This window comes from Neobacillus sp. 204 (assembly GCF_046562815.1).
Lineage (GTDB): Bacteria > Bacillota > Bacilli > Bacillales > Cytobacillaceae > Neobacillus.
The window spans coordinates 346,030-461,372 of the sequence record NZ_JBJORY010000001.1 but is presented as its reverse complement, the minus strand read 5'-3'; the positions used below and the strand labels follow the sequence as shown (position 1 = coordinate 461,372).

The 115,343-nt window shown below is 37.8% G+C and carries 120 protein-coding genes and 1 other annotated feature (2 of these 121 only partly in view); of the genes, 19 read left to right on the top strand and 101 right to left on the bottom strand.

Features of this window, described 5'->3' with window-relative positions; genetic code table 11:
• Positions 1-342 carry the 5' end (the start) of a YicC/YloC family endoribonuclease gene (locus ACJ004_RS02375; protein ID WP_410891262.1) on the bottom strand. Its footprint begins 534 nt before the window's first position, so the window shows 342 of its 876 coding nt (coding positions 1-342); its start codon is at positions 340-342; the stop codon falls past the left edge of the window.
• A 105-nt stretch (positions 343-447) separates the two neighbouring features.
• Complete coding sequence (locus tag ACJ004_RS02370; protein WP_410890940.1) at positions 448-3,126, bottom strand: calcium-translocating P-type ATPase, SERCA-type; 2,679 nt, start codon at positions 3,124-3,126, stop codon at positions 448-450.
• A gap of 184 nt (positions 3,127-3,310) precedes the next feature.
• Here ACJ004_RS02370 and ACJ004_RS02365 point away from each other — a divergent pair, with 184 nt between their 5' ends.
• Positions 3,311-5,020 (top strand): Rqc2 family fibronectin-binding protein, encoded by a 1,710-nt coding sequence (locus ACJ004_RS02365; protein WP_410890939.1) that lies wholly within the window; start codon positions 3,311-3,313, stop codon positions 5,018-5,020.
• A 123-nt stretch (positions 5,021-5,143) separates the two neighbouring features.
• Here the strand turns inward: ACJ004_RS02365 and pyrE are convergent, their stop codons facing one another.
• The 48 genes from pyrE to ACJ004_RS02125 form a co-directional block, all read right to left on the bottom strand.
• Positions 5,144-5,797 (bottom strand): orotate phosphoribosyltransferase, encoded by a 654-nt coding sequence (gene pyrE, locus ACJ004_RS02360; protein WP_410890938.1) that lies wholly within the window; start codon positions 5,795-5,797, stop codon positions 5,144-5,146.
• Positions 5,794-6,510, bottom strand: a complete 717-nt coding sequence (gene pyrF / locus ACJ004_RS02355) for an orotidine-5'-phosphate decarboxylase (protein WP_410890937.1) — start codon at positions 6,508-6,510, stop codon at positions 5,794-5,796. Before pyrF ends, pyrE begins: the two co-directional genes overlap by 4 nt.
• Positions 6,482-7,423, bottom strand: a complete 942-nt coding sequence (locus ACJ004_RS02350) for a dihydroorotate dehydrogenase (RefSeq protein ID WP_410890936.1) — start codon at positions 7,421-7,423, stop codon at positions 6,482-6,484. Before ACJ004_RS02350 ends, pyrF begins: the two co-directional genes overlap by 29 nt.
• On the bottom strand, positions 7,420-8,193 hold the full coding sequence (locus tag ACJ004_RS02345) for a dihydroorotate dehydrogenase electron transfer subunit (protein WP_410890935.1): 774 nt from the start codon (positions 8,191-8,193) through the stop codon (positions 7,420-7,422). The genes ACJ004_RS02350 and ACJ004_RS02345 overlap by 4 nt, the downstream gene beginning before the upstream one ends.
• On the bottom strand, positions 8,190-11,396 hold the full coding sequence (gene carB / locus ACJ004_RS02340; protein WP_410890934.1) for a carbamoyl-phosphate synthase large subunit: 3,207 nt from the start codon (positions 11,394-11,396) through the stop codon (positions 8,190-8,192). The genes ACJ004_RS02345 and carB overlap by 4 nt, the downstream gene beginning before the upstream one ends.
• A complete protein-coding gene (locus tag ACJ004_RS02335) occupies positions 11,389-12,480 on the bottom strand; it encodes a carbamoyl phosphate synthase small subunit (protein ID WP_410891261.1) in 1,092 nt (363 codons plus the stop codon). Before ACJ004_RS02335 ends, carB begins: the two co-directional genes overlap by 8 nt.
• Complete coding sequence (locus ACJ004_RS02330) at positions 12,477-13,763, bottom strand: dihydroorotase (protein WP_410890933.1); 1,287 nt, start codon at positions 13,761-13,763, stop codon at positions 12,477-12,479. The genes ACJ004_RS02335 and ACJ004_RS02330 overlap by 4 nt, the downstream gene beginning before the upstream one ends.
• Complete coding sequence (locus tag ACJ004_RS02325; protein ID WP_410891260.1) at positions 13,723-14,664, bottom strand: aspartate carbamoyltransferase catalytic subunit; 942 nt, start codon at positions 14,662-14,664, stop codon at positions 13,723-13,725. Before ACJ004_RS02325 ends, ACJ004_RS02330 begins: the two co-directional genes overlap by 41 nt.
• Positions 14,665-14,824: 160 nt before the next feature.
• The gene (locus ACJ004_RS02320) at positions 14,825-16,138 is read right to left on the bottom strand and encodes a solute carrier family 23 protein (RefSeq protein WP_410890932.1); all 1,314 of its coding nucleotides are present in this window, start codon (positions 16,136-16,138) and stop codon (positions 14,825-14,827) included.
• 168 nt (positions 16,139-16,306) lie between these two features.
• A complete protein-coding gene (gene pyrR, locus ACJ004_RS02315; protein ID WP_410890931.1) occupies positions 16,307-16,849 on the bottom strand; it encodes a bifunctional pyr operon transcriptional regulator/uracil phosphoribosyltransferase PyrR in 543 nt (180 codons plus the stop codon).
• 184 nt (positions 16,850-17,033) lie between these two features.
• Positions 17,034-17,945 carry an RluA family pseudouridine synthase gene (locus ACJ004_RS02310; protein ID WP_410890930.1) on the bottom strand — a complete coding sequence of 304 codons (912 nt, stop codon included), beginning with the start codon at positions 17,943-17,945 and terminating at the stop codon, positions 17,034-17,036.
• A complete protein-coding gene (gene lspA, locus ACJ004_RS02305; protein ID WP_410890929.1) occupies positions 17,917-18,408 on the bottom strand; it encodes a signal peptidase II in 492 nt (163 codons plus the stop codon). The genes ACJ004_RS02310 and lspA overlap by 29 nt, the downstream gene beginning before the upstream one ends.
• A 119-nt stretch (positions 18,409-18,527) precedes the next feature.
• On the bottom strand, positions 18,528-18,812 hold the full coding sequence (locus tag ACJ004_RS02300) for a hypothetical protein (RefSeq protein WP_410890928.1): 285 nt from the start codon (positions 18,810-18,812) through the stop codon (positions 18,528-18,530).
• A 316-nt stretch (positions 18,813-19,128) separates the two neighbouring features.
• Positions 19,129-21,897: an isoleucine--tRNA ligase gene (ileS, locus tag ACJ004_RS02295; RefSeq protein WP_410890927.1), complete on the bottom strand. Its 2,769-nt coding sequence runs from the start codon at positions 21,895-21,897 to the stop codon at positions 19,129-19,131.
• Between the two features lie 74 nt (positions 21,898-21,971).
• Positions 21,972-22,215, bottom strand: a binding site (T-box leader).
• Between the two features lie 49 nt (positions 22,216-22,264).
• Positions 22,265-22,780, bottom strand: coding sequence for a DivIVA domain-containing protein (locus tag ACJ004_RS02290; protein WP_335539405.1), 516 nt, complete (start codon positions 22,778-22,780; stop codon positions 22,265-22,267).
• Between the two features lie 86 nt (positions 22,781-22,866).
• On the bottom strand, positions 22,867-23,643 hold the full coding sequence (locus ACJ004_RS02285) for a YlmH family RNA-binding protein (RefSeq protein WP_410890926.1): 777 nt from the start codon (positions 23,641-23,643) through the stop codon (positions 22,867-22,869).
• A gap of 30 nt (positions 23,644-23,673) precedes the next feature.
• Positions 23,674-23,937, bottom strand: a complete 264-nt coding sequence (locus ACJ004_RS02280; RefSeq protein ID WP_410890925.1) for a YggT family protein — start codon at positions 23,935-23,937, stop codon at positions 23,674-23,676.
• A gap of 6 nt (positions 23,938-23,943) precedes the next feature.
• Complete coding sequence (locus tag ACJ004_RS02275) at positions 23,944-24,405, bottom strand: cell division protein SepF (protein ID WP_410890924.1); 462 nt, start codon at positions 24,403-24,405, stop codon at positions 23,944-23,946.
• Positions 24,406-24,416: 11 nt separating this feature from the next.
• Positions 24,417-25,094, bottom strand: coding sequence for a YggS family pyridoxal phosphate-dependent enzyme (locus ACJ004_RS02270; RefSeq protein WP_410890923.1), 678 nt, complete (start codon positions 25,092-25,094; stop codon positions 24,417-24,419).
• On the bottom strand, positions 25,091-25,918 hold the full coding sequence (gene pgeF, locus ACJ004_RS02265; protein ID WP_410890922.1) for a peptidoglycan editing factor PgeF: 828 nt from the start codon (positions 25,916-25,918) through the stop codon (positions 25,091-25,093). The genes ACJ004_RS02270 and pgeF overlap by 4 nt, the downstream gene beginning before the upstream one ends.
• A 69-nt stretch (positions 25,919-25,987) precedes the next feature.
• Positions 25,988-26,257, bottom strand: coding sequence for a YlmC/YmxH family sporulation protein (locus tag ACJ004_RS02260; RefSeq protein WP_410890921.1), 270 nt, complete (start codon positions 26,255-26,257; stop codon positions 25,988-25,990).
• A 95-nt stretch (positions 26,258-26,352) separates the two neighbouring features.
• Entirely contained in the window at positions 26,353-27,132 is a 780-nt protein-coding gene (sigG, locus tag ACJ004_RS02255) for an RNA polymerase sporulation sigma factor SigG (protein WP_026566385.1), read from the bottom strand.
• Between the two features lie 162 nt (positions 27,133-27,294).
• Complete coding sequence (gene sigE / locus ACJ004_RS02250; protein WP_026566384.1) at positions 27,295-28,014, bottom strand: RNA polymerase sporulation sigma factor SigE; 720 nt, start codon at positions 28,012-28,014, stop codon at positions 27,295-27,297.
• Positions 28,015-28,058: 44 nt separating this feature from the next.
• Entirely contained in the window at positions 28,059-28,991 is a 933-nt protein-coding gene (gene spoIIGA / locus ACJ004_RS02245; protein ID WP_410891259.1) for a sigma-E processing peptidase SpoIIGA, read from the bottom strand.
• Positions 28,992-29,264: 273 nt separating this feature from the next.
• Positions 29,265-30,401 (bottom strand): cell division protein FtsZ, encoded by a 1,137-nt coding sequence (gene ftsZ, locus ACJ004_RS02240; RefSeq protein WP_410890920.1) that lies wholly within the window; start codon positions 30,399-30,401, stop codon positions 29,265-29,267.
• A 38-nt stretch (positions 30,402-30,439) separates the two neighbouring features.
• The gene (gene ftsA / locus ACJ004_RS02235; protein ID WP_410890919.1) at positions 30,440-31,735 is read right to left on the bottom strand and encodes a cell division protein FtsA; all 1,296 of its coding nucleotides are present in this window, start codon (positions 31,733-31,735) and stop codon (positions 30,440-30,442) included.
• 127 nt (positions 31,736-31,862) lie between these two features.
• The gene (locus ACJ004_RS02230; RefSeq protein WP_026566380.1) at positions 31,863-32,225 is read right to left on the bottom strand and encodes a small basic family protein; all 363 of its coding nucleotides are present in this window, start codon (positions 32,223-32,225) and stop codon (positions 31,863-31,865) included.
• Positions 32,225-32,956, bottom strand: a complete 732-nt coding sequence (locus ACJ004_RS02225) for a DUF881 domain-containing protein (protein ID WP_410890918.1) — start codon at positions 32,954-32,956, stop codon at positions 32,225-32,227. Before ACJ004_RS02225 ends, ACJ004_RS02230 begins: the two co-directional genes overlap by 1 nt.
• Positions 32,957-33,011: 55 nt before the next feature.
• Entirely contained in the window at positions 33,012-33,722 is a 711-nt protein-coding gene (locus ACJ004_RS02220; protein WP_410890917.1) for a DUF881 domain-containing protein, read from the bottom strand.
• Positions 33,715-34,488: a cell division protein FtsQ/DivIB gene (locus ACJ004_RS02215; protein ID WP_410890916.1), complete on the bottom strand. Its 774-nt coding sequence runs from the start codon at positions 34,486-34,488 to the stop codon at positions 33,715-33,717. Before ACJ004_RS02215 ends, ACJ004_RS02220 begins: the two co-directional genes overlap by 8 nt.
• Positions 34,489-34,810: 322 nt before the next feature.
• Positions 34,811-35,719 (bottom strand): UDP-N-acetylmuramate dehydrogenase, encoded by a 909-nt coding sequence (gene murB, locus ACJ004_RS02210; RefSeq protein WP_410890915.1) that lies wholly within the window; start codon positions 35,717-35,719, stop codon positions 34,811-34,813.
• 61 nt (positions 35,720-35,780) lie between these two features.
• Complete coding sequence (murG, locus tag ACJ004_RS02205) at positions 35,781-36,884, bottom strand: undecaprenyldiphospho-muramoylpentapeptide beta-N-acetylglucosaminyltransferase (RefSeq protein WP_410890914.1); 1,104 nt, start codon at positions 36,882-36,884, stop codon at positions 35,781-35,783.
• A 171-nt stretch (positions 36,885-37,055) separates the two neighbouring features.
• Positions 37,056-38,156, bottom strand: coding sequence for a stage V sporulation protein E (gene spoVE / locus ACJ004_RS02200; RefSeq protein ID WP_410890913.1), 1,101 nt, complete (start codon positions 38,154-38,156; stop codon positions 37,056-37,058).
• Positions 38,157-38,284: 128 nt separating this feature from the next.
• Entirely contained in the window at positions 38,285-39,637 is a 1,353-nt protein-coding gene (murD, locus tag ACJ004_RS02195; RefSeq protein ID WP_410890912.1) for a UDP-N-acetylmuramoyl-L-alanine--D-glutamate ligase, read from the bottom strand.
• A gap of 1 nt (position 39,638) precedes the next feature.
• A complete protein-coding gene (gene mraY, locus ACJ004_RS02190; RefSeq protein WP_410890911.1) occupies positions 39,639-40,613 on the bottom strand; it encodes a phospho-N-acetylmuramoyl-pentapeptide-transferase in 975 nt (324 codons plus the stop codon).
• A 1-nt stretch (position 40,614) separates the two neighbouring features.
• Positions 40,615-41,058, bottom strand: a complete 444-nt coding sequence (locus ACJ004_RS02185; RefSeq protein ID WP_410890910.1) for a hypothetical protein — start codon at positions 41,056-41,058, stop codon at positions 40,615-40,617.
• A 2-nt stretch (positions 41,059-41,060) separates the two neighbouring features.
• Positions 41,061-42,521 carry a UDP-N-acetylmuramoyl-L-alanyl-D-glutamate--2,6-diaminopimelate ligase gene (locus ACJ004_RS02180; RefSeq protein ID WP_410890909.1) on the bottom strand — a complete coding sequence of 487 codons (1,461 nt, stop codon included), beginning with the start codon at positions 42,519-42,521 and terminating at the stop codon, positions 41,061-41,063.
• Positions 42,522-42,881: 360 nt separating this feature from the next.
• Positions 42,882-44,801 carry a stage V sporulation protein D gene (locus ACJ004_RS02175; protein WP_410890908.1) on the bottom strand — a complete coding sequence of 640 codons (1,920 nt, stop codon included), beginning with the start codon at positions 44,799-44,801 and terminating at the stop codon, positions 42,882-42,884.
• Between the two features lie 610 nt (positions 44,802-45,411).
• A complete protein-coding gene (locus ACJ004_RS02170) occupies positions 45,412-47,649 on the bottom strand; it encodes a penicillin-binding protein (protein WP_410890907.1) in 2,238 nt (745 codons plus the stop codon).
• A 2-nt stretch (positions 47,650-47,651) separates the two neighbouring features.
• On the bottom strand, positions 47,652-48,005 hold the full coding sequence (ftsL, locus tag ACJ004_RS02165) for a cell division protein FtsL (RefSeq protein WP_410890906.1): 354 nt from the start codon (positions 48,003-48,005) through the stop codon (positions 47,652-47,654).
• A 62-nt stretch (positions 48,006-48,067) separates the two neighbouring features.
• Complete coding sequence (rsmH, locus tag ACJ004_RS02160; protein ID WP_410890905.1) at positions 48,068-49,000, bottom strand: 16S rRNA (cytosine(1402)-N(4))-methyltransferase RsmH; 933 nt, start codon at positions 48,998-49,000, stop codon at positions 48,068-48,070.
• Positions 49,001-49,063: 63 nt separating this feature from the next.
• Positions 49,064-49,495 (bottom strand): division/cell wall cluster transcriptional repressor MraZ, encoded by a 432-nt coding sequence (mraZ, locus tag ACJ004_RS02155; protein WP_410890904.1) that lies wholly within the window; start codon positions 49,493-49,495, stop codon positions 49,064-49,066.
• Between the two features lie 145 nt (positions 49,496-49,640).
• A complete protein-coding gene (bshC, locus tag ACJ004_RS02150) occupies positions 49,641-51,275 on the bottom strand; it encodes a bacillithiol biosynthesis cysteine-adding enzyme BshC (RefSeq protein ID WP_410890903.1) in 1,635 nt (544 codons plus the stop codon).
• Positions 51,276-51,364: 89 nt separating this feature from the next.
• On the bottom strand, positions 51,365-51,760 hold the full coding sequence (locus tag ACJ004_RS02145) for a DUF3397 domain-containing protein (protein WP_410890902.1): 396 nt from the start codon (positions 51,758-51,760) through the stop codon (positions 51,365-51,367).
• Positions 51,757-52,659 (bottom strand): 2-dehydropantoate 2-reductase, encoded by a 903-nt coding sequence (locus tag ACJ004_RS02140; protein ID WP_410890901.1) that lies wholly within the window; start codon positions 52,657-52,659, stop codon positions 51,757-51,759. The genes ACJ004_RS02145 and ACJ004_RS02140 overlap by 4 nt, the downstream gene beginning before the upstream one ends.
• 238 nt (positions 52,660-52,897) lie before the next feature.
• Positions 52,898-54,439 (bottom strand): acyl-CoA carboxylase subunit beta, encoded by a 1,542-nt coding sequence (locus tag ACJ004_RS02135; protein WP_410890900.1) that lies wholly within the window; start codon positions 54,437-54,439, stop codon positions 52,898-52,900.
• Between the two features lie 24 nt (positions 54,440-54,463).
• Positions 54,464-54,676 (bottom strand): acetyl-CoA carboxylase biotin carboxyl carrier protein subunit, encoded by a 213-nt coding sequence (locus ACJ004_RS02130; RefSeq protein WP_410890899.1) that lies wholly within the window; start codon positions 54,674-54,676, stop codon positions 54,464-54,466.
• 14 nt (positions 54,677-54,690) lie between these two features.
• A complete protein-coding gene (locus tag ACJ004_RS02125; protein WP_410890898.1) occupies positions 54,691-56,028 on the bottom strand; it encodes an acetyl-CoA carboxylase biotin carboxylase subunit in 1,338 nt (445 codons plus the stop codon).
• Positions 56,029-56,264: 236 nt separating this feature from the next.
• On the opposite strand from ACJ004_RS02125, the gene ACJ004_RS02120 reads away from it, so the two are divergent.
• Complete coding sequence (locus tag ACJ004_RS02120) at positions 56,265-56,738, top strand: N-acetyltransferase (protein ID WP_410890897.1); 474 nt, start codon at positions 56,265-56,267, stop codon at positions 56,736-56,738.
• Positions 56,739-56,776: 38 nt separating this feature from the next.
• On the opposite strand, the gene ACJ004_RS02115 is transcribed toward ACJ004_RS02120, so the two are convergent.
• The 4 genes from ACJ004_RS02115 to ACJ004_RS02100 all read right to left on the bottom strand — a co-directional run bounded on the left by ACJ004_RS02115 (position 56,777) and on the right by ACJ004_RS02100 (position 59,154).
• Positions 56,777-57,406 (bottom strand): RsfA family transcriptional regulator, encoded by a 630-nt coding sequence (locus ACJ004_RS02115; protein WP_410890896.1) that lies wholly within the window; start codon positions 57,404-57,406, stop codon positions 56,777-56,779.
• 86 nt (positions 57,407-57,492) lie between these two features.
• A complete protein-coding gene (locus tag ACJ004_RS02110) occupies positions 57,493-58,224 on the bottom strand; it encodes an enoyl-CoA hydratase/isomerase family protein (protein WP_410890895.1) in 732 nt (243 codons plus the stop codon).
• 145 nt (positions 58,225-58,369) lie between these two features.
• Positions 58,370-58,543, bottom strand: a complete 174-nt coding sequence (gene rpmF, locus ACJ004_RS02105; RefSeq protein WP_026566356.1) for a 50S ribosomal protein L32 — start codon at positions 58,541-58,543, stop codon at positions 58,370-58,372.
• 83 nt (positions 58,544-58,626) lie between these two features.
• Positions 58,627-59,154 (bottom strand): YceD family protein, encoded by a 528-nt coding sequence (locus tag ACJ004_RS02100; RefSeq protein WP_410890894.1) that lies wholly within the window; start codon positions 59,152-59,154, stop codon positions 58,627-58,629.
• Between the two features lie 254 nt (positions 59,155-59,408).
• Between ACJ004_RS02100 and ACJ004_RS02095 the strand changes: the two genes are divergently transcribed.
• Positions 59,409-60,623 carry a nucleotidyltransferase gene (locus tag ACJ004_RS02095; protein WP_410890893.1) on the top strand — a complete coding sequence of 405 codons (1,215 nt, stop codon included), beginning with the start codon at positions 59,409-59,411 and terminating at the stop codon, positions 60,621-60,623.
• Positions 60,624-60,653: 30 nt separating this feature from the next.
• Here the strand turns inward: ACJ004_RS02095 and ACJ004_RS02090 are convergent, their stop codons facing one another.
• Both ACJ004_RS02090 and ACJ004_RS02085 read right to left on the bottom strand, forming a co-directional pair.
• The gene (locus ACJ004_RS02090; RefSeq protein WP_410890892.1) at positions 60,654-61,673 is read right to left on the bottom strand and encodes a SepM family pheromone-processing serine protease; all 1,020 of its coding nucleotides are present in this window, start codon (positions 61,671-61,673) and stop codon (positions 60,654-60,656) included.
• Positions 61,674-61,681: 8 nt separating this feature from the next.
• Positions 61,682-62,461 (bottom strand): patatin-like phospholipase family protein, encoded by a 780-nt coding sequence (locus tag ACJ004_RS02085; protein ID WP_410890891.1) that lies wholly within the window; start codon positions 62,459-62,461, stop codon positions 61,682-61,684.
• A 236-nt stretch (positions 62,462-62,697) separates the two neighbouring features.
• Between ACJ004_RS02085 and ylbJ the strand changes: the two genes are divergently transcribed.
• Positions 62,698-63,912 (top strand): sporulation integral membrane protein YlbJ, encoded by a 1,215-nt coding sequence (gene ylbJ / locus ACJ004_RS02080; protein ID WP_410890890.1) that lies wholly within the window; start codon positions 62,698-62,700, stop codon positions 63,910-63,912.
• Between the two features lie 28 nt (positions 63,913-63,940).
• Here the strand turns inward: ylbJ and coaD are convergent, their stop codons facing one another.
• Together coaD and rsmD are read right to left on the bottom strand one after the other, a co-directional pair.
• Positions 63,941-64,423, bottom strand: a complete 483-nt coding sequence (coaD, locus tag ACJ004_RS02075) for a pantetheine-phosphate adenylyltransferase (protein ID WP_410890889.1) — start codon at positions 64,421-64,423, stop codon at positions 63,941-63,943.
• A 12-nt stretch (positions 64,424-64,435) separates the two neighbouring features.
• Complete coding sequence (gene rsmD / locus ACJ004_RS02070) at positions 64,436-64,996, bottom strand: 16S rRNA (guanine(966)-N(2))-methyltransferase RsmD (RefSeq protein WP_410890888.1); 561 nt, start codon at positions 64,994-64,996, stop codon at positions 64,436-64,438.
• Between the two features lie 374 nt (positions 64,997-65,370).
• On the opposite strand from rsmD, the gene ACJ004_RS02065 reads away from it, so the two are divergent.
• A complete protein-coding gene (locus ACJ004_RS02065) occupies positions 65,371-65,760 on the top strand; it encodes a DUF7147 family protein (protein WP_410890887.1) in 390 nt (129 codons plus the stop codon).
• Between the two features lie 34 nt (positions 65,761-65,794).
• Here ACJ004_RS02065 and ACJ004_RS02060 read toward each other — a convergent pair whose 3' ends face one another.
• The 5 genes from ACJ004_RS02060 to ACJ004_RS02040 form a co-directional block, all read right to left on the bottom strand.
• Positions 65,795-66,070, bottom strand: a complete 276-nt coding sequence (locus ACJ004_RS02060) for a YlbG family protein (protein WP_218345728.1) — start codon at positions 66,068-66,070, stop codon at positions 65,795-65,797.
• Between the two features lie 158 nt (positions 66,071-66,228).
• Positions 66,229-66,672, bottom strand: coding sequence for a YlbF/YmcA family competence regulator (locus ACJ004_RS02055; protein ID WP_410890886.1), 444 nt, complete (start codon positions 66,670-66,672; stop codon positions 66,229-66,231).
• A gap of 61 nt (positions 66,673-66,733) precedes the next feature.
• Positions 66,734-67,099, bottom strand: coding sequence for a hypothetical protein (locus tag ACJ004_RS02050; protein WP_410890885.1), 366 nt, complete (start codon positions 67,097-67,099; stop codon positions 66,734-66,736).
• Positions 67,100-67,207: 108 nt separating this feature from the next.
• Complete coding sequence (locus ACJ004_RS02045) at positions 67,208-67,447, bottom strand: YlbE-like family protein (RefSeq protein ID WP_410890884.1); 240 nt, start codon at positions 67,445-67,447, stop codon at positions 67,208-67,210.
• Between the two features lie 19 nt (positions 67,448-67,466).
• Positions 67,467-67,871: a YlbD family protein gene (locus tag ACJ004_RS02040; protein ID WP_410890883.1), complete on the bottom strand. Its 405-nt coding sequence runs from the start codon at positions 67,869-67,871 to the stop codon at positions 67,467-67,469.
• A 195-nt stretch (positions 67,872-68,066) separates the two neighbouring features.
• Between ACJ004_RS02040 and ACJ004_RS02035 the strand changes: the two genes are divergently transcribed.
• The gene (locus ACJ004_RS02035) at positions 68,067-68,549 is read left to right on the top strand and encodes a PaaI family thioesterase (protein ID WP_410890882.1); all 483 of its coding nucleotides are present in this window, start codon (positions 68,067-68,069) and stop codon (positions 68,547-68,549) included.
• A gap of 23 nt (positions 68,550-68,572) precedes the next feature.
• On the top strand, positions 68,573-68,932 hold the full coding sequence (locus ACJ004_RS02030; protein ID WP_410890881.1) for a hypothetical protein: 360 nt from the start codon (positions 68,573-68,575) through the stop codon (positions 68,930-68,932).
• A 17-nt stretch (positions 68,933-68,949) separates the two neighbouring features.
• Here ACJ004_RS02030 and ACJ004_RS02025 read toward each other — a convergent pair whose 3' ends face one another.
• Entirely contained in the window at positions 68,950-70,023 is a 1,074-nt protein-coding gene (locus ACJ004_RS02025; RefSeq protein WP_410891258.1) for a CAP domain-containing protein, read from the bottom strand.
• A 185-nt stretch (positions 70,024-70,208) separates the two neighbouring features.
• Complete coding sequence (locus ACJ004_RS02020) at positions 70,209-70,643, bottom strand: CBS domain-containing protein (RefSeq protein WP_410890880.1); 435 nt, start codon at positions 70,641-70,643, stop codon at positions 70,209-70,211.
• Positions 70,644-70,833: 190 nt separating this feature from the next.
• Here ACJ004_RS02020 and ACJ004_RS02015 point away from each other — a divergent pair, with 190 nt between their 5' ends.
• Positions 70,834-71,193, top strand: a complete 360-nt coding sequence (locus tag ACJ004_RS02015) for a YugN family protein (RefSeq protein WP_410890879.1) — start codon at positions 70,834-70,836, stop codon at positions 71,191-71,193.
• Between the two features lie 48 nt (positions 71,194-71,241).
• On the opposite strand, the gene ACJ004_RS02010 is transcribed toward ACJ004_RS02015, so the two are convergent.
• From ACJ004_RS02010 to cyoE, 7 genes are all read right to left on the bottom strand, one after another.
• A complete protein-coding gene (locus ACJ004_RS02010) occupies positions 71,242-71,706 on the bottom strand; it encodes a DUF420 domain-containing protein (RefSeq protein ID WP_410890878.1) in 465 nt (154 codons plus the stop codon).
• A gap of 288 nt (positions 71,707-71,994) precedes the next feature.
• Positions 71,995-72,900 carry a cytochrome c oxidase assembly factor CtaG gene (gene ctaG, locus ACJ004_RS02005; RefSeq protein WP_410890877.1) on the bottom strand — a complete coding sequence of 302 codons (906 nt, stop codon included), beginning with the start codon at positions 72,898-72,900 and terminating at the stop codon, positions 71,995-71,997.
• 144 nt (positions 72,901-73,044) lie between these two features.
• Complete coding sequence (gene ctaF, locus ACJ004_RS02000) at positions 73,045-73,380, bottom strand: cytochrome c oxidase subunit IVB (RefSeq protein ID WP_410890876.1); 336 nt, start codon at positions 73,378-73,380, stop codon at positions 73,045-73,047.
• Between the two features lie 4 nt (positions 73,381-73,384).
• Complete coding sequence (locus tag ACJ004_RS01995; protein WP_410890875.1) at positions 73,385-74,011, bottom strand: cytochrome c oxidase subunit 3; 627 nt, start codon at positions 74,009-74,011, stop codon at positions 73,385-73,387.
• On the bottom strand, positions 74,011-75,882 hold the full coding sequence (gene ctaD / locus ACJ004_RS01990; protein ID WP_410890874.1) for a cytochrome c oxidase subunit I: 1,872 nt from the start codon (positions 75,880-75,882) through the stop codon (positions 74,011-74,013). Before ctaD ends, ACJ004_RS01995 begins: the two co-directional genes overlap by 1 nt.
• A gap of 31 nt (positions 75,883-75,913) precedes the next feature.
• A complete protein-coding gene (coxB, locus tag ACJ004_RS01985; RefSeq protein WP_410890873.1) occupies positions 75,914-76,972 on the bottom strand; it encodes a cytochrome c oxidase subunit II in 1,059 nt (352 codons plus the stop codon).
• Positions 76,973-77,087: 115 nt separating this feature from the next.
• Positions 77,088-78,023 (bottom strand): heme o synthase, encoded by a 936-nt coding sequence (gene cyoE, locus ACJ004_RS01980; RefSeq protein WP_410890872.1) that lies wholly within the window; start codon positions 78,021-78,023, stop codon positions 77,088-77,090.
• A 658-nt stretch (positions 78,024-78,681) separates the two neighbouring features.
• Here cyoE and ACJ004_RS01975 point away from each other — a divergent pair.
• A complete protein-coding gene (locus tag ACJ004_RS01975; protein WP_410890871.1) occupies positions 78,682-79,590 on the top strand; it encodes a COX15/CtaA family protein in 909 nt (302 codons plus the stop codon).
• 39 nt (positions 79,591-79,629) lie between these two features.
• Here ACJ004_RS01975 and pyc read toward each other — a convergent pair whose 3' ends face one another.
• From pyc to ACJ004_RS01960, 3 genes are all read right to left on the bottom strand, one after another.
• Positions 79,630-83,073 (bottom strand): pyruvate carboxylase, encoded by a 3,444-nt coding sequence (gene pyc / locus ACJ004_RS01970; protein ID WP_410890870.1) that lies wholly within the window; start codon positions 83,071-83,073, stop codon positions 79,630-79,632.
• A 66-nt stretch (positions 83,074-83,139) separates the two neighbouring features.
• Positions 83,140-84,345: an FtsW/RodA/SpoVE family cell cycle protein gene (locus ACJ004_RS01965; protein WP_410890869.1), complete on the bottom strand. Its 1,206-nt coding sequence runs from the start codon at positions 84,343-84,345 to the stop codon at positions 83,140-83,142.
• 193 nt (positions 84,346-84,538) lie between these two features.
• On the bottom strand, positions 84,539-84,820 hold the full coding sequence (locus ACJ004_RS01960) for an Fpa/YlaN family protein (RefSeq protein ID WP_410890868.1): 282 nt from the start codon (positions 84,818-84,820) through the stop codon (positions 84,539-84,541).
• A gap of 221 nt (positions 84,821-85,041) precedes the next feature.
• Here ACJ004_RS01960 and ACJ004_RS01955 point away from each other — a divergent pair, with 221 nt between their 5' ends.
• Positions 85,042-85,539, top strand: a complete 498-nt coding sequence (locus ACJ004_RS01955) for a peptidyl-prolyl cis-trans isomerase (RefSeq protein ID WP_410890867.1) — start codon at positions 85,042-85,044, stop codon at positions 85,537-85,539.
• A 39-nt stretch (positions 85,540-85,578) separates the two neighbouring features.
• Here ACJ004_RS01955 and ACJ004_RS01950 read toward each other — a convergent pair whose 3' ends face one another.
• Positions 85,579-86,907 (bottom strand): PhoH family protein, encoded by a 1,329-nt coding sequence (locus tag ACJ004_RS01950; protein ID WP_410890866.1) that lies wholly within the window; start codon positions 86,905-86,907, stop codon positions 85,579-85,581.
• A gap of 205 nt (positions 86,908-87,112) precedes the next feature.
• Between ACJ004_RS01950 and ACJ004_RS01945 the strand changes: the two genes are divergently transcribed.
• Positions 87,113-87,697 carry a YhcN/YlaJ family sporulation lipoprotein gene (locus tag ACJ004_RS01945; protein ID WP_410890865.1) on the top strand — a complete coding sequence of 195 codons (585 nt, stop codon included), beginning with the start codon at positions 87,113-87,115 and terminating at the stop codon, positions 87,695-87,697.
• Between the two features lie 83 nt (positions 87,698-87,780).
• On the opposite strand, the gene ACJ004_RS01940 is transcribed toward ACJ004_RS01945, so the two are convergent.
• Positions 87,781-88,236, bottom strand: a complete 456-nt coding sequence (locus ACJ004_RS01940; protein WP_410890864.1) for a pyridoxamine 5'-phosphate oxidase family protein — start codon at positions 88,234-88,236, stop codon at positions 87,781-87,783.
• 201 nt (positions 88,237-88,437) lie between these two features.
• Here ACJ004_RS01940 and ACJ004_RS01935 point away from each other — a divergent pair, with 201 nt between their 5' ends.
• Positions 88,438-88,638, top strand: coding sequence for a YlaI family protein (locus ACJ004_RS01935; protein WP_410890863.1), 201 nt, complete (start codon positions 88,438-88,440; stop codon positions 88,636-88,638).
• 85 nt (positions 88,639-88,723) lie between these two features.
• Here ACJ004_RS01935 and ACJ004_RS01930 read toward each other — a convergent pair whose 3' ends face one another.
• Genes ACJ004_RS01930 through typA form a run of 3 tightly spaced genes read right to left on the bottom strand, consistent with a single transcriptional unit; the run spans position 88,724 to position 91,196 of the window.
• Positions 88,724-89,017 (bottom strand): hypothetical protein, encoded by a 294-nt coding sequence (locus tag ACJ004_RS01930; RefSeq protein WP_410890862.1) that lies wholly within the window; start codon positions 89,015-89,017, stop codon positions 88,724-88,726.
• A gap of 15 nt (positions 89,018-89,032) precedes the next feature.
• Positions 89,033-89,338, bottom strand: a complete 306-nt coding sequence (locus tag ACJ004_RS01925; RefSeq protein WP_410890861.1) for a YlaH-like family protein — start codon at positions 89,336-89,338, stop codon at positions 89,033-89,035.
• A gap of 19 nt (positions 89,339-89,357) precedes the next feature.
• A complete protein-coding gene (gene typA, locus ACJ004_RS01920; RefSeq protein WP_410890860.1) occupies positions 89,358-91,196 on the bottom strand; it encodes a translational GTPase TypA in 1,839 nt (612 codons plus the stop codon).
• 177 nt (positions 91,197-91,373) lie between these two features.
• Between typA and ACJ004_RS01915 the strand changes: the two genes are divergently transcribed.
• A complete protein-coding gene (locus tag ACJ004_RS01915; protein ID WP_410890859.1) occupies positions 91,374-91,559 on the top strand; it encodes a YlaF family protein in 186 nt (61 codons plus the stop codon).
• 27 nt (positions 91,560-91,586) lie between these two features.
• Here ACJ004_RS01915 and ACJ004_RS01910 read toward each other — a convergent pair whose 3' ends face one another.
• Both ACJ004_RS01910 and ACJ004_RS01905 read right to left on the bottom strand, forming a co-directional pair.
• Positions 91,587-92,384: an inositol monophosphatase family protein gene (locus ACJ004_RS01910; RefSeq protein WP_410890858.1), complete on the bottom strand. Its 798-nt coding sequence runs from the start codon at positions 92,382-92,384 to the stop codon at positions 91,587-91,589.
• A 264-nt stretch (positions 92,385-92,648) separates the two neighbouring features.
• The gene (locus ACJ004_RS01905; RefSeq protein WP_218345757.1) at positions 92,649-92,843 is read right to left on the bottom strand and encodes a hypothetical protein; all 195 of its coding nucleotides are present in this window, start codon (positions 92,841-92,843) and stop codon (positions 92,649-92,651) included.
• Positions 92,844-93,023: 180 nt separating this feature from the next.
• Here ACJ004_RS01905 and ACJ004_RS01900 point away from each other — a divergent pair, with 180 nt between their 5' ends.
• On the top strand, positions 93,024-93,656 hold the full coding sequence (locus ACJ004_RS01900) for a YktB family protein (RefSeq protein ID WP_410890857.1): 633 nt from the start codon (positions 93,024-93,026) through the stop codon (positions 93,654-93,656).
• A gap of 44 nt (positions 93,657-93,700) precedes the next feature.
• Here the strand turns inward: ACJ004_RS01900 and ACJ004_RS01895 are convergent, their stop codons facing one another.
• Positions 93,701-93,973 carry a UPF0223 family protein gene (locus ACJ004_RS01895; protein WP_410890856.1) on the bottom strand — a complete coding sequence of 91 codons (273 nt, stop codon included), beginning with the start codon at positions 93,971-93,973 and terminating at the stop codon, positions 93,701-93,703.
• Positions 93,974-94,045: 72 nt separating this feature from the next.
• A complete protein-coding gene (locus ACJ004_RS01890; protein WP_410890855.1) occupies positions 94,046-95,005 on the bottom strand; it encodes an NAD(P)H-dependent flavin oxidoreductase in 960 nt (319 codons plus the stop codon).
• Between the two features lie 200 nt (positions 95,006-95,205).
• Here ACJ004_RS01890 and ACJ004_RS01885 point away from each other — a divergent pair, with 200 nt between their 5' ends.
• Positions 95,206-96,678 carry an aminotransferase class I/II-fold pyridoxal phosphate-dependent enzyme gene (locus ACJ004_RS01885; RefSeq protein ID WP_410890854.1) on the top strand — a complete coding sequence of 491 codons (1,473 nt, stop codon included), beginning with the start codon at positions 95,206-95,208 and terminating at the stop codon, positions 96,676-96,678.
• 54 nt (positions 96,679-96,732) lie between these two features.
• Here ACJ004_RS01885 and ACJ004_RS01880 read toward each other — a convergent pair whose 3' ends face one another.
• Positions 96,733-96,852, bottom strand: a complete 120-nt coding sequence (locus tag ACJ004_RS01880; protein WP_410890853.1) for a GapA-binding peptide SR1P — start codon at positions 96,850-96,852, stop codon at positions 96,733-96,735.
• Positions 96,853-97,097: 245 nt separating this feature from the next.
• Positions 97,098-97,397 (bottom strand): DUF3055 domain-containing protein, encoded by a 300-nt coding sequence (locus tag ACJ004_RS01875; RefSeq protein WP_410890852.1) that lies wholly within the window; start codon positions 97,395-97,397, stop codon positions 97,098-97,100.
• A gap of 164 nt (positions 97,398-97,561) precedes the next feature.
• On the opposite strand from ACJ004_RS01875, the gene ACJ004_RS01870 reads away from it, so the two are divergent.
• Positions 97,562-97,996, top strand: a complete 435-nt coding sequence (locus ACJ004_RS01870) for a DUF1885 family protein (RefSeq protein WP_410890851.1) — start codon at positions 97,562-97,564, stop codon at positions 97,994-97,996.
• Between the two features lie 23 nt (positions 97,997-98,019).
• Here ACJ004_RS01870 and ACJ004_RS01865 read toward each other — a convergent pair whose 3' ends face one another.
• The 6 genes from ACJ004_RS01865 to ACJ004_RS01840 form a co-directional block, all read right to left on the bottom strand.
• Positions 98,020-98,262 (bottom strand): hypothetical protein, encoded by a 243-nt coding sequence (locus tag ACJ004_RS01865; protein ID WP_410890850.1) that lies wholly within the window; start codon positions 98,260-98,262, stop codon positions 98,020-98,022.
• A gap of 193 nt (positions 98,263-98,455) precedes the next feature.
• A complete protein-coding gene (lpdA, locus tag ACJ004_RS01860) occupies positions 98,456-99,871 on the bottom strand; it encodes a dihydrolipoyl dehydrogenase (protein WP_410890849.1) in 1,416 nt (471 codons plus the stop codon).
• A 4-nt stretch (positions 99,872-99,875) separates the two neighbouring features.
• Positions 99,876-101,198 (bottom strand): dihydrolipoamide acetyltransferase family protein, encoded by a 1,323-nt coding sequence (locus ACJ004_RS01855; protein ID WP_410890848.1) that lies wholly within the window; start codon positions 101,196-101,198, stop codon positions 99,876-99,878.
• 78 nt (positions 101,199-101,276) lie between these two features.
• Positions 101,277-102,254 (bottom strand): alpha-ketoacid dehydrogenase subunit beta, encoded by a 978-nt coding sequence (locus ACJ004_RS01850; protein ID WP_410890847.1) that lies wholly within the window; start codon positions 102,252-102,254, stop codon positions 101,277-101,279.
• Between the two features lie 3 nt (positions 102,255-102,257).
• Complete coding sequence (pdhA, locus tag ACJ004_RS01845) at positions 102,258-103,373, bottom strand: pyruvate dehydrogenase (acetyl-transferring) E1 component subunit alpha (protein ID WP_410890846.1); 1,116 nt, start codon at positions 103,371-103,373, stop codon at positions 102,258-102,260.
• 503 nt (positions 103,374-103,876) lie between these two features.
• Positions 103,877-104,539 (bottom strand): YkyA family protein, encoded by a 663-nt coding sequence (locus ACJ004_RS01840; RefSeq protein ID WP_410890845.1) that lies wholly within the window; start codon positions 104,537-104,539, stop codon positions 103,877-103,879.
• Positions 104,540-104,719: 180 nt separating this feature from the next.
• On the opposite strand from ACJ004_RS01840, the gene def reads away from it, so the two are divergent.
• A complete protein-coding gene (gene def, locus ACJ004_RS01835; RefSeq protein WP_410890844.1) occupies positions 104,720-105,274 on the top strand; it encodes a peptide deformylase in 555 nt (184 codons plus the stop codon).
• A gap of 65 nt (positions 105,275-105,339) precedes the next feature.
• Here the strand turns inward: def and ACJ004_RS01830 are convergent, their stop codons facing one another.
• Positions 105,340-106,110: a Cof-type HAD-IIB family hydrolase gene (locus ACJ004_RS01830; protein ID WP_410890843.1), complete on the bottom strand. Its 771-nt coding sequence runs from the start codon at positions 106,108-106,110 to the stop codon at positions 105,340-105,342.
• 536 nt (positions 106,111-106,646) lie between these two features.
• On the opposite strand from ACJ004_RS01830, the gene ACJ004_RS01825 reads away from it, so the two are divergent.
• The gene (locus tag ACJ004_RS01825; protein ID WP_410890842.1) at positions 106,647-106,856 is read left to right on the top strand and encodes a DNA-dependent RNA polymerase subunit epsilon; all 210 of its coding nucleotides are present in this window, start codon (positions 106,647-106,649) and stop codon (positions 106,854-106,856) included.
• A gap of 6 nt (positions 106,857-106,862) precedes the next feature.
• Entirely contained in the window at positions 106,863-108,530 is a 1,668-nt protein-coding gene (rnjA, locus tag ACJ004_RS01820; RefSeq protein WP_410890841.1) for a ribonuclease J1, read from the top strand.
• Positions 108,531-108,610: 80 nt separating this feature from the next.
• Here the strand turns inward: rnjA and ACJ004_RS01815 are convergent, their stop codons facing one another.
• The 8 genes from ACJ004_RS01815 to ACJ004_RS01780 form a co-directional block, all read right to left on the bottom strand.
• Positions 108,611-109,270 carry a potassium channel family protein gene (locus tag ACJ004_RS01815; protein ID WP_410890840.1) on the bottom strand — a complete coding sequence of 220 codons (660 nt, stop codon included), beginning with the start codon at positions 109,268-109,270 and terminating at the stop codon, positions 108,611-108,613.
• A gap of 84 nt (positions 109,271-109,354) precedes the next feature.
• Entirely contained in the window at positions 109,355-110,269 is a 915-nt protein-coding gene (locus tag ACJ004_RS01810) for a DUF4349 domain-containing protein (protein WP_410890839.1), read from the bottom strand.
• 142 nt (positions 110,270-110,411) lie between these two features.
• On the bottom strand, positions 110,412-110,867 hold the full coding sequence (locus ACJ004_RS01805) for a TlpA family protein disulfide reductase (protein WP_410890838.1): 456 nt from the start codon (positions 110,865-110,867) through the stop codon (positions 110,412-110,414).
• Between the two features lie 65 nt (positions 110,868-110,932).
• Positions 110,933-111,481, bottom strand: coding sequence for a peroxiredoxin (locus ACJ004_RS01800; protein ID WP_410890837.1), 549 nt, complete (start codon positions 111,479-111,481; stop codon positions 110,933-110,935).
• A 274-nt stretch (positions 111,482-111,755) separates the two neighbouring features.
• On the bottom strand, positions 111,756-112,877 hold the full coding sequence (locus tag ACJ004_RS01795; protein WP_410890836.1) for an N-acetyldiaminopimelate deacetylase: 1,122 nt from the start codon (positions 112,875-112,877) through the stop codon (positions 111,756-111,758).
• A gap of 66 nt (positions 112,878-112,943) precedes the next feature.
• Positions 112,944-113,654 carry a 2,3,4,5-tetrahydropyridine-2,6-dicarboxylate N-acetyltransferase gene (gene dapD / locus ACJ004_RS01790; RefSeq protein WP_410890835.1) on the bottom strand — a complete coding sequence of 237 codons (711 nt, stop codon included), beginning with the start codon at positions 113,652-113,654 and terminating at the stop codon, positions 112,944-112,946.
• A 247-nt stretch (positions 113,655-113,901) separates the two neighbouring features.
• Positions 113,902-114,789, bottom strand: coding sequence for a transcriptional regulator CcpC (gene ccpC / locus ACJ004_RS01785; protein WP_410890834.1), 888 nt, complete (start codon positions 114,787-114,789; stop codon positions 113,902-113,904).
• A 33-nt stretch (positions 114,790-114,822) separates the two neighbouring features.
• Positions 114,823-115,343, bottom strand: the 3' end of a protein-coding gene (locus tag ACJ004_RS01780) for an MDR family MFS transporter (protein ID WP_410890833.1). It continues 991 nt past the right edge of the window; the window shows 521 of its 1,512 coding nt (coding positions 992-1,512); the start codon falls outside the window, past its right edge; the stop codon is at positions 114,823-114,825.

Here is a 115,343-nt window from a genome sequence, read left to right as displayed (position 1 = left end):
ACTTCGACTAAGCAAATCCTGAAGTGTTACTGTTCCTTCAACACCATAATTTTCACGTACCTGCTTGATAGTCTGGGCATATTCATCAAGGAGTTTCCAGTCAACATGGACTTTGCGGGTAACGACACCTTCACCCTCTAAGCTAACATATACTTCAACTCTACCACGACGGATATGCTGACTTAGTTTCTTTTTCATTCGATCCTCTATTTTTAATAGCTGCCTAGGCATGCGGATATTCATTTCACAAAAACGGTGGTTTACTGTTTTTACTTCCACATTAACAGAGAAGAAATCTGATTCTGCCCTAGCTCTTCCGAATCCCGTCATACTAATAACCATTTTGTGCACATCCAATCTCCTGAAAAATTAATCGGCTCCTAAATTTTTCAAAAAAGACAAAAGGTAATAGAGTGGAATCTATTACCTTTTGGATTATAACACACTTTATTTTGTTTTTCTTAACAAAAATGACCCGGCTAGTAAAAAAGTTGGAATGGACGATAACCCAACAATCAGTAACCAATCCTTAGCTGCAATCGGCAGCGTATGGAAAATCGGCTGAAGCGGCTGGTAATAAATAACAACAAACATTAACGCCAGTGAAGATATAACCGCCCAAACAAGATATTGATTACCAAAAGGATTTCTCGAGAGGACTGATTTTTCACTGCGGCAATCAAACACATGAATGAGCTGTGCCATTACGAGTGTAGCAAATGCGACAGTTTGCGCATATTGCAACTGTGCTGGATCGTTATGATAAACAACCATGAAGGATAGCAATGTTACAATCCCTATTAGGAAGCCGCGCGATACAACCTTCCAGCCAAGTCCTCGCGAAAAAACACCTTCATTTGGGCTGCGCGGCTTACGTTTCATGACGTTTTCTTCTGGACGATCGAGTCCAAGTGCCATCGCTGGCAGACCATCTGTAACCAAATTCACCCATAGAATTTGGATAGGAATAAGCGGTAGTGGAAGTGCTAAAATCATCGCAAACAACATCACCAAAATTTCCCCAACATTGGAGGCCAGTAAGTAGCGGACAAATTTCCGAATATTTTCATATATATTTCTGCCCTCTACTATCGCAGCCTTAATTGTTGCAAAGTTATCATCCAGTAAGACCAGCGCCGATGCTTCTTTTGCAACGTCTGTTCCTGTAATTCCCATGGCAACTCCAATGTCAGCTGCTTTAATGGCCGGAGCATCATTTACTCCATCTCCTGTCATCGCAACAACATGTCCGCGATTTTGTAAGGCTTTAACAATTTTCAGTTTATGCTCTGGTGAGACCCTGGCAAAAACTGAAACATCATCGACGACCTCTTCCAATTCTTCGACGGACATTTGAGATAAGGCATTCCCATCAATAACCTTGCTTTTTGAGGTTATTATCCCAAGTTGGGAGGCAATTGCTTTTGCCGTGATCACATGGTCACCCGTAATCATAACTGTTTTTATGCCTGCTTCCTTACATTCCTTTATTGCCTTTTTCACTTCAGGTCTTGGCGGATCAATCATTCCCTGGACCCCTATTAGAGTTAAATTCTTCTCTGCTTCATGCTCACTTAATATAACAGTGTTAGCCTGGATTGGTTTAAAAGCAATCGCAATGGTTCGAAGGGCCTGTGCTGCAAGGCCGTTTATTGCTTCTTGGACCTTAAACTGTGTTTCTTTATTTAAAAATTGTGTTCTCTCGTCCCAGAGGACAGTTTCACTAATTCCTAATATGACATCCGGTGCCCCTTTAGTGACAATAAAATGCCTTCCCTGCTTGTCTTTAACATGGACGCTCATCATTTTCCGAGAGGAGTCAAAGGGGAATTCATTAATAATTGTAAACTCATCTAATAATTTAGGACGATCGAATCCAGCTTTCATGGCACTTACCAACAGTGCTCCTTCGGTTGGATCTCCATCTAGGAAATAATCATCATCCCTGACAACTAAATCGGAATGATTGCATAACATCCCAAATATCAGCATTTGCTGCAATGCTTTTTCTTCTTTAGGATTAATATTTCGTTCATTTCTATAAAATTTACCTTGTGGTTGATAGCCCACCCCGTCCACTGTCCAGGTTTGCCCTCCGCTCCATAAATGGGTTACAGTCATTTTGTTTTGCGTCATTGTACCCGTTTTATCAGAACATATGACCGATGCACAGCCAAGTGTTTCAACGGCAGGAAGCTTCCTGACAATCGCATTTTTCTTAATCATTTTTTGGACACCGAGGGATAAGGCCACTGTTACAATCGCTGGGAGCCCTTCTGGTATAGCTGCTACCGCAAGGGAAACACCGGCTAAAAACATTTCATAAAGATCATGTCCTCGTAAAACGCCAACCACAACTACGAGTACAGTTAAAAGTAAAGCTACTGTTATCAAAATTTTCCCCAATTGCTCTAAACGACGCTGTAAAGGTGTATCTTGTGATTCTGCATTTTGGAGTAAATTAGCAATTTGACCCATTGCTGTTTTCATTCCTGTTGCAATGACGACGCCAATCCCGCTTCCCCTCGTAATCATCGTACCCATAAAGGCAATATTCTCCATATCTCCGATTCCAGGATTAGGGTTGGTTAGGGAATCAATATGCTTCGAAACAGGTACAGACTCACCTGTTAAAGCCGATTCTTCAATTTCTAAACTTTTCGACTCAATCACTCTAACGTCGGCACCAATACGGTCCCCACTAGTAAACTTCAAAATATCGCCAATCACAATTTCTTTCGATGGGATTTTAATCCACTGACCATCCCTAAGCGCTGAAACTTGCGGGGCAGATAATTCTTTTAAAGCCTGAAGTGATTTCTCTGCACGTCTTTCTTGAAAAAAGCCTAGAAAGCCATTGATTATGACAATAGCAATAATCGCAATGGCATCAATGTATTCGCCAAGCAATCCAGATATCAGTGTGGCAGCAAGAAGCACTAAGACCATAAAGTCCTTAAATTGACTAAAAAATAAGAGTAAAGCTGATTGCTTTTCTCCTTCGTCCAATTCATTTAGACCGTGCTCACTTTTTCGCTTTGTTACTTCTTCCTGCGATAATCCAGAAGAAAAGTCGGTTTCTAAGGCCTTTTCTACTTGTTCTATCTTCATTTCATGGAATTTCATCCGACCATCTCACTTCCCCCTTTAAATACCTATAAATACATGCTCTAAAGAAAGCTTATTCAGGGTCGTCCCAAAAAATGCTATGATATAGTGAAAGATAAAATTGAAAAGTAGTTAAAAATAAGACAGTATTTTTTTAGTACGCTATAATTAATACATATGAATGTAGTAAAGGATGTTTTCCATGTCATTTGATGGTTTATTTACAAAAGCAATCGTTGATGAACTTGTCCGTTCGTTAAAGGGCGGGAGGATTAATAAAGTTCATCAGCCCTATAAAAATGAAGTGATTCTCACCATTCGCGCCAATGGCGTCAATCAAAAACTGCTCTTATCGGCACACCCAAGTTACGCACGGGTCCAATTTACTGAAGAAGCCTATGATAATCCAAGTGAGCCGCCAATGTTCTGTATGCTTCTCAGGAAACATATTGAGGGTTATATTTTAGAGGATTTATATCAGATAGAAACGGATCGAATGATCGTCCTAGAAATAAAGGGCAGGAATGAGATTGGGGATATCAGCTATAAACAATTAATTATTGAAATTATGGGAAGACATAGCAATATCGTGCTCGTTGATAAATCGCGGAATATCATACTTGACAGCATCAAGCATGTTTCCTTTGCAGTGAATAGCCACAGGGCTATTTTGCCAGGCCAGCCTTATGTTTTTCCACCTGCACAGCATAAGCAAAATCCATTTCAGTGCGATAAAGATGATCTATTACGAAAAATTGATTTTAATGCAGGGAAAATTGACCGCCAATTAGTGGAGCATTTTGCCGGGATTTCACCCCTTTTTGCCAAGGAAGTTCTTTTCCAAAGCGGATTGGCCAATCGAACCACTATACCAGGAACGTTCATTAATATGATAAAAAGGGTGGAAACTGGAGAGATTCTCCCATCAATTATGACGGCAGCAGGTAAAGACTCATTTTATTTATTTCCCGTGGAGCATTTAAATGGAGAAGTAAAAACTTATTCTACCTTAAGTGAAATGCTTGACCGCTTTTATTTTGGCAAAGCTGAAAGAGATCGAGTAAAGCAGCAAGGAAATGATATTGAACGATTTATTCATAATGAAAAAGAAAAAAATGAAAAGAAAATTGAGAAACTGAAAGCTACCTTAAAAGAAGCCGAGCGTGCTGAACAATTTCAACGCTTTGGAGAACTTTTAACAGCCAATCTATATGCGGCCAACAAAGGGATGCGTGAAATAGAAGTTCTTAATTATTACGATGAATCAGGGGGGACGCTTATCATTCCACTTGATCCGCGAAAAACACCTTCTGAAAACGCCCAAAAGTATTTTTCAAAGTACCAAAAGGCAAAAAATGCTGTAGAGATTGTTGTTGAGCAAATTGAGAAAGCACAAGTTGAAGTAGCCTATTTTGATAATTTAATGCAGCAGATACACGCAGCCTCTCCTAAGGATATCCAAGAGATTCGTGAAGAACTTATTGAGGGCGGCTATATCCGTGAACGGCAAAAGAAGAAATTAAAGAAAGCACAGAATCTGAAGCCCGTTTTAGATCATTTTGTATCTTCTGATGGTACGGATATTATCGTTGGGAAAAATAATAAACAGAATGACTATTTAACGAATAAATTGGCCGCAAGGGATGAGATTTGGCTCCATACAAAGGACATCCCTGGTTCGCACGTGTTGATTCGGAGCAAAGAACCCTCCAATGAAACGATTCGGGAGGCTGCTGTTTTAGCCTCTTACTTCAGTAAAGCACGTACTTCCAGCTCTGTTCCAGTTGACTATACTAGGGTCCGTTTTGTAAAAAAACCAAGCGGTGCTAAACCTGGGTTTGTGATTTATGATAATCAGCAAACGGTATATGTCACGCCGGAGGAAGAATTGGTGTTAAAATTAAAGAAATAGAAAGTAAAGAGGGCATCCAAAAGATTTTGGACGCCCTCTTTTCAATATATCAGCGGATATATCCTGTTTATCAGCGAAACCACATGATTTATCAGCGTTAATTGCAATATATCAGCGGAAATTCTATTTTATCAGCGATTCTGTTTCCACGAACTGTTTGCTCCATGCAGAAGGGTCTTTACTCCATGAAAGTAAACTATTCTGGTCTTCTGCCGTGACGTTTCCTTTTGAAATCGCAACATCGATTAATGTTGCAAAATCAGTAAGAGAAATACTTTTAATCCCGTTTTCCTGAAGCAATTCTTTACCTTTTTCAAGCCCATATGTAAAAATGGAGACAACCCCAAGCACGTCACAACCTGCTTCCCTCAATGCTTGAACTGCCGTAATCACGCTTCCGCCGGTTGAAATTAAATCTTCCACAACAACTACTTTTTGACCTTGTTCAACTTTGCCCTCAATCTGATTTCCTTTCCCATGTCCTTTTGCTTTGGAGCGAACATAGCACATGGGTAAATCCATAAGTTCACTTACCCATGCTGCGTGTGGAATTCCAGCTGTTGCTGTACCAGCAATAACTTCTGCTTCTGAAAAATTCTCAAGGATGAGTTTTTGCAAGCCGGCCGCGATTTCTCTTCTTACGGCTGGGTATGAGAGCGTTAGTCGATTATCACAATAGATAGGAGAACGCATGCCTGATGTCCAAGTAAATGGATCCTGCGGCTTCAAGGCAACCGCATTTATATCTAATAATCTTTCCGCAATTACGTATTTCATAATTTTATCCCCTTCCATGCTTCCATCCATTTTTCATAGCTTTTTACTGGGTCAGCTGAACGAGTTATCGAACGACCAACAACAATCGAACTTACCTCCGAACTCCTTGCAAATTCCGGTGTTGCCACCCGTTTTTGGTCTCCTGCATGATCCGCAGCCATTCGAATTCCCGGGCAAACAGTCAAAAACGACTGCCCGGCTTTCTCCCTAATTAAGCCAGCTTCCCAGGCAGAGCAGACAACTCCGTCCAAGCCCGCTTCTTTTGTCAATAAAGCATAATGCAAAACCGATTCTTCCAAGGAAACAGGAATAAGCTGCTCTTTATTCATTTGCACTTCTGATGTGCTTGTCAACTGTGTTACCGCGATGCATTCAGGACGCTTCCGTCCCGCATTCGTCCCAGCTTCTAGTCCTTCAAGTGCAGCGGCCATCATTTCTTTTCCGCCTGCAGCGTGAACATTGACTAAGTCACATTCCAAGCGTGCAAGACCCTTCATTGCACTTTTCACTGTATTCGGGATATCATGAAGCTTTAAATCAAGGAAAATCCGATGTCCTTTTTCTTTTAATTGATGAACGATTGAAGGTCCTTCCTGGTAAAATAACTCCATGCCCACTTTCACAAACAGCTCTCTGCCTTCAAACGGATCCAAAAAACGATTCACTTCACTGCCATTGGCAAAATCAAGCGCGATGATAAGCGAGTTGTCCATTTTCCTTCCAGCTCCTTCCGATACATTCACTGATGTGTTCAAATCCTAATTTTTCAAGTAGATCAGGTAGTTCTTGAATAATTGTTGGGCAAACCAATGGGTCTACAAAATTTGCTGTCCCTACTGCTACTGCACTTGCCCCTGCATAGAAAAACTCAATAACATCGGATGCCGTCTCAATCCCACCCATACCAATAATCGGAATGGATACAGCCTGGCTGACCTCATAGATCATTCGAAGGGCAACTGGCTTAATCGCAGGACCAGACAAGCCGCCCGTACGATTGGCTAGGATTGGCTTACCAGTTTTTAAATCAAGCCTCATTCCTACTAGTGTATTAATCATTGTAAGACCATCGGCGCCACCCGCTTCGACTGCTTGAGCCATTTCCACAATATTTGTGACATTTGGTGATAACTTCACATATACAGGCACATCAGAAACTTCTTTTACCTTCTCTGTTAACCGTTTGGCTACTTCAGGTAATGTACCAAATGCAATTCCTCCTGTTTTTACATTCGGACAAGATATGTTTAGTTCTAACGCATGCACATTTGGTGCTTTGGAAATTTTGCGGGCTACCTCTACATAATCCTCTTCGAGAGACCCTGCAACATTGGCAATAATCGGAGTATCATACTGAGATAACCAAACCAGTTCCTCGCCTAGTACTTTTTCCAAGCCTGGATTTTGCAATCCAATAGCATTTAACATCCCAGATGATGTTTCTGCGACCCGCGGGGTTGGGTTACCAAACCTAGGTTCTAAAGTTGTTGCTTTAATCATAATCGCACCAAGTTCATTTAAATCATAAAATTGGCTGTATTCCCGACCAAACCCAAAACATCCCGAGGCAGGCATGATAGGATTTTTCAGTGTTAAACCCGGTAATTCGATGTTCAAACGGTTCATATCAATACCTCCCCTGCGCGAAAAACAGGTCCATCGCTGCATACTTTTTTATAGGAAACACCGGCCAGATCATCTGCACGTTTACACACACAGGCAAAACATGCCCCGATCCCGCAGCCCATTCGTTCCTCTAATGATAAAAACAATTTTTTATCGGAGTAATTTTGTTCAATTGCCTTTAACATGGGTGTTGGTCCGCATGTATAAATACAATCAAATTGTAAATCTTTCATAACATCTGTGACGAAACCTTTTCTTCCATAAGTACCATCCACGGTGGTTACGTAGGTTTCCCCGTTGTTTAGGAATTCCTGTTCGTAAAAAACCGCCTCTTCCGTTTGAAAGCCGAGGACATGGATTACTTTTACCCCCTTATCAACTAATTGATTGGAAAGTTCAAATAGTGGCGGAACACCGATTCCACCGCCTACAAGTAAGGCTGTCTCTCCGCGGCTAACTTCATCGATTGAAAATCCGTTTCCTAATGGACCAAGAATGTCAATTTCCATTCCTGGTCTCAGTTGCGCCAGCATCGATGTACCTTTTCCTTCCATTCGATAAATCATCGTCATTTTCTTCTGTTTTTTATCGAAAGAAGAAATACTGATTGGCCTTCTTAAAAGTGGATCCGAACCATTCGTGACACGAATATGCACGAATTGACCCGGAGAATTTATTTGACTAACAAATTCTCCTTGTACGGTCAACTCGAATATATCGGCAGCAATTTCTTTTTGGCTGCTAATTTTGCATAACTCTTTCTTTATCATGCAAACACAGCCTCCTTTTTCACTTGTTCCATTGCTTCGGCCGAAAAGTTCATCGATTCTATCACTTTAAGGATAGCATCTGCTGTGTCTAAAGAGGTTAAACATGGAACTCCATTCTCAACGGCTTCACGGCGAATTCTAAACCCATCACGCTCAGGCTGTTTTCCTTTGGTGAGTGTATTGATAATAAATTGCGCATCTCCATGATGGATCACATCCAAGAGCGTCTTACCTTCCGAACCAATTTTTCCGACCACTTTGACTCTTAGTCCAGCAGCTTCTAGTACAGCTGCAGTACCACTCGTTGCCATTAAACGATAACCATTAGCTGAGAAACGTTTTGCTAGCTTTAAGGCTTCTTGCTTATCTTTATCAGCTACTGTAAACAATACCGTACCGAACTTTTGAATGTTCATACCAGAAGCAACTAATCCTTTATACAGAGCTTTTTCAAGTGTGATATCCTTACCCATTACCTCACCTGTTGATTTCATTTCAGGCCCGAGTGTAATATCGACACTTTTGAGCTTTGCAAAGGAGAAAACAGGAACCTTAACGTATACTCCTTCTTTTTCCGTGACAAGCCCAGGAATATAACCTTGATCAATAATCGATTCTCCTAGAATTGCTTTGGTAGCTATTTTTGCCATTGGAACATTGGTTATTTTACTTAAAAATGGGACCGTTCGGCTTGCACGAGGATTGACCTCGAGCACATAAACTTGATCGCCTGCCAGCACATATTGAATATTTAACAATCCGACAATATTTAAGCCTTTAGCTAATTTCTCGGTATATTCAACAAGTGTTTGTTTGACCGTTTCAGTAAGTGTTTGCGGCGGATATACAGCAATCGAATCACCAGAATGGACCCCTGCACGTTCGATATGTTCCATAATCCCAGGGATAATTACATTCTCACCATCACAAATGGCATCTACTTCAATTTCTTTTCCTGTTAAATAACGATCAATCAGAACGGGATGATCTGGATTAATTTTGACGGCATTTTTCATGTAGTGGAGCAATTCCTCTTCATGGTAGACTATTTCCATTGCCCTTCCGCCAAGTACATACGACGGGCGGACTAAGACGGGATAACCGATTTCATTCGCAATCACCACCGCTTCTTGTACCGATAAAGCTGTTTTTCCTAACGGCTGCGGGATATTTAGCTGGCGAAGGGCATGTTCAAATTTGTCTCTATTTTCAGCACGGTCTAAATCTTCTAGGCTTGTTCCGAGAATTTTCACTCCGTTTTCAGTAAGTTTAGCGGCAAGATTGATCGCTGTTTGCCCGCCAAATTGAACTACAACTCCAAGTGGATTCTCTAACTCAACGATACTCATGACATCCTCTATCGTCAGCGGTTCGAAGTAGAGCTTATCGGAAATACTGAAATCGGTAGATACCGTTTCAGGATTATTATTAATAATGATCGCTTCATAGCCTGCTTCTTTAATTGCTTTCACAGAATGTACCGTAGCATAGTCAAATTCAATTCCTTGACCAATGCGGATCGGACCCGAACCGAGAACGATGACACTTTTTCTGGCAGTTACAATCGACTCGTTCTCCTCTTCATACGTACCATAGTAATATGGTGTTTCTGATTCAAATTCGGCTGCACATGTATCAACCATTTTGTATACTGGGATAATCCCTAAGCTCTTTCTCAAGTTAATGATATCTTTTTCTGATGCATTCCATAGCTCAGCTATTTTCTTATCGGTAAAACCTTTTTGCTTGGCCTCAATAAGGATTTCGTGATCAAAAGGATTGTCAGCAATCATTGCTTCTAGATGGATGATTCCTTCCATTTTCCTTAAGTAAAATAAATCGATTTGACTCCAGTTATGCAGTGTGTCAATTGTTAATCCACGTTTTAACCCTTCTGCGATGTAGAAGAGACGCTCATCCCCTGCTTTTCGAATCCGCTTTTCGAGTAATTCGTCATCGATGTCCTTTGCCCCATTTAATTCAAAATGGTAGACACCTGCTTCAAGTGAACGAATGGCTTTCAATAGGGATTCTTCAAATGTACGGCCAATCGCCATAATTTCTCCCGTTGCTTTCATTTGTGTACCCAGTGAACGATTACCCGATTCAAATTTATCAAATGGCCATCTTGGGATTTTTGTTACGATATAATCAAGTGCAGGCTCAAAGCTTGCGTACGTTTTCCCCGTAACAGGATTCAACATTTCGTCCAAAGTCAAGCCGACCGCAATTTTTGCTGCAAGCTTGGCAATTGGATAACCAGTTGCTTTTGACGCTAATGCCGAAGAACGGCTAACACGTGGATTTACTTCGATAATATAGTAATTGAAGCTATTTGGGTCTAACGCCAACTGAACGTTACAGCCACCTTCAATTCCTAAGGCACGAATGATTTTAAGAGATACATTTCTTAACAGCTGATATTCGCGGTCACTTAGTGTCTGGCTTGGTGCAACCACGATGGAGTCACCCGTATGGACACCGACCGGATCAATGTTTTCCATATTACAAACCACAATGGCATTGTCGTTTCCATCACGCATAACTTCATATTCAATCTCTTTGAATCCAGCGATACTTTTTTCAAGTAAGCATTGATTCACTGGACTGTGCTTTAATCCGCTTGTGACGATTTCTTCAAGTTCTTCTGGATTATGACAGATCCCGCCGCCTGTTCCTCCTAGTGTGTAGGCTGGACGGACAATCACGGGGAAGCCAATCTGCTCCACAAATGCCTTTGCTTCAGCTAATTCATGGATGATTTCACTATCAGGTACAGGTTCATTTAACTCATTCATTAAATTGCGGAATAAATCGCGGTCTTCCGCTTGTTTTATCGCTGAAAGTTTGGTTCCAAGAATCTCAACCTCACACTCTGCCAATACTCCTGATTCTGATAACTCAACCGCAAGATTAAGACCTGTTTGCCCGCCGAGCGTAGCTAAAAGGGCATCCGGACGTTCTTTACGAATTATTCTGCTGACAAACTCCACTGTTAATGGTTCGATATAGACGGCATCTGCAATTTCTGTATCAGTCATAATCGTTGCAGGGTTTGAGTTCACTAGAATTACACGGTAGCCTTCTTCTTTTAATGCGATACAGGCCTGAGTCCCGGCATAGTCAAATTCGGCTGCCTGACCAATCACGATTGGGCCTGAACCAATTACTAAAATGGAGTTGATATCTGTACGTTTAGGCATTTGCTGTAACCTCCTGTTTGTTCTTATCCATCATCGCTAGAAACTGATCAAATAATCCGTTCGCATCTTCTGGTCCTGGAGAAGCTTCTGGATGGTACTGAACTGTAAAAGCGGGATAATCTAGATGTTTTAGTCCTTCAACCGTATTATCATTTATTGCTACGTGTGTGATTGATAATCTTGTATTTTTAATTGAGTCTGTTTCAACTGTATATCCATGATTTTGTGAAGTAATCGCTATTTTTCCTGTAGAAAGATCTTTAACAGGATGATTAGAACCGCGGTGCCCAAACTTCATTTTCTCTGTATTTGCCCCACATGCAAGTGCAAACAACTGATGGCCAAGACAAATCCCAAACAAAGGCACTCTGCCGAGGACTCCTGTTAACATATCAATGGCTTCTGGAACATCTTTCGGGTCTCCAGGGCCATTAGATAGCATAATTCCATCTGGACTTAACTGTAGAATTTCATCAGCCGTTGTATGATAAGGAACTACGATGACATCACAGTCACGCTGGTTTAGTTCTCGTAAGATCCCGTGCTTCATCCCAAAATCAACAAGGACTACTCTTTTCCCGCGTCCTGGGCTTGGATAAGCATTTCTAGTTGATACTTGTTTCACTTGATTGATTGGAAGCGACGATTTTTGTAACTGACTTAATACTTCGTTCGGATTTTTTTCAATACTACAGATGGCTCCTTTTAAGGTTCCATATTGACGGATAATTCTAGTCAACTTTCTCGTATCAATCCCAGCAATTCCCGGGATTTTTTTCATTTCAAAATATTCATTTAAGGTATATTCACTTCTCCAGTTGGATGGAAAGTCAGCTGCTTCTTTAACAATAAAGCCCTTAACAGCTGGGTTAATCGACTCGAAATCGTCACGATTAATCCCATAGTTGCCGATCATCGGATAGGTAAGTGTAACGATTTGCCCACAATAGGATGGGTCGGACAGAATCTCTTGGTAACCAGTCATACCTGTGTTAAATACTACTTCACCAATCGTCTCGGTATCACTGCCAAATCCCTTACCAATAAATATCGTACCATCTTCTAAAATAAGCTGCTTTTTCATACTAATACACTTCCTTTTTCCCATGCTATTTTCCCCTCAGCGATAGTCATCTCAGGCCATCCCTTACATTTCCAGCCGCCAAATGGTGTATTTTTTCCTTTTGATGCAAATTCTTCTGGGTTTATTTCACGTTCTTCATCGAGATTCAAGAGTACTACGTCCCCCGGTGCACCAACTTCTATTTTTCCAAGGGTCAGTCCAAACGCTTCCGCTGGCTTAATCGTTAAGAATTCAATTAATTGCTCAAGTGAGATAATATTTTTCAAAACAAAATGTGTATAAAGTAGCGGGAATGCCGTCTCTAGTCCTACAATTCCGAAAGGAGCAAGAACCATTCCTTCACTTTTTTCTTCTGCTGTATGCGGGGCATGATCGGTTGCAATAAAATCAATCGTTCCATCAAGCAGCCCCTCAATTAATGCATCCCTGTCAGCAACCCCTCGAAGCGGCGGATTCATCTTATAATTTGTGTCCAGTCCTGGAATATCATCTTGAGATAGTAGTAAATGATGAGGAGTCACTTCTGCAGTGACATTAATACCCGCTCGCTTAGCATCCCTTACTACTCGAACTGATTCCTTTGTACTGATATGGCAGACGTGATAATGGCAGCCTGTCGCTTCAGCTAAGAGAACATCTCTAGCAATTTGGACCGATTCACAGATTGAAGGAATTCCGTTTAATCCATGTTTCTCCGCAAAAGAACCTTCATGAACACAGCCCTTATTAATTAATGTGTTTTCTTCACAGTGGGCAACAATCGCCATTTTATGCGCTGCTGCTTTTCGCATCGCCGCAAGCATCCTTTCAGCGGACTGAACACCGACACCATCATCTGTAAAGGCAAACGCCCCTGCAGCTTTTAAGGCCTCAAAGTCAGTTAGATCCTGGCCAAGCTGTCTTGTCGTGATCGATGCATATGGCAATACCCGTACTTTCGCTGTTTCTTGAATTCGCTTTTGCAGCCAATCCATTTGTTCTTTGGTGTCAGGCACCGGTCTTGTATTTGGCATTGCTGCTAGGGTTGTAAAACCGCCTTTTGCTGCGGCAAGGGTACCGGTTGCAATCGTTTCTTTCTTTTCACCGCCTGGCTCGCGCAAATGAACATGTAAATCGATAAACCCTGGTGAAACTAACTTGCCAGTCGCATCCACTTTACGATCCACAACCTCATTAATGTTAGGATCGATTTTCGTAATCTTTCCATTTTCAATTAAAATATCAGCTTGTTTCGTTTCTCCATTAAATGCTATGTAGCATGCGTTCTGAATAAGTAGTTTCATTGTGTTTTCCTCCTTCAATACTTTCAATAGCTCTCTTTATTGCTGCCATTCTGACATATACACCATTTTCCATTTGTTTGAAGATTCTAGATCGCTTGCACTCAACAAGACTATCAGCAATTTCAACATTGCGATTTACCGGGGCAGGATGCATGATAATGCTGCCAGACTTCATCATTTTTTCTCTCTCTAATGTAAGGCCATACTGTTTATGGTACTCATTTGCTGTAAAACTAGTTTTTTGTTGATGACGTTCATGTTGGACACGAAGCAGCATGACAACATCAGCTTCTTGAATCGCCACATCTATAGGTCTGTACCTGGATATATCTGAACTTCTCGTATCAAACCATTCTTCTGGTCCGGAAAAAATCACTTCTGCTCCCAGTCTTGTCAAAACATCAGCATTAGACCGTGCGACTCTGCTATGGCGGATGTCACCGATAATCGCAATTTTTAAACCAGCGAACTGGCCAAACTCTTCCTGGATGGTCATTAAGTCTAGAAGTGATTGTGTAGGATGATGTCCGCATCCATCTCCGCCATTTATGATTGGAATATTTACTTTTCCCAGTAATTCATCAAAATAACGATCTTGTTCGTGACGAATGACAATTGTTTGTACACCAATCGATTCTAATGTTTTAACCGTGTCGTATAGTGTTTCTCCTTTTTGAACACTTGAAGTAAGCACTTCAAAGGGCACTACCTCTAAGCCTAATCGCCTCTCGGCAACTTCAAAACTGCTTTTTGTTCTTGTGCTTGGTTCGAAGAATAGATTGGCAGTAAACATCTGCCCGTCCGGACGCCACTTCTTTCCGTTTTTAAAGCCCACGGCATCTGTCAAGATTTGATTAATCTCCTCTACCTTTAATTCATTTGTGGTAAGTAAGTGATTTATCATCAGTTATTTCCCGCCTCTCATTATGATAAAAAAACACCCTGACCTTTTGGTTCAGGGTGTTGGATTTTGCGAACTAATCCATATTAGTGCCTTTATAGCACTAATGTTACACACCCTTATAAACCTCTCTGGATTTATTTAAAGAGCTGAGTCTTGGTTATGCAGTTTTCTGCTTTTCAGAAGGTTCAATTTCCTCAAGCATATTTTCATTTATTGGTTCCTTACCAGGAAGGATGAGGTTTAACAAAACCCCGCATATTGCAGCTAATGCCATTCCTTGGATTTGCAATGATTCCGAAACTTTTATTACAGCTCCACCGATTCCAATTACCAAGATAACGGATGAGACGACAAGGTTACGTTTGTTTCCAAAATCAATTTTGCTATCAACCAGCATTCGTAAACCAGAAGAAGCGATGATCCCAAAAAGTAGAATCGAAACTCCGCCCATAACCGGGGTTGGTATGGTTCCGATTAAGGTTGTTATTTTACCAATAAAGCCAAAGATAATCGCGAAGATTGCTGCTCCAGCAATGACATACACACTATATACTCGAGTAATCGCAAGGACTCCGATGTTTTCACCATATGTTGTTTTAGGCGGGCCGCCAATCAAAGCGGAAATCATTGTTGCCGTTCCATCCCCAAGAATCGAGCGGTGTAAGCCTGGTTCTTTAATATAATCTCGGCCGACTACCTTGCTAAGCACCAACTGGTGTCCGATGTGCTCTGATAAAGTGACAATCGCTACAGGTACCATTAGCAGAACTAAATCCCAAGTAAATTTTATTTTATAGCTTACAAATGGAATGATAAATTCAGGCATTTCAAACCATTTAGCATCTAATACCGGTTTAAAATCGACTACCCCAACCATTAATGCGTAGATATATCCGACAATAATCCCCGCTAAGATAGGAATCATGCTTAACATTTTTTTGGCGTATATCGAAAAGATGATTGTTGCTATTAAAGTGACAAGTGCGACGGAGAAATGAAGCATGCTGTACTTTCCACTCACAGGATTATTCATTGCCATATTTACTGCAGTCCCTGATAATGCTAATCCGATGACAATGATCACTGGTCCGACCACAATCGGCGGGAGCAGGTTCATGATCCAGCGGTGCCCTGCCTTGCTGATTATTATTGCCACAAGTCCGTAAACAATTCCTGCAAGGAAGGTCCCTACCATGGCTCCACCTGGTCCCCCTGCTGCTTTAGCGGCAATGACCGGTGCGATAAAGGCAAAGGATGAGCCTAAGTAAGCTGGAACCTGGAATTTAGTAATTAAGAGAAATGCTAAAGTGCCGAGTCCGCTTGAAATAAGTGCAATCGCCGGGCTCAACCCAACCAGGTAAGGTACAAGAATTGTAGCTCCAAACATGGCGAATAAATGTTGTAAGCTTAACGTAATCCATTGAAATGGTTTTGGAATCTCTTTTATGTCTAGGATAGGTTTATTGTTCATGTGAATTCCCCCATTTATTAATTGCTTATCTTTAGTATCTATTTTTTTTCATAAAAAACCCTCTTTGCCAGAAAGGTACAAAGAGGGTTTGGACATGCCTAAAAAAGATTCATTTCGGCATATTCCCCTTTGTCAGCCTCTCTGGACTACATTTAAAAGGGTTACTATTTATTTTTCAAAAATACTTACTTGATCGACCTTATCTACTTCAGCTAACTCAACGACTATTTTTTCGTCACTTGAGGTCGGGATATTCTTCCCTACATAATCTGCTCGAATTGGTAATTCCCTATGTCCTCTGTCGACTAGAACCGCCAGTTGAATGACTGCAGGTCGTCCTAAATCCATAAGGGCATCAAGTCCTGCTCTAACCGTTCTTCCTGTATATAAAACATCATCAACTAGTATCACTTTTTTATTATTTATCCCGACCGGGATATCTGATCCTTTAACAAGTGGTTCTTGATTATCCGTTTTTTTAGTTAAATCATCACGATAAAGGGTAATATCTAACTCACCTACTGCTATCGAATTCCCCTCAATCTCTTCAATTTTTGTTGCAAGTCTTTCTGCAATAAAAATGCCTCTCGTCCGAATACCAACAAGAATACAGTCATCGATCCCTTTATTTTTCTCAATAATTTGGTGGGCGATTCTTGTCAGTGCCCTTCCAATAGCTTGTTCATCAAGGACAACAGCTTTTTGGTTCATATTACACCTTCTTCTTTTATGAATATAAAAAACCTCTCATCCAATGTTGGCGAGAGGTTAACTAGTTAATTGATAGATATGGGCATAGTTTACCCAACATCTTAACCGTTTCCTTCTCAGCCTCACGGGACTGTTTTAAAGGCTTATTAAGCTAAAATTATCTTACTTCAAATACAAGACCATGTCAACGATTATTTCGAAGTTGAGTAAGTAGCAATTCGATATCTTCTGGCATTGGTGCTTCAAATTCTAAATATTCGTTTGTCCTTGGGTGATTAAATCCAAGTACTCCTGCATGTAATGCTTGTCCGTCAATATCGAGTGTCTTTTTCGGCCCATATTTTGGATCACCAGCAAGCGGGTAGCCAATATATTTCATATGAACACGAATTTGGTGGGTTCTGCCTGTTTCTAATTGACATTCAACAAACGTAAAATCTTTAAACCGTTCAAGAACATGGAAATGAGTGACAGCGTGTTTTCCATGGTCAACGACTGTCATGCTTTGCCGGTCTTTTGTATCTCGGCCCAGTGGAGCATCTACCGTTCCAAAATCATGAGGAATAACTCCATGGACAATCGCCTTATATTTACGCGTGACAGATTTAGCCACTAATTGGTTTACAAGACTTTCATGAGCCAAATCATTTTTGGCCACCATTAATAATCCGGACGTATCCTTATCAATCCGATGAACAATCCCTGGTCTTAACACACCATTAATTCCTGATAAATCCTTGCAGTGGAACATTAATCCATTGACTAGCGTCCCCGACATATGCCCAGGTGCTGGATGTACGACCATTCCCCTTGGTTTATTTACCACCAAAACATCACTGTCTTCATAGTAAATTTCTAGATTTAGGTCCTCTGGGACTACATCCAATTCTTCAGGATCAGGAATTGTGATTTCAATTTTATCGTTTAAACTGCATTTATAATTTGTTTTAATTTGTTGTCCGTTTACAGTAATATGGCCTTCTTTAATCCATTGCTGTACTTGTGTTCTTGACCATTCTTCATCAAGACTGGAGATTACCTTATCGATCCGATCTCCTTTTTGCTCCTCAAGAATGATGTGTTCCATTTTCTCCATATGATTTCTCCTTTGTTTCTCTCTCTTCTAACAACATTTGAATCATTAACAGGATGACACCGATCACTAAAGCTGAATCTGCGATATTAAAGACAGGGAAATTATAGCCAAAAACATACGTATGAATGAAATCAACAACTTCCTTACGAATGACACGGTCAATAAAGTTTCCGATGGCGCCTCCGAGCATTAACGCTAAGGATACCCCGAGCATCCATTTACCTCTTCCAGCTTTGTATAGATAATACATAATTCCGACGATCACAATAACCGTAATTACATAAAAGAGCCACATTTGTCCTTGTAATATTCCCCATGCTGCTCCACGATTACGATGTGAAGTAATATAGAAAATATTATCAATGATCGAAATACTTTCTCCCAGGTACATTTTGCTTACAATTAGCCATTTCGTAATTTGATCTAATAAAATAACAAAAAGTGCGATTAAGTAATAAAACACTAAGAAATACCTCCACATCAACCTAGACTGACCTAAGTCTAGACGCTTTCGCTTTTCATACTTCTTAAGCATTTTAGCATACTTTTTCGCTAAACGAAAATGGAACCTGATGAAAAAGATTAGTAAATCGATTTCTTGCAATAATTTATCAAATGTTCCGAATCCTTTACTGACTTTAATGTAGGTATTATCCTTAATAATTCATTAGGCAACAATTCTCCTGAAACTTCACATTGCCCAAAATTCCCATTCTCCAGTTTTTGAATAGCCGTATTAATATCTAATAATTCTTCGTGTAAAACAGCAGTAAGCCAATCTTGCTTCTGTTTGTTCCTTAATGAATTTTCAATTTCTTCTTTCGTATGACGGAGTTCCAAAAACAGCTGTTCCTGCGTTGCATTCATAGTTGTTACCTCCGTGTTTCATTTGTCTTATTATTTCCGCTGGCCATCAACTGACACGGAAAAACATTTGACAACAACTACAACAATTAACGGAGAAGGAAAAATTTAAAAACCCTATGCAAATGCATAGGGCTACAATTTTTAGATGATAAGTTTTCAACTTTGAGAAATGTCCAGTTCCAGCGCCCAACAGCTAGTGTACTTCGCACTTTTCCCTACGATAAGTCAACATCGGATCGCTATCGCTCTCCGTGTTTCCTTTATCTCAGTCGAAGTGCTCCAGTCCATACGCCGCTAACGGGCGCTTCCACTTTTCTTATGCCAAGTGTGTATAGTTTTCTTTCACTACTTCCGCACAACGTGGGCAGAGGGTTGGATGTTCTGAGTCTTGACCTACTTCAGGTGTAACAATCCAGCAACGCTCACATGTTTCTCCCTCAGCTTTCGTAATAACAATAGCTGCAGTTTCTAATTTAACTGCATTTTCAGGCGCTTCCTCGTAGGTTCCTGCTACTTCAAAGCCAGAGATAATGAAGAGTTGTTTCATATTTTCTTCAATCGAATCTAATAACGTTCTTGATTTTTCATTAACATATAGTGTTACCTTTGCTGTTAACGACTTTCCAATCACTTTTTGATTCCGTGCTTCCTCTAGCGCCTTTAATACATCATCACGAAGATTCATGAATCCAGTCCATTTTTCCTCTAAAGCATCGGCATTCTTTAGTTCCTGATACTCAGGGAGGTCTGTTAACTGAACACTTTCTTCTGTCACTGATGGGATGAATTTCCACACTTCATCAGCGGTGTGTGAAAGGATAGGTGAAACCAACTTTGTTAAAGCAAGCAGCGATTCATACAACACTGTCTGAATGGCACGACGCTCATGATTATTTGTTGCCTCAATATAAAGGACATCTTTGGCAAAATCCAAATAAAATGAACTTAAATCAAGGGTACAGAAATTATTAATGGCATGATAAATGCCAGCAAATTCATAGTTCTCATAAGCATTACGGACATTTTTAATCAGCTTATTTAGCTTAACAAGCATGAATTGATCTACTTCCCGAAGATTTTCATAAGCCACTTTATCAGCAGGGGTAAAATCAGCTAAATTCCCCAACAAGAAACGGAAGGTGTTACGAATTTTCCGGTAAACCTCCGCAACCTGTTTCAAAATAGCATCGGATACACGAACATCGGATTGATAATCAACAGAGGCAACCCAGAGACGTAAAATATCGGCACCTAACTGATTCATTACCTTTGCTGGAACCACAACATTCCCAATGGATTTACTCATTTTTCTACCTTCACCGTCAAGAGCAAAGCCGTGGCTTAATACACCTTTGTATGGTGCTTCTCCTGTAACAGCTACAGCAGTGGATAAAGAAGAGTTAAACCAGCCACGATACTGGTCAGAGCCTTCAAGATAAAGGTCAGCAGGGCGAACTAAATCATCTCTCTCAAGGAGAACAGCTTGATGGGAAGAACCTGAATCAAACCATACATCCATGATATCTGTTTCCTTTGTAAAAATACCGTTCGGACTGCCAGGATGAGTGAAGCCAACAGGAAGTAATTCTTTTGCTTCACGTTCAAACCAAACATTTGAACCAAATTCACGGAATACGTCTGAAACATGATTAATTGTTTCGTCTGTAATGATCTCTTCACCATTTTCTGCGTAGAAAACAGGAATTGGTACTCCCCAGACACGTTGACGAGAAATACACCAGTCCCCTCGGTCACGTACCATATTAAATAATCGCGTTTCACCCCAAGCTGGAATCCACTTTGTTTCCTTCACTGCATCGAGTAGTTCATTGCGGAAATCTTTAATAGACGCAAACCACTGTGCTGTCGCCCGGTAGATTACCGGTTTCTTCGTTCTCCAGTCGTGTGGATAGGAGTGGGTAATAAACGCAAGTTTTAACAATGCTCCCGCTTCTTCTAATGCTTGTGTAATTGGTTTATTTGCTGTATCGTAAAATAATCCTTCAAATCCTGGTGCTTCACTAGTCATCACACCTTTATCATCAACAGGGCAAAGGACATCTAAACCATATTTTTGACCAACATAAAAGTCATCTTCCCCGTGACCAGGTGCGGTATGAACACAGCCTGTACCGGCATCAGTTGTTACATGTTCTCCCAACATCACCAATGAATCACGACCATATAGAGGATGTACGGCTAGAACATTTTCTAATTCATTTCCTTTAACCTTTTTAACAACCGTTACATTTTCCCAGCCAATTTCCTTTGATACGGATTCAAGGAGAGCCTCTGCTACAAGGTATTTGTGATCATTTACCGAAACCACGACATAGGTTAGATCCGGATGAACGGAAATTCCAAGGTTTGCTGGAATTGTCCATGGCGTTGTTGTCCAGATAATAATTTGCGTATCTGTATCCAGTACATCTTTTCCGTCTTTCACCTTAAAGCCAACATAAATGGATGCAGACTTTTTGTCCTGATATTCAATCTCGGCTTCAGCTAGTGCTGATTCACTTGATGGGGACCAATAGACAGGCTTAAGACCCTTATAAATATAACCCTTCTTTGCCATCTCACCGAAGACTTTAATTTGTTGAGCTTCATAAGCAGGATTTAGTGTAATATAAGGATTTTCCCAGTCACCGCGTACACCCAGACGTTTAAATTGTTCACGTTGATTATCAATTTGTTCAAGCGCGTACTTTGTACAAAGCTTACGGAATTCTGCGACTGTCATTTCCTTGCGTTTTACTCCCTTATTCGTTAACGCTTGCTCAATCGGTAGACCATGTGTATCCCAGCCAGGCACGTATGGAGCATGGAAGCCGCTCATTGATTTATATCGAACAATCATATCTTTTAAAATTTTATTAAGGGCATGCCCCATATGGATATCACCATTGGCATACGGAGGACCATCATGTAATACAAACATTGGACGTCCTTTGGTCCGTTCCTGAACTTTATTGTAGATATTCAACTCTTCCCATTTGGCCTGAATCTCAGGTTCTCTTTGTGGAAGATTACCACGCATTGGGAATTCGGTTTGCGGCATTAATAACGTATTTTTATATTCCATTTTTTCTTCCTCCTGTAATCCTCTTCATATAACAGAATAGCCAATAGACAAATAAAAAAACCCTCTCATCCCAAAATAGGGACGAGAAGGTTTTATTCCCGCGGTACCACCCTGATAGATAGTTCGAACTAATCGTTCTATCCTCTTTAACATTCGTAACGTGAATAACACGCCTAAGCCTACTAACCTATATATAGGAGGTTCGACTGCGGAACTCAAGGGTGATTTTCCAATTTCTCAACTTTACCAGGCTTCCACCGCCCCCGGATCGCTAAAAAAGTCCTAGAAAAATTGTACTGTCCCTTTCATCGTCATTGACCATTCTTTATAACTGTTAAGAAATTATATGCTAAAAAAATGCTTTTCGTCAAGCTAATGAATCTTCTTCTTGATGAACTTTTAATTCTGTTGCGTCAACCTCATATTCTAATAAATGATCCCAATCATCTGTATTTAGCATATCAAGCTGGGCTTCAATCAACATTTTAAAACGCGTGCGGAATACTTTAGATTGCTTTTTTAAATCCTCGATTTCAAGAGCAATTTTCCTTGCTTTTGAAAGTGATTCATTGACAATCCGATCAGCATTTTTCTCTGCTTCCTTTATAATCAACTTTGCTTCCTTTTGGGCATTCCGTTTAACATCCTCACCTGCTTCTTGAGCAATAATGATAGATTTATTTAAGGTTTCTTCAATTGTTACAAAATGACCAAGACGCTCATTCATATCGTTTAAGCGTTCTTCTAATTCTTTTTTCTCTCGAAGGACTAATTCATAATCCTTGATCACTTGATCAAGAAATTCGTTTACTTCATCCTCATCATATCCTCTAAAACCCTTATTAAACTCTTTATTATGAATATCCAACGGTGTTAACGGCATGAATGCCACCTCCATACAATCTGAATTCTATATGTATAAGCAAATATTCGACATCATTCTTCGAATTTCCTTCTTTACTTATGTAGTTATTTTTGTTTTCCGACATTTATTCGCCATTTTTCTTTTTTCGTTTTTCCTTCAATGGCGAGGATTTTTGCTCGACCACTGCCTCTAACTGAAATCATATCACCCACACCGCATTCAAATGAAGGGTTTTCGATTAATGTCCAATTTACTTTCACTAATCCTTGTTGAATAAAAAGTTGTGATTTCTGCCGTGACAAATGATAAATTCCTGAAATAACGGTATCAAGTCGTAACGAAGATACCGTTAAATCACTCTCCATCATTATTTCACTGGTGGGAAGTGCATTTTCAATATCCGTTTCCGATAGTTTTACCCCTGCTCTGCCAATGGTTTCAACATTACTTTTTATATAGTCACTAATTTCCTTTGCGGCAAAAAATTGGCATTTACCATATTCAGTTAGGATATCTCCAAATTTCCCCCGCTTCAACCCTAATGACATTAGCGTTCCCAATACCTGCCGATGTTCGATTGTAACAAACTTAGTTGGATATTGGACGTCAAAAAGGCTTATTTGAAATTCATTATTATCAATGGACGTTAAATAATCAGGGAAAATTAAAGCTCTTTTTCGTTCAACATTAGAGCAGCCGCCAAAAAGTTTGTATTTTACTTCACCATGTTCACCAATTAACATTTTTAGAATATGCTGTTCCCTTGGATCAAGAAAATCAGTTAATTTAGGCGTATAGTGTGTCTCAACATAATTCTTCCAATTTAACACCTGATCAATATATTCTTGTTCTTCGGGGCGAAAATGCTGATAAATGTTCATCTATTAATACACAACCTAATTTCAATATGCTTACAAAAGCCAATCTCTTACATTGCTCAGCCCCATTGTTGCTAAGTTTAAAACAAGAAAGGCAACGATAGGAGAGATGTCCATCATACCGATAGATGGAATAATTCTTCTAAATGGTTCTAAATATGGTTCACAAATCTTCGCTAGAAATTGACCGATCGATGACTCTCTAGCATTTGGGAACCAAGACATTAGAATATAAATAATTAATGCCCACGAATAATAATAAATGACCTTGCCGAGTATAACAAAAATTAAGTCCATTAAGATTTACCACCTCGTCGTTTGATTTTCAAAGTCAGGAATCAGCTCTGATATATTTCCTGACACTTCAACATTATCAGGTGTACATAAAAATATACTAAAACCAATCTTTTGAATGTCTCCACCGATAGCATAAACTGCTCCACTTAGAAAATCGATAATTTGTCTACCTAGGTCACTATCAATTCGCTGCAAGTTCACTACTACTGCACGACGATTTTTTAAATGGTCCGCAATATCAGTTGACTCAGAATAAGTCCGTGGTTCAACTAAAATTACCTTTGATGACTTTGATGTAGGACTCGGAGATTTTTGCACACTTTGTAAGCTAACAACGTTTTGCGTTTTAACAACTTGTTGTTTTTGCTTTACAGGTATTGGTTCAACTGTTTCTGGATAATCATCGTTAGTATCATCATATTCATCATCCAAAAAGAAAAATGTTTTTAATTTCGATTTAATCGTCATTATTTTCTCTCCTAACCATCTTCACCAACAAGCGCTGTGCCTATTCTTACCATTGTAGCCCCTTCTTCAATAGCAATTCCATAATCATTTGACATGCCCATCGAAAGCTCGGTGCAAGGAGCAAAATCCAAATCTAAGGCTTGGACTTGTTCGCGAAGTTCTCTTAATTTGCGAAAACATTCACGTATTTGGGATTCATTATTTGTAAGTGGAGCCATGGTCATTAAACCTACCACACTGATATACTCAAATTTACGAAGTGATTCAATAAAAGGCAGAGCCTCTTCAGCACTTAAGCCATGCTTTGATTCTTCCCCTGAGACATTAACTTGTACTAAGCATTTCATCTTATGCTCGGCACGTTTATTAATTTCTTCTGCAAGAGAAATTCTGTCCAAAGAATGTATATATTCAACAATATTAATAATATTTTTTACTTTACGTGTCTGAAGTGAACCAATATAATGCCAGGTTGGCTTGTCCCCTAAAACTTCCCACTTTTGAAGAAGTCCCTCATCACGATTTTCTCCTAAATTTATTACCCCTGCCTCAAGTGCTTCATTGGCTCTTTGGATACTGACATATTTCGTAACAGCAATCACTTTTACTTCATCAGGATTCCGGGCTGAATTAAGGCATGCTTCGTTAATTTTTTGTTTAATCAGTTCATACTTTGCTGCTACACTCATAAATGTTTACTATTCTCCTTCCAGCCAATAAAAGATAACATTCTTCCTGTTTTCCCCTGATCACGGCGGTGGGAAAAAAACTCTTTATCACAACTAGAACAAAATCCAGTCATCAGGATATTAGAATCCGGTACACCAGATTTTAATAAGATTTGCCTATTTACTTCCCTTAAATCTAAAGAGTACTGGCCATCGTTAATTAAATTATAGGGTAAAGTTTCGACATCTTCTAGTGTATTTTCAACCATATTTATAACACGTTTATCTACAATATAACATTTTTCACAAATTGATGGGCCAATTGTAACTAGGATCTGTTCTGGGTTAATTCCTTCTTTTTTCCACGCACTTATCATTTCCTTTGCAATTTGCCCAACAGTTCCTTTCCAGCCGGCATGGGCAATTCCAATCATTCTTGATTCAGGTGCAATAAAAAAGAGAGGGACGCAGTCGGCAAAGCAGAGTGTTAACAAGATGCCCTCCTCATTTGTATAAAAACCATCTGTATCTTTGATAGAATCCTCATAGGAATTGGAGCCCTTACCACGGTCAAATTTAGAAACTTTTTTAAGTTGAATGCCATGTGTTTGTTCAGCGCCTACCCAATCATTTATCGGAAATGCGAGCAAACTCGAAACTTTTTCACGGTTAGAACAAACATCGCTTTTTTCATCACCCACGTGAAAGCCAAGGTTCAAAGTTTCAAAATCCTTTTTGCTTGACCCACCATGTTTAGTTGTCATTCCCACTACCAAACCAGAAAAATGGCTGACCCATTTTTCAATTGTAAAAAAGGACTGATTTGTTAAAACAAAGGGTTCCATTATCATCCCTCTTTTGTTTTTTCTATAGTTTACCATGAAAAGAAAAATTGGTCACCGCAAATAACACTGTCAAACCTCAGCTTCTTCACTTAATTTTTCTGCACTTCCCTTATATCTGACCAAAATCACATCCTGACCGATTTTTATTATATTTTTCCATGGAATAACCACGTCGTCGTCTTTCCCAAAAAAGCCAAGCACCCTTCCGCTTCCGCTTATTACTACTGCTTCAATTTTCCCTGTAGTTAAATTAATTTCGATATCACCAATATTGCCAAGCCTTTTTCCATCTGAAACATTAACCACATCTTTTATTTGGAACTCAGAAATTTTTACCATCTCTCTCACTCCCGGTTTTATTACTATAGAAAAATATATGATTATGTTTTTCGTTTTAGTAAAAGGAATAAAAATAAAGCTGCCCAATGGACAGCCTAACTTTGAATATTTTTATTCATTTGTCTAATGGCCGCTTTTTCTAACCGAGAAACTTGTGCTTGAGATATCCCGATTTCATCTGCAACCTCCATTTGTGTTTTGCCTTGAAAGAATCGTTTTCGCAAAATTAACTTCTCACGATCGTTCAACCTGCGCATACCCTCTTTTAAAGCAATTTCTTCAATCCAATGGATATCTTTATTTTTTTCATCGCTTAATTGGTCCATTACATAAATTGGATCGCCGCCATCATTATAAATTGGCTCGAAAAGGGACACTGGGTCCTGAATGGCATCAAGGGCGAATACAATTTCTTCATGTGGAACTTCTAAGACCTTGGCTATTTCTTCCGCAGTCGGTTCCCTTGAAGTTTCGCTCATCAATCGCTCCCTTACCTGAAGGGCTTTATAAGCTATATCCCTCAGGGACCTAGAAACTCGAATTGGATTGTTATCTCGCAAATACCTTCGAATTTCTCCGATGATCATCGGAACCGCATAGGTTGAAAACTTCACGTTTTGGCCCAAATCAAAGTTATCGATTGATTTCATCAGCCCAATACAGCCAACCTGAAACAAGTCGTCAACAAACTCGCCTCTATTGTTAAATCGTTGAATGACACTTAATACGAGTCGTAAGTTACCGTTGACGAGCTTTTCTCTGGCATAAATATCGCCCTCTTGCATTTGCTTGAAGAGTATTCTCATTTCTTCGTTTTTTAAGACAGGAAGTTTTGCTGTGTCCACACCGCAAATTTCAACTTTATTTCGAGTCAATCTTTTTCCCTCCTCACAGGAGTTGCTGTACAAAAAACAGTATCTCCTTGAGAAGGAAAAATATGCACTTATCCACGATGATGGACAAGTGTATATTTGTCGAAAAATGCAATTAAGTCACGAAAATATTAGGTTTTTTTAATGAAAAAATTTTTTCTTTCCTTAAACCATTTTATTAAATTCTTTTCTTAGCCTTTTAATAATTCTTTTTTCTAAGCGGGAAATATATGATTGGGAAATTCCCAGCATGTCTGCTACGTCTTTTTGGGTTTTTTCTTCTCCATTAGTAAGTCCAAAGCGAAGCTCCATTATTTGTTTTTCACGGTCAGTCAGTTGATGGAGGGCTTTGGTCAATAGTTTTCGGTCAACATTTGCTTCTAAGTCCTTTGTGATAATATCATCATCTGTTCCTAAAACATCAGATAATAAAAGTTCATTCCCATCCCAATCAATGTTTAACGGTTCATCAAAAGAAACTTCTGATCTGATTTTATTATTTCGTCTTAAGTACATGAGAATCTCATTCTCGATACATCGTGAGGCATATGTAGCAAGTTTTATCTTTTTCTCGGGATTGAATGTATTAACAGCTTTAATTAATCCAATGGTTCCGATACTTATTAAATCTTCGATGTTAATTCCGGTATTTTCAAATTTTCTAGCAATATAAACAACAAGACGCAGATTTCGTTCAATTAAAATTGACCTTGCTGCTTTATCACCGCCAGGTAATTTTTTCAATAACATCTCTTCTTCATCTTTACTCAAAGGAGGCGGTAAGGCCTCGCTACCACCAATATAATAAACTTCATCTGTTTTTAGGCCCAATTTCATTAATAGTTTATACCAGTAGTAGGATAGGCGAAGCCTCCATTTTTTCATGCGTGTTCCTCCTTCTAAAATATGTTTTTCTGAGTATAGTAATACTAACTCACCTTAACGGTTTCAATTTGCTGTTTAGGCCCTGTAAGCATCTTTGGATGAACAATACATTGAAATGCATCCTCGCTTGAAAGCTGCTTTGTTGTAAAAGAAACAAGACCTTTCTCACAAAGATATTGAGTTTCTTTATGTTCAATTAATATGCTTTCAGGTTTTACAGCAATAATCAGTTGATGTTCTTGTCCAATCACACGAGTAGGTACAATTCTGAGCCTATTTTGCCATTCCTCTGGAAGGTCTCCACTGCCTTGGATGAGTAATTCTGGGTCATCCGCAAGTTTCTTAATCGATTCTGGGATCGTATCTAGTTGGTTTTTAATGGATACGAACATGACAGGAAGCTTTGACAATGGATCATAGAGTTGGTTCCCACTATCCACTAAGCCTTTAAACGTAAGCGTTTCATTATTAATTTTTACACTTACTTTAACAATTTGATCAAATTGGATTTTTGTCATCTCCATGCCTTCAACATTTTTTCTTGAGAAGTGCCATGCAACTGGAAATCCAATTAGAACGAATACCCAACTAATGGGGTCGCCAAACCCTTTTGCACTGGACATAAGGACCTTGGTTGTTAACTCAGAGTCATATTGGATAAAATAATGGGCTCCCATTAATGCCCCGCCAATTAAAAAGGTTGAGACATAAAGCGTCATTACCGCTTTAAAGAAAAAAGTCAGCCGCTTAAATCCAAAAGTAATTAACACCATCAGGATTGAAAACATGAATTTTGAAATGGGATGGCTTGTATAGACATTTAATGGCGTAAAAGATAATAAAATTATCAATGAACCAATAAACCCTCCAGCCAATAGTCTCCCGATTTTTACCTCTCTTTTTAGAAAAATAGCTGTTAAATATAGAAGCAGGCTATCAAATAACAAATTTAGAGCCCAGATCACATCTAAATAAATAGTTACCAGCTTCCTCTCTTTAAATTGTCAGCTTTTCCTTTCTGTTTACGAAAAAGTATAACGTACTTGCATGGCTGAAGTGTGTCACTTTCTGTAATCAAAAAAACAGAAATTTCCACTATTCAGAACGGATTTTGTCAGATGGATTTTGTAATAAATAATAAGGCTGTTATTACCCAGCTGTTGATTTCAACAATTCGATTTAACTTAACCCAAATAAAAAAGACACGACCCTGTGATTAGGCCGTGTCTCTTAATTTTTTATTTATTTATCTACCTTCTGCGATTACGGTTGCGTAAGAAGGTTGGAATATCCAAAGTTTCTTCTTGGTTAACTTGGGTATGGCGAATTGGTTCTTGCTGAACCTCTTCACGTTTTGGCTGTTCTCTCTTCACAGCGCCCATTTGTGGTTTAGCCTGTCCAAAAGTAGGACGGGTAGCTTTTGGCTGCACAGTTTCTTCTTTAAATCCTGTTGCAATAACAGTAACAATAATTTCATCTTTAAGTGATTCATTGATAACCGAACCAAAAATCATATTCACTTCCTGATCAGAAGCGGTTGCTACGATATCGGCAGCTTCTTGAACCTCATAAAGACTTAAGTTGGTACCGCCTGTAATGTTCATTAATACCCCTTGAGCTCCATCAATAGATGTTTCAAGTAATGGAGAACTAATTGCTTTCTTAGCGGCTTCAGCAGCACGGTTTTCACCGGCAGATACACCAATACCCATTAAGGCAGAGCCTTTATTAGACATGATTGTTTTAACATCAGCAAAGTCTAGGTTAATAAGACCAGGTACGGCAATTAAATCAGATATACCTTGTACACCTTGACGAAGAACATTATCTGCTTCGCGGAATGCTTCAAGCATTGGAGTGCTTTTATCAACGATTTCTAGAAGACGATCATTAGGAATGACAATCAGTGTATCCACTGCGTCTTTCATCGCACCAATTCCTCCAGATGCTTGTCCTGATCGTTTTTTACCTTCAAATGTGAACGGACGAGTAACTACACCTACAGTTAATGCACCTAAGTCACGAGCAATTTGAGCAATAACAGGTGCTGCTCCTGTACCTGTACCACCACCCATTCCAGCAGTAACAAATACCATATCAGCACCGCTTAATGCCGCTTCAAGCTGTTCCTTACTTTCTTCAGCTGCTTTCTTACCTACATCTGGATTCGCACCTGCTCCTAGTCCACGGGTTAGTTTTGCACCAATCTGCATCTTAACTTCCGCTTTGGAAAGATTTAGCGCTTGAGCATCAGTATTAACGGCGATAAATTCCACTCCTTGAACGCCATGTTCAATCATTCGGTTTACCGCGTTATTACCACCGCCGCCAACACCAATTACTTTTATTGTTGCAAGAGAATCTAAATTTGTATCAAATTCTAACATGACAATCCTCCTAATTCGTTGCTACCTTTTCGATTTGCCTATTCGAAAAAGTAACCAAGGAATTTTTTTACTTTTGATGACATCTTATCTTCCGGATGTTTTTCTACTTTTGTTTTAGGTTGTTGTTGTTGTTTGGGCGCTCTCTTTTCGACAGGTTCAGATATGGTTGATGAACCAATTGTTCCACCTGGTAATCTAGCATTCTTGTACGCATATTTAATCAAACCAACTGCAGTGGTATATTGAGGTTCTCTTACACCAATATAGTCAGGCACAGCAATGCGGACTCTATTTTGTAAAATCACTTGGGCAAGTTCTAATACACCTTGCATATTTGCAATTCCGCCAGTTAAAACATAACCGCCAGGAAGGTCACTATATCCTAAGCGTTTCATTTCATGCAATACTAGTTCAAAAATCTCTTCCATTCGCGCTTCAATAATATCAGAGATTTCAAGCTGATTAAATTGTTGATGCTGATCACTGCCGATAATCGGTACACTGAACACTTCATCCTCTGATGCCTCATCATAGAATGCATGTCCATGTTTTACTTTTATTTTTTCTGCATCTTCTGTCGATGTCCGTAACCCAACAGAAATATCTTTTGTGATATAATCTCCGCCAACTGGAAGCACACTAGTTTGTGTAATAAATCCTTCTTCAAAAACGGCTATCGTTGTTGAACCGCCCCCAAGGTCGATAAGAGCCACACCGAGGTTTTTCTCATCCTTTGATAGGGCATAATCTCCTGCTGCCAACGGCTGAAGGACAATATCTACTATCTCAAGACCGGCACGTTCAACACATCGAAGTGTATTAATGATAATCGATTTGGAACCAGTAATAAGTGTACCATCCATTTCCAAGCGAACCCCAATCATGCCGCGGGGGTCATTAATTTCATCTTTACCATCTAAGATAAATTGTTTTCGAATAACACCAATATTTTCTCTTTCAGGTGGGATCGAACCAACGTGTGATGCTTCAATGACACGAATGACATCTTCATTCGTGATTTCTCTATTTTGGCTGGAAACAGCTACAATACCATGACATTGTTGAAGCATGACATTGTTACCTGAGATGCCTACTACCACATCCCTAATTTCCATCCCAATCATTCTTTCTGCTTGCTCTATCGCCCTTCTAATCGAATGAACGGTGTCATCCATGTCAACAATTGACCCTTTGCGTAATCCTTCTGATTTCACATTTCCAACACCAATTATATTTAACGAGTCTTTACCCGAGTCATTGACCATTTCACCAATGATTACTTTTACACTGGATGTACCGATGTCAAGACTAACATATATTTCATTGCTGTTCATTCTTTGGCACCTCCTTTAGATTTCCTTAAGTTGAACAACAACTTTATTTTTTTTTGTTCAATAAAAGTTCAATATTAATATCATATAAAATTATTCGTCACAACTAAATGATTCCCTTTAAAAAATTTCAATTTTTTTCTACTTTTTCTTTGTTCGTTGACCATTTTGTCAATAAGATTCGCCTTATTACAGCAATATTCTGAAACAATCTGACACCAAACGCGAAAACTGCCGCTAAATACAAGTCTACACCAAGATTAACACCGAGAAAAGCTAAACTTGCAGCCAGGATAATATTAAAAAAGAATCCCGATACAAACACTTTTTCATCATATATATTTTGCAGGTACGCCCTGATCCCACCGAAAAGGGTGTCGAATGCTGCTAAGACAGCAATCGACAAATAGTTGGAATATTCTTCAGGAATGCGTATTTCTGTTAATAACCCCAGAATAATCCCAATTATTAAACCTATGAACGGAAGCCACATTAAGAATCGCCTCCTTCTTTTGTCGGTTCCATGTAGCGGATTTTAATAGAATCATCATAGGCTGGTACCGTAACATTCGGATTTGGTTTGGAAATAGAAAGTCTTAGATTTTCAATAAAAAATTCTTCCGTCGATTTGGATACTTTCATCCGATTATATAATTTTTCAGCTGTAGTATTATCATCCACACCAACTAGAACCTCTATCGGCAAACTTTTAATGGTATGACCATCGATTTTTGTATCATGATTGATGTCTCGGATCACGGACGTATTAATAATTCTTTTTCCGTCAATTGCTACATACTTTGCTTCGTACATATTTAGTTCGTTTAGTAACCTAATTAGAAGTTCCGGTGAAACCACCCTATTCACTGGAGTTCCTGGCTTAATTTCTTCAATTACAGGTTCAATTTTTAATTTAATACCTGGGACAGTTATTTCAGACAGTCCAGCTTCGAGCTTTAATTCTTTTAATGTATCGATTAAAGCCTCTTCTTTGCTTTGTTTTCGTTTAGATTCATAGGCTGCCAGTTTTTCTTCATTTGAACGAATTTCACTTATTAGGTTAGATTGGATTTCTTTTTCTTTAAGTAATGCTTCTCGAAGCTGCCAAATATCGCGAGTATCCCGCTCAGCAGGTTTTTTTACTGTTTGAAACTGGATAGCAATCATGAAACCCACTAAAACTGCGATCAATGTAAAACTTGTATTTTTTTTTTTGTTGTCCACTTTTTTTCACCTAACCTTTTAAATTATCATTCCGTGGACACCACTTCACAAATGACTAACTCCCTAGAATTGGGTTGAGAACAATTTCATCATCTTTTTCTAATGAAAAAACAATATTATCGTTTACTAACTGATCTTTCACCCCTCCAACTAGGTTGATTGATGAAGAGAGGACATCAGGATCTCCAATTGCAGAAATAATAAAAGGGGCTGGATGCTCAACTCCATCAACGGTAATAACTGGTCCATTGCAAATAATGTAAGAATGGCTTGTCAGCCTTTGCCCATTTATCGCAACTGCTGCTGCCCCAGATATATATAGCTCATTTACCACTTTAAATACATGGAGATCATGAACCAGATAATTATTAATATTATCCTTTTTAGGATCGTAAGCACCGTCGGTTAGTGTAATCTTAACTCCTTTACCTTTAACCTTCACTTTCCCCAAGAACATACGATAATTTTCAGCATCCTCAGCAAGATTCTGATAAACCTCAGCTTCCTTGGAAAGGTCTTTTTCATTCTTAAGGACCATCTCTTGTTTTTGGTTTAATTCCTTTTGCAATTCACGATTACTCTTTTCTTCCGCAATTAATTGGTTTCGAAGTGCAAGGGTCTTTTCCCACTGTTTATCGGAAACTTTAGGTTTTCCTTTATTCATTTCCATTTGTGTTAAATGATAAGAAAAGGCAATCATAAATCCTAATACAAGGCAGACTAGGGACAAAATGACATGCTTACCTTTCACCCTTATCTTACTCAACTTCTTTTTCCTCCGCTTCGGTTTCAAAAGCCTTAAAATACGATCCCACTTCTAAATCAATAATCCCCTTTTTGTTGGGATCTATTTGAGAGATAATTGAGGGATAGTGCACCATTTTTTCCGAGAAACTTCTTAATGTGGCACTCACCTCAAATCCATCATTCATAAATAAGGAAATATGATATTTATCAGTTTTTTTGGGAGTATAATGAATTTCAGAGATAGAATTTGATATTTCACTTGGAAGTTTTTCTAACTCTTTAACCAATTGATTGAGGGCTGCCCCTTCTTTAAACTCAAATAAAATTGGAGAATTTACAGGGATTTTCTTTGCCGCTCTTTTTTTTATTATTTTTCCATTTTCCATAATTGGTAAGAAATTATTTGCTTGTTTAAGATAAGCAATCCTTTTATGCTCTTTTACCTGAATAATAACTGTATTCGGCCACTGAACCTTAATATTAGCTTCTTTTATTTCAGATAAACGTTTTAATCTTGCAGCAGTTTCATCCTTTTTTATTTTCCAAATATTCGTATTATTCGAAAGGCCGCTCTGACGGACTAATTCCTCCTCAGAATACACTCCATTTCCTTTTATTGTTATCGTCTTTACATGACTTAACGGTGACTGTGAATAGGCGATAACTACTATCATTGTAAAAAACAGAATTAACAGGAGCACAAGGCGTCTGTTTGCTTTGCGTCGTCTTTGTTCCTTTAGCTTAGGAATACGGTCCTCGAGAGCTACGATTTTACCTTTTTCCATTTAAAATTCCTCCACATAAAAAGCAGCTGCTCCAAAATTAGTAGACTAAGCCTGTCCAACATTCGATAGTGTTACCTCGAAAAGAGAAACAACGGCACGAAAAACCATGCCGTCTCTAACTTTTTTCGAGGTTGCACCTATAATATTATCAGTAATTATAACACAATATTTGTCATTCGTACGACATTTAGTACTAGAAAAGTAAGGATAATTTCTTTGGAAATTGATAACTGTCTAGCTGTAGCGCCTAGGGGTCTTTTGCTTGTCGGCCATAGGAAAAAATGAACTACTTTTTTCTCTGGACAAGGCGCTTCCGCTTTTCTTACTTTCTTCCGATGATCTCCACTTCTGTTTCCATCCTTACTTCATATAAGCTAAAGATGGTATCCTTGATATGTTGAATTAACGCTAGAACATCTTCTGCCGTGGCATTTCCAGCATTGACAATAAAATTCCCATGCATTTCCGAAATTTTTGCACCGCCAAGACTAAATCCCTTTAACCCAGCAGTTTCAATTAATTTCCCAGCGTAATTCGGAAGCGGATTTCTAAAAATACTGCCAGCACAAGGAAAATTCCATGGCTGAGTCTCTTTCCGATAATCTTTATTTTTTTGCATTTGAGCTACGATGGCTGCTCGATCACCTTTCACAAGGTCAAAAACCGCTTCCACTACAATACCTGGACGAGTTTTTTGAAGGATTGATGTTCTGTAGGAGAACTCCATCTCCTGATTTGAGAGCCATTCCATTTTTCCATCCTCAAATAAAATATGTGCTTTTGTTAAAATTTTACTAATATCCGAACCATGCGCACCTGCATTCATATAAACGGCTCCACCAACTGAACCAGGAATACCACTAGCAAACTCTAAACCCGCAAGTCCCTTTTTGCTTATCAGTGTTGATAAGCTTACAAGAGGATGACCACCGCCAACTGTAATACTTGTATCGTTAATCTCAAGGTGATCCATTCCAGAACTTAGCTTGATAACAGCCCCTTCAATTCCCTTATCCGACACTAACAAGTTTGATCCACGCCCAATGGCACGCCATTTTAATCCATGTTTTTCAATAACATTCATGACAGTCTTTAAATTTTCAACAGACGACGGTTCAATAAAAAGGTCGGCAGGACCCCCTATTTTCATTGTTGTATGATTAGCTAGAGGTTCATTTTCCTTAACCTTGCCGATATTTAAAGCTAGTAACTCGTTTAAGATTCCGTCCATTTTTACCACCCTAACTTTCCTAGATGCATTTATTTCAGTTTATGCCAAAAACCTATTTGGGCTACTTTCGATTTGTTTTAACCAAGTCTTGCATTAACGAATATAGTCTCAAAGCTGAATCAGGAACACCCATTTTTTTGGCTTTTATCTTCATTTCCTTTAATTTATCTTTATTTATAAGAATACGATCGATATGGTTCACAAGACTATTATTATTTAAGTCTTTCTCTAATAATAATTCGGCAGCCCCATGGTCACTTAGTGACCTTGCGTTTTTCTCTTGATGATTATTTGTAACATAAGGACTTGGGACTAGGATACTTGGAATACCAAGTGAGGTTATTTCAGCTAGCGTCGTTGCTCCTGCTCTTGAAACCACCAAATCGACCCCTGCCAAAACCTCTGGCATATTATGAATAAATGGTTTAATGACTACATTTTTAGGGTTTCCAATTAATTCAACTTCCTTTTTAACATCCTCATAATGTACGTCTCCCGTAATATAAAGAACTTGATACGGTTTTTCTGCCAAATCAGCAAATGCCTTCACTACTGCCTCATTAATTGGCCTTGCACCGCGACTGCCACCAAAGATTAAAACCACCGGCATTGTTGCACTAAGTCCAGCAGCAAGACGGCCTTGAATCCCATCCTTACCAATCACTTCAGATGCACGTGGATTTCCCGTGAATACGGTCTTGTTTTCTGGAAAATATTCCTTCGCCTCTTCAAAACAAATAGCGATCTTATTTACATATCGGCTTAAAAATTTATTTGTTAAGCCAGGAACACTATTTTGTTCGTGAATAATAGTTGGAATTCCAAGTTTAGAAGCGGCGTATACTACAGGTCCGCAAACATACCCGCCTGTTCCGATGACAATGTCTGGTTTGAAGTCCTTTAACATTTTTTTACTGTCTTGCACACCTTTTAGGAAGCGTAGAACTGTTTTTATATTTTCAAAGGAGAGCTTTCTTTTAAAACCTGTGATATGAATATCTTTAAAATCAATATTTTCCATCGGAACAAGCTTGCTTTCTAAGCCATTCCTAGTCCCTATGTATAAAAATTCAGCCTCTTTATTCTGTTTTTGTATTTCACGAATTAGTGCGAGAGCAGGATAAATATGCCCGCCAGTCCCTCCACCGCTAACAACTATTTTCATTTTTCCACCTCATTAACTATTTAACACCTAATGGCATACCCTATATTACTATAAAAACAATCGAAATAACGCAAATGAAAAAAGAATGTTATCTAAATGTAAAGATATGATTTAATTTAGGTAAACACAGCAAAAAATAAAAAGAACCCTGCTACTAAACAGGGTGTAGGTTCATAATCTCGAATACCTGCTGATGTTAAGGAGAACACCGATTGCCATTAACATCAAAGTCAAACTAGAGCCTCCGTAGCTTAAAAATGGCAAAGTGATACCTGTGACAGGCATTAGACCCGTAACAACACCAATATTAATCATTACCTGAATTGCCACCATTGCGATGATTCCAACGGCTAGAAAGCTGCCATATAAATCAGGTGCACCTAAAGCGATTCGAATACCTCTCCATAACAATAGAGCAAATAACAGTAAAATAAAAGAACCGCCAATGAACCCTAGTTCTTCAGATAGAATCGCAAAGATAAAGTCCGTCTGTGGTTCCGGCAGGTAAAAGAACTTCTGACGGCTCTCGCCAAGTCCCAGTCCAAACAATCCACCAGGACCAATCGCAAAAAGCGATTGAATCATTTGAAAACCACTTCCCTGCGGGTCGGACCATGGATCCAAAAAGGAAGTTATTCTTTTCATTCGATATGGAGCGGAAGCAATTAAGCCGACAAAACCCGCTATACCCAATAGTCCAAGTAAAGAAAAATGGCTAATCCGTGCACCAGCAATAAATATCATAACAACACAGGTGCCCATCATGACAGTTCCTGTACCTAAATCAGGTTGAAGCATAATCATCGCAAAGGCTAGAAAGGCAAGCCCTAAGGAAGGAATAAGACCTTTCTTAAAAGAAGTAATTAACTTTTGACGTTCCGAAAGATACTTTGCCAAAAAAGCAATCATTGCCAGTTTCATAAATTCGGAAGGCTGTATTGAAAAGGCTCCTACACCAATCCAACTTCTAGAACCATTTCTTTCATTACCAATCCCAGGAATTAAAACAAGTATAAGTAACACAAAACAAACAATTAGAAAGGTTTTGGACCACGTCCGCCACGTCCAATAATTGATGTTCATGATGAAAAACATGGCAGCAACTCCGACCCCGGCAAAAAGGGTTTGTCTTTTTGCAAAGAAAAAGGAATCATTAAATTTATATTCAGCCCAAATAGCACTTGCGCTGTAAACCATGATAAGCCCTATTGCCAGAAGCGTGAATGTTACAATCATTAAAATAAAATCAGGAGTTGTTTTCTTTGTCGGCACCACAATACACCTCAACTGCTAGTTTTAGGGCTTAGCAGAACCTTAATTACTGTCTTGCTTCAGCTCTTAGCGACAATTAGTGTACCTCGCTGACAGAGCGCTTGCGCTTTTCCGGCTAAGACAAGCCCTTACTTAAGCTTATGCACCGCTTCGATAAAAATGTCTCCCCTGACCTCAAAAGTTTTATATTGATCCCAGCTCGCACAGGCTGGAGATAGTAATATAACGTCACCTGATTCAGAATATCGATAAGCTTCAGGCACTGCCTTGTCAACATTATCGACACGCTTGATAAGTTTTATTCCAGCTTCTTTTCCAATGCGTTCCATCTTCGGAGCGGTTTGCCCAAAGGTTATCATCGCTTTTACATTTTTTAAATAAGGCAGAAGTTCATCAAACTCATTACCTCGATCTAGTCCGCCTGCAAGTAGAATAACCGGGGTTTCAAATGCAGCTAAGGCATTAATGGTCGCCAGTATATTCGTTGCTTTCGAATCATTATAAAATTTTCTACCGTCCACTTCTTTTACATATTGCAGGCGGTGCCTGACACCAGTGAAAGTTCTAAGGACCCGCTGAATGGCACTATTATCTACTCCAGATAGCTTTGCTGACGCCATAGCAGATAAAATATTTTCAAGATTGTGGTTACCCGGTAAAGCTATTTTCTCAATTTCCATCACTTTTTCGTGATTAAACATAATCCAGCCGTCAGAAAGATAAGCACCTACTGTCAGTTCCTTCTTAGTAGAAAAAGGGATAATGCTGGCTTTAGAGTGACGAGCGACTTCTAACGTCTCTGCTTGATCGGCATTGACGATCAGATAGTCTAGCTCGGTTTGATTTTTTGTGATGTTTGCCTTTGCTGCAATATACTCCTCTTTTGTCCCATGATAATCTAAATGAGCATCATAAAGGTTCGTAAGAATGGCAATTTTGGGTTTAAAAGTGGCAATGCCCATTAATTGAAAAGAGGATAATTCAATAACAATCGTATTCTCCGCTGTTGCTTCCTCGGCTACCCCGGAAGCCACCGTGCCAATGTTGCCTGCGATTAACGGATGCTTATGATCCTCATTTAACATTTCATAAACTAATGTTGTTGTTGTTGTTTTCCCATTTGTCCCTGTGATTCCAATAAATGGAGCCTCAGAAATTGCATACGCAAGTTCCACTTCAGTGATAACAGGAATCCCTTTTTCAATCGCGCCTGCAATCATTGGGTTGTTATATGGAATCCCTGGGTTTTTGACGATCAACTCGAATCCTTCATCAAGAAGCTCAATAGGGTGATCACCACAAATTACTTTAATCCCTTGTTCTAATAATCCTTGAGCCTCTGGATTTTCCGAAAATGGTTTTTTATCATTAACAGTTACAAATGCACCAAGCTTATGTAATAATGCGGCTGCTGTTACCCCGCTTTTCGCCAAACCAAGGACAAGAATCTTTTTATGACTGAAAGATTTAATCTGTTTCAATTTATAACCACACCTCAATATAGATTCCTAGTACCGCAAATATTAATCCTACACTCCAAAAAGTAACAACTACACGCCATTCCGACCAACCGACTAATTCATAGTGATGATGTAGTGGGCTCATACGGAAAATCCGCTTACCCGTTGTTTTAAAGGAAATAACCTGTAAAATAACCGATAACGTTTCAATAACAAATACTCCGCCAATGATGATCAGCAAAATTTCAAGCTTCGTAAGAATAGCAATCGTCGCAATAGCCCCACCGAGAGCAAGCGAACCTGTATCTCCCATAAAAACCTTTGCCGGATGGGCATTAAACACCAAGAATCCTAACACCGCGCCTACAACAGCTACAGAAAATATCGCAATTTCAATCTGATTTTGATTCCAAGCAAGAACAGCTAATGCACCAAACGCAATTGCTGCGGTGCCTGACACCAATCCATCGAGTCCATCTGTTAAATTAACTGCATTTGAAAATCCAACCAGCCAGAATATGATAAAGAAAATAAAAAACCAGCCTAAATCAAATGTCGTATCCGAAAATGGAATGCTTATTTCGGTAGAAAAACCTTGTTGTTTATAAATAAGATAAAAGATAACTGAAATAATAATTTGACCTGCCAGCTTTTGTCTAGATGTTAACCCTAAATTCCGTTTTAGAACAACTTTGATAAAATCGTCTAAAAACCCAAGCAATCCAAAGCCAAGCGTAACAAGAAGCAGTAAGTATGTTTTAACAGTTGGTTCAGAAAATTTCCCTGTCATTACAAGTGTCGTAATAACAATCGAAAACATAATCATCACTCCGCCCATGGTGGGAGTGCCTGATTTCTTTTGATGGGATTTTGGCCCCTCTTCACGAATGCTTTGTCCAAATTTCAACCTTCTTAAGAAGGGAATAAAAACAGGAGAAAGCAATACCGAGATAAGAAATCCCATAATTATTGTGAAGAAAATAACTTGCTCGAGCATTTTATTCCCTCCTTTCAGCTGTGTTTTTTCTAGTAACCTTTTGTAACATCACAGCTATATCATATGATTCTTTATTTTTATTAAGAAGTTCTTTATTTGAAAATTTAAAGTTAGTTATATCCATAATTTCATCTGTTTCTCCATTTAATTTTTCAATATAACGATTTAATATGGTTCCAATCGCCTTAATAGGGTCTGGTACAAAGAATACTGGAAAGTGGTTCGGAGTATAGCTTGGAACCTCGTGCCCTTGCTCCCAAATAGCGGCGATTGCTCCATTTGCAATCGCTTCTGAAAGTTCCCCAGACTTTCCACTTAATGATACAAATAATCCTTTTGGCTGCGCTATATGAGCTTGGTCGCAAACTGTAACAAATAATAGGTTATCTTGGATCCCGCGACTATTTTCAAATAAACTTGCCAAGTCTTTTAAAGCTAAATACATAGCTATCTCCCCTCAATCGCTTCCCGAGCCACAAGTCGGTCATCAAAGTCGTGAACTACATTGCCAATTATTTGATAGGTTTCATGTCCTTTACCAGCAATTAAGATCACATCACCCTCCGATGCCTCCCCAATAGCAGTTTGGATCGCTTCTTTGCGGTCAGGGATTATTCGGTATGTTGCACCTTGCAATCCTGCTTCCATTTCCTTCAATATCGCTAATGGGTCTTCACTTCTTGGATTATCAGAAGTGAAAATGGGATCTGTAGCCCATTGGCAGGCTATTTGAGCCATTAATGGCCGCTTCGTGCGGTCGCGGTCTCCACCACAGCCAACAATAACGAAAACCTTTTTCTTAGCAAAATTCCGAATCGTTTTTAAAACATTTTCAAGACTGTCTGGTGTATGGGCATAATCAACAATTACAGTGAAATCCTGTCCTGAATTTACAAGTTCAAATCTCCCTGATACACCCGTCACGCCTTCGATGGACTTGATCACATCCTCAATAGCGATTCCGGACACTACGGATGCCGCAATACTTGCTAAAACATTATAAACACTGAATTTACCAATTAATTGCATTTCGATCGGATACTTTTCTGTTTGGACAATAAGATCAAACCTTGTACCCGAAGAAGTCATTTGAATGTTCTTCGCTTGAATATCAGCCTTATTGTCGATTCCATATGTAATGACGTGTGCAGCAGTCGACCTACTATACATATCTGATGCAGGATCATCTGCATTTAAAACTGCAAATTTTGGTTTTTGATGATTAAACGTATTGCCAAGCTGGGCAAATAATAAACTCTTGGCGCGCTTATATTCATCCATAGTTTTATGATAGTCCAGATGGTCTTGCGATAGATTTGTAAACACAGCTACATCATAATCGCAGCCATGAACCCTTCCAAGGTCTAACGCATGTGAAGAAACCTCCATTACTGCTATATCGACACCTGCTTCAACCATTTGTTTAAAGGTTTTTTGAAGTGTTAAGCTTTCAGGGGTTGTATTCTTTGTTTCAATCGTCTTGTCAGCGATTTTAGTGTACATAGTCCCAATAAGACCTGTTTTTTGACCAGCATCTGCAAATATTTTTTCAAGTAAATGACTGGTGGTTGTTTTCCCGTTTGTTCCTGTGATTCCAATTAAGTGCAGGTCTTTAGTTGGCTGCTCATAAAAGGCATCAGAAATCACAGCCATTGCTCTCGTGGTATCTTTAACAAGAATAACAGGTACATCGAGTGTTAACGGACGCTCAGCTAGTACAGCTGCTGCCCCGCTATTTACAGCGGATTCCGCAAAATCATGCCCATCTACTGTGTATCCTTTAATACAAATAAATAAGCTCCCCTTTTGCACCTTCCGATTATCGTTTTCGATTGAAGTAATTTCTGTGTCCTCACCTTGAAAAGGAACTAGAAGATGCAAATCCTTAAGCAGCTTTTGTAGCTTCATTTCTCTCAAATCCTCTCATAACCGTACATACATATGACTAATATTTCACTTGAATATTCCTCGTAAGAAAGTTCCATCTTATTTTACATTAAAATATTTTATTTTGCTATTTAGTAATGGCTATTTTCGTATAGATTGTTGTTTTTCGTATAAGTTCATCACCCCGTATAACTTTATAATACGTGGCATCTTTTCGTAAGAACATTTGCGAAAATTGCCTAGAAACTTAGTAAATGACACTAATTAAGCTCCAAAAGCAACAATAGTTTACGAAAAGAGCCTTAGTAATTAAAACTTAATGAAAAAATTAGGCGGCGGAAATTATTCCGACCGCCCTTCCATAAATGATTGTTTATTCTCTTATTCCTCTTTTCCAAAATAAAGCCTAATTTTTGAACCTTCTTTAACTTTGGTACCCGCTTCAGGAGATTGCCTAACAACCACATCTCCTTCGCCGCTTGCATCAATTTTTAAGTTTATAAATTGGTCCATTAATTCCATTTTAGATAACCCGGTGAAATCCGGTAATTTTATCAACGGTGAATCTGGCCATTTCAGTTTTTTTTCCATTTGATTTTTCCGAGGTTTTATCCCCATCTGGCTTAAACTATCCTTCATAATATTGCCAACAATTGGTGCACTTACTGTACTACCAAAGGCTGTAATCCCTTTTGGGTTATCAACGGCCACATAGACAACAATTTGCGGATCATCTGCTGGGGCAAATCCAATAAACGATACGATAAAGTTATTTTCTAAATATCTACCGTTTTTTGCTTTCTGGGCCGTACCTGTTTTGCCTCCAACGCGGTAACCATCAACAAATGCCTTTCCACCTGAACCCTGAGCAACTACGCTCTCAAGGGCATGGCGAATTTCTTTTGAAGTTTCCTCGGTAATAACTCTCCTTTTTTCAACTGGAGAATTTCTCATCACCACTTCTTTTGTAACTGGATCGATTAGCTCTTTAGCAATATAAGGCTTATATAATATCCCGCCATTAATGGCCGCAGATACAGCAGTAACTTGTTGGATTGGTGTCACTGATACCCCTTGTCCAAAGGCTGTCGTTGCTTGCTCAACTGGACCAACTCGGTCTAAATTGAACAAAATACCTGTTCCTTCTCCTTGTAAGTCGATACCAGTCTTTTGACCAAACCCAAAATCCTTCACATATTTAAACAGCTTATCTTTGCCAAGCCTCTGCCCTAATTCCACAAAACCTGGGTTACAGGAATTTTGTACAACTTCTAAAAAGGACTGATCGCCATGGCCCCCTCTTTTCCAACACTTTAACCTTGCACCTGCTACTTGAACGGAACCAGAATCATGAAAATGTTCCTTTTCCAAATTCACTTTTCCTTCATTCAACGCTGCGGCTAAGGTAATTATTTTAAAAGTTGACCCTGGTTCGTACGTTGACCAAACTGGGAGATTGCGGTTATATACCTCTTGAGGAACATTTTGAAACTTCGCTGGATCAAAAGTTGGTCTGCTCGACATAGCTAATATCTCACCATTATTCGGGTTCATCGCAATGGCAACAATTCCATCTGGATTGTATTTTGCGTCAGCGATATCCAACTCTCTTTCAACAATTGTTTGTATTTTTGAATCGATTGTCAGCTTCAAATCAAGACCGTTCGTCGGTTTCTCGTAATCATCTGCCATATCGTTCATTCTTTCCCCTTTAGCATTCGCATAGAATTTAACGGAGCCCCTTTCACCACTTAATTCTTTATCATAGTATTGTTCTAGGCCCATCAATCCCTGGTTGTCCACTCCTGCAAACCCTAGAACATGTGATAGATAGCTCCCCATTGGATAGTGCCGCTTAGAATCTTCACCGATATAGACACCTTCTAGTCCTAAAGATCTTATTTCCTTGGCCTTTTCATGTGAAATTTTTCTACCTTCCTTAATTCGAACAATCCTCTCTTTTAAGGTGATATCACGATAGGCCTTTTCTTTTGACATATTTAAAACGGAAGCAAGCTTTTCCGCGGTCGTGGCTGGGTCTTTAATTTGTCTTGGAACGACCCAGACGGTCGGAGTACTAATATTGGTTGCTAACGCGACTCCATTCCGGTCCACAATTTCACCCCGTTCAGGTTCAAATGGGATATTTCGGCTCCAGGAGTCTCTAGCACCTGCAGTCAACCAATCACCCAAAACAAATTGTACATATCCAAGTCGGACATCAATAATCAAGAAGGTTAGAATACCAATGAATAGTGCAATCATTAATCGTTTACGGACAGTAACATTTGAAACACGCATAGATTGAACGACCCTCCTTTTTCTATCGTTCATTTATATGCTTGTACTTTTTTTCTTAGAACGTTAGTTAAGGCTATTAAATAAGAGAAAAACCCTCGGCAGCCTCTTATTTTATTCAATCACTCCAACAGTTCACCGCATTAATTCATTAGAATGTTATTGGTACATAGACTTTAAATAGGTCTGTTGATTGGCGCTCCAGGCACTTCGCTTTCCGCGGGCGTGCCGGGGAGCCTCCTCGGCGCTTCGCTCCTGCGGGGTCTCCCCTGACCCGTACTCCCGCAGGAGTCTTCGTGCCTTCCGCACCAATCAACAGAGTGTTTTCAATAAAGATCTTCAACACAACTAATAAAAATAAGTGGTGAAATCAATGTTTAAGCCAAAAGAGTCTAACCAAAGTGAATATGAATTTGTATCTATTGATGAATTGGTTGTGTGCAATACTTTAAGTTGATTTGCCTACCTGTTGATTGGAGCGGAAATCAACAGGCCCATTTGCAGGGACAATCAATAAATTTAGTATTTAGATTCTGACAAAATAAAAAATTGCCGAGAAAAATACCCTTTCTCGACAATAAGAGAAATCCCGCCTAAGGAGCGGGATTTTCTTTTAATCTTGAACTATATCTTCTTTGTTTTTTTCGGTTTGTTCTTCGGCATCATTTTTTTCCGCATTCCACTGTTCTTCAGGGGTTTTAAAGTCTACGATTAAAAAATCTCCTTTTTGAACATGAGTTTTCGGTTTAATATTTTGATGAGTTACATACCCTTTGCCTTTTGAATTTAGTTTTAATCCAGTGATATTTGCTACTTTCATTACATCTCGTAGTGACCAACCCGTCATATCAGGGACAAGCATTTCACCGTTAGTTTGAATGATTACCTTCTCCCCCTGCAAAACAGTGGTCCCTGGCTCTGGCAACTGTCTGACAACTTCTGTTCCTTTGCCAATTACGACGGTTTCAACACCTTTGTCTTTCAAGGCAGCTACAGTTTCATCAATTGACTTTCCCTTAAAATCATCTAGTTTATTTAATTGTGCTTTTTCAAGCTTAGAAGGTTTTATATTTAAGTAATGAAGGCTGTTTTTCATGACAGGGTTAAAAATAGCCGATACTGGTATCGCACCTTGACCAGCTTCAATCCCCTCTAATTCAGGCTGCTGAACAGCAACATAGACAATTAATTCAGGGTCATCTTTTGGAGCCATTCCTAAAAATGAGAACATATAGTTATTAGCCCCTTGTAAATACCTTCCATTCGGTCCAGGGATATTAGCCGTTCCCGTCTTACCGGCGACACTGTACCCATCAATTTTATACCGGCCACCGGTACCCTTAGGTGAGGTAACAACCGTTTCAAGAATATCGCGAACCTCTTTGGCCGTTTCTTTTGTGATGGGTGTAGAAACTACTTCAGTTGTAGATGATTTAATCGTCTCTCGTGTATCATGATCAACAATCTTTTTAACAACATGTGGTTTTACCATTTTGCCATCATTAGCAATGGCTGTTGCTGCTTGAATTTGTTGAATTGGTGTTATTGCTGTTCCCTGCCCATAAGCAGTGGTAATTTTTTCAATCGGATAGGTAAATTGGATTTTCCCTGATGTTTCGTTTGGAAGGTCAATACCTGTAGGCTTATCGAAGCCAAACCTTGTTAAATATTCTCGAAACCTTTCAAAACCAAGTTTCTCTTTCGCAATTTTTGCAAAGGCAACGTTAGATGAACGCTGTACCCCTTCAAGATAGGTGATAGGACCCCATCCTGAGTAATTATGGTCATGAATCGCTTTATCCTTTTTAGTTACTTGATAGGAACCAGATTGATAAATTTCATTTGGATTAAAAACCTTTTCCTGAACTGCTGCCGCAAGCGTAAAAATTTTCATTGTTGAACCAGGTTCGAATGAGGTTTCAACCGCCTCATTATGCCATCCATTTTCAATACCCTCTTTTGTCTTTGGATCAAAAGAAGGTCGTTGTCCCATCGCTAAAATTTCCCCAGTTTTTGGATCAGCAACAACCGCAATAATTTTTTCCGGTTTATATTCCTTTGCTACTTTATTCATTGCGTCTTCTAAAAAGGTTTGAATTTTTTGGTCAATAGTTAAATAAACATCATGTCCATTTTGAGCAGGAGTAATTTTTTCCTTTCCGTCAGGAAGGATATAGCCCCACAAATCACTTTCAAAATTAATCTTTCCATTTTTTCCAGTTAATTCATTATTTAACATTTCTTCAATGCCCATTTTCCCGACCGAGGTAAAGGTTTTATCCTTTTGCTCAACCTGATCCGCATACCCTATTAAATGAGAAGCAAATACTCCATTTGGGTAAAAACGCTTAGAATCACGGATAAATGTTAATCCGGGCAACTTTAAACCTTCAATCTTTTTCTTTGTCTGGTGAGTAATATCTTTGCCCGCCTTGCCAAACTCAACCTGAAATTTCTTATTTTTTATCCCTTTGGTTAAAATACTATAAATCTCTGATTCATCCATATCTAAGTACTTAGCTAGTTCTTTGGCTGTTTTGTCTGGGTCTTTTACGTGTTGCGGTTTTTTTGGATTCGTAGTCATCTTCTTATCTAAAATAGCGATTAATTTATAAGCATTGGTATCTTCAGCAATTTCCTCACCATTCCGGTCTAAGATATCGCCCCTTATGGCTGCCAAATTTCCTTCCCTGCTATATTTTTCTTGTGCCTTCGCAGCGAGCGGCTGTCCATCAACTTCTCCAGAAATTTGTATAGAAAAATACCTGAAGAGTAATACAAAAAAGAGCAAACCAAAAAATGCAAATAAAATGGTTGCTCCTGAATTCATATATGGCTGTTTTTTGTTCATTTTTAATGCACTACCTTGACATTATTTTCGTCTTTGATAAGGCCCATTTCCTTAGCCTTTTTATAAATCCGATCGTACGCACTCAATTCGCTTACCTGTACTTGCAAATCGCTATTTACTTTCTGTTGTTCAGATATCTTCGATTCCATGATTTGTATATCTTTATTGACATCGTAAATTTTTGCTTGATTTGAAATAATATGAACGGAACCAAAACATACAAATCCGGCAAAGGCTAATCCCATAATTTTTTCCCCTGGAGTGAGCCAGGATTTTTTTAACTTTACTTGACTCTTTACTTGGACTTTCTGCTCTGTTTGTTGCTGCTCTAATTGCTTCCTGGCAAGATTACTCAAACTTCTTCCCCTCCAGATTATAATCTTTTTCTACATCCAGTTTTAAAGATCTGGATTTCTTCTCATAGCTTTTCTGCAATTCTTAGCTTTGCAGATCTAGCGCGATTGTTTTGCTCTAATTCTTCTTCTGATGGAAGGATCGGCTTCCGTACGATTAACTTTAATATTGGTTTATACTCATCTGGAATGATTGGTAAACCTGGAGGTAAATTAGGGGTTTCACTTGCCTTCTTAAAGGCTGCTTTGCAAATCCTGTCCTCAAGAGAGTGGAAGGTTATAACACTTATTCTTCCCTCCTGGTTTAACAAGTCAATCGCTTGATTTAATGACTTTTCGAATACACCTAATTCATCATTAACAGCAATTCTTACTGCTTGAAAAACTCGCTTAGCTGGATGTCCACCTTTTCTTCTTGCAGGGGCAGGAATAGCATCCTTAATCAGTTCAACTAATTCCGCCGTTGTTTCAATGGGTTTTACCATCCTTGCTGCTTCTATTTTACGAGCTATTTGTTTAGAGAATTTCTCCTCACCATAGCGAAAAAAGATACGCACCAAGTCTTCATAGGCCCAATGGTTAATTACATCATAGGCAGAAATATCGGCTTCATTATCCATTCTCATATCGAGCGGAGCATCATGATGATAGCTAAAACCTCTTTCTGGAGTATCCAATTGCGGAGAGGAAACTCCTAGATCGTATAGAACTCCATCAACTTTAGAAATTCCCCGATTTTCAAGCTCTTCTTTTAAATATAAGAAATTGCTTTTAATAATTTCTAATCGATCTCCATATTCAGCTAACTTCTCTTTTGCGTGTGCAATCGCTGTTTCATCTTGGTCAAATGCAAATAGTTTACCATGGGCTCCGAGTTTTGAAAGTATAAGTGAACTATGCCCCGCTCCACCCAAAGTACAATCAACATAAATTCCATCTGACTTAATATTTAACCCATCAACAGCTTCCTTTAATAACACAGTTGTGTGTTCAAACATGTTGTAACCACCTTTTCCAATCGAACGATATATAACAGAAAATATATTAACATAATTTATCCATTATATATCAAAGCCAATCATATTTTCTGCAATTTCTGCAAAAGATTCTTCTGATTCAGTAAAATAGTCTTCCCAAATCTGTTTGCTCCAAATTTCAATTCGATTGGAAACTCCTAAAATTACACATTCTTTTTCCAACTTTGCATATTGCAAAAGTGGTGCAGGGATATTAATTCTTCCTTGTTTATCAAGTTCACTCTCTGTTGCTCCTGAAAAGAAGAATCTAGTAAAAGCCCGGGCATCTTTTTTTGTCAGAGGTAAGCCTTTTAATTTCTCTTCAATCAGCCCCCACTCTGATAATGGGTATCCAAACAAACATTGATCCAAACCACGTGTAATGATAAACATGTCACCAAGTTCATCACGGAATTTGGAGGGCACGATCAGTCGGCCTTTCATATCAATGCTGTGATGGTATTCACCCATGAACATACCCATGACCCCCACTTTCTATTAAAAATGTACCACATTCCCCCACTTTCCACCACCCATTTTTAAACTATTCTTCTTAAAATCCTCAAATCCTTTTTTATCCAGTATTTTTTTCCAAAAAAAAAACTTCACTGCTGTGAAGTTTCTACATTTTCATGACTTTATGCCGGCCATCAAATTCGAATGTTCCTGACATGAGATCATGAATAAAATTCAACCCATATATATTTAAATAATAAAATATATTCCAAACTCTTTCTTGAGGGAAGCCGTCGGGTCTTAACGCAAGGTCGACACGATCATATTTTTTGAGACGATTATCGTGTTTTAACTTTCCTGCCTCATTAAGTTTTGTTTCCATAAACCCAATTTCTTTTAGTAAGTAATTTTCGTTTTTCTTTAACAATGGTAATAGACCACGATCCAACTCCACTGTCTTTTCTTCAATTTGTCGATACTGGCTCTCTAATTGTTCTCTGGTACGTAAAAATAACGCTTCAACTTCCTTATCTTTTATTTCTTCTAGAAATTGATTTCTTTCTTTTACCGTACCATGGCTTAATATATCGGCTAAGTTTAATTGTAATTCAGAAAGGTCAGTTTCAATGGAACGATCAAGGATAGTAATGTTCAAACGAGGAACAATTGGCGGCATCTTGATATTAAAATGCTCAAAGACTAGTTTGAGTTCTGCCCAGTAAGAAATTTCTCCTGGCCCTGCAATGAAAGCAACAGTTGGAAAAAGCCATTCTTGCATTAGCGGCCGCGTCACCACATTATTGCTTAAAGCAGCGGGATTTTCCTCGGCATACTCCACTAATTGCTCTCTTGAAAATGTTAGTGCCCCATTTTTCCCCACAAACCAATCATTTCCACGATCATATTCAAGTAAAACCCGATCATTCATTTTCTGGTCATAGTAGAAAAGGTTTGCATTCTGTTCACCGGCATCTATCGTTACCGGAAAACCTTTTTCTTCTATAAGACTTTGTTGTTCCAATAAATTGTAGGTAATCTCTACATGATTAAGGATTTGCTTTTTCAAAAATTCTTTCTGCAGCATCCGGAACTCTTTGTTGCCAGAATCAACAATTAATAACCCATAATCCTTGAACAATTCCATAATAATATTTGCAAAGAAATCGACGAAATTGGTAGAGATCACCACTTGTTTTTCAGCAAATTTTAATAATGTATTCGTATGTTCTGTTTCACCGAAGTTCTCAATTAAATTTTGTACCCATGCAAGACAAACTTCTTTGTTTAATTGAATATCAGAGACCATTTTCTTTTGAAGCACTCTTTCAGGGTAGGTCCATTTATCTACCTTTTGGTTCACTGGTACAAACACATGATTGACTTCCTGGAAATCATGGTCTTCTCCAGCAATCCAAAATACAGGAACTACCGGCACTTTGAGTTGTGCCTCTTTTTGCTCTGCCAATTTAATAATTGAAATCACTTTATGAATTGAATAAAGCGGTCCTGTAAGTATTCCTGCCTGTTGACCCCCAATAACGACAAGGCTATTGTTTGATTTAAGTTTATCGATTGACTTTATAACAGCTTCAGACGATGGAAACCGCTTCATAAAGCTCTCAATATGTTCAGCAACCTCAATGCGAGGAAATAATCGGTTACTAAGTTCACCAACACGTTTGGCATCATCGGTTACTTCATTAAACCGGTAATGAAAAAAAGGCTGGATTTCAGGAGATTGTTCCAAATAATTCGATGCAAACCGATTGGTTGCCGGTAAAGAGAGATTTAAAATCTCCATTCATTGTACTTCCTTTCTGATCACCCAAATTCATTCTGTTAAGAGTATAACACTACCAACCAATTTTGAAAAAAACTTTGGCTTATAATTCAGTTGGAAAAGGTAAAAATCAATGCCCGATTAATCAATCCATAAAGTGTTAGCGTGAGGTAAGCAAAAAGAAAGAGGATAAAATTAAAACGCCAAAAACCCTTCATCACTTTTTTTAAGATTATTTCTTCTTTTACTTTCCAATGCACCAAAACAAAAACCATGGCAATCAAAATCATGGTAAGTATGATTAACCAAAAAAATGATTTTCCCCATATTGTAACAATTAAAAAATGAACGGATATAACAAATAAAATCGTTGTGGAATCTAGTGCCCTATGAACAGACTTTCGTGTGTTATTTGTTACCAGTTTCACTCCAAAGAAAACCAATAGAAATCCTAAAAATGGTAATGCAAAGAAAATTGAGATAATAGAGGTTAGAAAAGTAATCAAGCATAGTCCCCCTTTATCATTTCTTTCCCTTTTATTAAATAATATAAGTTCTCTACTTGAGGTGCCTTCATGTCCTTGTTATCTGCCTCTTCTAATATAAACCCCAAGATTGCATCCACTTCTGTTGTTCTGTTTGCTTCAATATCTTTTAGCATGGAGGAACGGTTGGCAGAAGTATTTTTACAAATATTTATAATTTGCTGCAAATGTTCTTCTGTATTTTCTAAATTTAAGATCGAAGAAACCTCGGAATATAAATTTTTTAGTACCCGAAAATAGAATTGATTTTTTATCAATTTACCATTTTCCACCTCAAGGATAGCTGTTAAAGGATTTATGACAGCATTGACAACTAATTTACTCAGCAGCATGGTATAATAATCCTCCTTAAAAACAAGCGGAAATTCCAGCGGTGCTATAGAGATCAATTTAAATAAAAGGGTTGGATCCCCTTTAAATACAGCAACCTTTGTCGAAGCTTCCCCATTATGGGAAACAGTAAATGGATTTTCTTTCAGCGCACCATGCTCTACTGAACCAACAAAAATATTAGTAAACGGGATAGTTTCAAGCTGTTTTAAATGCCCCATGCCATTCTGTAAAAATAAGAGATTGTTAGGAAGAATAGACAACTGATTTATTTTCTCAATAATTGGATGAAGTTGATATTGCTTCACTGCAATGATGGTAAGATCTTCATTTCCCTGCCACTTGTCCATAGGCATGGCCTTCGTCATGGATATTGTTTGTTCTCCCTTTTTCTTCAGGACGATCCCATATTTATTTATCTCAGCAGCTTGTTCTGGCGTTCTAGTGTAAATCGTAACTTCTAATACTCTACTAAGGTAAGCTGTGAATAACAGGCCAATTGACCCAGCACCAATAATTCCAACCTTCATGCTAACCCCTCTTTTTAGTCGTCTTTACCCATATTTTATCAGATGCTGTCGATAGTTTGTTATAAAGATTCAGAAAAAAATGGAGCCCTATTCGATTAACGACGAATAGGGCTGAATATATAAGATAAGTGTAAGTTATTGAATTTAGATTACTGTCTAGCGCAAGCGGCCCAGCGGCTAGTGTACTTCGCCCTTTTCCCTACGATAAGTCAACATCGGATCGCTTACGCTTTTCTAATTAAACCGGGTACACTGGATGCTTACGTATGCTGAAAGTTAATTCCTTGGTTTCATAGTAAGCAAAGCGTTGAATAAGGACATCGCGTAATTCAGAAGGTGCGACAATTTCATCGACAATAAGTTCTGAAGCCAACTTATAGATATCGATATGTTCTTTGTATTCTTTATGTTTTTCTTGCACAAAAGCTATTCTTTCTTTCGGATCTTCAATCTGATTTATTTTATTTGAATAGACGGCATTAACAGCTGCTTCTGGACCCATTACGGCAATTTGTGCAGTTGGTAAAGCAATGCAGCAATCCGGCTCAAAAGCTGGGCCAGCCATGGCATAAAGACCAGCACCATACGCTTTTCTAACAATTACAGAGATTTTCGGTACAGTTGCAGAACTCATCGCTGCAATTAACTTGGCCCCATGACGGATGATGCCAGCCCGTTCCACCTTTGTTCCAATCATGAAGCCCGGTACGTCTGCCAAAAATAATAGTGGAATATGAAAAGCATCGCAAAGTTGAATAAATTTTGCTGCTTTATCTGCAGAATCAACAAATAAAACGCCGCCTTTTACTTTAGGCTGATTAGCAATAATTCCAATCGGTCGACCATCGATTCTTGCTAATCCCGTTATCAATTCTGGTGCAAACAATTTTTTAATTTCATAAAAACTAGCATTGTCCACAAGTCTATCAATACATTCATACATATCAAACGGCGCGTTTTGATTTTCGGGAATAATTGCTTCTAGTTCACGCCCATGATTCGCTGCCACACCTGCAGTTATCTTTGGCTTTTCTTTAAAACTAGCTGGAAAGTAGCTGATATATTTTTTTGCCGATTCAATTGCTTCCTCTTCACTATAGGTAAGAACATCCCCGCAACCGCTGACAGAACAATGCATTCTCGCACCGCCCATTTCTTCAAGCGTTACCTTTTCACCGATCACCTTTTCAGCCATACGTGGGGATCCCAAATACATAGACGCATTTTGATCGACCATAATGACGATATCACAGAATGCTGGAATATAAGCACCACCAGCCGCGGAAGGTCCAAACAAAATACAAACCTGAGGAATCATCCCAGAAAGTTTGACTTGATTGTGGAATATTTTCCCTGCTCCGCGACGATTAGGAAACATCTCTAATTGATCTGTTATTCTTGCCCCCGCAGAATCAACAAGGTAGAATAATGGAACTTTTAATTTTTCTGCAACTTCTTGAATGCGGATAATCTTTTCAACTGTTCTTGCTCCCCATGAACCCGCTTTGATTGTCGAATCATTTGCCATGACACAAACCGTTTGCCCGTTAATTTTACCAATCGCTGTTACAACACCGTCTGCAGGAAGATCACCCGCTTTAAAATTAGCGAATTTACCATCTTCCTCGTATTTTCCTTCATCAAATAATAAGGCAAGACGCTCACGAACAAACAACTTCTTTTGCTCTTTAGCCTTTTCATGATATTTGGGATGTCCGCCCGCTTCAATCATTTTACGGTTCTCATTTAATTGGTCATTTAATGTATTAGTTACAGCCATTAATTCTCACCCCTTTACAATCTTTTATTCAATGACAATTAATACGTCGCCTTCATTAACGAAATCACCAATGTTGACTTTTACATCCAAAACTACCCCTTCAGTATCGCTTTCAATCGGAATTTCCATTTTCATTGATTCAAGCATTACTACTTCCTGGCCAAGTTGAACTGGATTACCATTTGCTACAAAAATATTTAAAACGGTGCCTGCCATGCTTGCTGTAATTTCTTTCATTTTTCTTTCTCCCCTTAATTCACTAATTTTTGTGTTAAATAGCTTGTTGTGTACGTCCCATTTTGAAAGTCATTATTTGATAATACATTTAGGAAAAGTGGGACATTTGTTTTAATTCCTTCTATTTTGACGCCATTAAAGAAGCGAACAGCCTCTTCCAATGCATTTTCACGTGTTTCCTTATGAATAATGACTTTTGCAATCATTGGATCGTAGAACGGCGTAACCGTTCCTCCTTCTTCATAACCAGAATCAATCCTTACTCCAGCTTGGCGACTCCAATGAAGGGTGCTGATTTTACCAGGTGAAGGTAAAAAGCGAACAGAGTCCTCCGCATAAAGTCTAAATTCGATCGCGTGACCCGATAAAGTAATATCATCCTGGAGCAATGGTAAACGTTCACCTTGAGCGATAAGAAGCTGCCATTTAACTAAATCTAAACCAGTTATCATTTCGGTCACAGGATGCTCAACCTGAAGGCGTGTATTCATTTCTAGAAAATAAAAACTTTCATTCTCATCGACAATAAATTCAATTGTCCCAGCATTTGTATAATTAACAGCACTTGCTGCTCTTAAGGCCGTTTCAAACATTTTCTGACGTGCAGTGTCAGATAGAGAAGGTGACGGAGATTCCTCAATTACTTTTTGATGTCTTCTTTGAATGGAACAATTTCTTTCGTAAAGGTGGACGATATTACCATGGGTGTCTCCAAACACCTGGACTTCCACGTGTCTAGCATCTTTAATGTATTTCTCGATGAAGACTTCGTCTGAGCCAAAATAGGCCATTGCTCTTGCTTTTGTCTGGGCAAAAGACCTAACGAGCGCTTGCTCATCTTCACAATACACCATTCCAATCCCGCCGCCGCCGCCGCTTGCCTTAAGCATAACTGGGTAGCCGATTGTTTCTGCAAGAACGCTTGCTTCCTCACTTGTTTTTAATCCATATCCACTGCCAGGTACCACCGGGACACCTGCCTTCTCCATCGTTTGACGAGAAATAATTTTATCACCCATTAATTCAATCGTTGAAGGATTAGGCCCGATAAAAATAATTCCTTCCTCGATTGCTCGTTTAGCAAATGCAGCATTTTCAGATAAAAAGCCATAACCAGGATGGATTGCATCTACTTTCTCTCGTTTGGCTATCTCTAGAATTTTATCTACTTGTAAATAGGATTTATTAACCGGAGGTTCCCCTACACAGAAGGCAGCCGTTGCCGCTTTTACAAAGGGCATTTCCTTATCAGCTTCAGAATAAATAGCAATAGTTTCAATTCCCATCTCCTGACAGGTTCGAATAATCCGAAGGGCAATTTCCCCTCGATTAGCAATTAAAATTTTTTGCACATTCTTTCCCCTTTCGTACCCTTTTTATTCCACCATATATATGTTTCTACATCATTCTCTGAATTTCCTGCTTAAAAATGAAAACGCTTCCTGAACTTATTTGAAGAATTTTTTGAGTTTTTGTTATATAATGAAAGTGATTCATTTGAAAAATCAAAAATTTTTTCATTTCATGTTATTCAAGTACAAATGAATATATACAAGATTATCAAGTTATCATTTTTAGGAGGTCAATTATGGTAGCAAAAGTGGAAAGACTTAAGGTGAATTATAAAACACTAGAAGAGTTTAAAAAGTTTAAAGAATATGGAATTCAAGAATTATCCATGCTTGAAGATCTTGAAGCAAATATGGTTGATAATAATAGCGACTCACCATTTTACGGAATTTATTTTGGTGATAAGTTAGTAGCACGAATGAGTTTATACCAAATTGATGCAAAATTTGACCGCTATTTCTATCCACCACAAAACTACTTAGAGTTATGGAAACTTGAAGTATTACCTGATTATCAAGGTAAAGGTTATGGCAAGGTGCTTGTAGAATTTGCAAAAAGCTTTGGTCTCCCAATTAAGACGAATCCAAGAGTTCAATCAAGCGGTTTTTGGGAAAAGATGGACTTTGCTAATGTTGATTACGATATGGAGCGTGATCGTGGAGAAAATCCATTAGTATGGTACCCTTCTGGCGTGGAGGCACAACATCATTAAAAATCTAAATGAAAAAGCGGACATTGAGTCCGCTTTTTCTACTTTTCTACTCTCTCGAGATTACCATTTTTGTCCATTTGAAACTTCACTTTTTGTTGTCGATCCTCATCCTGAAGGACAACCATTTTCCGAGCTCTTTCCATAATTTCAATTAATGAACGATAATCCTCTTCGATTGCTTTTAAGTTTTTAGATAATCTTTCATTTTCCGCGGCCAAATAGTAAGCCTTTTTTTCCAACTCTTTGATTTTTTCATTAGATTTCTTCCGTTCTGCTTCAATGTTGGATGAGGCTTGTGCTTTTTGTTGAAGTCCCTCTAAAAAATGTATAACCGCTGAAAATGTAATTGCACTTCCTTGCTCATTAACTGACGAAGAAGGAACAGCTTCCACTTCAGCTGGTTCTTCAAATGCTTCTACTTCATTCGAGGCTGGCTGTTTTTTCAACTCTTTACGCTGCTTTTTGGCAAGCTCAATGCCCGATTTGTACTGTTTTCTAACAAATGAATTCCAGCGAAAGCCACAGGCTGCTGAGGTACGCGTGAGCTGTTTCCCTACTTCTTCGAATGCTTGCAGTTGTGTCCCGCCTTCCCGGATGTGTCGTAACACAACCTCAGCAAGCAACAAGTCTTCATCTTGGGACCATGCATCTTGTCGAGTCGGTGACATTAAATCATCCCTCCTAGTGTTTTTATAATACATATGCATCTACTAGAAAAGATAGACTTAATCAAGCACCGTGTTTTCATCTTTATTCACTGTTTTTTGCGTATAAAAGCATTTACATATTCATGATGGATATCACTTTCCCATAGGAGGGCACAATTTCTTACCTCTTCCTCTATTCTTTCTCGCAGTTTTGATTCTTCCCACTTTCTCACCCAAATCCTTTTATACGATTTCAGTACATTTAGATCGTTAGTTAACATCTGCCCAAGGAATGATTCACAAGCCCGAAGAGAGTTATCAGTATATAAAGCGTTGATAAACCCAATTTCTTTTAAATACACGGCCGTTTGCAGTTCAGCTTCCATTAATAGCTTCATGGCAATCGGAGCTGGCAGCTTTTCTGCTAAGATGGAGCCACCGCCCCAACCTGTTGTTATCGCTTGCTTTCCTTGGACAAATCCTGCTTTTATATCCTCTCGTGCCAAGCGATAGTCGCAAGCCGCAGCAAGTTCACAACCGCCACCAATTGCAGTACCATCAATAAGAGCCATAGTCGGAATTGGCAAGGTAAGCAGGGAATAAAGGATATTTGCCATTTTTGAGAGCATTCCATAGGCTTCTTCCTTTGTGCGAAGTTGATGAAAAACAGATAAGTCTCCTCCTGAACAAAAGGCTCGATCGTCCTTTCCAGTAATTACAAGTGCCTTAATATCAGGTTTTGAGGACCTTTTTATTGCTTCTTCCAATCCTTCCATGACGTCAAAATTAATAGCATTTCTTTTTTCACTTCTAGTAATTGTAAATAATAAATATCCCATATCCCGTTTTTCAATGGAGTATGACAACCTTCTACACGACCTTTCGTTAAACTAATTTTTGATTACTCTAGCGGTATGTATAATTTCTAATAAACGACAAAAGCACAAGGGTTAAAAACCCTTGTGCTTTCTATCTTATCGAAAATTAGTCGTTTACTACGTCTTTTCCTTTGTATGTTCCGCAAGCTTTACATACGCGGTGTGAAAGTTTCATTTCACCACAGTTTGGGCAGCTTACCATACCAGGTACGTTTAATTTAAAATGAGTACGACGTTTTCTTTTTGCAGTTTTAGAAGTTCTTCTAAAAGGTACAGCCATTCTTCCCACCTCCTTAAAGAGTATTAAGAAAGTAATGAAGGCCAGGAATGCTGGGTCTTCACTTTGCTTCTTAGATTTGTCGATTATGATTCGGAAGAAGAATTGTTTTCATCAAAAAACTTTGCAAGACCTGCTAGTCTCGGATCAATTTTTTTAGATTGACCTTCTTCATGAACAACTTCCCAATCCTTGCCAGACTGTGGAGCAGCATCTTCACGATTAACATCTTCGCAAAAAACTTGCATTGGTATCTCAAGTAAAAGAATTTCTCGAAGGATTGGCATTACATCAATCACTTCACCTTTCACTTGATATGCTTCCTCTTCAGCTTCATAAACTGAACCTTGTAAGAGGAACGTTTCAGTTGTTTCGACATTAATTGGAAGTTTAACATCCACTAAAGTACGAGAACATGGAAGTATTAAGTAACCTTCAATTTTTAAATGGAATGTTACTTTTGTTGAATCGATATCTCCCCGACCTGTAATATGCATCGGAGAAACTTCTCGGATGGTTGGATCATCTTGTTTGATTTCATCCACACGAACTATCTCATCAATCATAAATTCCTTGTTTCGATATTTTTGTAATTGACTTAATGTCCATTTCAATTGAATCACCCCAAGGCAACAAAGGTAATTATAGCCTTCGATAAATTTTTTGTCAATGTTTTTTCTTTACACCTCGTCAGATGATTAAAAAAGCAAAAACGCTCATATCTGTTCCTATCTAGTTTAACCAGATAAGCTTTTTGCAAACATCTTTAATATCTTACCATATTATTTGATTGGTTTCATAACAAATTTGTTATAATGATTACCAAAGCGGAAAAACACGAGATTTTATGGTTATAAGGAGGGAACAAATGAGAGCTGTTGGATTAATCGTGGAATACAACCCTTTTCATAATGGACATGCCTATCACCTGCAAGCATCTAAGGAAGTAACGGGGGCTGAGGTTGTCATCGCAGTTATGAGTGGTGATTTTTTACAGCGCGGGGAACCAGCACTTGTATCCAAATGGCAGCGGACGAGAATGGCATTGCTTAATGGAGTAGATATTGTTTTTGAACTTCCTTATTGCTATGCCACTCAAAAAGCAGAAACTTTTGCAAATGGCGCAGTGTCAATTTTAGATGCAGCAGGCACTAGTTTCCTCTGTTTCGGGAGCGAAAGCGGAGATATATCGTCTTTCCTTCAAACAATTGATTACTTGGAAGTGGAGCAAAGGACATTTAATGAGAATATTAAACAATACATAGGCACAGGGGTCAGTTATCCGAAAGCCTTATCCCTTGCTTTTCAGCAATTGCCAGATTCGGAAAAGTATTTGGATTTAGCGAAGCCGAATAATATTCTTGGACTTGAATACATAAAAGCAATAAAACATCAAAAGTCCAATGTCATCCCAATGACGATTCCTCGCAAAAACGCTAACTATCATGATCAAGATTTTTCCTCTGCAACGATTGCAAGTGCAACCAGTATACGGAAAGCCATCTTTAATGACAGTAATGGAAAATCCGCTATTGACCAATATGTACCAGAGCCGACTAAACAATTGCTAAAAGAATATTTCCAATCTAATCAAGTATTTCACCAATGGGAAAATTATTGGAGCTATCTACAATTTCGATTAATTCAATCTAGTCCTGAAGAACTGCGGGAAATTTATGAAATGGAAGAGGGTCTGGAAAACAGGCTTCTATCTGCAGCACGAGAAGCAAATACCTTTCATGAGTTTATGCAAAAAATTAAAACGAAACGATATACTTGGACAAGACTCCAAAGATTATGTGTTCATATTTTAACGAACACTAAAAAAGAGGAAATGGGTTTAATTTCAGAAAATGCTTCTTATTTAAGACTTTTGGGAATGACCACAAGGGGAAAGGAATACTTAAATAAAACAAAATCTCATCTCAGTCTTCCCCTAATTTCTAAACTTTCTTCTTATAAAGGAAAAGAGATTAACCTAGACATTAAGGCAGCACGTGTCTATTCCCTAGGTATCCCTACTCATTTAAAAACCCAAATGCTAGATCAGGAATTTGAGCAGCCACCTATATATATTAGATAAATAAAAAGATGATGCATGTGCACCATCTTTTTATTTTTCTTTTAGCTTTTCTAAATAATCAACAGCCTCGTCAAATGTATCAATTGGAACAATCTTCATATTGGTTTTTATGTCACGGGCAGTCTTTACTGCATCTCGGTAATTAGAATTCTTTATCCCTTTTTCATTGGGAGCAAAAAATATTTCCGCCCCTGCCTTGTCTGCCGCAACAATTTTTTGTTCTATTCCGCCAATAGGTCCCACTGTACCATCTACGTCAATAGTTCCTGTTCCGGCAATCTGATACCCTTTTGTCAAATCCCCTTCTGCCAATTGGTTATAGATTTCTAAAGAAAACATGAACCCTGCGGAAGGACCGCCAATTTCATCAGTCTTTACCTTGACTTTTGGATCAACAATTATGTCTTTATCGTCAACGAGTGATATCCCAATCCCAACCTTTTTAGGATCTTCTTTAAAAGGCTGAATTTTTAATGTAACAGTCTTTGTACTTTTATTACGCGAATATGTTAAGGTTACATTGTCCCCAGCTTGTTTTTTACTAACGTATTCAATGAATTTCTCAGAGGATGGCAATTGTTTTCCATCAACTTTAAAAATTCGATCACCAGTAGAAAGCTTCCCATCAGCAGGCATACCAGGAATCACCTGGACCACATAAATCCCTTTATATTTGTATTTAACAGGTAACCCCGCTTTTCGGTACGCTACCTCTATCGCATTAAGTTTCGACCCTGCCATAAGGTGGAGCTGTCTTGCATTATATTCTTCTTCCGTTTCAGTTTTATTTAAGATCATATCTAGTGGATAAAGCTCTTCATATTTTCTGATTTTCGCTTCTAAATAAGAGTATATATTGGCTCTACCCATTCTGACTGTTGTAAGCATAAAATTCCCTTCATCTTTATCGCCACCTTCGACATTGATGATTGGTCCTAATTCTTTCGCCATACCTGGTTTCGAGACATAATAAGGCAATGAATAAAACATCCCCCAAATCAAAATAATGGCAATAAATAGAGTAGAACCTATATATATTTTTTTGCGCATGGCAATTTTTACCCCTTCCACTGTTCAATCACGGTTTTAATTTGCGTGATATGTTTTTTTGCTTCTTCCTCACCTAGGTTGATAATCTCCTCAATATTTGTGAAGGCTCGTGAACTATAAATTTCGACTGGCGGACGAATCATCACACTAGCAGCAATTTCCCTATTGTTAATTATTTCTGCTTGCATAATGTCTATGCTCTGCATGATAACATCATAAATAGAGGTAATTTCAGCATTACGCTTTACCCTGGAAACATCTACCGCGATAACAATATCTGCCCCCATCTCTTTAGCCACAGAAACAGGAACGCGGTCAGACACACCACCATCCACTAGGATTCTTCCATTTAATTTTTCCGGCACAAAAATTCCCGGTATAGAGATGCTTGCTCGGACAGCATCAGCAACAGAGCCCGTTTTAAAAACCACCTTTTCCCCTGTCAATAAATCAGTGGCGACGATTCCAATTGGAATGGATAGATCCTCGATATTCTTTCCGTGGGTAAAAACCTTAATAAATTCCTTTACTTTTTTTCCTGAGATAAAGCCCATTTTAGGAACAGTAAAGTCCAAAAAGTACTTCCTTTTAAATGCAGTGGATAGTTTATATAAACGATCCATATCAATCCCTGCACCATAAAAACTAGCAACTAGTGCTCCCATACTACTGCCTGCAATTAAATGAATGGGAATTCCTGCGTCCTTAAATGCTTTTATGACACCTAAATGAGCAAACCCGCGTGCACCTCCAGAACCAAGTGCTAAGCCTATTTTAGGGTGCTCCATAACTGTAGACCTCCTATAAATACCTTATAGAAATAATTGTTTTCTTAATAGAAAGACTTAAACTTAGCCCTGCCTTACAAAAGTGAAATCTCGTTCAATCTTATGGTCTAAATAAACGTTCTATGAGTATATTTGTGTTATATGAGGACAAGTCAGTATGGAATATTTCTTTATTTTAACACTCAATTAATTGATTGCACAGTTTCATCGATCACCCTCGGAAGGAGGTCTCTTCATTGGTTCAGTCCAAACTAAAAACAATTTTTTTATCTATATCTGCCACACTTTTAGCTGCTTCCCTAATTTCTTTTCCACAAGAATCATTAGCTGCTTCCATTCGCGGACTGGATATGTGGTGGAAAATTGTCTTCCCCTCTCTATTACCCTTTTTTATTGTGTCTGAAATGTTAATTGGCTTTGGGGTTGTAAAATTTATTGGTGTCTTATTGGAACCACTAATGAGACCTCTTTTTAAGGTTCCTGGTGTTGGAGGGTTCGTTTGGGCAATGGGTATGGCTTCAGGATTCCCCGCCGGGGCAAAGTTCACGGCAAGATTACGGCAGGAAGGACAATTAACACAAATTGAGGCAGAAAGACTTGTTTCTTTCACCAATTCCTCTAATCCTTTATTTATTTTTGGGGCGGTATCAGTAGGATTTTTTTATAATCCGCATTTAGGTGTTACTCTTGCATTAGCTCATTATTTAGGAAATATTTGTGTTGGATTAGTCATGCGATTTTACGGGAAAGAATCCCCTCATGATATTACCTCAAACGGAAAGAAATTAAAAATACGGTCAGCACTATCTACTTTGCATCAAACAAGATTAAAAGATAATCGACCGATAGGAAAACTTTTGGGTGATGCTGTCAATTCCTCCATTCAAACCCTTTTAATGGTAGGTGGGTTTATTATACTATTTTCTGTGCTTAACAAAATACTTTATCATTTACATATCACAGCTGCACTTGCAAAATTAATTGAGATCCTATTATCATTTATATCTTTTCCAGATATGTTAAGCATTCCGTTTATTTCAGGAATATTTGAAATTACCTTAGGGAGTAAGCTGACCAGTCAGGTTGTGGATGCTACTCTATTACAGAAAGCGGTCATAACTAGCTTTATCTTGGCGTTTAGTGGTTTTAGCGTTCAGGCACAGGTTGCCAGCATTCTGTCAGAAACTGATATCAGATATAAACCGTTTTTTATTGCAAGAATCATTCAAGGTATTTTTGCAGGCTTTTTCACACTTATTTTGTGGAAACCAGTTTACCTGCGCTACAACGGTAATGAACAGCCTTCAAATGCCTTGCCGGTGGTTTTTTTTGGCGAAGGATCATGGGTAGACCACCTTTACCATAACATGATCGTTGTTGGTCCGATTTTCACCATCATCTCACTGCTAGTGTATGTGCTGATTTTATTTTCCCGTATAAAAAGGCAATAAAAAAAGAGCTTGCCTGCTCTTTTTTCATTTATGCCTTGAACTTTTTTTGCAATTCTTTTTCAACAATTGGTGGGACGAGTGTTGAAATATCCCCATTATACTTTGCTACTTCTTTTACAATACTTGAACTTAAGAAGGAAAATTGATTATTCGTCATGATAAAAAAGGTTTCAATTTCATCATTCAGTACTCTATTCATCGAAGTAATTTGCATTTCGTATTCAAAGTCGGAAACTGCCCGTAATCCACGGATGATGGCATTAGCATTAACAGCCTTTGCATAATCAACTAGTAAGCCAGCATGCACATCTACTTTAACATTGGGAAGATCTTTTGTTACAGCCTTGATTAGATTCATTCGCTCTTCAACAGTGAATAACGGGTTTTTAGAAGAATTATTTAAAACGCTCACATAGACAGTATCAAATATTTTGGCCCCTCTTCTAATAATATCTAAATGACCATATGTAATTGGATCAAAGCTACCTGGACAAACGGCGATTCTTGTCAAAATGATTCCCCCTTACTCAATATCTGTTCGAATATAAATGGTTACTGCAATAATCCCATACTTCTCATGTTTTATTTGGCTGAATCGTCCTACTGTTTTCGGTAATTCCACATCAAAGCTGTGTTCACAAACAACGATTCCATCGGTTTTTACTATATCCTGCTTATCCATTTTCTCCATTAAACTGACTAGTTGTTGTTTTTTATATGGAGGGTCTAAAAATATGTAATCAAAGATGATTTCTCTTTTTAGGAGGGCTTTTAATGCTCGCTCCGCATCATTGCGATAAACCTCGGCTTGTTCCTCAAATTTACAGGCTTTAATATTTTCATGAATTACCTGAATGGCCTTTGACTCACGGTCAATAAAAATAACTTTATCCAATCCTCTGCTCAATGCCTCTAAACCTAATCCACCGCTCCCTGCAAATAAGTCCAACCCAATCCCGCCATCAAAATAAGGACCAATCATATTAAATAAAGCTTCTTTAACCTTATCCGTTGTCGGCCTCGTTGTATTTCCTGGAACAGCTTTCAGAGGTCTTCCTTTACAACTGCCTGAAACCACTCTCACTTACCTATCACCACATTTTTATCAGAAATAATTTCTTAGTACATCCTACCATAATTATTAAAAAGTAGACAATTCTATGGAGATTGTTTTAACACTTAAATTTTATTATAAAACACGTATAACCTTTTGGGTTGTGGAAATAATGTAATTAACAACATCAATTCGAGGATGTTGTTGCCAACCGCGGAGAAGACTTACGTTTCCCCATAAGTTCTTCCTCCGGTTTCTCCTCTCCCTTTGCCTTCTATCCTTTATGAGGATATGGAAGGACCCTGCAGAATGTTCTGCAGGTTTTTTTTTTTACTTTTTATTCAAAAATTCAAAAATAAGTGGTAAAGTATTGATGAATTGACCCAGTTAAAGGAGCGTTTTAATTGATCCAGCGTTTTATTGAATTAGGAGAAGGATATTCAGATTTATATGAATTACTAGAACTTACAACTGCCAATCAACACCGTCTTCAACACATGCTAGCTCTCCATACAAAGATTGATAATAAGGAACTTACCTCCTTAGTCGTTGTCCTCAAACCAACAGACCCAGGAAAGTTTCAACCTCTCTTTATTTGCCGAGAAGGAATTCCAAATCCAAATTTCTGTCCAAATAAAAGGTATGAGCTCTTTGCTCAAACTGCTGCTAAATATAGTAAACAAATATATGAGCTATCGGTAAAGCCATCTTCAATCTTTTATGAAAAGGAATTATATTTCCAATACCTAATTGGTATTTTGAGGCTTAATCATTACTTACTTCCACTTCAATAGAAAAAGGTGAGGGATCTGTAATCCCCTCACCTTTTTAAATACCCATTTTATAATCATATTCTTTTGCTTTATCTGGAGCTGAATTTTCATACTCCATTCTTAAGAATGGTTTATATGAAGGTTCTACTTTTTTTACAAACGAAAATGAATTCAACTTTTCCATTATTTCATCTACTTCTTCTTGGTTGCAATATAGTACAACATATTTCAGCTTTTTTGAAACATAATGTACATTTCCGAAGCGCCTAAGCATTTTAGCTTGTTTTAAAGAGTAAAGCCAAACAACCAATCCTTGTCTTTGAACAAACATACTTTTTTTCCCCTTCAACAGAACCATCATTTTAACTAAGTCTAGCATATTAAAACGTTTCATTTCAATTCAAACTTTGCTTCTTTTCAATATTATATGGAGTAACAGGATAATTACTGCAATCTAAAAAAAAAATCAGCTTCCATTAGCTGATTTTTTCACCCGCAATTACAGCTGCCGCCACCGCCACAACCACTGCTATGACTAGAATTTGTTTCAAAAAACTGATTGCCAGTTGGGACCTTTATATGTTCTGAAACAGCACCGCCTACGATGATGCTGATTGCATCTAGAAGATCTTGCAAATCATTTTCAGCCAATTTAAACTCAGCTACAAGTGGGTCCAAATCCATTTCCCTTTTATTTTCGCGGATTTGAGTCATTACCTTTTTATAATCAGGATGGTATTTACCAAAACGTTGAACCTCATCGTATAGTTCCTTTAGACTAACAAAGCGGTTTATTTTCCGCTGTGATTCTTTGTTATTTTGCAATTTATATAAACATATTTGATATTGTTCTGCTATATCGGACTCTAAAACCATCTTTGCTAATTGCTCAGCCTGTTCCAGTAATTCGACTCTTTCTAAATTAGCAAGCATGTTTACGCCCACCTCCACTGATATTTTAACATGAAAGTGTTGGTAATGCGAAAAATACAGTTTATCTAGTGATATTTACCATAAATTCTTTCTCCAAGCCATACGGTTCATTATTTAAGTCAACGACTTCAACCTTAACCCGATGCCCACCAGGCGTTAACCCTTTAATAATAAATGCTGCCGCCTTCGCTTCCGATTTTTTCTGGCCATCTACCCATATAACCAGCTTTCCAATTTTCCGCTTTGATTGGTCTGTCTCACGAAAACTGATCCCTGAAACAATACAACTAATTAATACGGCTTCTCCTTTAATTTCATGGTGGACGAATAGTGAAGGCATTTCGGCACTTGGGGAGACATGGTTAAATCCGGAAAGGATTCCAATCAATAAGATAAAAAGGGCTACTTGCGGAAAATGTTTTTTCATTTTGATTCACTCCTTCTTTTGCTTGTATTGTTCGCCTCCAGTTCATTTTTTAGTCTTAATCCTTAAATACACAGAAAAAAAGCCACAAAATGATAATGTGGACTTTGGTTAATTTTGATTTTTCATCGCCTGAAACATTTGATACATCATAGAAGCCATTTGGACACTATTTGAAAATTTGTTAACTTGGTCTGGAATCGTCTTTTTATAATAGTGTAACGATTGAATTTCAAGGGCCTCTAAATCATATGGATTTCTTGATAGCTTTCGATACCAGATTGGTTGTTCGCGGATAAACTGTTTTAAATCCTTCTGATTTTCAATATATTCAAGTACGTCTCTTCTCATATTTTAAAGTTCCTTTCCATCAATCTTTTCTGAACAAAAAGGGATTTTTAGGGCCTTCTTGTGGCTTTACTGAACTCCCAGCTGCACTGTTTCCTTGAAATTGCGAAATAACACTTTGGATCGCACCTAGTGCCTGACTTAAATTATTGATATGGTTTTGCACTTGATTTGGATCCATTTTCTTAACCATCCCCATAATACTGGACATCCAATCAGCTTTAGTTTCCGTGCTTGCTTCATCGGCAGTCTCATTATTAGACCCAGTCGTTTCCCAGCGGGTATCCTCTTCCCCTAACAAATACCATTCTTCATATAACTCTTGCCAGGTACTCTTCCCCTTCCGTACTTCCTGGATTAGTTTAGGATTGTTCTTAACAAATTCTTTGAATTGTATAACGGTAGGGTGTAATTTTTTTTGTGTCATTCTTCTCACCTCAGCCCATATTTCTGCCAATAATACAATATGAAAGAAAATTCAAAAGGTGAAAGAACCCAGTAAGATGAATATATTTAATATTTTTTCTGTAAATGATAAGATGTCAAAAGAGCGTCTGGAACGGAAATCAACAGATAAGTTTAACAGCGCGCCAAAGAATAAGTAATGAAAGAGGTATTTAGAATGAAAGATGAAATACGTCAATTATTAGAAACCTGTATCGAAAATGGATCAGAGGCTGATCTAAATTCACTTGCCTACCTTTTAAATGGATTGAAACAAAAATTGAATCAAAACCGCAGTACCTATATAGACGGGATTCTTCAAATGGAAAGAAAAATTGATGAGAAAACTTGTGAAATTACCATTCCTATTCACCCGATTCTTAATAATAACCTAGATATAGTTCATGGCGGGATTACCGCAACCGTCCTTGATACTACGATGGGCAGCTTAGCAAATTATATTTTGCCAAAAGGATTTGGGGCTGTTACAAATCAATTGAATATCCATTACATAGCACCCGGTATTGGAGAGTCACTCCATTGTAAAGCAGAAATTGTTCATAAAGGCAGCAAAACCATGGTTATTTCAGGGGAAGCCTATCGGAGTGACGGCAAAAAAATCGCCTATGCAACAGGTACGTTCTATATTATTAGCAAATAATGACCGGAGGAGTTTGATTATTAATGGTCACCGCCATTGTCATTCCAATTATTTGCCTTTACTTTTATTGGCTAACCAAAAAAGAGATGAAGATGAACGATACTAAATGGGCTAATGCTGGTCATGTTAAGCAAGAAGCGATATTAAAAGGAGAAATTAAAAGCATCATAGAGGAGAAGCAGCGGTTTTATTATCACCGCTACATTTATGTTCAGTTATTAAAGCTGCAAACTGAAACAAAATTAATTACTGTCCAAAAGATTATGCCCATGACAAAAGACTTCCAAAGAGTCTCGTTTAATGTAGGAGAAGTAATAAAAGTATATGGGCAATGGGAGCATAACAAATTCATATTTAACGAATATAAAATTGAAAAAAGGTGACTTATTCGTCACCTTTTTTATTGTTCTGTTTTTTGAATAAAGTTTTGCGTATAGTACTTTTGATATACCCCTACTCCAAGGTGTGAAAATTCCTCGTTTAAAAGTGCTTCACGATGACCTTTACTATTAAGCCATCCTTCCACGACAGCGGGTCCATCCGTATAATTTGCCGCGATATTTTCACCTGCAGCCTGATATACCACATCAGCTGTTTTTAATCTCTTGTCAAGGTCTCCAAATTTCTTGGAGGTATGGGAAAAGTCATTGTTTTCTGACATGTCCTTACTATGTTGGAACGCTGCTCGAGCTGTATTTTCATCCCACTGCAATACTTTCAGTTTATTCCTGTCTCTTAAGACATTGGTTATATCAAATATCTCTTGTTCGGTATCTTCTTCAATTGCACGCTGCATTTCCTCACTTGGGTCAGGTGCTTGAATTAGGACACCATTATAAACAAGTTCATAGGGACGTTGTTTGATTAGTGTGGATGCATCCAAGAAACGAACACTTGAGAGATTTCCTGTAAACTTATCAATATATAGTTGAACAAAGATATCACCCAATTGAACCATTGGTCGTAGATTTAAATCCGTATCATTCAATTCAAAGCGATAGGAATTTCCATTATATTCAAGATTTATATTTGTATCAATATAATGAGTATTAAAGATTTCCTCCACTGGTTGTCCAATTTCAAATGGTGCTACATCTAAATTTTGACCAATGGCGAAAATGGTAACAATACGATTATTTTCTACACCTACTTGAAGATAACTTTTAGGGTTTTGATTATAAATAAACCACTGATAACCATACATAGATTTATCTATTCGTACTGGAGTACCGAGGTTTTTTTCTAATTCGTCTTCATTTTTCCCAATTAATAACGCCAAACCCTCTTTCGGTTTTTCTGAGACAATTTTTTTATTAGGTATATTAACTGGATTTTTTGTAATTGGTTGTTTTATTTCTGATGTATTGTTTTCTTTAATTAAAATATTACCTTCATTATTATCGTTTATACTAACATAAAAACCAATGGTTAAGAAAACGGCTGAAAGGATAAGTATTTTTGACAGTATACGCAGAGGCCTTCACCCTCTCTGGAACTTTTTCTATCATTATATGTATTGATAAAATTATTATATCATCTATGTCTTGAATAATAATAGCCATTATCCTAAATATCAGATAAATGAACTAATTAAAAGAAAACAGGCACAATATGTACCTGTTTAGTTTTTCTTATACTATTTTTTTTATATAGTAATTATTAGTGTTGTACTCCATTATAGTTTTGTTCAGATATTTCAGTTAAAGCCTCTTTCGCCTGATCGTCTGTTAATTCGCGGATGGCAAAATCGCCTAGTGAAACAATTCCTACTAACTTACCTTCTTCTACCACGGGTAAACGGCGGATTTGATGTTCTGCCATTAATTTTGCTGCTTCCTTGCTTGTAGAATCAGGAGTAACAGTTATCAGTTGTTTACTCATGATATCCTCAACTTTTGATGATCCAGGATGTTTTTCTGCAACACCTCTTATAACAATATCACGGTCTGTTATCATACCAACAATCTTGTCCTGATCAAGAATGGGGATAGCTCCTACATTTAATTCTTTCATTTTCAAAGCAACTTCATATACATTATCCAATAAAGAACAACTTTCAACATTTTCTGTCATTATGTCTCTAATTTTTTCCATTTCTTAACCCCCTAGTATAATTATTTCTTCATATCATTATTCTAGGTTTTCCAACCAATAATGTTTTATTCATTGCATCTATTCATTGCAAGTTGATTCATTTTCAACTATTATTAAAATTGAATTATAATTGCTTTACTGATAAAAGAAACATTGGGGTAAATGGTATTGTTTTTAGGAGGGATTATTTATGAAATTCGAGAATACTGAGATTGAAAAGTTAAAGGCAGACTTAAACCGACTAGATGAAGTAATGTTGGATCATGGTTTAGTCCGCGAGGGGCAATGGGACTACGAACGTGTTACATATGACCGTAAGTTTGAATTAAAAGAAGGGGTATTTTACCTCCGTGTTCGTGGCCATGCGATTGAAGGCGACATTGGTGCTCATAAAGCAACCATTCAATTAATGACTCCGCTTTTAGGTAAACATTATTATCCGCATGGTGTTGAATATGGCGAAGGTGAAAATTTCCCAACCTCACTTGTGAATCAATGTAAAAAGATTCTTGATGCCGTTAAAGCTGAAGTAAGTAAATTCGCTTTATAAGGACAAAAAAAGACGCATACTTTCATGCGTCTTTTTTGTTTGGTTCTGTTAAAGTCCTAGAATGGCTTTAATCATCGAAGTAGTCTCTCCGCCTCGATAGAATACATAGAGCAAAAGGTAAACGGCAACTCCTGTTATGCCCGTAAAAAACCAAATAAAACTAGTTATTGGGCCGAGTTTACGATGAATCGAAAGCTTATTTTTGTATCCAGTCAGGATGGACGCAATACCAAAACCAGCTCCTATTGTCGCAAGTGTGATATGAAATATTAAAAATATTGTATAATATATTTTTATATTTTCTGGCCCTCCAAACGACGTATTTCCAATAAAGATTGTTCTTGAAGCATAAATAATAAAGAAAATAACAGCAAAAACAGCAGCCAATAACATCGTCTTTTTGTGTGCCTCAATCTTTCTTAGCTTTATTTGCCACCACCCAATTGCAACAGTAATGGCACTTAAAACAATAAACGAGGTACTGATCGTTGGCAAAATCGGTAAAGAATTCATTTAAAGTCCTCTCTTTACTTTTATTCTAGTATAATAGTAGTCCAACCAATCTTTCTTTTCAACTCGATAACAAAAAATAATGCCTCTTTAGTAAAGGCTCTTTTCGTAAACTTTGTTGCTATTGGAGCTTAATAAGGGTCATTTACTAACTTTCTAGGCAATTTTCGCAAAGGTTCTTACGAAAAGATGCCACGATGCAGATAGGTTTACGAGTTGATGAACTTATACGAAAAACAACAGCTATGCGAAAATAGCCTTAGTAAAAAAATCTCCCGGGAAGATGGGAGATTATTTAATAAGTAATGGATTTAACGGTTGCTTCATTTCCTGTTCGGTTTCTGCTTGATCCTTCCTATACCATTCAAAGAATACATGCCCAAGGATGACCCCATAGATGATTTCTTGAATGATTTTCATTAAAACTCCACCTAACTGCTGATCATGGAGTAATGAAATTGAGCTAAAAAGCTGGGGACCACTTAGATTTAAGCTATCAAAGTTTGCAGTGCCGACACATAGGCTCATTACTTCACCCCAAACATGAGGATCAGAGTAGGTTGCATACATTGGTGTATCCGCAAAGATAATTAAGGCACAAGCTGGTGTTAATAGGATACCATCTGCAAAAATATAACCAACCTTTTTCAGTCCGCTTAATGTTTGGTGTTCTGGGAGCTGATTAAGCAAAGGCCACCACATGAAGGCTGCCACAAAAAATAAAAGGATGGAGTAACCTGCATGCAGCCAGCCATTTTGCATCACATGATCGAAAATGATTGGGACATGGTAAAAGGAAAATAACCCATTAAAGAGAATTAAAGCAACCAGCGGCTTTGTTAAAACCTTAAATACGGAATCAATAGGCCCTAGCGTGAATACTTTTCTCCAAAACCAGTTTGGGATACTAAGGATTAAAATTGGCGGTACCACTAATACCAATACAGCCATTTGAATCATATGGACCCAAAACATAAGGTGTGCTAATAAATCTACGGGCGATCCCTTAATGGCGTAAAGAAGAATCATCGATAATAGAAATAAAGCACCTTGTGTTTTCGTTAACGGCTCACTATCTGGAAACAAGCTTCTGAATTTTACTGTAAGGACAAAATACCCTGCAGTAAAGACTATTAAAATGAATAAAAAATACGGGCTCCAAAGTGCTTTAAAACCAAATATATCTAATGTAAGCACCCAAATCACCTCATTATAATTTAAAAGAATTGATAACCATATTATACCCTTGGACAAAACGATAGGCAAAGAAATGAAACCTTCCATTTTATTGCTTTTAAAAAAGAAAATCGGCCATAAGCCGATTTTCTCTTCTTGAACATATTACCACCAAATAATAGTTGAAAAGGTAAGAATAGTTATTGCACCAACTAAAACACCTGAGTATAAAAAGAGCGATGGAGCTTCATGCCCTTTATGGCTCATATGCATGAAATAATATAGTTGGAAAATAACTTGAACAACCGCTAGAAGGATAATAAACGGTACAGTAAACCATGAAGTAAACCCTTCAATAGCTACAGCTGCAAAAGCAATGAGAGTTAAGAAAATCATTAATGCAAAAGAAACCAATTGATATCTCATCTCTTCCGCACTTTTCCGGCGGCGATATTCAATGTCAACTCTTGGGTTACCTGAATTAAGTTGTTGATTAGCCATCAGTTTATCCCACCATTCCCATTAAATATACTACTGTAAAGATAAATACCCAAACAACGTCGATAAAATGCCAGTATAAACTAAACACATAGAATTTAGGCGCGTTGTAAAGGTCTAAGCCACGTTTAGAATTTCTAAACATTAAGGTAAAACACCAAAGTAAACCAAAGGCAACGTGACCTCCATGGAAACCAACTAGTGCATAGAAGGCTGATCCGAAAGCACTGCTTGTAAATGTATGCCCTTCATGGACATAATGGGTAAACTCGTATACCTCTAGGCCTAAGAACCCTAAACCTAAAAGAGCTGTAAGACCAAGCCAAACCATCATTTTTTTGAAGGCAAAATTCTTCATATGGTACATCGCGTAAACACTTGTTAACGAGCTAGTTAAGAGAAGCATAGTTGCTACAAATGTTAACGGTAATTCAAATAAATCTTTTGCTAAAGGGTGACTTGAACTAGGAACTTTATCCTTTAATGCAAGATATGTGGCAAAGAGGGAAGCAAACAGGACTGTTTCTCCCCCTAGGAAAAACCAAAAACCTAAGAATTTATTTTTTGATTCAAGGGTAGATTTTTCCGGCGCGGCAGGCCATGTTTCATAAGTGAATTTTTCATCAGCGTGCATTATGCCTTAACCCCCTTATCATCTTCATCCATTAAGTCCTCTTTGTGAATGTGGAATCCATGATCGTCTTTAACTGAACGTAAGAACATAGAACCAAATGTTACCAATAAACCAATAATCAATACTGGTAATGCCCAAGCCTTATCATTAACATGGTACATCGCCCCAAAGGCTGCAATGAATAATCCTAGAGCCATCATAAACGGTAAGAATGATGAATTTGGCATATGGATATCACCAAGCGGTTCAGCTGGTGTCATTCCTTTTTTACCATCCATTTTTTCTAACCAGTACGCATCTAAACCACGAACTAGTGGTAACTGCTTAAAGTTATAGAACGGTGGTGGTGAAGGAATTGCCCATTCTAGTGTTCTTCCGTCGCCCCAAGGATCATTACCAACTTTTTCATTTTTCACAGAAGTAATAATGATATTAAGTAACATTACGATAACACCAATTCCCATAAACGCTGCACCTATAGAACTTACCATGTTTGCAGTGTCTAATCCCTGACCAGGAAGGTATGTGAAAACGCGTCGCGGCATTCCCCATAAACCTAAGAAATGTTGGATAAAGAATGTTAAATGGAACCCAATAAAGAACAACCAGAAAGTAATTTTACCCAAAGCTTCATTCAACATTGTTCCAAATATTTTTGGCCAATATAGATGTGTACCTGCAAAGACCGCAAATACCACACCACCCACAATAACGTAATGGAAGTGTGCAACAACGAAATAAGTATCATGATATTGATAGTCGGCTGCTGCGGAGGCAAGCATTACCCCTGTAACCCCACCAGCAAGAAATGATGGAATAAACGCCATTGCCCAATGCATAGGAGTGGTAAATTTTACACTTCCTCCCCACATTGTTAAAAGCCAGTTGAAAATTTTAATTCCTGTCGGTACACCAATCGCCATTGTAGCAACTGCGAAAATGGCATTTGCAACAGGACCTAAACCTGTTGTAAACATATGGTGAGCCCATACCATGAAGCCTAAGAAACCGATTAATACAGTTGCAAATACCATGGAAGAGTATCCAAATAAACGCTTTCTTGAGAAAATTGGAAAAATCTCTGAGAAAATCCCGAAAGCTGGAAGTATTAAAATATATACTTCTGGGTGTCCGAAGATCCAGAAAAGATGTTCCCAAATAATTGTATTTCCACCCATAGTAGCATCAAAGAAATTCGCTCCAAACAAACGGTCAAACATCATTAAAACTAAACCAACTGTTAATGGAGGAAATGCGAACAAAATAAGTGCTGAAGTAACAAATGTAGTCCAAGTAAACAAAGGCATTCTCATATATGTCATACCTGGAGCACGCATGTTAATGATAGTAACAAGGAAGTTAATACCACCAATCAAGGTTCCTATACCAGATATCTGTAAACCTAAGATATAAAAGTCTACACCATGTCCTTTTGAGTGAAGTGCAAGTGACGCATAAGATGTCCACCCTGCATCAGGTGCTCCACCTAAGAACCATGATAAGTTTAGGAAAATCCCCCCGAAGAAGAACAACCAAAATCCTAACGCATTTACAAATGGAAACGCAACATCACGTGCTCCAATTTGTAATGGCATTACGGCATTCATAAAAGCAAATACCAACGGCATCGCTGCTAAAAATATCATTGTTGTTCCGTGCATTGTAATAATTTCATTAAATAATCCGGCACTTACAAAATCATTATTCGGCACTGCAAGCTGGATACGGATAAATATTGCTTCAAGTCCGCCCACTAAGAAGAAAAATCCACCTGCAATGAGATAAAGGATGGCGATTTTTTTATGGTCGACAGTTGTCAAAAAGTCCCATAAAGTTGCCCCGAATCCCTTTTTTTGAGCATAGGTACTCACAATTTTACCTCCCTTTCAACCAATTCCCCTTTTAGTCCTGAACCTTTAAGCTCATTAAATACTCTGCTAATGCATCAAGCTGGTCTTCAGACATTTCTGGGTATTTTCCTGTCATCATATTACCAGGCTTGTATGTTTCCGGGTTACGAATCCAGTTTTTCAATTCTTCTTTATTATGATCTAAAACACCAGCAACGCGAGATCGATCACCAAAGTTTGATAAATTTGGTGCCAATCGTGCTGTCTCAGGCATTTTGTTTGACGGTGTTACAGCATGACAGCCAATACAGCTTTGATTAAAAATTTCTTGACCTTGAGTCGCTACAGCCCCTTGAGCTTTTTGTGGTTCTTTAACATTTTGCATTGAAGAAACCCACGCATCAAATTTGTCCCTGCTGATTGCCTTAACTTTAAAGTCCATCAAAGCATGGGATGGTCCACAAAGTTCTGCACATTTCCCATAAAAGAGATTTCCGGCTTCGTTTGCTTTTTTATCATCAAACTCTAACCAAAATTTGTTGATATTTTCAGTATTGGTATCCAGTTTTCCACCAACAGCTGGAATCCAGAATGAATGTTTAACATCAGTAGATTTTAAATTAAAATATACTTTTTCATTCGTTGGGACAACTAAATCCTGACTTGTCACAATCTTCTGACCAGGATATTCAAAATCCCACCAGTATAAATGAGAGCGCACATTGATAACAAGCGACTTGGTATTTTTCTTGTCCATTGGAGATACATCTGCAAGTTTAAAGGTTGCGGCCACAGTTGGTACGGCAAGAATTAATAGTAAAAGAATTGGCACAACAGTCCAAATAATTTCTAATTTGTGACTTCCTTCTACTTGTTTTGGGATTTTTTCATCCCTTCTTTTAAAACGGACCAAAATCAAAATGAAAATGATCGCAACAATAACAATTACCCCAACCATGATTAAAGTACTTAACTTCATTAAATCATATTGCATTTTTGCAACTTCACCGGCAGGCTTTAACGTGGAAAGGAACGGTTCGCCACATCCGGAGAGTACAAGCGCTAAAATCGAAAATAACGATATTAAACGCCACTTCGCAAGCCTTTTCATAGCTTAATCAAACCCCTCTTTCACTAATAATTTCTTTAAAACTTTTGGTGGATCAAAGAAGTATGTAGGAAGACTGCTCCTGTTAAATTTCATTCAGAAACAATCATTTGCAAAACTAAATTAATGTAACTATAACCATTGCCACAAAAATAATAGTTAAATATTGCAAAGAGTAAACAAACATTAGTTTTGCCCACTTTATGTCATCTTTGATTCTATATCCATAAATCCCTAATGCTAACCATCCGATATTTAAAAGGATAGCAAGAACTAGAAATGGGATTCCTAATTTGGTAAGAAAAAACGGGATAGGTTGAAGCGCAGCAACCCAAAGAATAATGTGAATTTTTGTAGTTTTAAATCCTTTAACTACAGGTAACATTGGGATCCCAGCTGCTTTATATTCTTTAACCCTTCTCATTGCCAGTGCATAAAAATGCGGTGGCTGCCAAACAAACATCAATACAAATAGTGACCACGCCATAATATCAAGATTTGCATCTACTGCTGCCCATCCAATAAGCGGTGGCACGGCGCCTGAAATGCTTCCGATTATAGTATTGGAAACCAGTTGCCGCTTTGACCATAAAGTATATAGGAAAACATAGCTAAAAACTCCAAGCAGTCCTATTACTGTTGCAGTCATCGTAGTAAAGAATAAAGACAGTGTTCCCAGTCCAATGAGTAAAATACCTAATGTAAGAACTTTGACTGGCACCACTTTCCCTGTAACAGTTGGTCGCGCTTTCGTTCTTTCCATTAAGTGGTCAATGTCGCGATCCACATAATTATTGATGGCACATGACCCAGCAATGATTAACGAAGAACCTACGACTGTAAAAAAGACAATATCTAAATTATTTAGAAAGCTTTGTCCCGAAAAATGTAATGCTAACCATAACCCCGTAAAAGTTGTAATAAGGTTGGAATTGACAATCCCTATTTTAATAAGGGCCATTAGGTCTTTCCAAGCTGAGGTTTTTATATTGGCATGCAGGCTCGCAGCGCCATTTTCAATGGCAGCATCTCCGTAAGCCTTAGAGTTAGACATTTGTTTCTCCTCCTAAACCTAAATAACAAAACATTTATCATTTAAGTTCTAAATATTATTACTTAATTATTTATGCCCTCATTTGTAATAAAAAGGAATACTTATCAAAAAAATTCAAGTAATTTTTTTCGACTTAAAAATTAAACATCAAAAAAGAATAGTGATTTTCAAAACACTTTCTCTGTATATTAAATCACACTTTCCTATATTTTTGTGAACTTTTTTTGAATAATTTTATACAAAATTGTGACAGGATTCATTTAATAGTAACTAAGGTTACATTTTATTACAATTGTTCATAGCAGTTAAAGAAGAATCACCTATATTTAATATAAACTTCGAGTGCCTGCAGTATGTGTATGCGGTTAATTCCTTTTACTTTATACAGGAATTATTCTAATAAATCCGCCCATATATATTTCTAACAGGCTAAAAGTAAAGTTTCAACAGTTTTCACTATAACAATAGTGGAAATTATTTATTATTCAGGACCTTTTTTATTTATTAAAGATATCTAATAATCTATATTAACTTCTGTTCATTTTCGACATTATTCGGTATTATTAATAGGGAATTTGATAATCTGGTTACTTTTCCATTTATTATACTGGCAGGTTTATCCAATGACAAATTATTGAACTTTTAAGAGGTGAATTTTTTGCGACGATCTTTGAAGTGGTTAGCGGTTGCCACTACCATTGGAATGATTTTTATCCTAATAGGCGGTGCATTAGTGACAAAGACCGGTTCTGGAATGGGCTGCGGGAGGTCTTGGCCACTTTGTAACGGTAAATTCTTACCGTTGGCAATAACACCAGAATTAGCTATCGAACTTGCCCACAGGCTTGTTTCCGGAGTAGGGGGAATCATGGTTCTCATTCTTTCTGTTTGGTCATGGAGGGCAATTGGCCATATTAGGGAAACAAAATTTCTTTCGTTCCTTTCCTTTTTCTTTTTACTTTTACAAGCATTAATCGGGGCAGCTGCTGTAAAATGGGGACAGTCAAGTTTTGTACTTGCCTTACATTTTGGAATTTCACTTATCTCATTCTCAGCGGTTTTGTTGTTAACACTTTTAATTTTTGAAATTGATAAGAAATTTAATGCAGAAAAGCTTTATATCGACAAGCGTATGGGTTTTCATATTATCGGCGTTTCTATTTATAGTTATCTTGTCATTTATACTGGCGCTCTAGTGCGCCATACTAAGTCTAGTTTAGTTTGTCGAGACTGGCCGTTTTGTTTAAATGACGCTCCCGCTTTACCATCAAATTTGTATGAATGGGTGCAAATGGGGCACCGTGCAGCGGCCGGCCTGATCTTTATCTGGATTACTTATATCCTTATTTTGACGGTCCGCCACTATAAAGAGCAAAAAGTTCTTTATTGGGGATGGATTATTTCTTTCATCCTGGTTACGTTACAAGTGATTGCTGGTGCTTTGATAATTTTCACTAGTTTAAATCTATATATTGCCCTTCTGCACGCTTTCTTTATTACCTGCTTGTTTGGAGTTTTAAGTTATTTCCTTTTGTTATATTCTAGATCTAAAAGAAATTATCAATAAAAAAAGCTGCTAGGGATATTGAAATCCCTAGCAACTTTTTTATGCTTTCGTTAATTCTAGTAATAGATCACCGGTTAATATAGCATCACCACTTGATACATAAATATCCTTCACAACCCCTGAAAATGGCGCTTGTACGGTTGTTTCCATTTTCATCGCTTCGGTAATCATTAGATGATCTCCACGTTCCACTTTTTCGCCTTTTTCCACGATAACTTTAACTACTGTTCCCGGCATCGAGGCTGCAAGTTGATTTTCATTTTTCGGATCGGCTTTTAATCTAGAAATAACCGTAGATTTAATACTTTCATCCTTTATCGAGACTTCACGCGGCTGTCCGTTTAACTCAAAATAGACTACTCTAGTGCCATCGGCTTGAGGATGACCCATTGAGACGAGCTTAACAATCAGTGTTTTCCCTGTTTCAATTTCCACCTCAATTTCTTCACCCAGTCGCATTCCATAAAGAAATGTTGGTGTATCTAGTACTGAGATATTTCCATATTGTTCATCCGTTTTAATGTACTCCATAAATACCTTTGGATATAACGCATAAGAAATGGCTTCAAAATCCGTTACTTGTCTGCCTAGTTCCCTGTACAATTTTTCCTTCAGTTTTTCAAAATTCACTGACTCAAGCAATTCACCTGGACGAACTTCCAATGGTTTTTTTCCTTTTAAGATCACTTTTTGCAGCTTCTCTGGTAAACCACCATAAGGCATACCAAGTGATCCTTCAAATAGTTCAACAACTGAATCTGGGAAATCAAGTGTATCTCCCTTTAATAGCACATCTTCCTCATTTAAATCATTTTGAACCATAAATAAGGCCATATCACCAACGACCTTTGATGAAGGTGTTACTTTAACAATATCACCAAACATATTATTTACTCTTGAATACATTTCTTTCACTTCATCCCAACGGTCACCAAGGCTAACTGCTCTTGCTTGTTGCTGGAGGTTGCTATATTGACCCCCAGGCATCTCATGTTGATAAATTTCAGTATGCGGGGAAATCATACCACTTTCAAAATCTTGATAATACTTACGGACATCTTCCCAATAATAAGACAATTTTTCCAGCGCATTGATGTTTACCTGTGGTTTCCGCGGATTCCCTTCAAGAGCATAAAATAAGGAATTAGCACTTGGCTGTGATGTTAGTCCCGCCATTGTTCCCAAAGCCGTGTCAACAATGTCCACCCCTCCATCAATGGCCCGTGCATACGTATACAGACCATTTCCACTTGTATCATGGGTATGAAGATGTATAGGGATGTCAACTGTTTCTTTTAACTCAGAAACAAGTTGATAGGCTGCCTCCGGCTTTAATAAGCCAGCCATATCCTTTATCCCAAGTATATGTGCTCCTTGTTGTTCCAATTCTTTTGCCAGGTGTTTATAATACTGAAGATTGTATTTTGTCCTGGTCTGGTCCAAAATGTCCCCTGTATAACAAATCGAAGCCTCGGCAATTTTTCCAGTTTGTCGTACTGCATCTATCGCGACTTCCATTCCCTTTACCCAGTTTAAACTATCGAAAATTCGAAAAACATCAATTCCACCCGAAGCAGATTGATTAACAAATTCACGAATCAAATTATCAGGATAATTTTTATATCCAACAGCATTCGCTCCACGTATCAGCATTTGGAATAAGACGTTTGGAATTTTCTTACGAAGAGTCACTAATCGGTCCCATGGATCTTCTTTTAAGAAACGATAGGCCACATCAAAGGTTGCTCCGCCCCACATTTCAAAAGAGAATAAATCAGGCAAAAGTTTTGCCGTAGGCTCTGCGATGTGAAGAATATCTGTCGTCCGCATCCGGGTAGCTAAAAGTGACTGATGAGCATCTCGAAAGGTCGTATCCGTTAATAATACATGCTTTTGATTCTTCACCCAATCCACAAGTCCCTCAGCACCGAACTGGTCGAGAATTTGCTTTGTCCCCTCTTGATACGGTAATTTATAAGGTACATTAGGAATTCTTGGCTTCGGAAAGACTGGCCTTTTCTTCTTCTCAATCCCAGGAAAACCATTGACTGTTACTGTACCAATGTATGATAACATTTTTGTTCCACGATCTTTGCGAAACGGAAAAATAAACAATTCTGGAGTAGTATCAATAAATGATGTATCATACTCACCATTCCTAAACTTCTCATGCTTTACTACATTCTCTAAGAACGGAATATTAGTTTTAATTCCTCTAATCCTGAACTCTTGCAAATTACGAACCATTTTAGAGGCTGCTTGTTCAAAGGTTAACGCCCAGGTTGAAAGCTTTACTAATAAGGAATCATAATAAGGTGTAATGACGGCACCTTGAAAGCCATTTCCCGCATCCAGTCGTACTCCAAAACCTCCGCCAGAGCGATAGGCCATAATTTTCCCCGTATCAGGCATAAAATTATTAAGAGGGTCTTCAGTTGTTACCCTTGACTGTATAGCAAATCCATTTATTTGTATTCTCTCTTGTGCTGGAATACCGATAATCGGACCATGTAAATCATGGCCTTCTGCTATCAATATTTGCGTTTGAACAATATCGACTCCAGTTACCATCTCTGTTACCGTGTGTTCAACCTGAACCCGTGGATTTACTTCTATAAAATAGAAGTCATTTCCGGAAACAAGAAACTCTACTGTACCTGCATTTAAGTAATCTATATTCTTCATCAATTTTACAGCAGCATCGCATATCCTTTTTCGTAATTCTTCAGAGATGGAAACACTTGGAGCCACCTCCACTACCTTTTGGTGACGTCTTTGGACGGAACAATCGCGGTCATAAAGGTGAACGATATTCCCCTGTTTATCCCCGATAATTTGAACTTCGATATGCTTTGGACTTTCAATTAGTTTTTCAAGATAAACTTCGTCATTCCCAAAAGCTGCTTTTGCTTCTGACTTTGCTCTTTCAAAGGCTTCACGGATTTCATCTAAGCTTTTCACAATTCTCATCCCACGGCCGCCTCCGCCAAGGGAAGCCTTTATGATAATAGGCAGCTTGTGTTCTTCTACAAAATCCTCTACCTGACTTACCTCTGTAACTGGTCCTGGACTTCCTGGAATAACTGGTATCCCAGCAAGTTCGGCCTGATGCCTCGCTTTGACCTTATCCCCAAACATATCAAGTTGTGAAATGGTTGGTCCAATAAAAATAATTCCTTCTTCTTCGCATCGCTTGGCAAAATGAATATTTTCTGATAAAAAACCATAGCCAGGATGGATGGCGTTAGCACCGCTTTTTTTGGCAATAGCAAGGATGCCATCAATGTCTAAATAGGCATCAATTGGTTTTTTACCTTCCCCAACTAGATAAGCCTCATCAGCCTTGTAACGATGATAGGCACCGGAATCCTCTTTTGAATAAATTGCAACTGTTCGAATATTCAGTTCTGTACAGGCGCGAAAAACCCTGATTGCGATTTCGCCTCGATTGGCTACCAACACTTTATTAATTTGTCTTGTCACGAAGAGCACCTCATATACTATGTATTTTTAAAAACGCGAAGAGCAAAAATGTCCTTCGCGTTTTGACTAAATATAGAAAACCTTACCATCCTTTTGCTTAACCCTTTTATCTACTTGTTCTTGATTATTTTTATATTTCTTTTCATATTTATTGAACATGGATACATTTACAAGTATCCCTGTTGCCCCTGCAAGCATTAAGATCGAGGATCCTCCATAGCTTATAAATGGCAATGGCACACCAGTCAAAGGAATAAGTCCTGATACTCCTGCTAGATTGATAAACGTTTGGATCCCAATCATGCTTGAAATACCAAAAGCAAGGAGACTCCCAAAAGGATCTTTACATTGTAATCCGATATATATCCCTCTTAAAACAATATAAAAGAGGAGAATGAGGACGAAACCAACACCCCAAATTCCTAATTCCTCGGCAATTACCGCCATAATAAAGTCTGTATGGGATTCTGGAAGATAGCCAAGTTTTTGAATACTTTTCCCTAGGCCTAATCCATTGACACCACCCGAACCAATTGCGATATAGGAGTTCGCTAGGTGAAAACCTTCATTATTTACGTACTTATCAGTAAATGGATTATCTAATACCGCAAAACGACTTTGTTGTTCGTTAGAAAAAAACTTCCCCCAGGAAACCAAAACAAGCGGCAGTAGAACTATAAGCGCTATTATAAGTAATTTGCCGATACTTTTAAAACTCATCCCAGAGCAAAAAATCATCGTACTTGCGATGGCTATAATAATCGCTGCAGTACCAAAGTCAGGTTGAAAAATGATAAGTGCACATACAATAAAAAGATAGACTAAAGGTGGGAGAACACCTTTGTTAAATTGATTGATATAGGCTTGCTTTTTCGCATAGACGGCTGCCAAATAAATGATAGCTGCAAGCTTGACAAACTCCGATGGTTGAAATAAGAAAGTGCCAATTGAGTACCAGCTTTGCGCATTATTTTTTTCTACCCCAAATACAAATAATCCTAATAGAGATAAAAGAGAAGCTAGCACAATCAATACCAGAACTTTTTTGAACATCATAATCTTATATGGAATAATTGCTGCGAAAAGGAAGATTACAGTAAAAATGATCAGCCATACTTTTTGTTTTTGATAAAAATAATCAGGTGGATAACCATACCTTTGAACGGCGGAAGCCATACTCGCACTATATATCATTACTAGGCCAAAGGTACACAATAGGGCGATAGCGATAATTAAGGTATAATCATATGATTTCAATATTTTTTTTAACATTTAAAAGGTCCTCATTTTCAATATTGATTTATATCATTCTATTATAATAGAAAATATACATTATTTCTTAAGGAAAAGTTAATTTGTTACAACAAATTAATATTGAATCATCACACAAAAAATGAAATCACTTGCTCAAATAATAACAAAAAAACCCAAACAATGATCAGTGATTGTTTGAGTTCTTTTGCCATTATTTCCTTAACGATGCATCATGAAGTGCTGATAACTCTCTTTCTAATGTATCGAGGATGGCTTTACCATCTTTACTATCCATTAAACCTAATCGAACAGCAAAATCTATTTCTCTAGATAGGCCAAACATTTGTGTATCCAATACCTCTTCATAAAGAGGGCATTGAGGCATCGTGAGATTGTCCATTTGCACTTTGATTAGCCTTAATATTTTTTCAGCGTCAGCCTGTAATAAGGCATATGCTTTTTCCTGGTGATTTACGATCATTTCAGACGCCAACATTAATCCCCCCATTTCAGAGCGATAATTCAACTTATCTATAAATTTTACCGTTTACAAAGGAAAATTGCAAGAACAATGAAGTCAATTTGCTTAAGGAGTTAGTCGAGATGGGGCTCTTCGAACGGTAATTATCTTCTTACACCACCTGATTGTACTATTATGACATTTTGCCAAAAAAAAGTTATACTAATTAGGCAAAGGTTTAGGGGGAATAATAAATGGAAAATATCATTATCATTTCAGGAAGCGTAAAGTATACAATCACACTTGATCCAGGTGTGTGGATTTTTGACGACCGACGAGTTGATTTAACCACCTATTTTTCAACAAAACTAGAGAGTTCTAATTCATTAGAAGAGTATACGAAAGATGTTTCAAAGCATTGGGACCGTGAAATTATGGAGGGTGCGATTTATCCGCCTACATTGAAGTCAGAAAAGAAATATGAAAAAGAAAAAGTATTGACTGGGACCTTCGGTATTCCTATTAGACCCTTTTTAATGAATTCAGAACCTGCTAGTGATGCAGACACTTTTGTTATTCATTGTAACGATGGTATGTATGAATACCCTCTTGAAACCGCCTATGACTTTATCTTAGGATTCTCAAATAACGGTAAGCCGCTAAAAGATGATGGACCTATTCATGTCTATTTTGGCGATGGTTCTAATCAACAAAGTCCTATTAAAAACGTTACTGGTTTTACCATAAAATAAGACGGGTGCCTATGGCGCCCGTTTTACTTTATGGATTATTTAAAGTAAATCTGCTGCCAATAATGCTAATCCAGACCTTTCCCCTTTCATTAATTTAACATGTCCCGAAATAGCTTGATCCTTAAACTTTTCCACAACATACGTTAAACCGTTGTTATAGGCATCAAGATAGGGATGGTCAATCTGTTCTGGGTCTCCCATTAAAACTATTTTACTTCCTTCTCCGACACGTGTCAGAATGGTTTTGACTTCATGCTTTGTTAGGTTTTGTGCTTCATCGATAATGATGAACTGTTTTGGTAAACTTCTACCGCGAATATACGTTAATGCTTCCACCTCAATTGATCCCATTCCCGCTAAGATGGCATCAAGTTCACCAGGTTTTTTGGTATTGAAAAGAAATTCAAGATTATCAAAGATTGGTTGCATCCAAGGTCTAAGTTTCTCTTGTTTTTCACCTGGTAAAAATCCTAGATCCTTTCCAACCGGCACAATTGGTCTAGCCACTAAAAGTTTTTTATATTCCCGAAAATCTTCCGTTTGCATTAATCCCGAAGCAAGTGCTAACAAAGTTTTCCCTGTACCTGCTTTCCCCGTTAATGTAACTAAATGTATATCCTTCCGTAATAACAATTCAATCGCCATCGTCTGCTGAACATTTCTAGAATGGATGCCCCAAACATGCTCTTGGTTTAATGCTAATTTTTTTACCTTTTTACTTGTTTTGTCCACCATGCCTATTGCTGATGCAGAACTGCCCAGTGAGTCTTTCATTACTAAAAATTGATTTGGATAAAATGGATGATTGGCTATCTCAGAGAGATTTAATTCACCTTTCTCATAAAACCTGCCTAATAATTCGATCGGGAGAAATACTTCAAAAAATCCTGTATAAATATGATCAATTTCTACGACACGGTCGTTTAAAAAATCTTCGGCGTCTAATCCAATTGCATCTGCTTTTACTCTAACGAGAGCATCCTTACTAACTAAAATAACTGCCTTTCCATTTTCCTTGGTTTGTTCTTCTAAAAATAAATTTTTTGCAACAGCAAGAATTCGATTATCATTTGTTTTTTCAATAAATATATCCTGAAGCTCATGAAAGGTACGATGATTCAATTCAATTCTGATGGTCCCTCCGTTCTCAAGAGGGATTTTTTCATGGAGTTTACCTGAAGCTCTTAGGCCATCAATTAATCTGGATACATGTCTTGCATTTCTCCCGACTTCATCCATGTACCTTTTCTTTGAGTCCACTTCTTCAAGAACCACTGCAGGAATAACAACTTCATTATCTTCAAAGGAGAAGAGGGAATACGGGTCTTGTAACAAAACATTTGTATCTAACACGTATATCTTACTCAAAGCAACGCCTCCTGCTTTACTTGTTGTTAGGATTGCGACTTTCAAACAACCCTATTACTAGATTGGACTTTGGTAAAATATATGTTTATTGGAATAAAGATAGAAGGAGTTCCGCACAATAAATGTTAATGACACCATTTAATACAGATGAAGGTTTATAGCTTAATCCTATGTATGGATAAAGTATTACGGAGGTGGATTTTGGATGAAGAAAACCTTAATGATAACTGCGTTATGTCTTATCATAGCCGGCTGCAGCACAAAAAAGGAGCTGACAAACAATCAGAACGAGAATAATGTTAATGTAAAAAACAGCTACATTGAAAATGTTGACCGAAAATCTGGACAAGAAATCTCCAAACGATTAGTAAAACTTGCAACAAGTGTCCCAAATGTTAAAGATGCGACAGCAGTTGTATTAGGAAGATATGCGATCGTTGGTATTGATGTAAATGCAAAAATTGATCGTTCCCAAGTAGGATCCATTAAATATTCAGTGGCTGAAAGTTTAAGGAAGGATCCGTATGGTGCCAATGCAGTGGTATTTGCTGATGCGGATACAACACAGCGCTTACAAGAAATACAAACAGATATAAATAAGGGAAGGCCAATACAGGGCATTATGGAGGAACTAGCAGATGTTGCTGGTCGATTGATGCCAGAGATTCCTGGAGATTTAATTACTCCAAGTCCTAAGAATGCCCCGGAAGAACCCGATAAGAAGCTAAAATCAAGCGATAAAGATAAGCTAGAAAAAGAGCAAGAAGATCAATCAAATCATTATAAATAGAAAAGTGCAGCCCCTAGACAACGGAGTTAGACAGCAAAAAATTTCAAAGATAAATTCTGAGTATAAGAAAAGCTTAGGGATCCCTAAGCTTTTCTTATTGCTTCCATGACTTGATTGTCTAACTTTTGGGCAGCATTTTTGTCATATGTTTTATCATATTGAACTTCAGTGACTATTTTAGACCCATAAAACATGACATCCCTTACCGCTGTAATTATCACTTGGATTAGAGCGAGCTTTAATGGAACATCCGCTAGACGTTCTTCTTTTACCAGTGCTTCCCCATGAATTGCATATGTAGATTCGTTAGCAATCAAATTAATAACAACTTGCTTGTTTTTATTAATATTTTCAAGGATTCTGGAGCGATTATCTACTGCAAAATAGATGGTACTTTCATTCTTTGCTAGTACCCAGGAAATAGAGCTTACATTTGGACCCCCCGTTTCGTAATCAACCGTTGCCAATGTCACGAACCGCTCTTTTTGAAGTTCATCATATAAAGGTTTAATTAGCTTAGGTTCTACTTGATTTGCCATTTTTACATCCCCTTTAATTATTCCATGTTCCTGTTATTAAAAACAGATATTCTCATATTACTACTATCCCATGCTTTCATCAAATTAATCCAATCGAGACTCTTTTAGTAAAAATAGCCCTAATTGATTATCTACAAAGTTTCTGACATGATATACTAGAGTAAATCATTCGGTTATTAGAATTTGGTGAAGAGGTGTCCAATGAGAGTTAAATGTGTGATTTGCGATAAAATTGAAACGATTGAAGATGAATCGTTTGTGGCCAAACGTCTTCGTAATCGGCCTATCCATACATATATGTGTAAAGATTGCAGTTCAAGAATAACTGAAAAAACAAATGCCAGATTTGAAACAGGAAATTTTCGATTATATCGTGCAAAATCGGAAGAAGACGACTGGTAAAATAAAAAGCGGAAGCGCCCGTTTAGTGTCTGTTATAAAAAAAACCATCATGCCCATTCCAAAACGGAATGAACATGATGGTTTTTTATTTTTCTTCAATTGGGTAGTTCTCATACTTTTCGGGTTCTTGATTTATTTGTTGCAGCATGACTTCAATTAATTCTCGAGGAAAACGAGTTTTTTTCGTTTCTTCCCCTTGTTGATAGGAAACATAATACATGACAACATCTGTTGTTACCTCTATGTTTGAGAGGTTAAGATCCGCTAACATTTCTTCGAAAAGGTTTAATGTATCTCGAGCTGCTGTGTCATCAGGCCGTGCATCGCATACAACCTTAATTGTAAGCCAATTATATAATGTATCCTGTACGGATTTCATTTAACTAAACCCCCGTTATTTTGCTTCAGCCTGATGCTTTTTCGTTTGATGTAAGCGTATTTTATAAATAATCAATAACACTGCCGCACCTGCGAGTCCTTCCGCGATCGGCAACGCATAAGAAAATATCAACATCACAAAGCATCCGATCAACAGACAAACATAAATCACAATATTTTTCAAAAGAGGCAATTTTTTTGCAAAGCCTAACTTATATACAATGGCCGCTAAAATTACAATATATACATACTGTAACCACACAGCGGTTTTTACATCTGTTAGTTCAATGAAAAATCTAAGACTAGGAGAGAATCCTTCCATCTTCTTGCACTCCTTTTACTTAACTTTGTTCAGCATATTTTTTCTTTTTAGCAGCTCTTTCACGTTCATTTTTATCAAGAATTTTCTTACGAAGACGAATCGATTCTGGTGTAACCTCACAATATTCGTCATCATTTAAATATTCCAATGACTCTTCTAGTGTCATAATGCGTGGCTTTTTAATAACAGATGTTTGATCTTTGTTAGCTGAACGCACATTTGTCGCCTGTTTCATTTTTGTAATATTAACGGTGATGTCATTTTCACGAGTGTTTTCGCCAACGATCATCCCCTCATAAATTTCCGTACCTGGTTCAACAAAAATGGTTCCACGGTCTTCAACTTGCATGATACCATATGTCGAAGCTTTTCCAGATTCCATTGACACAAGGACACCTTGGTGTCTTCCGCCTACTTGGCCTGGTAACATTGGCTGATAGCTGTCAAAGGTATGATTAATAATTCCATAACCACGTGTCATTGTTAAGAACTCGGTGGTGTAACCTATTAAGCCTCGTGCTGGTACGTTAAAGATTAAGCGTACTTGACCTGTACCATTATTGATCATATCAAGCATTTCGCCTTTGCGGGCACCAATCGATTCCATTACAGAGCCTGTATGCTCTTCTGGTACATCGATTTGAACTCTTTCAACTGGTTCACAACGTACACCATCAATTTCTTTAACGATAACTTCTGGTTTAGAAACTTGAAGTTCATAGCCTTCACGACGCATGTTTTCAATTAAGATGGATAAATGAAGTTCACCACGTCCAGAAACGATCCATGCATCTGGAGAATCTGTGTTATCTACTCGTAAACTTACGTCTGTTTGTAATTGAGCACGAAGTCTTTCTTCAATCTTCCTTGCAGTTAAATACTTACCTTCTCTACCTGCAAATGGACTGTTGTTTACCACAAATGTCATTTGTAATGTCGGCTCATCAATTCTTAAGATTGGAAGTGCTTCCTGATGTTCGATCGGACAAACCGTTTCACCCACATTGATATCTTCCATTCCTGAAACTGCGATTAAGTCGCCAGCTACTGCCTCTTGTATTTCTTGTCGTTTTAATCCAAAGAAACCGAAAATTTTGGTCACTCGGAATTGCTTAACTGAACCATCTAACTTCATTAGTGCTACTTGTTGACCAACCTGCATTGTACCGCGGAATACGCGCCCGATTCCAATTCTTCCAACATAATCATTATAATCAAGAAGGGCAACTTGGAATTGTAACGGTTCTTCACGATTGTCAACAGGTGCAGGTATATATTCAACAATTGCCTCGTATAAAGATTGCATATTTTCATCTTGCTTTTCTGGATCAGTACTTGCTGTACCATTTATTGCTGAAGCATAAATGACTGGGAATTCAAGTTGGTCCTCATTTGCTTCAAGTTCAATAAACAAATCGATTACTTCATCAATTACTTCTGCAGGTCGTGCAAAGTCACGGTCAATTTTATTAACGACAACAATTGGAGTTAAATTTTGCTCTAATGCCTTTTTAAGAACAAAACGAGTTTGTGGCATACAGCCTTCATAGGCATCCACTACTAGCAATACCCCATCAACCATTTTCATAATCCGTTCCACTTCTCCGCCAAAGTCAGCGTGTCCTGGAGTATCCAAAATATTGATACGAGTATCTTTGTATTGAATAGCCGTATTCTTGGCGAGGATGGTGATTCCACGCTCTCTTTCTAAGTCATTCGAATCCATTGCTCGTTCTTCGACATGTTCGTTAGAACGAAATGTTCCAGATTGTTTCAACAATTGATCCACCAACGTTGTTTTCCCGTGGTCAACGTGGGCAATGATTGCAATATTACGTATATCATTTCTTATATTCAAAAAATTCCACTCCTACCTATATTATAAAAATAAGTCTATTTATAGTTTCCCATTCACAACTAAAACATTATACCACAAATAAAGTGGAAACCCCTAACCATTTTATTGTAGAATAAAAAATATACAAAAGTTGTGTACGTTTAAACTGTATTTATTAATGAAAAAGGAGTTATAAAGATGAAAAACGTGAAGTGGTCTTTACTTGTTTATGCAATGCTTGCGGCCGCAAGCATTATGGGGATTGGAGTAGCAATAGGCGAAAAAAGCATAATAGGTGCACTGGGCTGTATCGTTGCAATTATTGTAATTATGGGAATGGGCTTTAAAACAAAACGAAAAATGCGTGAAAATGGGGAATTATAAAAAAGAAGCCAAGATTGGCTTCTTTTTTTACCATTTTCCCTCTTTTAAGTAATCCTTTAAAATGGATTGGTGTAATCCTGGCTTAGCTGCAAATAATGAATCCTGTGAAAGGAAATTCAGGTGCTCTCCTCTTAAATTTGTCACTATGCCGCCAAGTTCTTCAATTATTACTGCCCCTGCAGCCACATCCCAAGGTGATAAGCGCATTGAAAGATAGGCGTCAACTCTTCCTGCTGCAACAAACACCATTTCGAGTGCGGCAGAACCATAGGATCTTGTCCCCCTCGCATCTCTCACAAGAGGAATCATTAAATTGTGATCAATACGATGATTTTCCATTACCCATGTCGCATTTAAAGCGATGATGGATTCTTTCACAGGTGTTTCCTTTATTGGAACAAGCGGCTTATCATTTAAATAAGCTCCATTTCCCCTCGAGGCATGGTACAATTCGTCATGGACCACATCGTAAATCAGCCCAATCTTTCCTACTCCATTCTCATAAACACCAAGGGAAATCGCAAAGTTTCTTTGTTGATGGATAAAATTCATCGTTCCATCGATTGGGTCAATTAACCAAACAATTCCATCAAGACTACCTAGTGTATCGCCAAATCCTTCTTCACCCATTATTTTATGATCGGGATATACCTCTCTAATTTTACTAATAAAAAATTGTTCAATTTCTTTATCCATATTCGTTACCAAGTCATTAGCGTTTGACTTAGTTTGAATATTTAATGTCTTATCAAAAGACAATCTGATCTTAGCTCCTGCGTCATTTACCCATTCCTTTGCATGAGAATAAATTTGCTCCCAGTTCATAACTCTCCTCCATATACCTTATTTCCTGCCATGATTTCAATGTATGTAGTATGAAGCATGATAAATTAAATAATGTACCTTTAGCTTAATCAAATTGTTGGAACACAGCAACTTTTAGAAGGTCTCCGTTCCACCATGAAAAGGACAATAATAAACGAACCCCCCTCGTTTTTGCTGGAGTTCGTTTTAGATTAGTTCAGAATATATTCTATTTCGTTCCATTCTTCTTTATTTCTCCTTGGATAAAAAAACCCTCTAATTTTATCAAAGAGCTTTTAAGCGTAATAATTCTTGGCGGATTTTTTCTAATTTTTGTTTGCATTCTTTCATTTTTTTCTCATTCTTTTCCTCGATTGCTTCGAATAAAGTAGCTAATTCATAATCCATTTCCAATCTTAACACTGCTGTTCTTTCCTTTTCGCCTGCTTTTTTAAGTGAGGTATTCATCAATTGTTTCATGTTTCTCCTCCCCTTCCCTGGTTTTAACTCATTTTTCAGATTATTTTTTTACTGTATAATATGAGCCAGGGAGATATGTTGCAACAAATATGTGCTTTAACCTAGAAAGCATCTAACTTCTTGTCCGCTTACTGGTATGCTACAATTAGGGACAAATGTTTAGTTGGAGGTTTTTCGTTTATGGGTTTTACAGGATTTACAAAAGAAGATTTTAATGTTTTCTTAATAGATGGATTAGAGGCTAGAATGGAAGCTTTAAAGGAAACGGTCCGTCCGAAATTGGAGGATTTAGGAGGATATTTTGCACCATTCCTTTCTTCCTTAACAGATGATGAAATGTTTGTTCATGTAGCTAAACATGCAAGACGTACCATTAATCCACCTAAAGATACATGGGTAGCATTTTCAAATAATCCTCGAGGTTATAAAATGCTCCCCCATTTTCAAATAGGCATGTGGAACACCCATTTATTTATATGGTTTGCTGTTATTTATGAAGCACCCCAAAAAGAAACGATTGCAGCAAGATTTTCAAAAAAATTAGCTAAAATTTATAAAGAGACACCAAAGGATTTTGTTTGGTCAGTCGATCATACAAAACCAGAAACAATTGGACATGGTCAATTGTCAAAGGACGAATTAAGGGCGCTTTTTGACCGTCTACAAAATGTAAAGAAAGCAGAATTATTATGCGGCTACACGATTGACAAGGAAAAAGTGATTCAATTAGGTTCAGATGGGTTAATGAAACAAATCGAGGACGTTTTTCAAAAAGTAGCTCCATTATATCGAATCTCACAAAATAGAAAATAAGATAAAAAAACTCCTGAATCAAACGGTTCAGGAGTTTTTTCAACTTATTTCATTTTAATTTTATCCCCGGATGAGGCGTCCTTTGCTTTTTTAATGGTTCGATAAGACGAATAACTACTCATTTCTTCAAATTCACTACAAATTGTCTTTTCCTCCGCCTTGCTAGGTACGATTTCTTTAAAGCGACGATAGGCCCTCATTACTTCATCACGGTCAATTCCCTGTTCATATGCCTTTTCTATTGTTTCAAAAAATGCAATTACATCAACAATTTCCTCAGTACTCCAATGATAATCAATAGGATATTGGTATTCCATTATTTCACCTTCTAACTAATTTAACTAAGGCTAAATTTACGAAAAGAGCCTTAACTAAAAAGTATCATATAATTATTTTCCCCACTTTGCACGAATTTGTTCAGCATCAAGAATCATTCGTTCAAATAATTCTTGAACTGAAGGGACATCTTTAATTAATCCCATCACTTGTCCTGCCCATGCAAAGCCTTGTTCAGGCTCACCATCATATATGTAGCGCTGGTTAGCATTTCCACTTATGAAATCCTTCAGCTGGCCATATCCCCCATTGTTCTTTTCGATCTCAAGAATTTTATCGGTCCAGCTGTTTGCAAGTGCCCGTCCTGGAGTTCCAAGAGTTCTCTTAATGACCACAGTTCCAGATTCATTACCTTCCACTAAGGATTTTTTATATAGCTCGTTTGCATGGACACATTCCTTAGTTGCAATGAATCTTGTACCCATTTCAATCCCTTCTGCACCTAAACTAAGGGCTGCCATAAGTCCTCGGCCATCGCCTATTCCTCCTGAAGCAATGACAGGAATCGAAACGGCATCCACAACTTGAGGCACTAAAACAAGCGTACCGACATCATCACGGCCAAGATGGCCTCCTCCTTCTTGCCCCACCACCATAACAGCATCTGCACCGAGTTCTTCAGCTTTCATCGCCTGCCTTCTGGCCGCAACCAGGACAAGCGTCTTAATTTGTGTGCCTTTTAATTGTTCAAGTATTGGGGCGGGATTTCCTCCGGTCATTGAAACGACCGGTACCTCTTCCTCAATTGCTACTTGGAGAAAATCTGCAAATGGTCTGCCATGTTGTCCAATCGCAAAATTAACCCCAAATGGATTATTCGTAAGCTGTTTCACTTTACGTATCTCCGTGCGAAGTTGTTCAGGTTCCGCTAATGACATAGCTGTGATTTGGCCAAGACCGCCCGCATTCGAAACTGCAGCTGCCAACTCAGAATAGGCTAAATAAGCAAGACCTCCTTGAATGATCGGAAATCGAATGTTAAGTAATTCCGTAATACGTGTTTTCCATTCCATTTGAACCCCTCCTAAAAACTTTCTAATTGTTATTTCGTCACTTTAGGGTAATTTTCCTGTTCTAAAGAGAAACTATCGGAAACAGAGTAAGGAATAACATAAATATCTTTGCAAGGAAAGGGAATAGTGCTATAATTCCTTTGTTTATTATTAAATTCGACATAATTAGAGTATTTTCTATAAAGAGGTGTGGTTGTAAATTGTCTCAAAATCAAACACCGCTATTTAGCGGTTTACTAGAACATGCGAAAAAGAACCCAATTCAATTCCATATTCCAGGTCATAAAAAAGGTGCTGGAATTGACCCGGAATTTCGTAACTTTATCGGTGATAATGCCCTGTCTATTGACCTAATAAATATCGGCCCACTAGACGACCTGCATCAACCTAAAGGTATCATCAAACAAGCTCAAGATTTAGCGGCAGAAGCTTTTGGTGCTGACCGAACATTCTTTTCTGTCCAAGGCACAAGCGGAGCCATTATTGCGATGATTATGGCGGTTTGTGGACCAGATGATAAAATCATCGTCCCAAGAAATGTCCATAAATCAATCATGTCTGCGATTGTTTTTTCAGGAGCCATTCCCGTGTTTATCCAGCCCGAAATTGATAAGGAACTAGGGATATCACATGGTATCACTCCAGATGCCGTTGCAAGAGCCTTGAAACAGCATCCAGATGCAAAAGCGGTATTAGTGATCAACCCAACTTATTTTGGAATCTCTGGCGATTTAAAAAAGATTGTTGAAATTGCACACTCCTATGATATTCCAGTCCTGGTTGATGAGGCCCATGGGGTTCATATTCATTTTCATGAAGAGCTTCCACTTTCAGCTATGCAGGCTGGTGCCGATATGGCTGCCACTAGTGTCCATAAACTAGGTGGTTCAATGACCCAAAGTTCCATTTTAAATGTAAAAGAAGGCCTTGTTTCCGCCAAACATGTTCAATCCATTCTAAGTATGCTCACTACAACTTCCACTTCGTACTTATTGCTCGCTTCCCTTGATGTCGCCCGCAAGCAATTGGCTACAAAGGGAAGGGAATTAATCGATAATACCATTAAGGTAGCACAATCGATTCGCAAAAGAGTTAATGAAATTGAACAACTACATTGTATTGGTGAAGAAATTTTAGGGTCAAAAGCTACCTTTGATTACGATCCAACAAAGTTGATTATTTCTGTCAAAGAACTAGGATTAACTGGATATGATGTGGAAAAATGGCTTAGGGAAAAACATAATATCGAAGTGGAACTTTCCGATTTATATAACATCCTTTGTATTATCACACTCGGAGACACAGAACACGAGGCAGATCTACTAGTAAATGCACTTAAAGAATTGGCGGATGAGTGCCAACACAGGACTGAAAGAATTGAACCTGTAGAAGTCCTTCTTCCTGAAATCCCAGTGCTTGCCTTAACACCAAGAGATGCATTTTATGCAGAAACGGAAGTAATCCCTTTTGAAGAATCAGAAGGCAGAATCATTGCTGAATTTGTTATGGTTTATCCACCAGGTATTCCAATTTTTATTCCTGGAGAGATCATTACCAAGGAAAATCTCCATTACATCCGGAAAAACCTCGAAGCAGGCCTCCCTGTCCAAGGGCCGGAAGATGATGAAATCAAGTCGCTTCTCGTAATTAAAGAGTATAAGGCAATAAAATAGAACAAAAATACAGGATTCCAATTTGGAATCCTGTTTTATTTATATTTACAATTATTAATTTTCCTCTTTATGATGATCTTCGCAACAATTGCATTTAGAATAAAGCACCGTTACTTTTTCATCTTCAAAATGATCAATAGTAGAATTACATGTTTGGCATACTAAAGTACCCATCTGCTCAATCCCCTTTTCATAATTGAATGTCCACAAAACGAAGTATTGTTATATCTTTAATCAAATAATAATATATCACATTAGAAAAATCAAGCCCAAATTGTATGTCACATTTAAAATTTATTTATAAAATAGGATGATTTAAGACTCCTTGTTGATTGTTTCACTATGTTGATTAAAGCGGAAATTAACGGGCGAGTTTAGAGGCAATAAAAAAAGGCCTGAATAGGCCTCTTCTTGAATAACTACTCATACTGGGTAACAAAAGGGATGGATGGAAGTGTTTCACTGAAAAAATCAGCTAAATCTGCAGCCTGCTGTTGATCAGGGATACGGAATACGGTTTGAAGGTAATCAATATCTTCAATATCTTTGGGGTCAAGGAGAGTGGAGCGGCCTGTTTGCATGCAGACAACCAACGGCTTACCAAAAAACATATTTGTGTAAATAATACCGAAATCATAACGTGTACTTTCCGTGGTAAATCCAATAAACCTTACTTTTGCATTTTCATGCTCATCATAGAGCTTTTCAAAGAATTCCATAAGCTTCCTCCTTTTTTATAAGAATCTTTAGAATATTATTATAATTGAAATTCCCTTAAGAAACAAGAAACTTGTACTTTATTTCAAGCTATAGTTGTCATAAGATTTTATTCAATGCTAGAATAGAGATGGTTAATATTAACGGACTAATGGGGGGGATGATGATGGCTGTTAACGCATACATTAAGCTAGTGCCTTCATCTGCTAAACAAACAGTAACAATTGAAGAAGTAAAAGAACTATTTCATGAGTATAAAAAAAACACGACAAAAACAGGCAATCAAATTGGATGGGAGTACGGAGAGTCTGCCTTCCCCTATGAACTGAAAGAATCTGCAGAGAATAAAGGAAACTGGTTTTATCTACAAGCTACTGATGAACGCTATTATGCCATTTTAATTGGAGTTGACCAGGAAACGATTCGCAATGAAGAAGGTCAAGAACTGGAACAAACATACATACAAGTCACATTACCAGAGCAATCTACTTATGGTGATAAAGGAAAAGCAAATGAGTTTTGTAAATACCTTGCAAAAAAACTTCAAGGGGAACTTCACCTTTTTAATGAGCGCATCATGTATTACTATCCACGAAAATAAAAAAGCTCCTTGAGGGGCTTTTTTTAGTGCATAAACATTTCCATGGTATAGTGAATCGAAGTGTAAATAACAAGGCTTAAGGTAGTGATAAAAAGCGTTTTACGGGCTGATTTTGTTACCTGGTTTCCAATTAAAAATGCTAAATAAAAGAACACGAAAAACATGATGACTTTATAAATTAACTGGTCATGCTTTGACAACCATTCAATAAATGAATATCCGCTCCAAATGATAAATTGTAGTATCACAACAATATAGACCCTCATATTTATCACCACTCTTAATACATTCAATTTCATATCAGAATGCTAGTTCTTTTAAGTATATGTTCTTAAAACGAGAGATATATTTTGTTTTTATAATGACAAGGAATTTTTTGAACTTATCATTGAATAGAATTCACCATAAATAGAAAAAGTCCTTTTCGCTAAATAACGAAAAGGACTTTTTCCTTCTAAATTATTTCATAATGTGGATTGGGCTTCCTAATGCAACTTCCGCCGCTTCCATTGTGATTTCTCCGAGAGTTGGATGAGCATGAATGGTCATAGCAAGATCTTCAGCAGTCATTCCTGCTTCAATCGCAAGTCCCAATTCAGCAATCATATCTGATGCACTTGTACCAGCAATCTGTGCCCCGATTACAAGTCCATCCTCTTTACGAGTAATTAGTTTCAAGAATCCATCACCGCTGTCTAATGATAACGCTCGACCATTAGCGGCAAATGGGAATTTAGCCGCAATTACAGCAATTCCTTCTTCTTTAGCTTGTGCTTCTGTATATCCAACTGAAGCTAATTCAGGATCTGAGAAAACAACAGCAGGAATACCTAAATAATCGATTTCAGAGGTGTGACCAGCAATTGCTTCAGCGGCAATTTTCGCTTCATATGAAGCTTTATGTGCCAATTGAGGGCCTGCAACAACATCACCAATTGCATAAAAATTGTTAAGATTCGTGCGGCATTGCTTATCGATTTCAATCAATCCGCGCTCAGTTAATTTCACACCCACTTGTTCTAAGCCCATTTCATCGGTGTTTGGACGTCGTCCGACCATTACAAAAACATAATCAGCTTCGATTTTCTTTTCTTCGCCTTTTGTTTCGAATGTTACGACAACACCATTTTCTGTTTCTTCAACGCCCTTAGCAAATGCTTTTGTAAAGAATTCCGCACCTTTTTTCTTCATGCTTCGTTTAACAAGTGCAGCCATTTGCTTATCAAAAACGCCAAGACCTAATATCTCTTCCGCACCTTCTAAAATGGTCACTTGGCTGCCAAAGTTTGCGTAGGCACCGCCAAGTTCAATTCCGATTACACCGCCGCCAATAACGACAATCTTTTTAGGGATTTCATTTAAGTTTAGTGCACCAGTTGAATTAAGAACCCGTTTTGAATATTTAAAGGCTGGGAGCTCGATAGGACGAGATCCTGTTGCAATAATGGCATTCTTAAATGTATATGTTTGAGCTGAATTTTCATCCATAACTCGTAAGGTATTGGCATCAACAAAGTAAGCTTCACCGCGAACAATGTTTACCTTATTACCTTTTAATAAACCTTCAACACCACTTGTTAACTTATTAACGATGCCTGCTTTGAATTCTTGAACTTTTGAAAAATCCACTTTTACATTTTCTGCAGTAATTCCAAAAGAATCTGAATGCATAGCTGTTTCATATCGGTGCCCTGCTGAAATTAATGCTTTCGAAGGAATACAACCAACATTTAAACACACGCCGCCAACATATTCTTTTTCAACAATTGTCACTTTTTGTCCCAACTGTGCTGCACGAATAGCGGCAACATATCCCCCTGGGCCTGCTCCTATGACAATAGTATCTGTTTCAATTGGGAAATCTCCAACGACCATTAGATTACGCCTCCATTAACAATAGTTCTGGATCGTTCAATAAACGTTTAATATGATTTAATGCATTTTGTGCTGTTGCACCATCAATCATGCGGTGGTCAAAGCTTAATGATAAAGCTAAAACTGGTGCCGCAACAATCTCACCATTTCTTACGATTGGTTTTTCTGCAATTCGGCCCACGCCCAAGATGGCTACTTCAGGATGATTAATTACTGGAGTGAACCATTGCCCGCCAGCGGAACCGATGTTGGAAATGGTACATGAAGCGCCCTTCATTTCATTAGGTGCAAGCTTACCATCACGGGCTTTTCCAGCTAATTCATTGATTTCATTAGAAATTGAGAAAACGGACTTACGATCTGCATCTTTTACAACTGGTACGAGCAAGCCTTTTTCCGTATCTGCTGCAATTCCAATATTATAATAATGTTTATGAATAATTTCACTAGTTGCATCATCAAGTGAAGTGTTTAGTGCTGGGAACTCTCGTAATGCACTTGTTAATGCTTTGACGATGTATGGTAAGAATGTAAGCTTAATGCCTTTAGCAGCCGCAACTTCTTTAAATTTCTTACGGTGTGTAACAAGTTTGGTTACATCTACTTCATCCATAAGTGTTACGTGAGGTGCAGTGTGCTTGGAATTAACCATAGCCTTAGCAATTGCCTTACGAATACCACTCATTTTCTCACGAGTTTCTGGGTATTCACCTTGAGGAATAGCAGCTGCTGCTTGTGGTGCCTCCACTTTAGCTTGTTCAGTTGCTACAACTGCATCACTAACAGCTTGTGGTACAGGTGCTGCTCCACCGCTTACAAATGCATCGATATCAGTTTTTAGAATACGCCCATGGTTTCCTGTTCCAGGAACTAATTGGATATTAATACCTTTTTCACGAGCATATTTACGAACAGACGGCATTGCAACGATCCGACGACTTGGATCTACCTCAACTTGTGGTGCCACTGCTACCGCTGCAGGTTGAGGTGCGGCATCTTGTTTAACCTCAGGCGCTGGTGCTGCTGGTTTTTCTTCTTGTTTCGGTTCATCAGCATGTTCATCGCCTTTAAATTGAAGGTTCTCGTATCCTGGAGCATCAAAGGTTACCAAGACCTGTCCTACTGTTGCGACAGTTCCTTCTCCCACTAATACTTCAAGTACAGATCCTTCGACTGGGGAAGGGATTTCAACCACAGCTTTATCATTTTGAATCTCGCAAAGTACATCATCTTCTTGAACTTTGTCACCTGGTTTTACAAACCATTTAACAATTTCGCCTTCATGAATACCTTCACCGATGTCAGGCATTTTAAATTGAAATGACACTAGGATTCATCCTCCTAAATTACAAGTATTTTTGAGCAAGTTAACTTTAGTAATTACAGCGTCCAATTAAGAAATTAATTAAAAAGTTAAAACTTTTTTAGCTGTTTCAATTACATCTTTATAATTCGGCAGCCATGCAGCCTCCGCTTGTGGGAATGCAAATACGGTATCTGGAGCGGCAACACGTAATACTGGTGCTTCTAAACTTAAAATAACACGATCATTTATTTCAGCAACGACATTTGCCGCAATACCTGCTTGTTTTTGTGCTTCTTGAACAACAATTGCACGGCCTGTTTTTTCAACTGATGCAACAATCGTTTCAATGTCAATCGGACTTACAGTTCGTAAATCAATTACTTCAGCAGAAAAACCTTCTTTTTCTAACTCTTCTGCAGCCTTTAACGACTCATGAACCATTGCGCCATAAGTAATAATTGATACATCTGTACCTTCACGTTTTACTTCCGCTTTTCCTAGAGGAATTGTATATGACTCTTCAGGAACTTCCTGACGGAAAGAACGGTATAGCTTCATATGTTCAAGGAAAATAACAGGGTCATTATCACGGATTGATGAAATAAGGAGACCTTTTGCATCATAAGGAGTTGACGGAATAACAACCTTTACACCAGGCTGTTGAGCCATTAATCCTTCTAAGCTGTCAGCGTGCATATCTGGTGTATGTACGCCGCCTCCAAATGGCGAGCGAAATGTAATAGGGGCATTAAATTTGCCTCCAGTACGATAACGAAGACGAGCTGCCTGACCAGAAATAGAATCCATTACTTCATATACGAAACCAAAGAATTGGATTTCTGGAACAGGACGGAAGCCTTGTAGACTAAGACCAACCGCTAAACCACCGATACCAGATTCAGCAAGCGGTGTATCAAAAACACGATCTTCGCCAAATTCTGTCTGTAATCCTTCAGTCGCGCGGAAAACCCCACCATTTAAACCAACATCTTCCCCGAAAACTAACACATCCGGATCATTACGTAATTCTGTACGCAATGCATCTGTAATTGCTTGAATCATTGTCATTTGAGCCATGGCTTACTTCGACTCCTTTTCTTTATATATTTCATATTGTTCTTTTAAGTTTTGAGGCATTTCTTCATACATAATAGACATTAAATCAGTAACCTTTTGTTTAGGTGCTGCATCAGCCTTTTTAATTGCTTCTTTAATATCTTCTTTCGCTTGTTCGATTACTTCATTTTCTTTTTCTTCTGTCCATAAACCTTTCTTTTCAAGGAATTTACGGAAACGAACTAATGGATCTTTCTTTTCCCATTCGTTGTCAAGGTCAGCAGTACGATATCGAGTTGGATCGTCACCAGCCATGGTATGAGGACCATATCTGTATGTTAAGGTTTCAATGAAAGTTGGACCTTCACCATTAATTGCACGCTCACGTGCATCACGAGTTGCAGCATATACAGCTAAAGCATCCATACCGTCAACTTGAATACCAGGGATACCTGCAGCAACAGCTTTTTGAGCCAAAGTTTTGGCAGCTGATTGCTTTTCAACAGGAGTTGAAATTGCGAAACGGTTATTTTGAGCAATAAAGATGGCCGGAGCTTTATAGGCGCCTGCAAAATTCATTCCTTCATAGAAATCCCCTTGAGAAGTACCGCCGTCACCTGTATAAGTAATTGCTACAGATTTTGCTCCTCGTTTTTTCATACCAAGCGCTACACCAGCCGTTTGAACATACTGTGCACCGATAATAATTTGCGGGATCGCAATATTAACTCCATCAGGAATTTGTCCGCCTTCAAAGTGACCTCTTGACCATAAAAAGGCTTGGTATAATGGTAAACCATGCCAAATAATTTGTGGAACATCACGATATCCTGGTAAGATAAAATCTTCTTTTTCTAATGCAAACTGTGAAGCTAACTGAGATGCTTCTTGTCCCGCAGTTGGAGCATAGAAACCTAATCTTCCTTGGCGGTTTAAAGAAATAGAGCGCTGGTCAAGAATACGTGAATATACCATACGACGCATTAATTCTTGGAGCTGTTCATCGCTAAGGTCTGGCATTGCCGCCTCGTTTACCACTTCACCAGCTTCATTTAGAATTTGAAGTGTTTGAAATTGTTCTTCGACAACTTCTAGTATTTTCTTCGCATCAAACTTGGCGTTTTGAGTTTTAGAAACCATTTAGGTCACCTCTTCCTTTCAATTCAGGAGCTAAATTTTTTAAAATATTATCCACTAAGTTAGAATACCCAAAAACTAAAGAATAAAAGCCAGATGGTTTCGGACACTGATTTTTTACTTTGCATTGGATAATCCCGTGATATTACATAGAATTTTGGTTTGTTTCGTTCTTAAAACATAGTGCTAAATAGTTTTTCACAGAAAAGATAAGTTAAAACGAATTATCTTTTATCTTACCAATAATATATTCTGTACCACTATTTTATGTAACATCATTGATACAATTAATGAACTCTTTTTCAAGTTTACCTCATTAGTTTTTACACGTCAAATACTATGTTTTAATATTTTTCAACACGAAGGTGTTGCTAAAAAAATCGCAAATTGTTCAACCTGTATCATTCAATCACTTAAATCTGTTATATATTTATTTTCTTTTTTTGAAAGTGTTATAATATAAAAAAAACCGGCATGTTCTGCCGATTTTTAGTATGAAGTAGTATTTATTCACTTGTGTTTAACCCTGCCCGCTTATAAAATGACAACTTTTTATCATTGTATTGTTCTGTTAACAAATTAAATTTTTCATTCGCGTCAGAAATCTTTTTATATGTTTCATTAAGCTTATTCACTTGGGCTTCAAGATCTTCAAGGGGAAGATTTTTATTTTTGAACATCTCATACAATGCTTTATCGTTTTTAAGTGCCTCGTTATATTGGATGTATAACTCATCATGTGCTTTATATCTTTCCATCATAATCTCATATAGTTCATTCGCTATTTTCGTTAAACTGCGATCCTCAAATTTATCCTTTATATTTGCGGCCTTTGTAAATTCTTTCTCCGATTGCTTAATACTGTTCGTTTCTTTTTCCATAAGCTCTTTTCTTTGATCTGCTAATAAAAGTGCCTCATCTGAAAGCTTAACGATTTGATCATATTCTTTCATGCCCAATTTAATAATTTGGTCATAAATTCCTTTTTCTTTTTTTTCAAGCGTTACAAGCGGATTCTGTTGTTCCTCAAATTCTTTTTCCGCCGCTACGACTTTTTCTAGCACAGTATACATTTTTTCTTCAGGTGTTTTTTCTTTCGTACAACCTGCAAAAATAACAACCGAAATGAATATAAATAAAATAAAATTGTACTTTTTCTTAAATGACATGTTTCAACCTCCTGCCTATTCCATAATCTACTATATCGACACTTGGTTTGTTTGACAATATCTAGATGTTAAAAGGTCTGCATTAAAGGACTTTAATCAAATGTTAACTTTTTATTAATTGTCTGATAGACTAATTATTATTATTAATAATTTAGTTAGAGTACAGGAGTGAGTGGAATCATGTTAACGATGGAAGATATCATTCGAGATGGCCATCCTTCTCTTAGAAAAGTGGCTGCAGAAGTATCCATGCCTCCCTCTGAAGAGGATAAACAAATACTAAACAGTTTATTAGAATATGTCATTAATAGCCAAAATCCTGAAATATCTGCACAATACGGACTGCGACCAGGAATTGGTTTAGCTGCTCCGCAAATTAATGTATTAAAACGGATGATTGCGGTGCATCTTAGAGATGACACAGGCACTCTTTATAGTTATGCGTTATTTAATCCAAAAATTATTAGCCATTCTGTTGAAAAGTCCTATTTGCAAGCTGGTGAAGGATGCCTTTCAGTAGATAGAGCGATTCCCGGTTATGTACCGAGATATGCAAGAATCACGTTAAAAGGTACAACACTAAGCGGTGAAGAAGTGAAACTTCGTTTAAAAGGACTTCCTGCTATTTGTTTTCAACATGAAATTGATCATTTAAATGGTGTTATGTTTTATGATTATATTAATCATGAGGATCCATTAAGACCAATCGAAGGTGCGATTGCAATCGAGCGGTAAACTAGACAGTTCAGCAACTTGTTGCTGAATAATTTAAAGAACCGGCCCATGGGTCGGTTCTTTAGCTATATTAACTGTAATTCTTTTAGTCCATTCCAAATACCATCATTAGAAACGTCACTTGTAATCAGATTCGCGAGCTTCTTCGCTTCTGGAACACCATTCCCCATGGCAACGCCTGTACCAACTGCCTTTAACATTTCTAAATCATTTAACCCATCTCCGAATGCGTAGACGTCCTTCAACGCAAATCCTAACCGATCAATCATTTTTTTGATACCTTCAGCTTTTGAACCGCCCTTTGGTAACACATCCACAGAATACGGATGCCATCTAATAAATTCAAATTGGGGGTAGTTTGAAAAGTATAATTTTTCATGTTGATTTTCACAAAAAAGCAAACTCTGATACATCTTTCGATTGATATAAAAGGTGTCATCGTCCTCTGGATGAGGGAAATTTAAGCTTCCCAAACTTTCTTCAATATAAGAATGATGTTTCACACTTGCCTTCATGGTTTTCTCGTTCATAAAAACTAACGGATGCTCATTGGTTTTTGCTTGCTCAAATAACTTTTTTAGCTCCTCTTCATTTAAAGAACTTTCATATATTACTTCGTTTTCAAAGACGACAAATTGACCGTTAAAACTTACATAGGAATCAATCCCAAGTTCCTCACGCAGTCCCTCAAACATAAACGGGGCTCTTCCAGTAGCAATAGCAACAAATACATCATTTTCCTGTAATAAATGAATGGCTTTTTTCGTGCTTTCTGGCAGTTTTTTTTCATGATCAAGCAAGGTACCGTCTATATCAAAAAATACAATTTTCTTCATTTTGTTATGTACTCCTTTTTTAGGATAGCCTTAGAAATGGAAATAAGAGGCCTATGGTATTTATTGTTTACCACACTAAACACTATATTATTAAATGTCAATTTCTAATTGTCAATGTAATTCCATGTTTAACCATGATTGAATCAGCATATTTCTTCATATAATAAAGTAAAAATACTCTTATTTTAAAAAAACTTCAATAATCTGCCATCGCTTACTTTACATTGGACAAGGATCGTATAAAATAAGAGATAAGGAGATGATCCACTATGTTAAAGAAGCTAAGAAAGAAGCTTTTAAAACAGTGGAATGATTTATTACGAAAAAAATCCATTGCTTAAATCCATTGCCTAAATTTTATTTAGGGCCCTTCAAACTTGCGAAGGGCTCCTTCATTATTGTAAATTGTAAAAACAACGATTCTTTTTTACATACTTTTCATGCAAGAGTAATGTTTTCCAAGAAAATAAATGAAAAAGATGAAAATGTTTTATATAATAGAAAAAGTTATGACCCCAGTTAGGAGCGATATTGTAATGATATTTAAAGTATATTACCAAGAAAGCATCACTGAAGTACCTGTTAGAGAAAATACAAAAACCCTTTATATTGAAGGTGATTCGGTAAGAGAGGTCCGCTCAAGAATTGCCGATCGTGGGTATAATGTTGAATCCGTTCAAGAAGTTAAGGGTGCTTATCTTAATTATGAACGTCAAAATGAAGACTATAAAGTATTGGAGAAATGATAATTTATGAAATTTGTTAAGAATGATCAAACTGCAGTTTTTGCCCTGGGTGGATTAGGCGAAATTGGCAAAAACACGTATGCAGTTCAGTTCCAGGATGAAATAATTCTAATTGATGCCGGCATAAAATTTCCTGAGGACGAGCTATTAGGTATTGATTATGTTATTCCGGACTATACCTATTTGGTTAAAAATCAAGATAAGATAAAAGGTTTATTTGTTACACACGGACATGAAGATCACATTGGCGGGATTCCATATTTATTACGCGAAATCAATGTTCCAATTTATGGAGGAAAACTCGCTCTTGGATTAATAAAAAATAAACTTGAAGAACATGGCTTATTAAGAAATGCCAAGCTAATAGACATAAAAGAAGACGATGTGATTAAATTTCGCAAAACTTCGGTTACTTTTTTCCGCACTACTCATAGTATTCCGGATTCTTATGGAATTGTTGTTAAAACACCGCCTGGACAAATTGTCCATACTGGTGATTTTAAATTTGATTTTACCCCTGTTGGTGAACCAGCTAACCTCACTAAAATGGCTGAAATTGGAAAAGAAGGCGTCCTTTGTTTACTTTCAGATAGTACGAATAGTGAGATACCTGAGTTTACCATGTCAGAACGCCGGGTTGGCGACAGCATTAACGATATTTTCCGTAAGGTAGATGGTCGAATCATCTTTGCAACATTTGCATCAAATATCCACAGACTGCAGCAAGTAGTAGAGGCTGCTGTGGTGTACGGAAGAAAAGTAGCCGTTTTTGGCCGGAGTATGGAAGCAGCTATCAATATTGGACTTGAGCTGGGGTATATCAATGCACCTAAAGAGACTTTTATTGAAGCAAATCAAATTAATCGACTGCCAGCTGATAAAGTTACCATCCTTTGTACTGGAAGTCAGGGCGAAGCAATGGCTGCATTATCAAGAATTGCAAATGGTACTCACAGACAAATTCAAATCATTCCTGGAGATACCGTTGTATTTTCATCATCACCCATTCCAGGGAACACAATCAGCGTGAGCAGAACTATTAATATGCTCTACAGAGCAGGCGCTGAGGTCATTCACGGAAAACTTAGTAATATTCATACCTCTGGTCATGGCGGACAAGAAGAACAAAAGCTTATGCTTCGTTTAATTAGACCGAAGTTCTTTATGCCAATTCACGGTGAATATCGCATGCAAAGAATGCACGCCAAGATTGCAGTCGATTGTGGAGTACAAGAAGAAAATTGTTTTATAATGGATAACGGTGAAGTATTAGCACTTTCCGAGGATACTGCACAGGTTGCAGGAAAGATCCCATCCGGTTCAGTTTATATTGACGGCAGTGGTGTAGGCGACATCGGAAATATCGTCTTACGTGACCGTAGAATCCTCTCAGAGGAAGGCTTAGTGGTTGTGGTTGTAAGTATAAATATGAAAGAATTCAAAATTGCATCAGGACCTGATCTAATTTCGCGAGGATTTGTTTATATGAGAGAATCAGGCGATTTAATTAACGATGCACAGAGTCTTATAACTAAACATCTTAATAGGATCATGGAAAGAAAGACAAGCCAATGGTCGGAAATTAAGAACGAAATTACCGATACTTTAGCTCCATTTCTATATGAAAAAACAAAACGTAGACCAATGATTTTACCAATCATTATGGAAGTGTAATGATAAAAAGCTCCAGCGCCTAAGCGCTGGAGCTTTTCTTGTTTGGCTAGCTTCAGCGCCTAGGGTGCTTCCGCTTTTCTTTATTCCAAGGCCTTTTTTTCGAATCGATCGATATCGTGGTCTGTTCCAATCACAATTAACACATCATTATCATGTAATGTTTCTTTTGCCTGCGGAGAAACAATTATTTCTTCGCCTCTTTTTATGGCGACAATATTTAAACCGTATTTTTTGCGAATATCCAAATCCATAATCGTATGACCACTAAGTCTTCGATTTGCAACAATCTCAACAATACTATGTTCATCTGAAAGTTCAAGATAGTCCACCACGTTACTAGACGCCATATTGTTGGCAATTCGTTTTCCCATATCTCTTTCAGGATGAACAACACTGTCTGCCCCAATTTTACGAAGAACTTTTTCATGGTAATCATTTTGAGCCTTAGCGGTAATACGTGCAACTCCTAATTCCTTGAGAATAAGGGTTGTTAGTATACTTGATTGAATATCATCGCCAATAGCTACAATGACATGATCAAAGTTCCGTATCCCTAGGCTTTTTAAGACTGCTTCATCGGTTGTATCACCTACAACCGCATGGGATGCAATCATTGCAAATTCATTTACACGTTCTTCATTTTTGTCAATTGCTAGTACTTCCATCCCCTCATCAGTAAGAGTACGACAAATACTGCCACCGAATCGACCAAGTCCAATGACTGCGAAGCTCTTTTTCATAGAATAACTCCTCTTTTTTAGATCCTTATCTACTATGGTTTCATTTTAGCATTATTCATTAATTTTATATAGCGTAACCCCTTTTTACTCTGATCTGTTTCTGTTTTTCTTCCTTCTATATATGATAACGAAAAGAAAACCTAGTAATAATAGGATAGCTAAGACCGGTAAATTGCCAATGATAAAAACAACTAAACCTGATAGGCCAACTAATAACATATTAATACTTTTCATAAATTGTTTTTTTGTTTTCTCCCAAGTATTTAATTTGTCTTTATCAATAGTCGGAATAACTACCTTTTTTTCGTATAGGGTTATGTTAACTGTGGAAAGGGATGTTTGATTTTCTAAAAACTTCATCTTTCCTTCAATGGATTCAATTTCCTCTTGAACAACCGCTAAATCAGCAGAAATTTTCAATAAATCTTCTGTTTTTACAGCACTTTTCATGAAAGTTGTTAAACGTTCTTCCACTACCCTTTTTGATTTTAATCTTGATTCAAGATCTACATATTCCTCCGTTACATCTTGCCCCGTAATATTCCTTTGCAAAACCTCGGCAGCTTGACTCTCTGCTTCATGTAAAAAGGCCTGGAAGTGCTTTTGTGGTATCCTAATTTTTATGCTTCCACTTACTTGCTCGTTCCCCTCTTTTGACACATTAGATTCTGTTATATAGCCACCATACTTGATCACCTTTTCTTCAAGAGTACGGACCGTTTGATCAAATTCTTTTACACGCAGCTGTAGGTCCGCTTGATAAATGACCATTTGATTTTGGACTTTTATTTTTGCAGGTTCAGCGGTATTTTCTGTCTTCCCTGTTTCACCTGCATAAAAGTCTGCCTGCTCTCCACTTCCTGATTTAGCTGCATCCATAGCCATATCATTACTCTTAGCAGTACTGTCACTTTTTTCTTCACTGCCAGCACTGCAGCCCGAAAGGTAAACTAATAAAATAATGAAAAAAATTGGAAACCTTCGTTTTAGCTTTTTCAACTTTAGACACCCCTTTTTTCTTTCATAATCATGGCCATAATAAATGCATATTTATTAATACCGACGATAAAAAAGAGGCAAGGTTACAACCTATAAAAAAAAGCGGTCCATTGATAACAACGGACAGCTTTTTGAATGGTAATTATTCTGTTTTTTCTAACTCATCCAATACACGGTTTACACGTTTCTCAAGCATCTTCATACCGCTTCCGCCTGCTTGGAAGTGACGCAGCTTACCTTCACGGTCAAAAACATAATAGGCTGGAACATATTGATTTTCGAAAGCCTCAGTTAACTTGTGTTCACTGTCCACAAAAATTGGTTGATTAATACCATGTTCAGCTGCCACTTGTTTAATTTCCTCTAAATTTAGATCGTTTTCAGAACGCGGCATATGAACGGCAATCACATTTAATTTGTCCTTAAAATCATCACGGAATTGGTTGACCTGAGGCATGGCTTCTTTACAAAGATGGCAGCTGATCGACCAAAAATGGATCAAGGTTGGTTTTTCACCGATTAGGTCGGCTTTGGTAACTTCACCATTTAACCATTCAGTAGCCCCAGTTAATTCTGGCATTTGTTCACGTAATTTCATGCGGTATTCCTCCTATTAAAAAGACCTAACACTATAATAGGTTAGGTCTATCTTTTTTCTACAAATTATACGTTCAATGTAGCTTGTCCAGGTTTCCAGTTTGCTGGGCAAAGTCCGCCAGTTTGTAATGCCTGAAGAACACGTAGAGTTTCATCCACGTCACGGCCAATATTGTTGTGGTTAACAACAGAGTACATTAATTCACCTTCTGGGCTGATGATGAATAATCCACGTAACGCGATACCTTCTTCTTCAATTAGAACACCATAGTCACGAGCAATTACATGGTTAGTATCAGCAGCTAATGCGTAATTTAAATCACCAAGACCATTTTCTTTACGGTCTGTTTTGATCCAAGCAAGGTGAGTGTGAATCGTATCTGTGGATGCACCGATGACAACTGCATCTAAATCATCAAACTCTTCATAGCGATCTGATAATGCTGTGATTTCAGTTGGACAAACAAATGTAAAGTCCATTGGATAGAAGAATAATACAGTCCACTTATCGTTTTTCATGTTTTCTTCTAGACTAACTTTACCGAATTCTTTGTTTGGTAATACTGCATCCATTTCAAAGCGCGGTGCTTGTTTACCTACCATGCGTTCTGGCATTCTAAATCCCTCCAAATATAAATTAAAATGAGTTTTTATAGCAATTCTCATTTGCTATCCTTTTTCACAATACTAATTATAGGACACATCTTATTTTGAGTCAATATTAAATTATAATTAATTTAAATAAGTAATAATTATTAATTATAACCTTATTTCCCCTTCATAAGTTTTCCCCAATCGTTTGAGAATAAACGACGATATGTAACAATTTCCCTTTAAAATCTCTTTAATTTTATCATGTTTGCGAATTAGAATAAAATAAATTGCCTACTTATCTATTTCCAAGTATAGCGAAATAAGAAGTCATTACTTTGATGGCAACGTCAATCGCCTCTTCATGCGGATTTAACTTTGCATGATGTAAACCATATGGCGATTCCACACCCAGCCAAAACATGAGCCCAGGAATTTCTTTAAGCATATAACCAAAGTCTTCTCCAGTCATTGCTTCCTTGCACTCGATGACATCCACATCAGTTTCTTCATGAATATATTTCATAAAATCTCTTGTGATTGTCTCAGTATTATATACTTGGTGATACATTGAACCATAATCGATGACTGCTTCACATTCAAATCCAGCCTCGATTCCTTTAACAAGTGCTTCAATGCGATGTTTAACCTTTTTCATCGATTCTGCCGAAAGCGTTCTAATCGTTCCTTCAAGTCTTGCTTTTTCAGCAATAATATTTTGAACTGTCCCACCAGTTATCTTTCCGATGGTAATAACTGCACTATCTAACGGATCCACATTCCTCGAAACAATTGTTTGTAATTGATTGACTAATGTACAGGCCGCCACCACCATATCATTCGTTTCGTGCGGTCTTGCTGCGTGCCCTCCTTTGCCCTTTAAGTCAATAAACAATTCAGAGGTATTCGCAAATAATAATCCTTCTTTCACTGCTATTGATCCAACAGGATACTCTGGTGCAATATGTAAGGCAAAAATAAAATCAGGCTTCCATTCTAGCATTTCTTCTGATTTCAGCATTGGCTCCGCTCCGCCAGGTCCTTCCTCGGCCGGTTGGAATACAAATAAAAGGTCATCGCTTATTGGATTTTCTGTAAAATATGTCAGAACCCCCAAAGCAATACTCATATGAAAATCATGACCACAGGCATGCATCTTGTCATTATGTGTAGATGAAAAAGGCAAGCCGGTATCTTCGCTTACAGGTAATCCATCAATGTCTGTTCTATAACCAATTGTTTTTTGAGGATTTAAACCGTGAACCTTTACAAACAAACCAGTCTTCCATTTCTTTATTGTCATTCGCTCTTGTGATAAAGACTCAAGATAATTTAATAGGTATGCTTGTGTTTTAAACTCTTGGAATCCCAGTTCTGGAATTTGGTGAAGATCACGGCGGATTTTGATAAAGTGATTCATTTATTACCTTTCCTCTCCTATAAAAGAAGCGTGGAAAGAATCCACGCTTTTTTTACTATTGGATTCTTATAACTGACGAAGTTCTTGCATAATTTCTGTTTTCGATTTTGTTTTTTCATCGATATCTTTTATTTTCCTAGCTGGCATCCCTGCAACGACTGTATATGGTGCGACATCTTGAGTGACTACCGCCCCTGCAGCAACTACAGAGCCTTGTCCAACTGTTACGCCTTCAAGGACAACGGCATTTGCTCCAATAAGTACATCATCTTCAATGACGACTGGCTTAGCAGATGGTGGTTCGATTACTCCTGCTAAAACTGTTCCCGCTCCAATATGACAATTCTTTCCTACAGTTGCTCTACCGCCAAGGACAACACCCATGTCTATCATGGATTTTTCACCGATAACTGCACCAATATTGATAACAGCCCCCATCATAATAACGGCATTATCCCCAATTTCCACTTGATCACGAATAACGACTCCTGGCTCAATTCGTGCATTAATATGCTTCGTATCTAATAATGGGATTGCTGAATTACGACGGTCATTTTCAACCACATAATCTTCAATGTTCCCTTTATTCGTTTCTAATACTTCATTAATTTCAGACCATTCACCGAAAAGAACACCCGTTTTTCCATTAATAAAAGTTTTTGTACTATTTCCAAAATCAATTCCCTCTAATTCACCTTTTACATAAACCTTAACCGGCGTAGATTTTTTACTATTTTGAATAAAAGAAATAATTTCATTTGCATCCATCATTTTCATAAATAAGCCCCCTATTGTTGTCGTTACTAAAGGCTATTTTCGCATAGATTGTTGTTTTTCGTATAAGTACATCAACCCGTAAAACTAAATAAGTCGTGGCATCTTTTCGTAAGAACATTTGCGAAAATTGCCTAGATACTTAGTGAATCCACCATTATTAAGTTCCAAAAGCAACAAAGTTTACGAAAAGAGCCGTTACTAAAAAATACTTTATCAAACAAAAGAAATGAAAACAAGAAAAACCACCTTATTCTTCTGAAGATTCCGCGATATAATCCTTAATTAATTCGACAAACGCTTTAACCTGCTTAAGTTGAAAAGCAGACTCATATCCTAGAAGCCAGGTATCTCGTTTTAAGGGGTGATTATTTTCATCAACAAGTGGTATTTTGAAGATATCCCTATCCGTTTTAGTTAATGTTATCGCTGGCAAGATCGCATAACCAATACCATTAAAGGCCATCTGTTTACAGGTTTCAATTTGGTCTACAACTACTGTCCTCTTGGGTGAAGTCTTAAAATTACGCATCCACCAATCTTGAATTTCTTGGTAATAATTCGAATCACTTTTAAATTGAATAAACGGCCGGTCGGTATGTAACACTTGTTCAGGACTGGTAATTTCCCGATCAACTAAATAAAGAGGATCATTAAAAAGGTGGACCTTGACGCCTTTCCAATCTGGCGTTCCACGAATAATCCCTATATGAACCTGATCATCATACAAGGATTTTAAAATTTCGCTGCTCCATCCAGTCACTAATGAAATTTTGGCTTGAGGATACCTATCGATAAATTTCTTTAAAACCTGTGGAAGCCAGTTTTGCCCTACAATTGAAGCAACTGCAATCTTTAACGTTCCAGACACCCCTGATTGGAGGGAATGAATGGTTTCACGCACCTTTTCTTGCTTTGATAGCACATCATCGACAAATTGGATTACATGTTCACCAGCGGGGGTTAGCGCTAAACCTCTTTGCGAACGGATAAATAGCTTTGTTCCCCAATCTTTTTCTATCGTTTGCAATCGTTGCGATAGGGCTGGCTGTGAAACAAATAGCCGTTCTGACGCCTTTCGCATATTCATTTCCTGAGCTAAAACAGATAATAACTGAAATTCAGACAATGAGGACACCTTGATCACTCCTTAAAAAAGGCCCTGTGAATGTTACACAGAGCTATCGTTCTTTTTCGGTATAAAAAATATTAAAAGTAAACTTATCATGGCAAACGCAAGAACAACAAAATATACAAAGTGCAGAGAATGAGTTAATCCATTCTGTAAGAAACTTCGAACTGATTCTGAGAGATTATCTCTTTCATTCGATTTTAATAGTAAATTGACATCATCCACTGAGAAGGTATGATTTTTTTGGCTGAAATAATGACTCAACCGATTATTAAGGATACCACCTAGCAACGCTGCTCCGATTGTATTTCCAAGATTTCGCATAAACATATTAGAAGCGGTTGCGATCCCTCTTTGTTCCCAACCGACAGTACTTTGAATCGAGACAATAAAGGCCGTTGATGTTAAGCCCATTCCAAACCCTATGAAAAAAGAGCCCACTGCAGCCCACAATGGCCCAGAGGAAGCTGACATCGTCACAAAGGCGATACTTCCGATGATTAAGGACACTCCACCGATAATAGACGTTTTCCGGTACCCAATGGTAATCAACCACCGTC

Bases quoted from the DNA above. Each gene is read 5' to 3' on its own strand.
- ACJ004_RS02085 (WP_410890891.1), bottom strand. From the start codon at position 62,461: ATGGAGCACCCTAAAATAGGCTTAGCACTTGGTTCTGGAGGTGCACGC.
- ACJ004_RS01815 (WP_410890840.1), bottom strand. From the start codon at position 109,270: ATGAAAAAGAGCTTCGCAGTCATTGGACTTGGTCGATTCGGTGGCAGT.
- ACJ004_RS02320 (WP_410890932.1), bottom strand. From the start codon at position 16,138: ATGAACAATAAACCTATCCTAGACATAAAAGAGATTCCAAAACCATTT.
- ACJ004_RS01925 (WP_410890861.1), bottom strand. From the start codon at position 89,338: ATGGAAGGATTCTCTCCTAGTCTTAGATTTTTCATTGAACTAACAGAT.
- pgeF (WP_410890922.1), bottom strand. From the start codon at position 25,918: ATGGAACCCTTTGTTTTAACAAATCAGTCCTTTTTTACAATTGAAAAA.
- ACJ004_RS01865 (WP_410890850.1), bottom strand. From the start codon at position 98,262: ATGAGGGTCTATATTGTTGTGATACTACAATTTATCATTTGGAGCGGA.
- ACJ004_RS02130 (WP_410890899.1), bottom strand. From the start codon at position 54,676: ATGAAAGAAATTACAGCAAGCATGGCAGGCACCGTTTTAAATATTTTT.
- ACJ004_RS02055 (WP_410890886.1), bottom strand. From the start codon at position 66,672: ATGCTTGCTAATTTAGAAAGAGTCGAATTACTGGAACAGGCTGAGCAA.
- ACJ004_RS02045 (WP_410890884.1), bottom strand. From the start codon at position 67,447: ATGAGAAGAGACGTACTTGAATATATTGAAAATCAGAAGGATTTAAAA.
- ACJ004_RS02270 (WP_410890923.1), bottom strand. From the start codon at position 25,094: ATGAGTGTAGCAGCAAAGTATGAACTGATTAAACAAAAAATTAACGAA.
- mraY (WP_410890911.1), bottom strand. From the start codon at position 40,613: ATGCTCGAGCAAGTTATTTTCTTCACAATAATTATGGGATTTCTTATC.
- ACJ004_RS02345 (WP_410890935.1), bottom strand. From the start codon at position 8,193: ATGATAAAGAAAGAGTTATGCAAAATTAGCAGCCAAAAAGAAATTGCT.
- ACJ004_RS02060 (WP_218345728.1), bottom strand. From the start codon at position 66,070: ATGTTTGTTCAAAGACAAGGATTGGTTGTTTGGCTTTACTCTTTAAAA.
- ACJ004_RS02015 (WP_410890879.1), top strand. From the start codon at position 70,834: ATGAAATTCGAGAATACTGAGATTGAAAAGTTAAAGGCAGACTTAAAC.
- ACJ004_RS02115 (WP_410890896.1), bottom strand. From the start codon at position 57,406: ATGTCACCGACTCGACAAGATGCATGGTCCCAAGATGAAGACTTGTTG.
- ACJ004_RS02290 (WP_335539405.1), bottom strand. From the start codon at position 22,780: ATGCCGTTAACACCGTTGGATATTCATAATAAAGAGTTTAATAAGGGT.
- rsmH (WP_410890905.1), bottom strand. From the start codon at position 49,000: ATGTTTGAACACACAACTGTGTTATTAAAGGAAGCTGTTGATGGGTTA.
- ACJ004_RS01840 (WP_410890845.1), bottom strand. From the start codon at position 104,539: ATGTCATTTAAGAAAAAGTACAATTTTATTTTATTTATATTCATTTCG.
- sigE (WP_026566384.1), bottom strand. From the start codon at position 28,014: ATGAAAAAATGGAGGCTTCGCCTATCCTACTACTGGTATAAACTATTA.
- coxB (WP_410890873.1), bottom strand. From the start codon at position 76,972: ATGAAAAGGCTTGCGAAGTGGCGTTTAATATCGTTATTTTCGATTTTA.
- ACJ004_RS02335 (WP_410891261.1), bottom strand. From the start codon at position 12,480: ATGAAAAAGCAGCTTATTTTAGAAGATGGTACGATATTTATTGGTAAG.
- ACJ004_RS02260 (WP_410890921.1), bottom strand. From the start codon at position 26,257: ATGGTAAAAATTTCTGAGTTCCAAATAAAAGATGTGGTTAATGTTTCA.
- bshC (WP_410890903.1), bottom strand. From the start codon at position 51,275: ATGGAGATTTTAAATCTCTCTTTACCGGCAACCAATCGGTTTGCATCG.
- ACJ004_RS01805 (WP_410890838.1), bottom strand. From the start codon at position 110,867: ATGAAATTACGTGAACAAATGCCAGAATTAACTGGGGCTACTGAATGG.
- def (WP_410890844.1), top strand. From the start codon at position 104,720: ATGTTAACGATGGAAGATATCATTCGAGATGGCCATCCTTCTCTTAGA.
- ACJ004_RS02020 (WP_410890880.1), bottom strand. From the start codon at position 70,643: ATGGAAAAAATTAGAGACATAATGACAGAAAATGTTGAAAGTTGTTCT.
- ACJ004_RS01900 (WP_410890857.1), top strand. From the start codon at position 93,024: ATGGGTTTTACAGGATTTACAAAAGAAGATTTTAATGTTTTCTTAATA.
- ACJ004_RS01955 (WP_410890867.1), top strand. From the start codon at position 85,042: ATGGAAAATATCATTATCATTTCAGGAAGCGTAAAGTATACAATCACA.
- rnjA (WP_410890841.1), top strand. From the start codon at position 106,863: ATGAAATTTGTTAAGAATGATCAAACTGCAGTTTTTGCCCTGGGTGGA.
- ACJ004_RS02275 (WP_410890924.1), bottom strand. From the start codon at position 24,405: ATGACGATTAAATCGAAATTAAAAACATTTTTCTTTTTGGATGATGAA.
- ACJ004_RS02230 (WP_026566380.1), bottom strand. From the start codon at position 32,225: ATGTGGCTTCCGTTCATAGGTTTAATAATTGGGATTATTCTGGGGTTA.
- ACJ004_RS01825 (WP_410890842.1), top strand. From the start codon at position 106,647: ATGATATTTAAAGTATATTACCAAGAAAGCATCACTGAAGTACCTGTT.
- ACJ004_RS02120 (WP_410890897.1), top strand. From the start codon at position 56,265: ATGGTAGCAAAAGTGGAAAGACTTAAGGTGAATTATAAAACACTAGAA.
- rpmF (WP_026566356.1), bottom strand. From the start codon at position 58,543: ATGGCTGTACCTTTTAGAAGAACTTCTAAAACTGCAAAAAGAAAACGT.
- ftsZ (WP_410890920.1), bottom strand. From the start codon at position 30,401: ATGTTAGAATTTGATACAAATTTAGATTCTCTTGCAACAATAAAAGTA.
- ACJ004_RS01905 (WP_218345757.1), bottom strand. From the start codon at position 92,843: ATGAAACAATTGATGAATACCTCACTTAAAAAAGCAGGCGAAAAGGAA.
- ACJ004_RS01915 (WP_410890859.1), top strand. From the start codon at position 91,374: ATGAAAAACGTGAAGTGGTCTTTACTTGTTTATGCAATGCTTGCGGCC.
- murB (WP_410890915.1), bottom strand. From the start codon at position 35,719: ATGGACGGAATCTTAAACGAGTTACTAGCTTTAAATATCGGCAAGGTT.
- ACJ004_RS01875 (WP_410890852.1), bottom strand. From the start codon at position 97,397: ATGGAATTCTTTGAAAAGCTCTATGATGAGCATGAAAATGCAAAAGTA.
- ACJ004_RS01870 (WP_410890851.1), top strand. From the start codon at position 97,562: ATGGCTGTTAACGCATACATTAAGCTAGTGCCTTCATCTGCTAAACAA.
- ACJ004_RS01930 (WP_410890862.1), bottom strand. From the start codon at position 89,017: ATGAAATCCGTACAGGATACATTATATAATTGGCTTACAATTAAGGTT.
- ileS (WP_410890927.1), bottom strand. From the start codon at position 21,897: ATGGAATATAAAAATACGTTATTAATGCCGCAAACCGAATTCCCAATG.
- ftsA (WP_410890919.1), bottom strand. From the start codon at position 31,735: ATGAACAGCAATGAAATATATGTTAGTCTTGACATCGGTACATCCAGT.
- cyoE (WP_410890872.1), bottom strand. From the start codon at position 78,023: ATGTCTAACTCTAAGGCTTACGGAGATGCTGCCATTGAAAATGGCGCT.
- ACJ004_RS02370 (WP_410890940.1), bottom strand. From the start codon at position 3,126: ATGAAATTCCATGAAATGAAGATAGAACAAGTAGAAAAGGCCTTAGAA.
- ACJ004_RS02285 (WP_410890926.1), bottom strand. From the start codon at position 23,643: ATGAACATTTATCAGCATTTTCGCCCCGAAGAACAAGAATATATTGAT.
- pyrF (WP_410890937.1), bottom strand. From the start codon at position 6,510: ATGGACAACTCGCTTATCATCGCGCTTGATTTTGCCAATGGCAGTGAA.
- pyrR (WP_410890931.1), bottom strand. From the start codon at position 16,849: ATGAACCAAAAAGCTGTTGTCCTTGATGAACAAGCTATTGGAAGGGCA.
- ACJ004_RS02310 (WP_410890930.1), bottom strand. From the start codon at position 17,945: ATGGAGAAAATGGAACACATCATTCTTGAGGAGCAAAAAGGAGATCGG.
- ACJ004_RS02180 (WP_410890909.1), bottom strand. From the start codon at position 42,521: ATGAAGCTACAAAAGCTGCTTAAGGATTTGCATCTTCTAGTTCCTTTT.
- murG (WP_410890914.1), bottom strand. From the start codon at position 36,884: ATGAAAATAGTTGTTAGCGGTGGAGGGACTGGCGGGCATATTTATCCT.
- ACJ004_RS02010 (WP_410890878.1), bottom strand. From the start codon at position 71,706: ATGAATTCTTTACCGATTTTGCCAACGATCAGTACCTCGTTTATTGTT.
- mraZ (WP_410890904.1), bottom strand. From the start codon at position 49,495: ATGTTCATGGGTGAATACCATCACAGCATTGATATGAAAGGCCGACTG.
- ACJ004_RS02300 (WP_410890928.1), bottom strand. From the start codon at position 18,812: ATGAATGCAACGCAGGAACAGCTGTTTTTGGAACTCCGTCATACGAAA.
- ACJ004_RS01800 (WP_410890837.1), bottom strand. From the start codon at position 111,481: ATGCCAGAACGCATGGTAGGTAAACAAGCACCGCGCTTTGAAATGGAT.
- ACJ004_RS02215 (WP_410890916.1), bottom strand. From the start codon at position 34,488: ATGGAAAAAGGTAAAATCGTAGCTCTCGAGGACCGTATTCCTAAGCTA.
- ACJ004_RS02330 (WP_410890933.1), bottom strand. From the start codon at position 13,763: ATGAAACTACTTATTCAGAACGCATGCTACATAGCATTTAATGGAGAA.
- ACJ004_RS02175 (WP_410890908.1), bottom strand. From the start codon at position 44,801: ATGCGTGTTTCAAATGTTACTGTCCGTAAACGATTAATGATTGCACTA.
- ACJ004_RS02280 (WP_410890925.1), bottom strand. From the start codon at position 23,937: ATGGACTTAATTTTTGTTATACTCGGCAAGGTCATTTATTATTATTCG.
- ACJ004_RS02135 (WP_410890900.1), bottom strand. From the start codon at position 54,439: ATGGCTGTAACTAATACATTAAATGACCAATTAAATGAGAACCGTAAA.
- carB (WP_410890934.1), bottom strand. From the start codon at position 11,396: ATGCCTAAACGTACAGATATCAACTCCATTTTAGTAATTGGTTCAGGC.
- ACJ004_RS01965 (WP_410890869.1), bottom strand. From the start codon at position 84,345: ATGTTAAAAAAAATATTGAAATCATATGATTATACCTTAATTATCGCT.
- ACJ004_RS01945 (WP_410890865.1), top strand. From the start codon at position 87,113: ATGAAGAAAACCTTAATGATAACTGCGTTATGTCTTATCATAGCCGGC.
- ACJ004_RS02030 (WP_410890881.1), top strand. From the start codon at position 68,573: ATGGTCACCGCCATTGTCATTCCAATTATTTGCCTTTACTTTTATTGG.
- ACJ004_RS01795 (WP_410890836.1), bottom strand. From the start codon at position 112,877: ATGAATCACTTTATCAAAATCCGCCGTGATCTTCACCAAATTCCAGAA.
- ctaF (WP_410890876.1), bottom strand. From the start codon at position 73,380: ATGGCTAATCAACAACTTAATTCAGGTAACCCAAGAGTTGACATTGAA.
- ACJ004_RS02350 (WP_410890936.1), bottom strand. From the start codon at position 7,423: ATGAACCGTTTGAACATCGAATTACCGGGTTTAACACTGAAAAATCCT.
- ACJ004_RS02170 (WP_410890907.1), bottom strand. From the start codon at position 47,649: ATGAACAAAAAACAGCCATATATGAATTCAGGAGCAACCATTTTATTT.
- ACJ004_RS02185 (WP_410890910.1), bottom strand. From the start codon at position 41,058: ATGTATTTAGCTTTAAAAGACTTGGCAAGTTTATTTGAAAATAGTCGC.
- ACJ004_RS02040 (WP_410890883.1), bottom strand. From the start codon at position 67,871: ATGACACAAAAAAAATTACACCCTACCGTTATACAATTCAAAGAATTT.
- ACJ004_RS01880 (WP_410890853.1), bottom strand. From the start codon at position 96,852: ATGGGTACTTTAGTATGCCAAACATGTAATTCTACTATTGATCATTTT.
- ACJ004_RS02140 (WP_410890901.1), bottom strand. From the start codon at position 52,659: ATGAAGGTTGGAATTATTGGTGCTGGGTCAATTGGCCTGTTATTCACA.
- ACJ004_RS01890 (WP_410890855.1), bottom strand. From the start codon at position 95,005: ATGGAATGGAAAACACGTATTACGGAATTACTTAACATTCGATTTCCG.
- ACJ004_RS01935 (WP_410890863.1), top strand. From the start codon at position 88,438: ATGAGAGTTAAATGTGTGATTTGCGATAAAATTGAAACGATTGAAGAT.
- ACJ004_RS02090 (WP_410890892.1), bottom strand. From the start codon at position 61,673: ATGCGCAAAAAAATATATATAGGTTCTACTCTATTTATTGCCATTATT.
- pyrE (WP_410890938.1), bottom strand. From the start codon at position 5,797: ATGAAATACGTAATTGCGGAAAGATTATTAGATATAAATGCGGTTGCC.
- lpdA (WP_410890849.1), bottom strand. From the start codon at position 99,871: ATGGTCGTTGGAGATTTCCCAATTGAAACAGATACTATTGTCATAGGA.
- ACJ004_RS01850 (WP_410890847.1), bottom strand. From the start codon at position 102,254: ATGGCTCAAATGACAATGATTCAAGCAATTACAGATGCATTGCGTACA.
- ACJ004_RS02035 (WP_410890882.1), top strand. From the start codon at position 68,067: ATGAAAGATGAAATACGTCAATTATTAGAAACCTGTATCGAAAATGGA.
- ACJ004_RS01830 (WP_410890843.1), bottom strand. From the start codon at position 106,110: ATGAAGAAAATTGTATTTTTTGATATAGACGGTACCTTGCTTGATCAT.
- ACJ004_RS02050 (WP_410890885.1), bottom strand. From the start codon at position 67,099: ATGAAAAAACATTTTCCGCAAGTAGCCCTTTTTATCTTATTGATTGGA.
- ACJ004_RS01995 (WP_410890875.1), bottom strand. From the start codon at position 74,011: ATGCACGCTGATGAAAAATTCACTTATGAAACATGGCCTGCCGCGCCG.
- ACJ004_RS02095 (WP_410890893.1), top strand. From the start codon at position 59,409: ATGAGAGCTGTTGGATTAATCGTGGAATACAACCCTTTTCATAATGGA.
- ACJ004_RS02365 (WP_410890939.1), top strand. From the start codon at position 3,311: ATGTCATTTGATGGTTTATTTACAAAAGCAATCGTTGATGAACTTGTC.
- ACJ004_RS01910 (WP_410890858.1), bottom strand. From the start codon at position 92,384: ATGAACTGGGAGCAAATTTATTCTCATGCAAAGGAATGGGTAAATGAC.
- ACJ004_RS01895 (WP_410890856.1), bottom strand. From the start codon at position 93,973: ATGGAATACCAATATCCTATTGATTATCATTGGAGTACTGAGGAAATT.
- dapD (WP_410890835.1), bottom strand. From the start codon at position 113,654: ATGAAAATGATGGATGCAAATGAAATTATTTCTTTTATTCAAAATAGT.
- ACJ004_RS02110 (WP_410890895.1), bottom strand. From the start codon at position 58,224: ATGGGATATTTATTATTTACAATTACTAGAAGTGAAAAAAGAAATGCT.
- pdhA (WP_410890846.1), bottom strand. From the start codon at position 103,373: ATGGTTTCTAAAACTCAAAACGCCAAGTTTGATGCGAAGAAAATACTA.
- ACJ004_RS01940 (WP_410890864.1), bottom strand. From the start codon at position 88,236: ATGGCAAATCAAGTAGAACCTAAGCTAATTAAACCTTTATATGATGAA.